This window comes from Streptomyces sp. NPDC005181 (genome assembly GCF_040608395.1).
Taxonomy (GTDB): Bacteria; Actinomycetota; Actinomycetes; order Streptomycetales; family Streptomycetaceae; genus Streptomyces.
On record NZ_JBEXID010000023.1, the window covers coordinates 1 to 104,708 of the forward strand.

Annotated in this window: 85 protein-coding genes and 7 pseudogenes; 42 read left to right on the forward strand and 50 right to left on the reverse strand. The window is 70.1% G+C overall.

Going from position 1 to position 104,708, the window contains the following annotated elements; translation table 11 throughout:
* Positions 1-481: 481 nt before the first annotated feature.
* From ABZV38_RS17155 to ABZV38_RS17165, 3 genes and pseudogenes are all read left to right on the forward strand, one after another.
* Positions 482-925: pseudogene (locus tag ABZV38_RS17155) on the forward strand (TetR-like C-terminal domain-containing protein); the annotation flags it as partial.
* Between the two features lie 190 nt (positions 926-1,115).
* Complete coding sequence (locus tag ABZV38_RS17160) at positions 1,116-2,138, forward strand: endonuclease/exonuclease/phosphatase family protein (RefSeq protein WP_356327807.1); 1,023 nt, start codon at positions 1,116-1,118, stop codon at positions 2,136-2,138.
* A gap of 120 nt (positions 2,139-2,258) precedes the next feature.
* Positions 2,259-3,476: an MFS transporter gene (locus ABZV38_RS17165; RefSeq protein WP_356327809.1), complete on the forward strand. Its 1,218-nt coding sequence runs from the start codon at positions 2,259-2,261 to the stop codon at positions 3,474-3,476.
* 99 nt (positions 3,477-3,575) lie between these two features.
* On the opposite strand, the gene ABZV38_RS17170 is transcribed toward ABZV38_RS17165, so the two are convergent.
* The 6 genes from ABZV38_RS17170 to ABZV38_RS17195 all read right to left on the reverse strand — a co-directional run bounded on the left by ABZV38_RS17170 (position 3,576) and on the right by ABZV38_RS17195 (position 9,594).
* The gene (locus tag ABZV38_RS17170; RefSeq protein WP_356327811.1) at positions 3,576-5,330 is read right to left on the reverse strand and encodes an NAD+ synthase; all 1,755 of its coding nucleotides are present in this window, start codon (positions 5,328-5,330) and stop codon (positions 3,576-3,578) included.
* A gap of 75 nt (positions 5,331-5,405) precedes the next feature.
* Entirely contained in the window at positions 5,406-7,037 is a 1,632-nt protein-coding gene (locus ABZV38_RS17175; RefSeq protein WP_356327812.1) for a multicopper oxidase family protein, read from the reverse strand.
* Positions 7,038-7,098: 61 nt separating this feature from the next.
* Complete coding sequence (locus tag ABZV38_RS17180) at positions 7,099-7,503, reverse strand: hypothetical protein (protein WP_356327814.1); 405 nt, start codon at positions 7,501-7,503, stop codon at positions 7,099-7,101.
* A gap of 82 nt (positions 7,504-7,585) precedes the next feature.
* Positions 7,586-8,011: a CBS domain-containing protein gene (locus ABZV38_RS17185; protein ID WP_356327816.1), complete on the reverse strand. Its 426-nt coding sequence runs from the start codon at positions 8,009-8,011 to the stop codon at positions 7,586-7,588.
* A gap of 138 nt (positions 8,012-8,149) precedes the next feature.
* The gene (locus tag ABZV38_RS17190) at positions 8,150-8,920 is read right to left on the reverse strand and encodes a DUF305 domain-containing protein (protein ID WP_356327817.1); all 771 of its coding nucleotides are present in this window, start codon (positions 8,918-8,920) and stop codon (positions 8,150-8,152) included.
* Positions 8,917-9,594: a DUF3105 domain-containing protein gene (locus ABZV38_RS17195; protein WP_356327819.1), complete on the reverse strand. Its 678-nt coding sequence runs from the start codon at positions 9,592-9,594 to the stop codon at positions 8,917-8,919. Before ABZV38_RS17195 ends, ABZV38_RS17190 begins: the two co-directional genes overlap by 4 nt.
* A gap of 244 nt (positions 9,595-9,838) precedes the next feature.
* Here ABZV38_RS17195 and glnA (ABZV38_RS17200) point away from each other — a divergent pair, with 244 nt between their 5' ends.
* From glnA (ABZV38_RS17200) to ABZV38_RS17215, 4 genes are all read left to right on the forward strand, one after another.
* Entirely contained in the window at positions 9,839-11,200 is a 1,362-nt protein-coding gene (gene glnA, locus ABZV38_RS17200) for a type I glutamate--ammonia ligase (protein ID WP_356327821.1), read from the forward strand.
* Positions 11,201-11,374: 174 nt separating this feature from the next.
* Complete coding sequence (locus tag ABZV38_RS17205; protein ID WP_356327823.1) at positions 11,375-12,037, forward strand: HAD family hydrolase; 663 nt, start codon at positions 11,375-11,377, stop codon at positions 12,035-12,037.
* A 371-nt stretch (positions 12,038-12,408) separates the two neighbouring features.
* Positions 12,409-12,624, forward strand: a complete 216-nt coding sequence (locus ABZV38_RS17210) for a hypothetical protein (RefSeq protein ID WP_356327824.1) — start codon at positions 12,409-12,411, stop codon at positions 12,622-12,624.
* Positions 12,625-12,830: 206 nt separating this feature from the next.
* Positions 12,831-13,643: a putative protein N(5)-glutamine methyltransferase gene (locus ABZV38_RS17215; protein ID WP_356327826.1), complete on the forward strand. Its 813-nt coding sequence runs from the start codon at positions 12,831-12,833 to the stop codon at positions 13,641-13,643.
* Positions 13,644-13,757: 114 nt separating this feature from the next.
* On the opposite strand, the pseudogene ABZV38_RS17220 reads toward ABZV38_RS17215, so the two are convergent.
* Positions 13,758-14,275 (reverse strand): annotated as a pseudogene (locus ABZV38_RS17220) (pyridoxamine 5'-phosphate oxidase family protein).
* Positions 14,276-14,413: 138 nt separating this feature from the next.
* On the opposite strand from ABZV38_RS17220, the gene ABZV38_RS17225 reads away from it, so the two are divergent.
* Positions 14,414-17,404: a bifunctional [glutamine synthetase] adenylyltransferase/[glutamine synthetase]-adenylyl-L-tyrosine phosphorylase gene (locus ABZV38_RS17225; protein WP_356327827.1), complete on the forward strand. Its 2,991-nt coding sequence runs from the start codon at positions 14,414-14,416 to the stop codon at positions 17,402-17,404.
* 82 nt (positions 17,405-17,486) lie between these two features.
* Here ABZV38_RS17225 and ABZV38_RS17230 read toward each other — a convergent pair whose 3' ends face one another.
* The gene (locus ABZV38_RS17230) at positions 17,487-18,419 is read right to left on the reverse strand and encodes a phosphatase PAP2 family protein (protein ID WP_356327829.1); all 933 of its coding nucleotides are present in this window, start codon (positions 18,417-18,419) and stop codon (positions 17,487-17,489) included.
* A 74-nt stretch (positions 18,420-18,493) separates the two neighbouring features.
* Entirely contained in the window at positions 18,494-19,561 is a 1,068-nt protein-coding gene (locus ABZV38_RS17235; protein ID WP_356327830.1) for a LacI family DNA-binding transcriptional regulator, read from the reverse strand.
* A 406-nt stretch (positions 19,562-19,967) separates the two neighbouring features.
* Here ABZV38_RS17235 and ABZV38_RS17240 point away from each other — a divergent pair, with 406 nt between their 5' ends.
* The 9 genes and pseudogenes from ABZV38_RS17240 to ABZV38_RS17280 all read left to right on the forward strand — a co-directional run bounded on the left by ABZV38_RS17240 (position 19,968) and on the right by ABZV38_RS17280 (position 35,675).
* Positions 19,968-21,242 carry an extracellular solute-binding protein gene (locus tag ABZV38_RS17240; protein WP_356327831.1) on the forward strand — a complete coding sequence of 425 codons (1,275 nt, stop codon included), beginning with the start codon at positions 19,968-19,970 and terminating at the stop codon, positions 21,240-21,242.
* A gap of 22 nt (positions 21,243-21,264) precedes the next feature.
* Positions 21,265-22,278 (forward strand): sugar ABC transporter permease, encoded by a 1,014-nt coding sequence (locus ABZV38_RS17245; RefSeq protein WP_356327832.1) that lies wholly within the window; start codon positions 21,265-21,267, stop codon positions 22,276-22,278.
* Complete coding sequence (locus ABZV38_RS17250; RefSeq protein ID WP_356327834.1) at positions 22,275-23,159, forward strand: carbohydrate ABC transporter permease; 885 nt, start codon at positions 22,275-22,277, stop codon at positions 23,157-23,159. Before ABZV38_RS17245 ends, ABZV38_RS17250 begins: the two co-directional genes overlap by 4 nt.
* Before the next feature lie 99 nt (positions 23,160-23,258).
* Entirely contained in the window at positions 23,259-24,935 is a 1,677-nt protein-coding gene (locus tag ABZV38_RS17255; RefSeq protein WP_356327836.1) for a glycoside hydrolase family 13 protein, read from the forward strand.
* The gene (locus ABZV38_RS17260; RefSeq protein ID WP_356327838.1) at positions 24,920-25,978 is read left to right on the forward strand and encodes a LacI family DNA-binding transcriptional regulator; all 1,059 of its coding nucleotides are present in this window, start codon (positions 24,920-24,922) and stop codon (positions 25,976-25,978) included. The genes ABZV38_RS17255 and ABZV38_RS17260 overlap by 16 nt, the downstream gene beginning before the upstream one ends.
* Before the next feature lie 431 nt (positions 25,979-26,409).
* Positions 26,410-28,116, forward strand: coding sequence for a carbohydrate-binding module family 20 domain-containing protein (locus ABZV38_RS17265; RefSeq protein WP_356327839.1), 1,707 nt, complete (start codon positions 26,410-26,412; stop codon positions 28,114-28,116).
* A 409-nt stretch (positions 28,117-28,525) separates the two neighbouring features.
* A complete protein-coding gene (gene pulA / locus ABZV38_RS17270; protein WP_356327841.1) occupies positions 28,526-33,838 on the forward strand; it encodes a pullulanase-type alpha-1,6-glucosidase in 5,313 nt (1,770 codons plus the stop codon).
* Between the two features lie 237 nt (positions 33,839-34,075).
* A pseudogene (locus ABZV38_RS17275) lies at positions 34,076-35,068 on the forward strand (AAA family ATPase); the annotation flags it as partial.
* Between the two features lie 256 nt (positions 35,069-35,324).
* Entirely contained in the window at positions 35,325-35,675 is a 351-nt protein-coding gene (locus ABZV38_RS17280) for an isomerase (protein WP_356327939.1), read from the forward strand.
* Between the two features lie 11 nt (positions 35,676-35,686).
* Here ABZV38_RS17280 and ABZV38_RS17285 read toward each other — a convergent pair whose 3' ends face one another.
* From ABZV38_RS17285 to ABZV38_RS17305, 5 genes are all read right to left on the reverse strand, one after another.
* A complete protein-coding gene (locus ABZV38_RS17285; protein WP_356327843.1) occupies positions 35,687-36,409 on the reverse strand; it encodes a TetR/AcrR family transcriptional regulator in 723 nt (240 codons plus the stop codon).
* 71 nt (positions 36,410-36,480) lie between these two features.
* Positions 36,481-37,560, reverse strand: a complete 1,080-nt coding sequence (locus ABZV38_RS17290) for a PDR/VanB family oxidoreductase (RefSeq protein WP_356327941.1) — start codon at positions 37,558-37,560, stop codon at positions 36,481-36,483.
* Between the two features lie 9 nt (positions 37,561-37,569).
* A complete protein-coding gene (locus ABZV38_RS17295; protein ID WP_356327844.1) occupies positions 37,570-38,475 on the reverse strand; it encodes a metal-dependent hydrolase in 906 nt (301 codons plus the stop codon).
* 338 nt (positions 38,476-38,813) lie between these two features.
* Positions 38,814-39,128 (reverse strand): hypothetical protein, encoded by a 315-nt coding sequence (locus tag ABZV38_RS17300; RefSeq protein WP_356327846.1) that lies wholly within the window; start codon positions 39,126-39,128, stop codon positions 38,814-38,816.
* 384 nt (positions 39,129-39,512) lie between these two features.
* A complete protein-coding gene (locus ABZV38_RS17305) occupies positions 39,513-41,483 on the reverse strand; it encodes a hypothetical protein (protein ID WP_356327848.1) in 1,971 nt (656 codons plus the stop codon).
* A 108-nt stretch (positions 41,484-41,591) separates the two neighbouring features.
* Here ABZV38_RS17305 and ABZV38_RS17310 point away from each other — a divergent pair, with 108 nt between their 5' ends.
* A complete protein-coding gene (locus tag ABZV38_RS17310; RefSeq protein WP_356327849.1) occupies positions 41,592-42,119 on the forward strand; it encodes a hypothetical protein in 528 nt (175 codons plus the stop codon).
* A gap of 39 nt (positions 42,120-42,158) precedes the next feature.
* Here ABZV38_RS17310 and ABZV38_RS17315 read toward each other — a convergent pair whose 3' ends face one another.
* Together ABZV38_RS17315 and ABZV38_RS17320 are read right to left on the reverse strand one after the other, a co-directional pair.
* Positions 42,159-43,685: a DUF1996 domain-containing protein gene (locus ABZV38_RS17315; RefSeq protein WP_356327851.1), complete on the reverse strand. Its 1,527-nt coding sequence runs from the start codon at positions 43,683-43,685 to the stop codon at positions 42,159-42,161.
* A gap of 107 nt (positions 43,686-43,792) precedes the next feature.
* The gene (locus ABZV38_RS17320) at positions 43,793-44,356 is read right to left on the reverse strand and encodes a carboxymuconolactone decarboxylase family protein (protein WP_356327853.1); all 564 of its coding nucleotides are present in this window, start codon (positions 44,354-44,356) and stop codon (positions 43,793-43,795) included.
* A 70-nt stretch (positions 44,357-44,426) separates the two neighbouring features.
* On the opposite strand from ABZV38_RS17320, the gene ABZV38_RS17325 reads away from it, so the two are divergent.
* The 3 genes and pseudogenes from ABZV38_RS17325 to ABZV38_RS17335 form a co-directional block, all read left to right on the forward strand.
* Positions 44,427-44,930, forward strand: coding sequence for a MarR family transcriptional regulator (locus tag ABZV38_RS17325; RefSeq protein ID WP_356327855.1), 504 nt, complete (start codon positions 44,427-44,429; stop codon positions 44,928-44,930).
* A 308-nt stretch (positions 44,931-45,238) separates the two neighbouring features.
* Positions 45,239-46,756, forward strand: coding sequence for an alpha-L-fucosidase (locus ABZV38_RS17330; RefSeq protein ID WP_356327856.1), 1,518 nt, complete (start codon positions 45,239-45,241; stop codon positions 46,754-46,756).
* 16 nt (positions 46,757-46,772) lie between these two features.
* Positions 46,773-46,964: pseudogene (locus ABZV38_RS17335) on the forward strand (hypothetical protein); the annotation flags it as partial.
* 224 nt (positions 46,965-47,188) lie between these two features.
* On the opposite strand, the gene ABZV38_RS17340 reads toward ABZV38_RS17335, so the two are convergent.
* The 3 genes and pseudogenes from ABZV38_RS17340 to ABZV38_RS17350 form a co-directional block, all read right to left on the reverse strand.
* The gene (locus ABZV38_RS17340; RefSeq protein WP_356327858.1) at positions 47,189-47,812 is read right to left on the reverse strand and encodes a winged helix-turn-helix domain-containing protein; all 624 of its coding nucleotides are present in this window, start codon (positions 47,810-47,812) and stop codon (positions 47,189-47,191) included.
* Between the two features lie 428 nt (positions 47,813-48,240).
* Positions 48,241-49,275, reverse strand: a complete 1,035-nt coding sequence (gene glnII, locus ABZV38_RS17345; RefSeq protein WP_356327860.1) for a glutamine synthetase — start codon at positions 49,273-49,275, stop codon at positions 48,241-48,243.
* A gap of 120 nt (positions 49,276-49,395) precedes the next feature.
* Positions 49,396-50,156 (reverse strand): annotated as a pseudogene (locus ABZV38_RS17350) (hypothetical protein).
* 297 nt (positions 50,157-50,453) lie between these two features.
* On the opposite strand from ABZV38_RS17350, the gene ABZV38_RS17355 reads away from it, so the two are divergent.
* Positions 50,454-51,365 (forward strand): Gfo/Idh/MocA family oxidoreductase, encoded by a 912-nt coding sequence (locus ABZV38_RS17355; protein WP_356327862.1) that lies wholly within the window; start codon positions 50,454-50,456, stop codon positions 51,363-51,365.
* A gap of 63 nt (positions 51,366-51,428) precedes the next feature.
* Here the strand turns inward: ABZV38_RS17355 and ABZV38_RS17360 are convergent, their stop codons facing one another.
* Positions 51,429-52,091 (reverse strand): hypothetical protein, encoded by a 663-nt coding sequence (locus ABZV38_RS17360; protein ID WP_356327864.1) that lies wholly within the window; start codon positions 52,089-52,091, stop codon positions 51,429-51,431.
* A gap of 269 nt (positions 52,092-52,360) precedes the next feature.
* Positions 52,361-52,810 carry a MarR family transcriptional regulator gene (locus ABZV38_RS17365; protein ID WP_356327866.1) on the reverse strand — a complete coding sequence of 150 codons (450 nt, stop codon included), beginning with the start codon at positions 52,808-52,810 and terminating at the stop codon, positions 52,361-52,363.
* A gap of 68 nt (positions 52,811-52,878) precedes the next feature.
* On the opposite strand from ABZV38_RS17365, the gene ABZV38_RS17370 reads away from it, so the two are divergent.
* Positions 52,879-53,760, forward strand: coding sequence for an alpha/beta hydrolase (locus ABZV38_RS17370; RefSeq protein WP_356327868.1), 882 nt, complete (start codon positions 52,879-52,881; stop codon positions 53,758-53,760).
* Between the two features lie 11 nt (positions 53,761-53,771).
* Here the strand turns inward: ABZV38_RS17370 and ABZV38_RS17375 are convergent, their stop codons facing one another.
* Complete coding sequence (locus ABZV38_RS17375) at positions 53,772-54,131, reverse strand: arsenate reductase family protein (RefSeq protein WP_356327870.1); 360 nt, start codon at positions 54,129-54,131, stop codon at positions 53,772-53,774.
* A 120-nt stretch (positions 54,132-54,251) separates the two neighbouring features.
* Here ABZV38_RS17375 and ABZV38_RS17380 point away from each other — a divergent pair, with 120 nt between their 5' ends.
* The 4 genes from ABZV38_RS17380 to ABZV38_RS17395 all read left to right on the forward strand — a co-directional run bounded on the left by ABZV38_RS17380 (position 54,252) and on the right by ABZV38_RS17395 (position 56,437).
* Positions 54,252-54,521 (forward strand): hypothetical protein, encoded by a 270-nt coding sequence (locus ABZV38_RS17380; RefSeq protein WP_356327872.1) that lies wholly within the window; start codon positions 54,252-54,254, stop codon positions 54,519-54,521.
* Between the two features lie 271 nt (positions 54,522-54,792).
* Positions 54,793-55,278, forward strand: coding sequence for an FxLYD domain-containing protein (locus tag ABZV38_RS17385; protein ID WP_356327873.1), 486 nt, complete (start codon positions 54,793-54,795; stop codon positions 55,276-55,278).
* 312 nt (positions 55,279-55,590) lie between these two features.
* A complete protein-coding gene (locus tag ABZV38_RS17390; protein ID WP_356327875.1) occupies positions 55,591-56,250 on the forward strand; it encodes a DUF308 domain-containing protein in 660 nt (219 codons plus the stop codon).
* Between the two features lie 37 nt (positions 56,251-56,287).
* Positions 56,288-56,437 carry a hypothetical protein gene (locus ABZV38_RS17395; protein WP_356327877.1) on the forward strand — a complete coding sequence of 50 codons (150 nt, stop codon included), beginning with the start codon at positions 56,288-56,290 and terminating at the stop codon, positions 56,435-56,437.
* Between the two features lie 138 nt (positions 56,438-56,575).
* Here ABZV38_RS17395 and glnA (ABZV38_RS17400) read toward each other — a convergent pair whose 3' ends face one another.
* Positions 56,576-57,985, reverse strand: coding sequence for a type I glutamate--ammonia ligase (gene glnA, locus ABZV38_RS17400; protein ID WP_030933685.1), 1,410 nt, complete (start codon positions 57,983-57,985; stop codon positions 56,576-56,578).
* Between the two features lie 277 nt (positions 57,986-58,262).
* Here glnA (ABZV38_RS17400) and ABZV38_RS17405 point away from each other — a divergent pair, with 277 nt between their 5' ends.
* Complete coding sequence (locus ABZV38_RS17405) at positions 58,263-58,730, forward strand: RDD family protein (protein WP_356327879.1); 468 nt, start codon at positions 58,263-58,265, stop codon at positions 58,728-58,730.
* 102 nt (positions 58,731-58,832) lie between these two features.
* Here ABZV38_RS17405 and ABZV38_RS17410 read toward each other — a convergent pair whose 3' ends face one another.
* The 4 genes from ABZV38_RS17410 to lipB form a co-directional block, all read right to left on the reverse strand.
* Complete coding sequence (locus ABZV38_RS17410) at positions 58,833-59,540, reverse strand: DUF4191 domain-containing protein (protein WP_356327881.1); 708 nt, start codon at positions 59,538-59,540, stop codon at positions 58,833-58,835.
* A 19-nt stretch (positions 59,541-59,559) separates the two neighbouring features.
* Entirely contained in the window at positions 59,560-59,760 is a 201-nt protein-coding gene (locus ABZV38_RS17415) for a hypothetical protein (protein ID WP_030970723.1), read from the reverse strand.
* A gap of 301 nt (positions 59,761-60,061) precedes the next feature.
* Positions 60,062-61,027: a lipoyl synthase gene (lipA, locus tag ABZV38_RS17420; protein WP_356327883.1), complete on the reverse strand. Its 966-nt coding sequence runs from the start codon at positions 61,025-61,027 to the stop codon at positions 60,062-60,064.
* A 190-nt stretch (positions 61,028-61,217) separates the two neighbouring features.
* Positions 61,218-62,015 carry a lipoyl(octanoyl) transferase LipB gene (gene lipB, locus ABZV38_RS17425; protein WP_356327885.1) on the reverse strand — a complete coding sequence of 266 codons (798 nt, stop codon included), beginning with the start codon at positions 62,013-62,015 and terminating at the stop codon, positions 61,218-61,220.
* A gap of 267 nt (positions 62,016-62,282) precedes the next feature.
* On the opposite strand from lipB, the gene ABZV38_RS17430 reads away from it, so the two are divergent.
* Positions 62,283-63,953 (forward strand): regulator, encoded by a 1,671-nt coding sequence (locus ABZV38_RS17430; RefSeq protein ID WP_356327886.1) that lies wholly within the window; start codon positions 62,283-62,285, stop codon positions 63,951-63,953.
* Between the two features lie 262 nt (positions 63,954-64,215).
* On the opposite strand, the pseudogene ABZV38_RS17435 reads toward ABZV38_RS17430, so the two are convergent.
* The 3 genes and pseudogenes from ABZV38_RS17435 to ABZV38_RS17445 all read right to left on the reverse strand — a co-directional run.
* A pseudogene (locus ABZV38_RS17435) lies at positions 64,216-64,263 on the reverse strand (hypothetical protein); the annotation flags it as partial.
* Positions 64,264-64,601: 338 nt separating this feature from the next.
* On the reverse strand, positions 64,602-65,915 hold the full coding sequence (locus ABZV38_RS17440) for an NAD(P)/FAD-dependent oxidoreductase (RefSeq protein WP_356327888.1): 1,314 nt from the start codon (positions 65,913-65,915) through the stop codon (positions 64,602-64,604).
* Between the two features lie 170 nt (positions 65,916-66,085).
* Positions 66,086-66,985 (reverse strand): TIGR01777 family oxidoreductase, encoded by a 900-nt coding sequence (locus tag ABZV38_RS17445; RefSeq protein ID WP_356327890.1) that lies wholly within the window; start codon positions 66,983-66,985, stop codon positions 66,086-66,088.
* 127 nt (positions 66,986-67,112) lie between these two features.
* Here ABZV38_RS17445 and ABZV38_RS17450 point away from each other — a divergent pair, with 127 nt between their 5' ends.
* Entirely contained in the window at positions 67,113-67,631 is a 519-nt protein-coding gene (locus ABZV38_RS17450) for a GNAT family N-acetyltransferase (RefSeq protein ID WP_356327892.1), read from the forward strand.
* Positions 67,632-67,695: 64 nt separating this feature from the next.
* Here the strand turns inward: ABZV38_RS17450 and ABZV38_RS17455 are convergent, their stop codons facing one another.
* The 7 genes from ABZV38_RS17455 to ABZV38_RS17485 form a co-directional block, all read right to left on the reverse strand.
* A complete protein-coding gene (locus tag ABZV38_RS17455) occupies positions 67,696-68,217 on the reverse strand; it encodes a DUF4240 domain-containing protein (RefSeq protein WP_356327943.1) in 522 nt (173 codons plus the stop codon).
* Positions 68,218-68,278: 61 nt separating this feature from the next.
* Entirely contained in the window at positions 68,279-69,250 is a 972-nt protein-coding gene (locus tag ABZV38_RS17460) for a WYL domain-containing protein (protein WP_356327893.1), read from the reverse strand.
* 127 nt (positions 69,251-69,377) lie between these two features.
* The gene (aceE, locus tag ABZV38_RS17465; protein WP_356327894.1) at positions 69,378-72,047 is read right to left on the reverse strand and encodes a pyruvate dehydrogenase (acetyl-transferring), homodimeric type; all 2,670 of its coding nucleotides are present in this window, start codon (positions 72,045-72,047) and stop codon (positions 69,378-69,380) included.
* A 258-nt stretch (positions 72,048-72,305) separates the two neighbouring features.
* Positions 72,306-72,929, reverse strand: a complete 624-nt coding sequence (locus tag ABZV38_RS17470) for a GntR family transcriptional regulator (protein WP_356327896.1) — start codon at positions 72,927-72,929, stop codon at positions 72,306-72,308.
* 153 nt (positions 72,930-73,082) lie between these two features.
* A complete protein-coding gene (sucB, locus tag ABZV38_RS17475) occupies positions 73,083-74,870 on the reverse strand; it encodes a 2-oxoglutarate dehydrogenase, E2 component, dihydrolipoamide succinyltransferase (RefSeq protein ID WP_356327897.1) in 1,788 nt (595 codons plus the stop codon).
* Between the two features lie 99 nt (positions 74,871-74,969).
* Complete coding sequence (gene lpdA, locus ABZV38_RS17480; protein WP_356327899.1) at positions 74,970-76,358, reverse strand: dihydrolipoyl dehydrogenase; 1,389 nt, start codon at positions 76,356-76,358, stop codon at positions 74,970-74,972.
* A 327-nt stretch (positions 76,359-76,685) separates the two neighbouring features.
* A complete protein-coding gene (locus tag ABZV38_RS17485; RefSeq protein WP_356327901.1) occupies positions 76,686-78,230 on the reverse strand; it encodes a leucyl aminopeptidase in 1,545 nt (514 codons plus the stop codon).
* 261 nt (positions 78,231-78,491) lie between these two features.
* On the opposite strand from ABZV38_RS17485, the gene ABZV38_RS17490 reads away from it, so the two are divergent.
* The gene (locus ABZV38_RS17490; RefSeq protein ID WP_356327903.1) at positions 78,492-79,433 is read left to right on the forward strand and encodes an endo alpha-1,4 polygalactosaminidase; all 942 of its coding nucleotides are present in this window, start codon (positions 78,492-78,494) and stop codon (positions 79,431-79,433) included.
* Here ABZV38_RS17490 and ABZV38_RS17495 read toward each other — a convergent pair.
* Complete coding sequence (locus ABZV38_RS17495) at positions 79,360-80,139, reverse strand: adenosylcobinamide-GDP ribazoletransferase (RefSeq protein ID WP_356327905.1); 780 nt, start codon at positions 80,137-80,139, stop codon at positions 79,360-79,362. The genes ABZV38_RS17490 and ABZV38_RS17495 overlap by 74 nt on opposite strands.
* 87 nt (positions 80,140-80,226) lie before the next feature.
* On the opposite strand from ABZV38_RS17495, the gene ABZV38_RS17500 reads away from it, so the two are divergent.
* Entirely contained in the window at positions 80,227-80,988 is a 762-nt protein-coding gene (locus tag ABZV38_RS17500; protein ID WP_356327907.1) for a hypothetical protein, read from the forward strand.
* Here ABZV38_RS17500 and ABZV38_RS17505 read toward each other — a convergent pair.
* The 5 genes and pseudogenes from ABZV38_RS17505 to ABZV38_RS17525 all read right to left on the reverse strand — a co-directional run.
* Positions 80,934-81,668: pseudogene (locus ABZV38_RS17505) on the reverse strand (hypothetical protein); the annotation flags it as partial. The gene ABZV38_RS17500 and the pseudogene ABZV38_RS17505 overlap by 55 nt on opposite strands.
* Positions 81,665-83,446 (reverse strand): phosphatidylglycerol lysyltransferase domain-containing protein, encoded by a 1,782-nt coding sequence (locus ABZV38_RS17510; RefSeq protein ID WP_356327908.1) that lies wholly within the window; start codon positions 83,444-83,446, stop codon positions 81,665-81,667. The gene ABZV38_RS17510 and the pseudogene ABZV38_RS17505, both read right to left, overlap by 4 nt.
* A gap of 89 nt (positions 83,447-83,535) precedes the next feature.
* Positions 83,536-84,666 (reverse strand): nicotinate-nucleotide--dimethylbenzimidazole phosphoribosyltransferase, encoded by a 1,131-nt coding sequence (gene cobT / locus ABZV38_RS17515; RefSeq protein ID WP_356327945.1) that lies wholly within the window; start codon positions 84,664-84,666, stop codon positions 83,536-83,538.
* A gap of 115 nt (positions 84,667-84,781) precedes the next feature.
* Positions 84,782-85,609 (reverse strand): class I SAM-dependent methyltransferase, encoded by an 828-nt coding sequence (locus ABZV38_RS17520; RefSeq protein WP_356327910.1) that lies wholly within the window; start codon positions 85,607-85,609, stop codon positions 84,782-84,784.
* Positions 85,610-85,642: 33 nt separating this feature from the next.
* Complete coding sequence (locus ABZV38_RS17525) at positions 85,643-86,845, reverse strand: bifunctional adenosylcobinamide kinase/adenosylcobinamide-phosphate guanylyltransferase (protein ID WP_356327912.1); 1,203 nt, start codon at positions 86,843-86,845, stop codon at positions 85,643-85,645.
* Positions 86,846-86,941: 96 nt separating this feature from the next.
* Here ABZV38_RS17525 and ABZV38_RS17530 point away from each other — a divergent pair, with 96 nt between their 5' ends.
* Positions 86,942-87,151: a hypothetical protein gene (locus ABZV38_RS17530; protein ID WP_030933634.1), complete on the forward strand. Its 210-nt coding sequence runs from the start codon at positions 86,942-86,944 to the stop codon at positions 87,149-87,151.
* Positions 87,152-87,230: 79 nt separating this feature from the next.
* Here the strand turns inward: ABZV38_RS17530 and ABZV38_RS17535 are convergent, their stop codons facing one another.
* The 3 genes from ABZV38_RS17535 to ABZV38_RS17545 all read right to left on the reverse strand — a co-directional run bounded on the left by ABZV38_RS17535 (position 87,231) and on the right by ABZV38_RS17545 (position 89,852).
* Positions 87,231-88,322 (reverse strand): trypsin-like peptidase domain-containing protein, encoded by a 1,092-nt coding sequence (locus ABZV38_RS17535; RefSeq protein ID WP_356327914.1) that lies wholly within the window; start codon positions 88,320-88,322, stop codon positions 87,231-87,233.
* An 88-nt stretch (positions 88,323-88,410) separates the two neighbouring features.
* Positions 88,411-89,145 (reverse strand): methyltransferase domain-containing protein, encoded by a 735-nt coding sequence (locus ABZV38_RS17540; protein ID WP_356327947.1) that lies wholly within the window; start codon positions 89,143-89,145, stop codon positions 88,411-88,413.
* Between the two features lie 107 nt (positions 89,146-89,252).
* Positions 89,253-89,852: a DUF3043 domain-containing protein gene (locus ABZV38_RS17545; RefSeq protein ID WP_356327915.1), complete on the reverse strand. Its 600-nt coding sequence runs from the start codon at positions 89,850-89,852 to the stop codon at positions 89,253-89,255.
* A 296-nt stretch (positions 89,853-90,148) separates the two neighbouring features.
* On the opposite strand from ABZV38_RS17545, the gene ABZV38_RS17550 reads away from it, so the two are divergent.
* From ABZV38_RS17550 to ABZV38_RS17570, 5 genes are all read left to right on the forward strand, one after another.
* On the forward strand, positions 90,149-90,931 hold the full coding sequence (locus tag ABZV38_RS17550; protein WP_030933623.1) for a PspA/IM30 family protein: 783 nt from the start codon (positions 90,149-90,151) through the stop codon (positions 90,929-90,931).
* Positions 90,932-90,941: 10 nt separating this feature from the next.
* Positions 90,942-91,220 carry a hypothetical protein gene (locus tag ABZV38_RS17555; protein ID WP_356327917.1) on the forward strand — a complete coding sequence of 93 codons (279 nt, stop codon included), beginning with the start codon at positions 90,942-90,944 and terminating at the stop codon, positions 91,218-91,220.
* Between the two features lie 189 nt (positions 91,221-91,409).
* Positions 91,410-92,678, forward strand: a complete 1,269-nt coding sequence (locus ABZV38_RS17560) for a sensor histidine kinase (RefSeq protein WP_356327919.1) — start codon at positions 91,410-91,412, stop codon at positions 92,676-92,678.
* 8 nt (positions 92,679-92,686) lie between these two features.
* Positions 92,687-93,382: a response regulator transcription factor gene (locus ABZV38_RS17565; protein WP_356327921.1), complete on the forward strand. Its 696-nt coding sequence runs from the start codon at positions 92,687-92,689 to the stop codon at positions 93,380-93,382.
* A gap of 165 nt (positions 93,383-93,547) precedes the next feature.
* Positions 93,548-96,703 carry an efflux RND transporter permease subunit gene (locus ABZV38_RS17570; protein WP_356327923.1) on the forward strand — a complete coding sequence of 1,052 codons (3,156 nt, stop codon included), beginning with the start codon at positions 93,548-93,550 and terminating at the stop codon, positions 96,701-96,703.
* A gap of 199 nt (positions 96,704-96,902) precedes the next feature.
* Here ABZV38_RS17570 and nadA read toward each other — a convergent pair whose 3' ends face one another.
* Positions 96,903-98,090, reverse strand: coding sequence for a quinolinate synthase NadA (nadA, locus tag ABZV38_RS17575; protein ID WP_356327925.1), 1,188 nt, complete (start codon positions 98,088-98,090; stop codon positions 96,903-96,905).
* Between the two features lie 298 nt (positions 98,091-98,388).
* On the opposite strand from nadA, the gene ABZV38_RS17580 reads away from it, so the two are divergent.
* A complete protein-coding gene (locus ABZV38_RS17580) occupies positions 98,389-98,745 on the forward strand; it encodes an iron-sulfur cluster assembly accessory protein (protein WP_024488899.1) in 357 nt (118 codons plus the stop codon).
* A gap of 107 nt (positions 98,746-98,852) precedes the next feature.
* On the opposite strand, the gene ABZV38_RS17585 is transcribed toward ABZV38_RS17580, so the two are convergent.
* Both ABZV38_RS17585 and ABZV38_RS17590 read right to left on the reverse strand, forming a co-directional pair.
* Entirely contained in the window at positions 98,853-100,322 is a 1,470-nt protein-coding gene (locus ABZV38_RS17585; protein ID WP_356327927.1) for a hypothetical protein, read from the reverse strand.
* 153 nt (positions 100,323-100,475) lie between these two features.
* Complete coding sequence (locus tag ABZV38_RS17590; protein WP_356327929.1) at positions 100,476-100,673, reverse strand: hypothetical protein; 198 nt, start codon at positions 100,671-100,673, stop codon at positions 100,476-100,478.
* A 161-nt stretch (positions 100,674-100,834) separates the two neighbouring features.
* Between ABZV38_RS17590 and ABZV38_RS17595 the strand changes: the two genes are divergently transcribed.
* Positions 100,835-101,809, forward strand: coding sequence for a carbohydrate kinase family protein (locus ABZV38_RS17595; RefSeq protein WP_356327931.1), 975 nt, complete (start codon positions 100,835-100,837; stop codon positions 101,807-101,809).
* On the opposite strand, the gene ABZV38_RS17600 is transcribed toward ABZV38_RS17595, so the two are convergent.
* Complete coding sequence (locus ABZV38_RS17600; protein WP_356327933.1) at positions 101,810-103,192, reverse strand: aminotransferase class V-fold PLP-dependent enzyme; 1,383 nt, start codon at positions 103,190-103,192, stop codon at positions 101,810-101,812. It lies immediately after the preceding gene.
* 269 nt (positions 103,193-103,461) lie between these two features.
* Between ABZV38_RS17600 and coxB the strand changes: the two genes are divergently transcribed.
* Together coxB and ABZV38_RS17610 are read left to right on the forward strand one after the other, a co-directional pair.
* Positions 103,462-104,424, forward strand: a complete 963-nt coding sequence (coxB, locus tag ABZV38_RS17605; RefSeq protein WP_356327935.1) for a cytochrome c oxidase subunit II — start codon at positions 103,462-103,464, stop codon at positions 104,422-104,424.
* Positions 104,421-104,708 (forward strand): cbb3-type cytochrome c oxidase subunit I (locus tag ABZV38_RS17610; RefSeq protein WP_356327937.1); only part of this gene is annotated, 288 nt, incomplete at its 3' end. The genes coxB and ABZV38_RS17610, both read left to right, overlap by 4 nt.

The window sequence follows — 104,708 nt, forward strand, 5'->3', positions numbered from 1 at the left end:
TCAAGTCACTCACTGTGCGTCACATTCCTGGTGTCAGCCGGGGCCCGACCAGCACCCAACAAGATCATCTCTTACACAAGGAAGTGAACACCCTCTTCCTAAACCAGTGTGCGTAAGTGAGTCTTGGACCCACTGCTGCGTACTGGGCGCATCCCGAACGGTTTTGGATGCACTGGGTTCCCGCTTTCGATCACCGACCGTACACAGCACTCTCTCGTCCTGGGACGTGAGGTGCTTGAGACGGTCCCGGACCGCCACCCCGCAAGGCCCAGGCACCACAAAGGACACGGCCAGCTCCCCCACACCACCCACCACATCACCCCCACCCAGGCCGGACACCCGCCACCCAGCCCAACGAGCAACAGCCACCAAGGTCACCCATTCGGCCCCAGAACCCCCGTTCCCACCTCCATCAACCCACCACAGAACTCACTCCCACACACCACCACTCACTTCGACTCAGTAAACCGGCAGCAGCTCACAACCCCCGGAACCGACCGTGTCCGGCACCGCCGGGCTCACCGATCTGCGATTGATGCTGGAGTCGCTGCGCAGGCGCGGACTCGCCCAGCGCTCCTCGGTCTTCCTCCACAACGTCTTCGTACAGATGAAGAGCCACCCCAAGCTGTGGACCGAGTACCACTCCACGGTGATCGAACCCCGCCGCATCGCGATGCGGGCCGCCGTGCAGCGGGCGGTCGACGCGGGGGAGCTCCGGGCGGACCTGGATGTGGACCTGATGGACGATCTGTTCGTCGGCCCCATGCTCGTACGGACCATCCACCGGCCCGATGCGCCGCTGCCCGAGGATCTCGCCGATCGCATCATCCGGGCCCTGGTGGAGGGCCTGGCGCCAGGTTCCGCCGCCGTCCCCGAACCCGCACCGGCCCCCGCCGCCTCCGGCAAAAGCCCAGGCCACGGCTGAGGCGCCTGGATCCGCCCGAGTGTGAGCGTTCTGTCACAAGGCCCCGCAGAGCCCCTCCGGCCGGAACCGGCCGGACCACGTCCTTCGTCCTCGTGGCAGTACAGCCGTCGTCGACGGCAGGAAAGACATCGCCCATCCCCTAGGGTCAGGGGCGCGGCGATGTGCACGGCAAGGCAGTGAGGACAGCGTGATGGTGCAGGCGTACAGGGCGGACACCGAGAACGGCAGCGCGGAACCGCAGCGCACCGGATCCCGGTTCCAGGGCCTGCGCGACAGATGGACCGACGGCAAAGGCTTGTGGCGGCGCGGCATCGTCCTCGCCCTATGCGCGGTCCTGCTGACCCTCGTGATGATCTTCCACGCGGAGATCCCGAACATCATCGGCAACCTGGGCAGCCTCTCCGAGACGTTCCTGCCGTGGTGCGGCCTGTTCATCCCGCTGCTGCTGGTCCTGGGCCTGGTGCGCCGGTCGGCGACCGCGCTGATCGCCCTGCTGCTGCCGGTCGTGGTCTGGCTCAATCTCTTCGGCGGGCTGCTCACCGGCAAGTCGGGCAGCGGCGGCGACCTCACCGTCGCCACCCACAACGTCAATGCGGACAATCCCGACCCCGCGGGCACCGCCCGGCAGGTCGCGGACTCCGGCGCGGACATCATCGCCCTGCAGGAGCTGCCGGCCGGCCAGGTTCCGGCGTACGAGTCGGCGCTCGCGGCCGGCTATCCGTACCACTCGGTCGAGGGGACCGTCGGCCTGTGGAGCAAGTACCCGATGAGCAGCACCCGGCCCGTCGACATCCGGATGGGCTGGACCCGGGCGATGCGCTCCACGGTGAAGACACCCGACGGCGACGTCGCTGTCTATGTGGCCCATATGCCGTCCGTACGGGTCAAGCTGAACGCCGGATTCACCGCCAGCCAGCGCGACCAGAGCGCGGACGCGCTCGGTGAGGCCATCGCCGACGAACCGCTCGGCAGGGTGATCCTGCTCGGCGACCTCAACGGCACGATGAACGACCGCTCGCTGAACGCGGTCACCGCCCAGATGCGGTCCACCCAGGGCGCGGCCGGCGACGGCTTCGGCTTCAGCTGGCCGGCGTCGTTCCCGATGGCCCGGATCGACCAGATCATGGTCAGGGGCGTCGAGCCGATGTCTTCATGGACGCTTCCGGCGACGGACAGTGACCATCTGCCGATCGCTGCCCGCGTCGAACTCTGACGCAACGGTCCGTTCACCTCGTGGCATCAACCGTCTGAGAGTATTTGTTCCAATCGGGAACAAGGACCGGCCGGCGAGGAAACCGGTGGGCCGGGATCCCCTGCGGAAAGGTCTCTCCTCATGCCACTGGCTCTTCTAGCGCTGGCCATAAGCGCCTTTGGCATCGGCACCACGGAGTTCGTGATGATGGGCCTGCTGCCCAATGTCGCGGACGATCTGGGCACGTCCGTGCCCACCGCGGGCTACCTCGTGTCGGCCTACGCGCTCGGCGTCGTCCTCGGCGCCCCCCTGCTCACCGCCGTCGGCTCCCGGGTTCCGCGCAAGCGGATGCTCCTGCTGCTGATGGCCCTGTTCACCCTCGGCAACCTCGCGTCCGCGCTCGCCCCGGGCTTCGGCTGGCTGGTCGCCGGCCGGTTCCTCGCCGGGCTGCCGCACGGCGCATTCTTCGGCGTCGGCGCGGTCGTCGCCGCGCGGCTGGTCAGCGAGGGGCGGCAGGCGAGGGCCGTCGCGACCATGTTCCTCGGCCTCACCGTCGCCAACATCGTCGGCGTACCGGCGGCCACACTGCTCGGCCAGCACCTGGGCTGGCGCGCGACCTTCCTGGTCGTCGGGGTGATCGGGCTCTGCTCGATGGCCGCGCTCGCCCGGCTCGTTCCGCACCTGCCGGTCGACGCTCAGCAGGGCCTCGGCCACGAACTGCGCGCCCTCGGCAACCGGCAGGTGCTGCTCGGCCTGCTCACCGCCGTCCTCGGCTTCGCCGGAGTCTTCGCCGTCTACTCGTACCTGTCGGCCATGACGACCGAGGCCATGGGCTTCGGCGAGTCCTCGGTGACGCTGGTGCTGGCGCTGTTCGGTATCGGCATGACACTCGGCGCACTCGCCGCCGGACCCCTGACGGACCGCGCGCTGCGGCCCACGCTGTACGGTTCCCTGGCCGCACTCGCGGTGGTCCTGGCGGTCTTCCCGTTCGCCGTGCAGGTGAAGTGGGCGGCGCTGGTGATGGTCGTCCTGCTCGGCGGGGTCGGATTCATGACCACGACGCCGCTGCAGATGCTCGTCATGAACAAGGCGAAGGACGCCCCGACACTGGCCTCCGCCTCGAACCACTCGGCGTTCAACCTCGCCAACGCGGGCGGCGCCTGGCTGGGCGGCGCGGCGATCGCGGCGGGCTGGGGCTGGACGTCCCCGGCGCTGGTGGGCGCGGCCCTGACGGTGGCGGGTCTGGCGGTGGCGGTCACGGCGGGGGTGCTGGACCGTGGCGGGCCGGGCGAGTCCCGGGTGGTGGCGGGCGCGAGTGCGCGGGACGCGCGGGACGGGAGCCACGCGGACGTGGCTTGAGGGCGGCGCTCGGCCCGCATCGAGCCCGTCCGGCGAGTGAGGACGGAACGGCTGCCGGGGCGGGCCGGCTCTCATCGAAACCGGCCCGCCCCGCCCCGCTCACCCCGACTCGCGCCACCGATTCGTGATCGGCAGCCGCCGGTCCTTGCCGAACCCCTTGGCCGAGATCTTCGTACCCGGCGGGTACTGCCGCCGCTTGTACTCCGCCGTGTCCACCATCCGCAGCGTCTTCGTCACCAGCGCCTCGTCGAACCCGGCTGCCACGATAGTGTCCAGCCCCAGGTCCCGGTCGACGTACATCTCCAGGATCCGGTCCAGTACGTCGTAGTCGGGCAGCGAGTCCGTGTCGACCTGGTCCGGCCGAAGCTCGGCGCTGGGCGGCTTGGTGATGGAGGCCTCCGGGATCGGCGGCGTCTGGCCGCGTTCCTCCGCGGCCCGGTTGCGCCACTTCGCCAGCCGGAAGATCGACGTCTTGTAGACGTCCTTGATCGGCCCGTAGGCGCCGACGGAGTCCCCGTACAGCGTCGAGTAGCCGACCGCCAGCTCCGACTTGTTGCCCGGCGCCAGGACGATCTGGCCCTCCTGGTTGGAGACGGCCATCAGCATCGTGCCGCGCAGTCGTGACTGCAGATTCTCCTCGGCGAGACCGGTGAGCCCCAGCGACTCCATGTACGCGTCGAACATCGGCTCGATCGGTACGGTGCGGAAGTTCAGCCCGGTGCGCCGCGCCAGTTCCGCCGCGTCGCCCTTGGAGTGGTCCGAGGAGTACTTCGACGGCATGGAGATCCCGTACACGTTCTGCGCCCCCAGCGCATCGCACGCGATGGCCGCGACCAGCGCCGAGTCGATCCCGCCGGAGAGCCCGATCAGCACACTGCTGAAACCGTTCTTCGCGGCGTACGCGCGCAACCCCACGACAAGTGCCGAGTACAGCTCCTCGTCGTCGTCGAGCCGCTCCGCATAGCCACCGGTCAGCTCCGCCTCGTAGGCCGGGACGGGCTTGTCGGAGAGGACCACATGGTCGATCCGCAGACCGTCGTTGACCACCCCGGACGCCGCCTCGGGTGCGGCGGCCGGCAGGTCCAGGTCGAGCACGACGCTGCCCTCGGCGAACTGTGGGGCCCGGGCGATCACCTCGCCGTCCTTGTCGACGACGATCGAGTCACCGTCGAAGACCAGTTCGTCCTGGCCGCCGATCATCGCCAGATAGGCGGTGGTGCAGCCGGCCTCCTGGGCCCGCTTGCGGACCAGCGCCAGCCGGGTGTCGTCCTTGTCCCGCTCGTACGGCGAGGCATTGATCGACAGCAGCAGCCCGGCCCCGGCGGCCCGGGCGGCCGGCACGCGGCCGCCGTCCTGCCAGAGGTCCTCGCAGATCGCGAGCGCCACATCGACACCGTGGACCCGCACGACGGGCATGGAGTCGCCCGGCACGAAGTACCGGAACTCGTCGAAGACGCCGTAGTTGGGCAGGTGGTGCTTGGCGAAGGTCAGCGCGACCTGCCCGCGGTGCAGCACCGCGGCGGCGTTCTGCGGCGCCCCGGCGGGCTGACCGTAGCGCGGCTGGGCCTTCTCGGAACGGTCGAGATAGCCGACGACGACCGGCAGCTCCCCGAAGCCCTCCGCGTCGAGACGGGCGGCGAGCGCACGCAGCGCGTCCCGCGACGCCTCGACGAAGGACGGCCGCAGGGCCAGGTCCTCGACGGGGTAACCGGTCAGCACCATCTCGGGGAACGCCACCAGATGGGCGCCCTGTTCGGCGGAGTGCCGGGTCCAGTGGATGATCGCCTCGGCGTTGCCGGCGAGGTCACCGACGGTCGAGTCGATCTGATTCAGTGCGAGGCGTAGTTGAGGCACGCGGCTCAGTGTAATCGTCTTTCTGACGCGATGTCCTGGCGGGCCCCTCCGCAGCCGTGGCCCGCCAGGGCCGGGTCAGCGGCGGTAGCCGAGGACCGTCATCATGCTCGCGTTCGAGTGGTAGACGTTGTGGCAGTGGAGCATCCACAGCCCCGGATTGTCCGCGTCGAACTCCACGGCCACCGAACTGTTGGGCAGGACGACCGCCGTGTCCTTGCGCGCCCCGGGGGCCCTGTCCAGCACCGAACGCGGTCCCGCAGATCCCGCGAGCGCGAACGTATGCCCGTGCAGGTGGACCGGGTGCCACATCTCCGTGATGTTGTAGAACTCCAGCCGGACCCGCTCGCCCGCCTTGACCGGATGGCGCCAGTCGGGGTCGTACTTCTGGTGGTCGAAGCCCCAGTCGAACGACCTCATGCTGCCGGTCAGCTTGATCCGGATCGTCCGGTCGGGCTGCCGGGCGGCCAGCGCCACGGACTTGTCCGCCTTCAGCTCGTGGGCCGACACCAGCTGCCCGTCCAGCTCCTTCGGCCATACGGAGGCCTTCGGCGCCGTACCACCACCGGTACGGAGCAGGGCCAGCGCCGTCATGTTCCGCCCCTCGGCGAGTGCGGTCAGCGGGAACACCCCGTCCTTGGCGGTGACCAGCACGTCGTACCGCTCGCCCATGCCCAGCAGCAGCGCGTCCGTCGTGGTGTGCCGGACCGGGAAGCCGTCCGCGTGCGTGATGGTCATCCGGTGGCCGCCGAGCGCGACGCGGAAAGGGGTGTCGCCGCCGGCGTTGATGATGCGCACCCGGATCCGGTCGCCGGGCTTCGCGGTGAAGGTGGTCGGGGCCTTCGGGATGCGGCCGTTGATCAGGTAGTGCGGGTAGGCGACATCGGTCGCGGCACCGCGGAGCAGTTCGCTCCTGGCGTCCATCAGCACCCGCGAGGGCCCGGACCCGGGCTTGCCGTCGGACCCGGAAGACCCGTGATCCATCCCCTCCATGCTGCCCATGCCGTGGCTGAGCTCGTCGAGCACCCCGTCCGGGGTGGAACCCTCCACCCCGTCGACCCAGTCGTCGAGCATGACGACCCACTCCTTGTCGTACGACAGGGGCTCCTTCGGGTCCTCGATGATCAGTGGCGCGTAGAGACCTCGGTCCTGCTGGACGCCCACGTGCGGATGGAACCAGTACGTCCCCGACTGCCGCACCGCGAAGCGGTACGCGAACTCCGCGCCCGGCTTGATGCCCGGCTGGGTCAGGCCGGGAACGCCGTCCATGTCGTTGCGCACATGGAGACCGTGCCAGTGCAGGGTGGTCGGCTTCGGCAGATGGTTGGCCAGAGTGACGGCCAGGGTGTCGCCCGCGGTGATCCGGACTTCCTTGCCGGGCAGCCGGTCCGCATACGCCCAGGAGGGGACGGTGAGACCGCCACCCAGATCGAGGCGGGCCGGGGTGGCGGTGAGGTGGACCTCCCGCACGGGACCGGAGCCCCGCTTGGCCTCGACCGCCGCGACCTCCTCGCCGTTGGGCGCAACGTACTCTCCGTGGCCCCTGGCCGGGGGCGACGGCTTCTGGGTCATGTCTTCGTGGTTCATGCCGCCGGGGTTCGCGGCGGGCTTCTCCACGTCCCCGCCGCGGGTACAGGCGGTCAGAACTCCCGTTCCGGCCAGGGCGATTCCGGCGCCGAGCATGGCGCGACGAGTGTGCTGAGTGTGCATGACTGGGTACACCTCATGGGGTCGTCGGGGTGCTGGGGAGGGATGCGGAGCGCGCCGCTCCTTATATCCGCAGCACCGACGACCTGCCGGGCACAGTCATTCCGCGTGGGGAGAGGGACCACGGAGACCGCAGTATCGGCGCCGCGGCGGCCCGGAGGAGATGATCCGCGGGCCGCAGCGCCATCAGCCAGACGGCGAGCAGGGTGACACCCCAGGCGCCCAGCACCGCGAGACAGACCACCACGGGGTCCATGCCGTCGCCCGTCGTCGCGGGCAGGACGGAGGCGTGCCCGGGCGAGGGTTCAGCCACAGCGCCTGCCCCGTGAGCCCCGCTGTCCATCGTCACCACGGCGTCCTGGCCGTGGTGGTCCGTCGGATGTCCGACGGTATGCATGGTGAAAATCCCGAAAAGCAGCGCAGCGAACAGCAACAACTGTCCGTACGTCGCACTCCTCTTCGGGCCCATGTCGAGCACACTAACCCCGCCGGGTATGGCCCGCACGGCGGCCCGGCACCCCTGTCGTCCCGGGTGCCGGGCCGCCGGTCGGTCAGCTGGGGGCGTAGACCCTCTCGACCCAGAGCGCGATCTGGTCCTCGGAGAGGTGCTGTGCCAGATCCGCCTCGCTGATCATGCCGATCAGCTTCTTGTTCTCGACCACCGGAAGCCGGCGGATTCGATGGCTCTGCATTTCCTCCAGGACCTGGTCCACGCCGGCGCCGGCGTCGATCCAGCGGGGCGTGCCCTGGGCGAGGTCACCCGCCGTCACCCTCGACGGATCGTGGCCCAACGCCACGCAGCCGAGCACGATGTCGCGGTCCGTGAGGATGCCGATCATTCGGTCCTGCTCGCCGCTGGCCGAGATGGGCAGAGCGCCGACGTTGTGTTCGCGCATCAGCTGGGCGGCCCGGTCGAGCGTCTCGTGCGCCGGGATCCACTGGGCCCCGGTGTGCATGATGTCCTTGGCGGTAGTCATGGGGATTCCTCCTGGTGCCGGTGGGCATGCCGTTGCGACCCCGAGAGAATCCATCGTCCTGCGGCCGTTCGGGGTACGCGACCGCTGTCACCCATTCGGGTGCATCCCCCGGCGGCACGGGCGCCGGGGGACCGGTGACTACCTGGGCTCGGCCCCGCGTGCCGCCAGCATCTGCGCCATCGCGTCCAGCTCGGACTGCTGGGCCTCGACCATGCCCCGGGCGAGCCGTCTCTCCGCTTTCACCGTGCAGAGCTCTGCGCAGCCGCGCGCCATGACGACGCCGCCCTTGTGGTGGTCGGTCATCAGCTGGAGGTAGAGGATCTCGGCCTGCTTGCCGTGGGCCTTCCTCAGCCGGTCGAGCTCGGTCCGGGTGGCCATGCCGGGCATCAGAGCCCCGTCGTGCGCCGTGAACCCACTGCCCGGCCCCGCCGCCATGTCACCCATGCCGGCCATGTCATCCATACCGGCCATGTCATGGCCGTCGCCCCCGCTGTGCTCATCGTGATCACCGTGGGTCGCCATCCATGCCATCGGCTCCTGCCCGGCGGCAGCCACCTTCGGCAGCTCCCACAGATCCAGCCAGCCGAGCAGCATGCCCCGCTGGTTGGCCTGCGTGTTCGCGATGTCGTACGCGAAGCGGCGTACCTCTTCGTCCTGCGTACGGTCACGCACGAGGAAGGACATCTCCACGGCCTGCTGATGGTGGACCGCCATGTCGCGCGCGAACCCGGCGTCGGCCGAATCGGCGGCGGGCACCCGGACCGCCGCCGAAGCGGCTTGCGGCTGTTTCCCGTCCGCCGCGTCGCCCCGTGCCGCGGCGACCGACGCCGCGCCCGCGAAGAGCAGCGCGAGCGCGACGGCGGAGCCCGCCGCCCACTGGGTGCGACGGGTGCGTCGCGCAGCGGTCACTGGGCCCCCAGCCCGCCCGTGCACGCGGCACCCGGCTCAGGTGTCTGCTGCCCCTGCACGAACTTGGCGAAGAACTGGTCCACCCGCCGGTCATCGGCGCTGTCCACGGTGACCTGGTTGCCCCAGGCGCTCAGCGTGATCGTGCCGGTCTGGTCCTGATACGGACTCATCAGCGCATACGGCGTCTTCCCGACCCGCTCCGCGAGCTTCGCGAGGTCGGCGTCCGACGCCTTGTCCGTGTACGTCACCCACACCGATCCGTGCTCCAGCGAGTGCACGGCGTTCATGTCGGGGATCGCCTTTTTGTATACCTCGCCGTCGCAGTTCATCCAGGCGGGGCTGTGGTCACCGCCGACCGGGGGCTTCATCGGGTACGACACGGTCTTGGTGACGTGGTTGCGGGTCAGCTTCTTCGCGTCCCACGTCTTCAGTCCCTTGATCGGCTCGGCGGCCAGCTTCTCCTTCTCCGCCGCGGCCGCCTTCGCGTCCTGCGCCGCGACGGCCTGCTTCTTCTCCGAGGCCTCGGACTTGTCGAGCAGCATGTACGTACCGAAGCCGACCAGACCTGCGACGACGACGGCGCTCAGGCCTATGGCCAGGACACGGTTGCGGCGGTCACGCGCACGGTCGGCATTGCGCATCTGCTCTATACGGGTCCTGCGGTCGAGGCTCATGTCGTCAGGTCCTTCTGCGAAGGGGCGGGGAGGGGCAGGAAGTGGTCAGGAAACCGGTACACACGGGGCAGTCGCGAAGCCGCTCCACCCCCTGGGCACCATGGGCGCAGATCGTAGTGGGTGGCCACGTGCTCCATCTCACGTCGAGTGCGTAATCTGGGTGAAATCCCGGGTCGTGATACTGGAGTCTCTCCCCTACCCCGGGCGGTGGTGCACAGACCGTCTGAACTGCAAGGATGTGGCTATGGACAAGCAGCAGGAATTCGTCCTCAGGACACTCGAGGAGCGCGACATCCGCTTCGTGCGCCTGTGGTTCACCGATGTGCTCGGCTACCTCAAGTCCGTTGCCGTGGCGCCCGCCGAGCTGGAGCAGGCGTTCGACGAGGGCATCGGCTTCGACGGATCGGCCATCGAGGGCTTCGCCCGGGTCTACGAGTCCGACATGATCGCCAAGCCGGACCCCGGCACCTTCCAGATCCTGCCCTGGCGTGCGGAGGCCCCCGGCACCGCAAGGATGTTCTGCGACATCCTGATGCCCGACGGCTCGCCGTCCTTCGCCGACCCGCGCTATGTCCTCAAGCGCATCCTTGCCAAGACCTCCGACCTGGGCTTCACCTTCTACACCCACCCGGAGATCGAGTTCTTCCTGCTCAAGAACAAGCCGGTCGACGGCAGCCGGCCCACCCCCGCAGACAGCTCCGGCTACTTCGACCACACTCCGCAGAACGTCGGCATGGACTTCCGCCGCCAGGCGATCACCATGCTCGAATCCATGGGCATCTCTGTCGAGTTCAGCCACCACGAGGGCGCTCCCGGCCAGCAGGAGATCGACCTGCGGTACGCGGACGCGCTCTCCACCGCCGACAACATCATGACTTTCCGTCTCGTCATGAAGCAGGTCGCGCTGGAGCAGGGCGTGCAGGCGACGTTCATGCCGAAGCCGTTCTCGGAGTACCCCGGCTCCGGTATGCACACCCACCTCTCCCTCTTCGAGGGCGACCGCAACGCGTTCTACGAGTCGGGCGCCGAGTACCAGCTGTCCAAGGTCGGCCGCTCCTTCATCGCGGGCCTGCTCAAGCACGCCGCGGAGATCTCCGCCGTGACGAACCAGTGGGTCAACTCGTACAAGCGCATCTGGGGCGGCTCGGCCCGCGCCGCGGGCGCCGGCGGCGAGGCCCCCTCGTACATCTGCTGGGGCCACAACAACCGCTCCGCCCTGATCCGCGTCCCGATGTACAAGCCCGGCAAGACCGGTTCGGCCCGCGTCGAGGTCCGCTCCATCGACTCCGGCGCCAACCCCTACCTGACATACGCGGTACTGCTCGCCGCGGGCCTCAAGGGCATCGAGGAGGGGTACGAACTCCCGGCCGGCGCCGACGACGACGTCTGGGCGCTGTCCGACGCCGAGCGCCGCGCGATGGGCATCGAGCCGCTGCCGCAGAACCTGGGCGAGGCGATCTCGCTGATGGAGAAGAGCGAACTGGTCGCCGAGACGCTCGGTGAGCACGTCTTCGACTTCTTCCTGCGCAACAAGAAGCAGGAGTGGGAGGAGTACCGCAGCGAGGTCACCGCCTTCGAGCTGAAGGCACTGCTGCCGGTGCTGTAACCGCAGGTCAGCCGCATCGCGGCGGCTCAGTGACGATCCGGGCCGGAGGCGGTGTTGCCTCTGGCCCGGAGTCCGTTCAAGCGCGCGGCCGTATGTGGGCCGTCAGGCGCGGAAGCGGTGGCGTCGTACATGCTGTCCACGGCCTTCCGGGCGGCCCCTCGCCAGGATCGGCGCATGATTCGCGCAGTCGTATTCGACGTCGGTGAGTGCCTGGTGGACGAGACCCGCGAGTACGGCACCTGGGCCGACTGGCTCCGTGTCCCGCGCCACACATTTGCCGCCATGTTCGGAGCCGTCATCGCCCAAGGACGGGACTACCGGGACGTGTTCCAGGAGTTCCAGCCAGGCTTCGACCTGTACGAGCAGCGCCAAGCGCGCGCGGACGCCGGACAGCCCGAGCACTTCGACGAGTCGGATCTGTACGACGACGTCCGACCTGCCCTCGCACAGCTGCGAGCCGACGGGCTGTGGCTCGGCATCGCAGGCAACCAGACCGTGCGGGCCGGCGGCATCCTTCGTCAGCTGTTCACCGACGACGTCGACCTGATCGGCACCTCGGATGACTGGGGCGCCAGCAAGCCCGACCCGGAGTTCTTCGTCCGGGTCGCCGACGTCGTCCCGCACGAGCCCAGCGAGATCCTGTACGTCGGCGACCGCGTCGACAACGACCTGCGCCCGGCGGTGCCCGCCGGGATGCACACTGCTCTCCTTCATCGCGGGCCGTGGGGAACCATCCAGTGGAACACTGCCGAAGCACGTGGCCTGCCGACGTTCCGCATGGAGTCGCTCCTCGAACTCTCTGAACAGATCAAGAAGTTCAACGAGCGAGCGCACTGACTGTCGTCGACCACCCGTACAGCCGCTCGTCCAGGTCCCGCACGCACTGCTCGTTCTGGTGCGGGGCCAGCGAGCGTCGCACCTCCCGCACCCGGTCCATGCCCATCGCGTACCGGGTGACCGCAAGCTGGTCGATCGAGATATCAACGGGTATGGGGGCACCGCCTTCGTGGTGCGCTTGAAGCGACCAGCAACGACCACGGGCGCCCCTGTGGCCGCAGCCCGGCGTGGGACCTCCGGCGCATCGTTCGAGGGGCGCTCCCCCTGCCGCGGGAGCAGGCGGGCGGGCCCGGCCCGGGACTCTGGACGAGGTGTGTCCTGCGGGCGACAATGCGAACAGCACATGGCTGGGCCAAGGTACGGGGGGCTTCATGACAGGCGTGTTCGTGCTGCTCGGTGGGCTGCTGGCATTGATTGTCGCGCTCATCGTCAAACTGCAGCTGAGGTCGCGGCGCAGGACCGAGAGCTTCGAGGGCCAGGAGATCGAGCGGCAGCATCGCGAAGCGATCCGGCACACCCGCGCGAACAACACCTCGGCGGCGGTGCACAGCCGGTTCTACGACGGCGGCGGCGGCAAGCGTTCGTGACCGGCCGTCCGCGTGCACCGCCCGGGCCGTGGCAGGTACCGGGACTCGATTCGGGTAGTGTTGCCGACCCCAGCACGGGGACATACCGAGGAGGTGAGACCCATTACCGCTGTATCAGGCTGGGTGCTCACCTCTCGCGATTGCGTGGTCGGACCGGTATAGGCGGACCGCGGAGCACCCATCGGCATTCCGAAAGGCTCCGCTCCATGTCGCTTTCCTCGACACCGCTCCCTTACTCCGTCATCGTCACCCGACTTCGCGCCGCCGGCTGCGTATTCGCCGAGGACGAGGCGGAGTTGATCCTCACCACGGCTGCGGACCCGGCCGACCTCGCGGCCATGGTGGACCGGCGGGCAGCCGGACTGCCCCTCGAACACGTCCTGGGCTGGGCCGAGTTCCGCGGTCTGCGGATCGCTGTCGACCCCGGCGTCTTCGTCCCCCGGCGCCGTACCGAATTCCTCGTCGACCAGGCCGTCGGCCTCGTCCGTCCCGCGGACGGACCCGCCGTCGTCGTCGATCTGTGCTGCGGTTCGGGTGCGCTGGGCGCCGCGCTCGCCGCTGCCCTGGACCGGGTCGAGCTGCACTCCAGCGATGTCGAACCCGCCGCGGTACGGTGCGCTCGCCGCAATGTCGCCGGTGCGGGGGAGGTGTACGAGGGCGACCTCTTCGAGCCGCTGCCCGCCTCGCTGCGCGGCCGCGTCGGGATTCTGCTCGCCAATGTGCCGTACGTACCCAGCGAGGACGTCGAACTCCTGCCCGCAGAGGCCCGGGTCCATGAACCGAGGGTGGCGCTCGACGGCGGGGGCGACGGGCTCGATGTGCTGCGCAGAGTGACCGCCGAAGCGCCTCAGTGGCTGGCGCCGGGCGGGCATCTGCTGGTCGAGACGAGCGAACGGCAGGCGGCGCGGGCCGAGGAGACCGTCGCCCGGAGCGGGCTGATTCCGCGGGTGGTCACCTCCGACGAGCTGTACGCGACCGTCGTCATCGGCACCAGGCCCGGTGCCGGCGACGGCAGGTAGCCCGCCCCGGGGCGGCCGAGCGGCTCCCGCCCGGCCGCCGTGCGCGTCCGCGTCGGCAGGCTTCACCGGAGGCCGGGCGGTGATACGGGACCGGCATGCCGCCCGGGACACCTTTCAGCGGAAGCGCCGGCGGGTCTGGCTGTACGGCTCGCCCTTGCCGAGGCCGAACGCCGTGCGCGGGACCACCCCGAACACCTCCGCGCGGCCCCCCGCAGCGTTGGCGAACGCGCCCGCGCGGACCTCGAAGTGCCAGTCCGCGCTGTACTTCGCCTCCCAGAGTTCGGCCAGCCGGGTCAGTCGAGCGTCGTCCGTCACCCGGTCCGCCCGGCCCTCGACCGCCACGTCGAAGCCCTGGGCAGAGCGTGTTGGTGCCGGTCGTCACCACGAACTCCGGGTTCGTCGCCAGATTCCGCGCCTTGCGCTCGGCCGGGCCCGTGCAGAAGTGCAGCGCGCCGTCCGACCGGAGCCCGATCAGCGGCGTGACATGCGGTCCGGCCGTCCGGCCGGACCGTGGACAACCAGAACACCTCCGCCCGCGTCAGCGCAGCAACCGCCTCCGACCACGGGCGGGCCGTCGCGCCCTTGTCGCTGTAGCCGGGATGCAGCTCGGAGACGGGTTCGTCCCCGGACACGGTGACCTCCTCCTCAGCGGGGTCCTGAAAGCGATCGTGACTGCGAAGTGCGGACCGCGCACCCGCTCCGAATTCATCGGCGCGGGGCTAGGCTCGGAACGCTGGAAAGTGATCGGGCGGCGAGCAGGAGAGCACGGAATGACGACGGTGCCGGGGCGCAGGAGCAGTACGTTCACCAGACTGCTGCGGCACGGCTTCACCGACCCGTCCGCCGCGGAGCGGCTGCTGGACCTGCCGGCTCTGTCGGCCGTACGCACCGACTCGGTCCTGCTCGACGCGCTGGGGGCGACCGCCGACCCCGATCTGGCGCTGCAGGGGCTTGTCCGGCTGGTGGAGGCCGAGGATGCCGCCGAGCGGCAGATCCTGCTGGACACGCTCGTCACCGCCAAGCCGCTGCGGGACCGGCTGCTCGGGGTGCTCGGGGCGTCCGAGGCGCTCGGCGACCATCTGGCGCGCCACCCCCGCGACTGGCACGCGCTCGTCACGTACGAGGCCACCGATCTGCACCCCGGAGTGACCGAGTTCGAGCACGAGCTCGCCGAGGCCGACGACCCGGACTCGCTGCGCGTCGCCTACCGCCGGTGCCTGCTGGCCATAGCTGCCCGCGATGTGTGCGGTACGACGGATGTCGCCCAGACCGCCGCCGAACTCGCAGACCTGGCGACCGCGACGCTGCGCGCGGCGCTTGCCATCGCCCGCACGGCCGCCCCCGAGGACGCCGCCGTGTGCCGCCTCGCGGTCATCGCGATGGGGAAGTGCGGCGGCCACGAACTGAACTATGTCTCCGACGTCGACGTGATCTTCGTGACGGAATCGGTCGACGGCGCCGAGGAGAGCAAGGGCGTGCAGGCCGCCACCCGACTGGCGGCGCACATGATGCGGATCTGTTCGGACACGACCGTCGAGGGCACCATCTGGCCGGTCGACGCCAACCTCCGTCCGGAGGGCCGCAACGGGCCGCTCGTACGGACACTGTCCTCGCATCTCGCGTACTACCAGCGCTGGGCCAAGACGTGGGAGTTCCAGGCGCTGCTCAAGGCCCGGCCGGTGGCCGGCGACCCCGAGCTGGGCGCGGAGTACGTCGACGCCGTCTCGCCGCTGGTGTGGCAGGCCGCGGACCGGGAGAACTTCGTCGGTGACGTACAGAAGATGCGCCGCCGGGTCGTCGACAACATCCCCGCCGACCGTGTCGACCGGGAGATCAAGCTGGGGCCCGGCGGACTGCGGGACGTCGAGTTCGCCGTACAGCTGCTCCAGCTCGTGCACGGCCGCAGCGACGCCTCCCTGCACAGCGGCTCGACCCTGGAGGCGCTGCGGGCGCTCGCCGCGGGCGGATACGTCGGGCGGGTGGACGCCGCGCAGCTCGACGACGCGTACCGCTTCCTGCGCGCCATGGAGCACCGCATCCAGCTGTACCGGCTGCGCCGCACCCACCTCGTCCCCGAGAGCGAGGCGGATCTGCGTCGGCTCGGGCGCTCCCTCGGGATGCGTACGGACCCCCTCACCGAGCTCAACCAGGCGTGGAAGCGGCATGCGTCCGTGGTGCGGCGGCTGCACGAGAAGCTGTTCTACCGGCCGCTGCTGGACGCGGTCGCCCAGCTCGCGCCCGGCGAGACCCGGCTCAGCGCTAAGGCCGCCGGGCACCGGCTCGAAGCGCTCGGGTACGCCGATCCGGCCGCCGCGCTCCGGCATCTGGAGGCGCTGTCGTCCGGGGTGTCCCGCAAGGCCGCCATCCAGCGCACCCTGCTGCCGGTGCTGCTCGGCTGGTTCGCGGACTCCGCCGACCCGGACGCCGGGCTCCTCGGCTTCCGCAAGGTGTCCGACGCGCTCGGCAAGACCCCCTGGTACCTGCGGCTGCTGCGCGACGAGGGTGCGGCCGCGGAGAACCTCGCCCGCGTCCTGTCGGCCGGCCGGTTCGCCCCCGACCTGCTGCTGCGGGCCCCCGAGGCGGTGGCGATCCTCGGCGACCCGCAGGGGCTGACGCCGCGCAGCCGTTCCCATCTGGAGCAGGAGGTGCTCGCCGCGGTGGGGCGGGCGGAGGACGCCGAGTCCGCGGTCGCGGTGGTCCGCGGGGTGCGACGGCGCGAACTGTTCCGTACGACGGCCGCGGACCTCATCGGCTCGTACGGCACGGAGGAGAGTCCCGCCGAACCCGACCCCGGCGCACTCGTCGACCGGGTCGGCAACGCGGTCACCGATCTGAACGCCGTCACGCTCGCGGGCGCGCTGCGTGCCGCCGTACGTGAACAGTGGGGCGACACCCTCCCGACCAGGTTCGCGGTCATCGGCATGGGCCGGTTCGGCGGCCATGAGCTCGGTTACGGCTCCGACGCCGACGTCCTGTTCGTGCACGCGCCGCGCGAGGGCGTCGACGAACAGGAGGCAGCCCGGGCCGCCGGCACCGTTGTCGGTGAGATGCGCAGGCTGCTGCAGCTGCCCACCGCCGATCCGCCGCTGATCATCGACGCGGATCTGCGGCCGGAGGGCAAGAGCGGGCCGCTGGTACGGACGCTGAAGTCGTACGAGGCGTACTACCGCCGGTGGTCGCTGGTCTGGGAGAGCCAGGCGCTGCTGCGCGCCGAACCGATGGCGGGCGACGCGGACCTCGGCCGCGAATTCATCGAGCTGATCGACCCGCTGCGCTACCCGATGGAAGGGCTGGGGGAGGACGCGGTCCGTGAGATCCGCCGCCTCAAGGCCCGCATGGAGTCCGAACGGATGCCACGCGGCGCCGACCCGACGCTCCACACGAAGCTGGGGCGCGGCGGGCTGAGCGACGTCGAGTGGACGGTCCAGCTGATGCAGATGCAGCACGGCTGGGTGGAACCGGGCCTGCGCACGTCCCGCACCCGCGAGGCACTGGCAGCTGCCTGTGCGGCCGAACTGATCTCGGGTGAGGACGCGCAGACCCTGGACGAGGCCTGGGTGCTCGCTACGCGGGTCCGCAACGCGGTGATGCTGGTACGCGGCCGCCCCGGGGACACCTTCCCGTCCGGTCCGCGCGAGCTGACGGCCGTGGGGCGCTATCTCGGCTACGAACCGGGTCATGTCGGCGACATGCTCGACGACTACCGGCGGATCACCCGGCGGGCGCGGGCGGTGGTGGAGGAGCTGTTCTACGGGGCGTGACGGCGTCGACGAACCACGTCAGGCGGCAATTTCGAGGCCGGGCGGCCATGTCGGCCCGGCCGGCGATCGAGGAAGAAGCCGGTCACTGGCGCACCGGTGCCTCCTCGGCCGGCTGCCCGACCCTGATCGGCGCTCCCGGGCCGAGCGCCGAGAGTCTGGCCCCGGCAGGGCGCGTGACCCGCTTCTGAAGGTGGTGCGGCAGCGCCCCGTACCAGGCGAACGACACCGCGTAACCGAACGCCAGGCAGGTCATGCCGCCCACCGCGTCGAGCCAGAAGTGGTTGGCGGTCGACACGATCACGATCAGCGTGGTCGCCGGGTACAGCAGGCCCGCGATGCGTGCCCAGGGCGCCGACGCCAGCGCGTAGATGGTCAGCCCGCACCACAGCGACCAGCCGATATGCATCGACGGCATCGCCGCGTACTGGTTCGACATGTTCTTGAAGTTGCCCGAGGCCATCGAACCCCAGGTGTGGTGCACCAGCACGGTGTCGATGAAGTGGCCGTCGTTCATCAGGCGCGGTGGCGCGAGCGGATACAGGTAGTACCCGAGCAGCGCGACGCCCGTGGTCGCGAACAGCACCAGGCGCGCTGCCGCGTAACGTCCGGGATGGCGACGGAACAGCCACATCAGCACACCGATGGTGACGACGAAGTGCAGTGTCGCGTAGTAGTAGTTCATCGAGACGATCAGCCATGTCACGGAGTTCACCGCGTGGTTGACCGACTGCTCGACGGCGATGCCCAGGTACTTCTCCACCGACCAGAGCCAGTCGGCGTTGCTGAGTGCCGCGGCTTTCTGCTCGGGGACGGCGTTGCGCACCAGCGAGTAGACCCAGTAACTCACCGCGATCAGCAGGACCTCGAAATAGATGCGCGGCCGACGGGGGTACCGCAGCGAACGCAGCCGCGCCAGCATGTCGTTCCGCTTCACCTCGGGAGCCGCCTCGTCCGCGATGGGTGACGGGGTGGCCGCCGGTCGGCCTTCCTGTGACTTCACGCTCACTTCACCCATAGGCGTCGATTCTTTCAGTTGCGTCCCACTTCCCGATCATCCTCCGGTCGGGTTCCAGTTGCACATCATGCCCCCTACAGGCGGGCGTGCGCCCCTGATTCCGTTCCGGATGCAGAGGCCGGATCGGGGCCGGGGCCCGCGGCCGTTGAACCGCGGACGACCAACTCCGGCATGAAGACGAACTCGCTGTGCGGGGCCGGTGTGCCGCCGATCTCCTCGAGGAGGGTGCGCACCGCGGCCTGGCCCATCGCCGTCACCGGCTGACGGATCGTGGTCAGCGGCGGATCGGTGAACGCTATGAGCGGCGAATCGTCGTAGCCGACGACCGACAGGTCGCGCGGCACCTCCATCGACAGCCGGCGCGCGGCCCGGATCGCACCGAGCGCCATCATGTCGCTCGCGCACACCACCGCCGTGCACCCGCGCTCTATCAGCGCCGAAGCGGCCGCCTGACCGCCCTCCAGGGTGAACAGCGAGTGCTGGATCAGCACTTCCACCTCGTCCGAGGTGAGGTTCAGCTGTTCCTGCACGGTGGAGCGGAACCCCTCGATCTTGCGGAGTACCGGCACGAAACGCTTGGGTCCGACCGCAAGGCCGATCCGCTGATGGCCGAGCGAGACCAGATGTGTCACCGCGAGCCGCATCGCCGCCCGGTCGTCGGGGGAGATGAAAGGCGCCTGCACCTTCGGCGAGAAGCCGTTGACCAGCACGAAGGGCACACCCTGGGCGCGCAGTTGCTCATACCGCTGCATATCGGCCGACGTGTCGGCATGCAGCCCGGAGACGAAGATGATGCCGGAGACGCCACGGTCGACGAGCATCTCGGTGAGTTCGTCCTCGGTGGAACCGCCGGGGGTCTGCGTCGCCAGCACCGGCGTATAGCCCTGCCGCGTCAGCGCCTGACCGATGACCTGGGCGAGCGCCGGGAAGATGGGGTTCTCCAGCTCGGGCGTGATCAGCCCGACCAGTCCCGCACTGCGCCTGCGCAGCCGTACCGGCCGTTCGTAGCCGAGGACGTCGAGCGCGGCGAGGACGGATTCACGGGTGGCTGCAGCAACACCTGGTTTGCCGTTCAGTACACGGCTGACCGTAGCCTCGCTGACCCCCGCCTGAATTGCGATATCGGCAAGCCGTGCGGTCATGGGAGTGGACTGTACCGGCCGCGTGTCGGATTGCCCACCATGCGCGGGAATCGGGCGACTGCGGTGCTGTCCGGGGGGTGGTGGTGGCCGACGGCGCGTGCGGCGGTACGTGCCGCCACGGGCCGCTCGGCAGTGTCGCCGCAACGTCTTGCAAGGTCTTGCGAAGCCGGGCTGAGGGCTGCGGTCGGATCGTCGCACAGCGAAATCATGGCCCCGACCCTTCTCCTGTCAGGGTCGGAGCGCTCCCGTCAAGGGGCTTGACGGCAACTGTGAGGACACGCGAATGTAACGATCGCCGAAGCTTGCAGAAATCTTCCGCAAAGTCTTTCGGTCATCTTTCATCCTTGTTACGTTCCTCGTCGACCCGGCGCCGCGATGGAGCGGTACGGCAGTTGAAGGAGTTCAGATGCGACGTGGCATAACGGCCACCGCCCTGGTCGCGGCCCTGGCGCTCGCGGCGACCGCCTGCGGCAGCGATGACAAGTCCGAAGGCTCGAGCAAGAGCTCCGGCGAGCTCTCCGGGACCGTTACGTGGTGGGACACCTCCACCGTGGGCAGCGAGGACAAGGTCTTCAAGAAGATTGCCGAAGACTTTGAGAAGCAGCACCCGAAGGTCGACGTCAAGTACGTCAACGTGCCCTTCGGCGAGGCGCAGAACAAGTTCAAGAACGCTGCCCAGTCCGGCTCCGGCGCTCCCGACGTGATCCGCTCCGAGGTCGCCTGGACCCCCGAGTTCGCGGACCTCGGCTACCTCGCCCCGCTGGACGGCACCCCCGCCCTGCAGAAGGCGGACGACTTCCTGAAGCAGGCCGCCGCCTCCACCAAGTACAAGGGCAAGACGTACGCGGTGCCGCAGGTGATCGACTCCATGGGCATCTTCTACAACAAGAAGATCTTCAAGGAGGCCGGTGTCGAGGTCCCCACGACCGTCGACGAGCTGAAGACCGTCTCCAAGAAGATCAAGGACAAGACCGGCAAGACCGGCCTCTACCTGCGCGGCGACGACGCGTACTGGTTCCTGTCCTTCCTGTACGGCGAGGGCGGCGACCTCGTCGACGCGGCCACCAAGTCCGTCACCGTCGACAACCCCGAGGGCGTCAAGGCGATGAAGGTCGTCAAGGACCTCGTCGACTCCGGTGCGGCCAAGACCGACGCGACGGACGGCTGGGAGAACATGCAGTCGTCCTTCAAGGACGGCAAGGTCGCCATGATCATCAACGGCCCGTGGGCCGTCGCCGACACCTACGCCGGCAAGGAGTTCAAGGACAAGGCCAACCTGGGCGTCGCCCCGGTCCCGGCCGGCTCCGCCGCGCAGGGCGCCCCGCAGGGCGGTCACAACCTGGCCGTCTACGCGGGCTCCAAGAACCTCGACGCCTCCTATGCCTTCGTCGACTACATGACGTCCACGAAGACCCAGGCCCAGGTCACCAAGGAGCTGAACCTCCTGCCGACCCGTACCTCCGCCTACTCGGAGGAAGCGGTCGTCGACAACGAGATCGTCAGCTTCTTCCAGCCGGTCGTCGAGACCGCCGTCGAGCGCCCCTGGATCCCGGAGACCGGCAGCCTCTTCGCCCCGCTCGTCACCGAGTACACCAAGGTCCTGACCGGCCAGACCACGCCGGAGAAGGCCGCCAAGACCACCGGTGACTCCTACCGCAAGCTCCTCAAGGGCTGGAAGTAGCCAGAGAAAGGCAGGCCGACTGATGGCTGTCCACACCAGCCAGTCGGTGGCAACGGCCGCGGGCGACAATGTCGCCCGCGGCCGGAGCCGCGGTACTGGTACCCCACCACCGAGCAGGCTCCGGCGGACTCTGTCGACGCACTGGTACGCCTGGACCATGGTCGCCCCGGTCGTCGCCGTGATCGGCGTGATCATCGGCTACCCGCTGGTCCGCGGCATCTACCTGTCGCTGACCGACGCCAATGAGCGCAACGTCGAACGGTCCATCGGCGTCAACCACATGCCCGCGACGTACAAGTTCGTCGGCCTGGACAACTACGCCGACGCGCTCACGGGCGACCAGTTCCTCGGCACGCTCGGGTGGACCCTGGTGTGGACGGTCTCCTGCGTGAGCATCACGTTCGTCCTCGGCATGGCCCTGGCCAATATCCTCAACCGCCGGATCGCCGGCCGCTCCGCCTACCGGATGGCGCTGATCCTGCCCTGGGCCATCCCCGGCTTCGTCTCCGTCTTCGCCTGGCGCTTCCTCTACAACGAGGACCGCGGGCTGCTCAACAAGATCCTCTCCGGCTCCGGCATCGACGGCATACCGTGGCTGAACGACCCCACCTGGGCGAAGTTCTCCGTCATCGCCGTCAATGTATGGCTCGGCGTGCCCTTCATGATGGTCGCCCTGCTCGGCGGTCTGCAGTCCATCCCCAGCGAGCAGTACGAGGCCGCCGAGATGGACGGTGCCACCGCCTGGCAGCGGTTCCGCCACATCACGCTGCCGGGGCTCCGGCCGGTCTCCACCACCGTGATCCTGCTGTCGACCATCTGGACGTTCAACATGTTCCCGGTGATCTTCCTGCTGACCCGCGGCGGACCGGGTGAGGCCACCCAGATCCTGGTCACCCAGGCGTACAAGTTCTCCTTCGAGATCAGCCCGCGCGACTTCGCGCAGTCCTCCACCTGGGGCGTGCTGATCCTCGTCCTCCTGATGCTCTTCGCCGCGGTCTACCGGCGAGTCCTCCGCACGCAGGGAGATAGCTGGTGACCACCGTCCCCGCACCCACCGCGCGCCACTCGGTGCGCAAGGCCAAGGTCCGGCCCCGCGGCGAACGCTCGCCGCTCGCCTCCGTCGCACTGCACCTCACGCTGATCGTGGCGTCCGTGATCGCCGTGTTCCCCGTGCTGTGGGTCCTGCTGACCTCGCTGAAGCCCGCCGCGTACGCGACGACGACGGACTTCTTCAAGGACACGACCTTCGAGAACTACACCGACCTGATCAAGGACACCGAGTTCCTGACCTGGTTCGGCAACTCCCTGGTCATCGCCGGGCTCACCACCGTCCTCGGCGTCTTCGTATCCGCCACCACCGGCTATGCCGTCAGCCGCTTCCGGTTCCCCGGCAAGCGCGGGCTGATGTGGACGCTGCTGATCACCCAGATGTTCCCGGTCGCCGTCCTCATCGTGCCGATCTACAACATCATGTCGAGCCTGGGCCTGCTCAACCAGCCCGCCGGCCTCGTCATCACCTACCTCACCATCGCGGTGCCGTTCTGCGCCTGGATGATGAAGGGCTTCTTCGACACCATTCCGCGCGAGATCGACGAGTCGGGGCAGGTCGACGGCCTCACTCCGTTCGGCACGTTCTGGCGGCTGATCATGCCGCTCGCCAAGCCGGGCCTCGCCGTCACCGCGTTCTACTCCTTCATCACCGCCTGGGGCGAAGTGGCGTACGCCTCCGCATTCATGGTCGGCGACGAGAACCTCACGCTCGCCGGCGGACTGCAGAAGTTCGTCAACCAGTACGGAGCCCAGTGGGGGCCGATGACCGCCGCGTCCGTGCTCATCGCGATACCCGCGGCCCTGGTCTTCCTCTTCGCCCAGCGCCACCTGGTGACCGGCATGTCCGCCGGGGCCGTCAAGGGCTGACGCACCCAGCAGCACGACCCGCACGCACGAAGGAACGGCGGCGCCGGATCCCCGACCCGGTCCCGGCGCCGCTTCCCACCCAGACACCCCAGGGACGACATGACCCAGCACCTCGCTGCCCCCTCCACCGGCACGTCCGACGACGCTCCGGGCCACCGCACCGGCTGGTGGCAGGACGCGGTGATCTACCAGGTCTATCCGCGGAGCTTCGCCGACGGCAACGGCGACGGCATGGGCGATCTCGCAGGCGTACGGGACAGACTTCCGTACCTCAAGGACCTCGGCGTCGACGCGGTCTGGCTCAGCCCGTTCTACGCGTCGCCGCAGGCCGACGCGGGCTACGACGTCTCCGACTACCGTGCCATCGACCCGATGTTCGGCACGCTGCTGGACGCCGACGCGCTGATCCGGGACGCCCACGACCTGGGCCTGCGGATCATTGTCGACCTGGTGCCCAACCACTCCTCCGACCAGCACGAGTGGTTCAAGCGCGCCCTCGCCGAGGGCCCCGGCTCCGCGCTGCGCGAGCGCTACCACTTCCGCCCGGGCAAGGGCGCGGACGGCGAACTGCCGCCCAACGACTGGGAGTCCATCTTCGGCGGCCCCGCCTGGACCCGGACCACCGACCCGGACGGCACCTCCGGCGACTGGTACCTCCACCTCTTCGCGCCCGAGCAGCCCGACTTCAACTGGGAACACCCGGCCGTCGCCGACGAGTTCCGCTCGATCCTGCGGTTCTGGCTCGACATGGGCGTCGACGGCTTCCGCGTCGATGTCGCCCACGGCCTGGTCAAGGCCGAAGGTCTGCCCGACCTCGGCACCCACGACCAGCTCAAGCTGCTCGGAAACGATGTCATGCCGTTCTTCGACCAGGACGGGGTGCACGAGATCTACCGTTCCTGGCGCACCATCCTCGACGAGTACCCCGGCGACCGCATCGCCGTCGCCGAGGCCTGGACCCCGACCGTCGAGCGCACCGCCAACTATGTGCGCCACGACGAGATGCACCAGGCGTTCAACTTCCAGTACCTGTCCACCGACTGGGACGCCGCCGAGCTGCGCAAGGTCATCGACGTCTCGCTCGACGCGATGCGTCCGGTCGGCGCCCCCACCACCTGGGTGCTCTCCAACCACGACGTCACCCGGCACGCCACCCGGTTCGCCAACCCGCCCGGCCTCGGCACCCAGATCCGCACCGCGGGCGACCGCGAGATGGGCCTGCGCCGGGCCCGCGCCGCCAGCCTGCTGATGCTGGCGCTGCCCGGCTCCGCGTACGTCTACCAGGGCGAGGAACTCGGCCTGCCCGACGTCACCGACCTGCCCGACGAGGCCCGCCAGGACCCGTCGTTCTTCCGCGCCGAAGGCCAGGACGGCTTCCGCGACGGATGCCGGGTGCCGATCCCGTGGACCCGGCACGGCAGCTCCTACGGCTTCGGCGACGGCGGCAGCTGGCTGCCCCAGCCCGACAGCTGGGGCGAGCTGAGCATCGAGGCCCAGACCGGCAGGGCGGGCTCCACACTGGAGCTGTACCGGGCCGCGCTCGCCGCACGCCGGGTGCACCCGGGGCTCGGCGCCGGGACGGCCGTGGAGTGGCTGGACGCTCCCGAAGGGCTGCTGGCCTTCGCCCGCCCCGGCTTCGTCTGCACCGTCAACACGACCGGCCGGCCGGTCCGCATCCCGGTCCGCGGCCAGGTGCTGCTGTCCAGCAGTCCCGTCGTCACCGACGGGGCCGAGATCGAGCTGCCCGCGGACACCACGGTGTGGTGGACGGTGTGACCGTCCCCCTGCCCAGGACCGGCGGTGCGCCGAGGCTCTCGGACATCGCCGGTCAGGCCTCGGTCAGCGAGGCGACCGTCAGCCGGGTGCTCAACGGCAAGCCGGGCGTCGCCGACACCACGCGCCAGCGGGTGCTCGCGGCGCTCGACATCCTGGGCTACGAGCGTCCCGTACGGCTGCGGCAGCGCAGCGCCGGGCTGATCGGACTGGTGACCCCCGAGCTCACCAACCCGATCTTCCCGGCGTTCGCGCAGTCCGTCGAGCAGGTCCTGGCCGGGCACGGCTACACCCCGGTGCTCTGCACCCAACTGCCCGGCGGCGCCACCGAGGACGAGCTCGTCGAGCAACTCGTCGAACGCGGCGTCGGCGGCATCGTCTTCCTCTCCGGGCTGCACGCCGACCTGTCGGCCGACCCCGCCCGGTACGCCGCGCTCACCGACCGCGGCGTGCCGTTCGTCCTGATCAACGGCTACAACGAGCGGATCAGCGCCCCCTTCGTCTCGCCCGACGACTCCGCCGCCGTCCGGATGGCCGTCGGACATCTCGCCGAACTCGGCCACCGCAAGGTCGGCCTGGCGATCGGGCCGCAGCGCTATGTGCCGTCCCGCCGCAAGCGGGACGGCTTCGTCGATGCCGCCGTCAAGCTGCTGGGCCTGACCCGCTCAGAGGCCGAACTCCTCGTCTGCTCCACGCTGTTCAGCGTCGAGGGCGGCCAGGTCGCGGCAGGGGCGCTGCTCGACCAGGGGTGCACGGGCATCGTCTGCGGCAGCGACCTGATGGCCCTGGGCGTGGTGCGTGCCGCCCGGGACCGCGGGCTCGACGTGCCGCGCGACGTGTCGGTGGTCGGCTTCGACGACTCTCAGCTCATCGCCTTCACCGATCCGCCGCTGACGACGGTGCGGCAGCCCGTGCAGGCGATGGCGGCGGCCGCGGTCGGGGCGCTGCTGGAGGAGATCGGCGGCAGCCCCGTGCAGCGCACGGAGTACGTGTTCCAGCCGGAGTTGGTGGTACGGGGATCCACCGCCGCGGTCCGTCCCGCGTGACGGCCTGACCGCGCACACGGCGGAACGCACAGGAGAGGCACCGGGAGTCGGCCCTGGATTGGGCCGGCGGGGAGTGAGCGACTCCGGGTGTCTCTCTTGCCGTGACCGGCCCGGCCGGCCGGGCGCGTGAGGCCCCTGGGGTGCCGGGGCCCCCGGCCGACCGGGCCGGAGTCGAGAAGAACTTAACAGTGCCGCAATATCTTGCGTAAGTCCTTGCAGGAAGAAAAATGCAAGATTTCGTCGATGTGTGCGGGATGTTAGCGGGTCGTGTTCAGGGGGTTGACCCGGGTGGGGCGGGCTCGTACGGTCAGCTCCGCGGCAAGCTTTGCATTCTTGCAGCAAGAACCTTCAGGAGCCTTGAGGGCAGGGCGCGTTGCCACGTGAGGCTGCACCGTCATCCCCGCATTTCCCCCCACCGCAGGAGGAAAGACATGGCACGCAGACCGCTGTCTGCAGCTCTCGCCCTGGTAGCCGGCGCCGCCGCCCTCATCCCCACCGCCACCCCCGCCCAGGCGTCCGCACCCGGCAACAAGGACGTCACCGCCGTGATGTTCGAGTGGAAATTTGACTCCGTCGCCAAGGCCTGCACGGATTCCCTCGGCCCGGCCGGCTACGGCTACGTGCAGGTCTCGCCGCCCCAGGAGCACATTCAGGGCAGCCAGTGGTGGACCTCGTACCAGCCGGTCAGCTACAAGATCGCCGGACGGCTCGGCGACCGCACCGCCTTGGCCGCCATGGTCAGCACTTGCCACAGTGCGGGCGTCAAGGTCATCGCCGACTCCGTCATCAACCACATGTCGGCCGGATCGGGCACCGGCACCGGAGGCTCCTCGTACACGAAGTACAACTACCCCGGCCTGTACTCCTCGTTCGACATGGACGACTGCACCGCGCAGATCAGCAACTACCAGGACCGGGCCAACGTCCAGAACTGCGAACTCGTCGGGCTCGCCGATCTCGACACCGGTGAGGACTACGTCCGCGGCAAGATCGCCGGATATCTCAACGACCTGCGCTCGCTCGGCGTCGACGGCTTCCGTATCGACGCCGCCAAGCACATGCCGGCGAGCGACCTCGCCAACATCAAGTCGCGGCTGACCGACCCCGGCGTCTACTGGAAGCAGGAGGCGATCTACGGGGCGGGCGAAGCCGTCTCGCCCGACGAGTACACCGGCACCGGGGACGTCCAGGAATTCCGGTACGCCCGCAGCCTCAAACAGGTCTTCAACAACGAGAACCTCGCCGAACTGAAGAACTTCGGCGAGGGCTGGGGCTTCATGCCGTCCTCGAAGGCCGGGGTCTTCGTCGACAACCACGACACCGAGCGCGGCGGCGACACCCTGAACTACAAGGACGGCGCCAACTACACCCTCGCCAACGTCTTCATGCTGGCCTGGCCGTACGGCTCGCCCGACGTCCACTCCGGCTACGAGTGGTCCGACAAGGATGCGGGACCGCCCAACGGCGGGACGGTGAACGCCTGTTACAGCGACGGCTGGAAGTGCCAGCACGCCTGGCCGCAGATCTCCTCCATGGTCGGCTTCCGCAACACGGCGCGCGGCGAGGCCGTCACCGACTGGTGGGACAACGGCGGCGACCGGATCGCGTTCGGCCGCGGGGCGAAAGCGTATGTCGCCGTCAACCACGAGAGCTCGTCGCTGACCCGTACGTTCCAGACCTCGCTGCCCGCCGGCGACTACTGCGACATCCAGTCCGGCAACGGGGTGACCGTCAACGGCTCCGGACAGTTCACCGCGACGCTCGGCGCGAACACGGCTGTCGCCCTCCAGGTGAACGCCCGCACCTGCACCGGGGGTGGCGTCACCGACCCCGGTACGGGTACCTCCGGCGCCTCCTTCGGTGTCAACGCGACCACCCAGCTCGGCCAGAACATCTACGTCACCGGGAACCAGTCCGCGCTCGGCAACTGGAACACCGACAGCGCGCTCAAGCTCGACCCGGCGTCGTACCCGGTCTGGAAGCTGGACGTGAGCATGCCCGCCGGTACGTCGTTCGAGTACAAGTACGTCCGCAAGGACGCGAGCGGCGCCGTCACGTGGGAGAGCGGCGCCAACCGCACGGCGACGGTTCCGTCGTCGGGCAAGGTGTCGCTGACGAGCGACGTCTGGCGAAGCTGAACCCGGCGTCCGGGCCGGGGCGGCTGACCACGTCGTCCCGGTCCGGGGCTGAACCGGGGGTCGGGGGGCCACCAGGGCGTCTCCTCGGACGCCGCAGACTCCCCGACACCGCAGGGGAATCGTGCAATTACTGCGTCGTCCTGCGGGGATCGCCCTGGTACACCCCCCGCCCCGGGTCGCCCGTAGGCCTCCGTGCCGGGCTGCCGCATCCTGTCGGCCGGTGCGCTGGGAGGGGCCGTGTCGGGGTGATCCCCGCAGGGTGACGCAGTAATAGGACAGTTCGCCACGGTGTCGGGGAGACCGCGGCACCCGAGGAGACGCCCCGATGCGGCACAGACCCCCGCTCCACCCCACAGGACCGTCCACCCCGAGAACCCCATAACCCTCGCAACCAAGGAGACCCTGCCCCGTGTCCCGTACCTCCTTCAGACGGGGAGCCGTCGCCGCTCTGTGCGCGGCGCTCATACCCGTCGTCCCGGCGGCAGCCACCTCCGCCGCGCCGAGGCCCCCGGGCCCGCCGTCGGACGCGGCGCTCGCCGCCGAGTCCGCCCGGCACGACCTGACCCGCGAGCAGTTCTACTTCGTCATGCCCGACCGGTTCGCGAACGGAGACACCTCCAATGACCGCGGCGGGCTCACCGGTTCGCGGCTGGAGACCGGATACGACCCCACGGACAAGGGGTTCTACCAGGGTGGCGACCTCAAGGGCCTGACGGACAGGCTCGCCTACATCAAGGGGCTCGGCACCACCGCCATCTGGCTCGCCCCGATCTTCAAGAACCGCCCCGTGCAGGGCACCGGCAAGGACGCATCGGCCGGTTACCACGGCTACTGGATCACCGACTTCACCCAGGTCGACCCGCACTTCGGCACCAACGCCGACCTGTCGAAGCTGATCGACAAGGCCCACGGCAAGGGCATGAAGGTCTTCTTCGACGTCATCACCAACCACACCGCGGACACCGTCGACTACGCCGAGAAGAAGTACGGGTACAAGCCGAAGGGCGCGTACCCGTACCTCGACCAGGACGGCCGCCCGTTCGACGACAGCAAGGGTCTGGCGAAGGTCGACGCGGACTCCTTCCCGTACACGCCGAAGAACACCGGGGAGAAGGTCCCGGCCTGGCTCAACGACCCGACGATGTACCACAACCGCGGCGACTCGACCTACGCCGGCGAGTCCACCACGTACGGCGACTTCTCCGGCCTCGACGACCTGTGGACCGAACGGCCCGAGGTCGTCTCCGGCATGGAGAAGATCTACGAGAAGTGGGTGCGCGACTTCGATATCGACGGGTTCCGGATCGACACGGTCAAACACGTCGACCTGGACTTCTGGACCCAGTGGGCGACCGCCCTCGACACCTATGCCGCCCGGCACGGCCGCGACGACTTCTTCATGTTCGGCGAGGTCTACTCCGCCGACACCGCCCTCACCTCCCCGTACGTCACCCGGGGCCGGCTCGACGCGACGCTCGACTTCCCGTTCCAGGAGGCGGCGCGGCAGTACGCCTCCCAGGGCGCCCCGGCCTCGAAGCTCGCCGCCGTCTTCGGTGACGACTACCGGTACACCACCGACAAGGCCAACGCCTATGAGCAGGTGACCTTCCTCGGCAACCACGACATGGGCCGCATCGGCGCGTTCCTGAAGCAGGACAACCCGAAGGCCGACGACGCCGAACTGGTCGACCGGGCCCGCCTCGCCAACGAGGTGATGTTCCTCAGCCGCGGCAACCCCGTCGTCTACTACGGCGACGAGCAGGGCTTCACCGGCGCGGGCGGCGACAAGGACGCCCGCCAGACCCTCTTCGCCTCGAAGACCGCCGACTACCTCGACGACGACCAGCTGGGCACCGACCGTACGCACGCCTCCGACGCGTACGACACCGGCCACCCGCTGTACCGGAACATCGCCGCGCTCTCCGAGCTGACCAAGGAGAACCCGGCCCTGCGTGACGGCGTCCAGACCGAGCGGTACACGGAAGGCTCCGTCTACGCGTTCTCGCGGACGGACCCCAAGCGGTCGAACGAGTACGTCGTGGCCACCAACAACGGCACCGCTGCGAAGACGGTCGAGCTGCCCACCGCGTCGGCGGCCATGAACTTCCGTACGCTGTACGGCGGTTCCGGTACGGTCCGCAGCGGAGCCGACAAGAAGATCACCGTCACCGTGCCGGCCCTCTCCAGCATCGTGCTGCGTGCCGAGAAGCCCCTGGGCGCCCCGGCCACCAAGCCCTCGATCACACTGGCGGCACCTGCGGCCGGAGCCACCGGCACCGTCGAGATCTCCGCGGACGTCGACGGCGGATCCCTCAACCGGGTCGTCTTCGCCGCCCAGACCGGCAACGGCAGGTGGGTCACCCTCGGCTCCGCCGACCACGCCCCGTACAAGGTCACCCAGCACCTGGACGACAAGGTGGCAGCAGGAACACCGCTGCGCTACAAGGCCGTTGTCGTCGATGGCGCCGGACGCAACGCGAGCGCCCTCGCCTCGACGACCGCGGGTCAGGCCCCGGCGGACGGGAAGCCCGTCGCCGTCGACCGCGACTACGCCGTCGTCCACTACAAGCGCGCGGACGGCGACTACGACGGCTGGCAGATCGAGTCGGGCGACAGGTCCGCCGAGTTCACCGGACGCGATGCCTACGGTGCGTTCGCCTGGATCACGCTCGACGAGGGCGTGTCCTCCGTCCCGTACACCGTCGAGAAGGACGGCACCGCCGACGGGCCGCAGCGCACCGTCGACCTCGCGAGGACCGGGCAGGTCTGGATCGAGCAGGGCAAGGACGGCCAGACCGACGAGGCCCCCGAGGGTGCCTACCCGGCGCAGGACACGACGAAGGCCGTCCTGCACTACCACCGGGCCGACGGCGACTACGACGGCTGGGGACTGCACACCTGGACCGGCGCCAAGGAACCCACCGACTGGGCGAAGCCGCTCCAGCCGGTGAAGAAGGACGCCTACGGCGTCACCTTCGAGGTGCCGCTCACCGACGGCGCCACCTCGCTCAGCTACATCCTCCACAAGGGCGACGAGAAGGACCTCCCCAGCGACCAGTCGCTCGATATCGCCACGTACGACCACGAGGTGTGGATGATCGCCGGACAGCCCGGCTATCTGCTGCCGCAGACCGGCGGTGTGCCCACCCCCGACCTCACCAAGGCCGAGGCGCAGTGGATCGACTCCGACACCGTCGTGTGGAAGGTGAAGGCCACCGACGCCACCAGCCAGCAGCTCGTCTACGCGAAGGACGGCGGGATCTCCGTCGTCGACGGGGCGCTCTCCGACGAGGGGCGGTGGCTGCGGATCACCCCGTCCGCGCTGACCGACGCCCAGAAGGCCAAGTACCCGCACCTCAAGGACTACCCGGCGTTCACCGTCGACCCGCGTGACCGGGACCGGATCCGCGAGGCACTGCGCGGCCAGCTGATCGCCACCCAGCGCGCCGCCAACGGTGCTCTGCTCGCGGCCACCGGCGTACAGAGCGCGGGTGTGCTCGACGACCTGTACGGGAAGAACGCGAGCACCTCGGCGCTCGGCCCGGTCTTCGGCCACGGCCGTCCCACCCTGTCCGTCTGGGCCCCCACCGCTCGGACCGTCGCCCTCGAGCTCGACGGGAAGAGCATCCCGATGCGGCGCGACGACCGCACCGGCGTCTGGTCGGTCACCGGCACCGCGAAGTGGACCGGCAAGCCCTACCGCTTCGTGGTGAAGGTGTGGGCGCCCACCGTCCAGAAGATCGTCACCAACAAGGTCACCGACCCCTACTCCACCGCCCTGACCACCGACTCCACCCGGAGCCTCGTCGTCGACCTCGACGCCCCGGGCCTCGCGCCGAAGGGCTGGTCCGGACTGAAGAAGCCGACCGCCGCCCCGCTGCGCGACGCCCAGATCCAGGAGCTGCAGATCCGCGACTTCTCGATCGCGGATCCCACGTCCAAGCACCCGGGCGAGTATCTCGCCTTCACCGACACCCGCTCGGACGGGATGAAGCACCTCAAGGAGCTCGCCGACTCCGGCACGAGCTACGTCCATCTGCTGCCCGCCTTCGACATCGGCACCATCCCCGAGAAGAAGTCGGCCCAGCAGAAGCCGGCCTGCGACCTGTCCGTGTACGCCCCCGACTCCGACGAGCAGCAGGCGTGCGTGGCGAAGACCGCCGCGAACGACGGGTTCAACTGGGGCTACGACCCGCTGCACTACACGGTCCCCGAGGGTTCGTACGCCTCCGACCCGGAGGGCACCAAGCGCACCGTCGAGTTCCGGCAGATGGTGCAGGGGCTGAACGGCGCCGGGCTGCGGACCGTCATGGACGTCGTCTACAACCACACCGTCGCCTCCGGTCAGGACGACAAGTCCGTCCTCGACCGGATCGTGCCCGGCTACTACCAGCGGCTCCTGGACGACGGCACCGTCGCCACCTCCACCTGCTGCGCCAACACCGCGCCCGAGAACACCATGATGGGCAAGCTCGTGGTGGACTCGATCGTCACCTGGGCCAAGGAGTACAAGGTCGACGGCTTCCGCTTCGACCTGATGGGCCACCACCCCAAGGCCAACATCCTCGCCGTCCGCACGGCACTCGACGCGCTGACCGTGGCCAAGGACGGCGTCGACGGCAAGAAGATCATCCTGTACGGCGAGGGCTGGAACTTCGGTGAGATCGCCGGCGATGCCCGCTTCGTCCAGGCCACCCAGAAGAACATGGCCGGCACCGGCGTCGCGACCTTCTCCGACCGGGCCCGCGACGCCGTCCGCGGCGGCGGCCCGTTCGACGAGGACCCCGGCGTCCAGGGCTTCGCCAGCGGCCTCTACACCGACCCCAACACCTCGACCGCCAACGGCACCCGCGCCGAACAGAAGGCCCGGCTGCTCCACTACCAGGACCTGATCAAGGTGGGCCTGACCGGCAACCTCGCCGACTACTCCTTCACCGACTCCTCGGGCCGTACGGTCAAGGGTTCGGGTGTCGACTACAACGGGGCCCCCGCCGGATACGCCGCGGTCCCCGGCGACGCCCTCGCCTACGCCGACGCCCACGACAACGAGTCGCTGTACGACGCGCTCGCCTTCAAACTCCCGGCGGGCACCTCAGCGGCCGACCGGGCCAGGATGCAGGTCCTGGCGATGGCGACCGCCACCCTCTCGCAGGGCCCGTCGCTCTCCCAGGCGGGTTCGGACCTGCTGCGCTCCAAGTCCCTGGACCGCAACTCGTACGACAGCGGTGACTGGTTCAACGCACTGCACTGGGACTGCCGGGACGGCAACGGCTTCGGCCGCGGACTGCCCCCGGCAGCCGACAACAAGTCCAAGTGGTCGTATGCCGAGCCGCTGCTGACCGCCGCCGCGCTCAGCCCCGGCTGCGCGCAGATCCACGGTGCGTCCGCGGCGTACCAGGACCTGCTCACCATCCGCACGACGGAGAAGGAGTTCGACCTCTCCACCACGGAGCAGGTGCAGTCCGCCTTGTCGTTCCCGCTCTCCGGGAAGGACGAGACGCCCGGCGTGATCACGATGCGGCTCGGAAAACTCGTGATCGTCCTCAACGCCACCCCGGGCACCGAGCACCAGCAGATCGCGGAGCTGGCCGGGAAGGACTACGCCCTCCACCCCGTCCAGGCTGCGGGGGCGGATTCTACTGTCAAGAAGGCCTCATACGAGAGGAGTTCGGGAAACTTCACCGTCCCGGGACGCACGGCGGCCGTGTTCTCCCTGCGGTGACCCGGACAGGACTACGTTGAGGGCAGCCGCCGGGGAGTGAGCCGCATTGGACACTCCCGGGCGCGTCCCTCCCACCACCTCGGCCGGTTCCGGCCTCCTTTCCCGTGCGCGTACGCCGTACGGGAAAGGGGGCCGGAACCGCTCGTCACGGCCGACCGCGAGAGGAGCGGGGCGCCCGGCGCTCCACCGGCGGAGCAAGGATCGGATCGTGCCGCGTGCCGGACAGTGACGGTGACCATGGTGGGAAACATTCCCGAGGAGACAACGAGCTTTGTCGGACGCAGGACGGAACTCGCCCGCATCGAACACGCACTCCGGACCCACCGGCTGACCACGCTCACCGGCACCGGCGGGGTCGGCAAGACACGACTGGCGATGCGCGCCGCCCGGCAGGCGGCACCGGCCCACCGCGACGGGGTGTGGTGGGTGGACCTGGCCCCGCTCCAGGGCGACGAGCTGCTCGTCGCGACCGTCTCGGACGCGGTCGGGCTCTGCGACCACACCCTGCGGATGCCCGTCGACGCCCTCTGTGAATGGCTCACCGACAAACGGGGGCTGCTCGTCCTCGACTCCTGCGAGCATCTGCGCCCCACCTGCGGGCATCTGCTCGGCGAGATCCTCACCACGTCGCCCTGCCTCACGGTGCTCGCCACCAGCAGACAACCCCTCGACCTCGCCTGCGAGCGAGTCGTCGAGGTGGCGCCGCTGCCCTTCGACGGGGCGGCCGACGCCCTCACCCTGTTCAAGGACCGGGCCCGTGCCGCAGACCCAGGCGTCACGTTCGAGGCGACGGGCGATGCCGCGGCCGCCGAGATCTGCCGACGTCTCGAAGGCATTCCGCTCGCCATCGAACTGGCGGCGGGCGGCATCGGCCGGCACACCGTGGAACAGGTCGCCGTACGGATCCGCTCACGCTTCGACGTCCTCACGGACGCGTCACTGTGGCCACCGCGCCACCGCGCCCTGCGCACCACGATCGGCTGGAGCCATGAGCTCTGCACTCCGCTGGAGCGGCTGCTCTGGGCCCGGCTCACCGTCCTGCGCGGCGACTTCAACGAGGCCGCGGCCCGCGAGGTCTGCGCCGAGGGGCCGCTCACCGAGGAAGCGGTGGCAATCGCGCTGGACGGCCTGGTCGCCAAGTCCGTCGTCAAACGGGACGGCGGACGGCACCGGATGCTCGAGACGATCCGCGAGTACGGCCGGATGTGGCTCGCCGAGCTCGGCGAGGAACCTTCGACGCCTCGCGACGCGCCTCACCGGACGCCATAACCTGTCCGACCCTGATCATCCGGACACCGCGCGGCCCCGGTGAGGTCGGTCAGTTCCACCAGAACGACCAGGCGCGCCTGTCCCGTGCAGGAGGCCGCCCGGCGGCAGAGCGAGCCCCGAGGAGTCCAGGGTGAGCGGCGAATTCCCTTGTGTGGTCATGCTGATCACCGTAAAGGTGAGGTCCGACAACGGTCCGTACCGCACCCCGGAGCCTCAGATGCCCCAGATCACCGTCGACTACTCCGCCGAACTCGACGACACCTTCGATCGCCGCGGCTTCGCACAGGCCCTGCACCCGCTGGTCGCCGAGACGGTCACCACGAAGATCGCCGCCTGTAAGACCCGCTTCCGCCGGGTCGACGAGTCCGTGGTGGGCTACGCCGCCACCGGCGACGCGATCCTGCACGTCTCGATCGGCCTGCTGCCCGGCCGCACCGACGAGATCAAGGCGCAGCTCACCGAGTCCGTGCTGGAGCTGCTGACCGCCCATCTCAAGCCCGCGGACGGCCTCACGGTCCACACCTCGGCCGAGACCCGCGACCTGGATCCGTCCTACCGCAAGCGCTGACCCGTACTACGTCAGGGCAACCGCTGCGAGGGCACAGCCGGCACGGCGGGCGAGAAGGCGGAGAGCCGTGCCAGCAGATCTCCGAACGGCCCGTCGACCGGCTCCTCCGCGAGGACCCGCAGCACGATGCCCGCCATCTCCGTGTCGTACGCCGCACTCACCGCGGCCAGCGCCGCGAAGTCGTGCACCAGCTGCATCTCCAGCTCCGCGCGCGGAATCCGTCGCCCGTCCAGCCAGATCAATGCCGTCGACTCGGCGAGCGACACCCACGACCGCACGACCAACTCCAGCCGCGCCGGGGGCTTCTCCACCCCCAGGTGGGCGACGATCTGCTCGTACGCCGCCTGTCGCACCCCGTCGATCATGGCATTCGCCGTCGACGACCCGACCGCGGGCCCGCCCCGCATCAGCGCGGAGAACCCGGGTCCGTGCTCGTCCACGAACTCGAAGAACCGTCCCATGACCCGCAACAGCCGTGCCCCCAGGGGCCCTTCACGCGGCTCCAGGAACCGTCCCGCCAACTCGTCGGCGGCCCGCCGCAGTGCCGCCTCGTACAGGCTCTGCTTCCCCGGGAAGTAGTGATAGACGAGCGGCCGGGAGATCCCGGCGGCGGCAGCGATCTCATCGATGGACACCTCGTCGGGGGCGCGATGGCTGAACAACTCCAGCGCGACACCGATCAACTGCTGCCTGCGCTCATCGACGCCCATCCTGCGCCGCACCCCGGTCGTCATGCCACCAGCGTACCGACCGGGCCGGGAAGCGGACTCGGTGGCGTCCGGGGCTGACCGCGCCCCCACGTCTCCTACAGATCCAGCACCAGCCGCTCGCCCCGGCACCGCGACACGCAGATCAGCATCGAGTCGTCGCGTTCCGCGTCCGTCAGGAGTTCGTCGCGGTGGTCTATCTCGCCCTCCAGTACGCGCTGTTGGCACGTACCGCAGAAGCCCTGTTCGCAGGAGTACGAGACATACGGGAGTTCCTCGCGGACTGCGGTCAGGATCGACTGGCCGGCCGCGACCCGGACCGTACGGCCGGTGCGATGCAGGTCCACCTCGAAAGCGCCGGAGTCGGCCGGTGAGGTGGCCGCCGCTGTGAAGCGTTCCAGGTGCAGGGTGCAGTCCGCCGGGAGCGCGGCAGTGACCGCGTCCATCAGGGGTTCCGGGCCGCAGCAGTAGACCGCCGTGCCGGGCGCGAGGTCGGTGAGGGCTGCCGCCGCGTCCGGGTGGCCCGATTCGTCCTCCGGTACGACCGTGACACGGTTGCCTTCCGCGCCGAGCTTCTCGATCTCGTCCAGGAACGGCATCGAGGAGCGCGTACGGCCTCCGTACAGCAGGTGCCAGTCGGCGCCGGAGGCGGCAACCGCCCGCAGCATCGGGAGGATCGGGGTGATGCCGATGCCGCCCGCGACGAAGACGTACGCGGAGGCTTCGGCGACGAGCGGGAAGCGGTTGCGTGGGCCGCGGATCTCGATCTCCAGGCCCTCGTGCAGCTGAGCGTGGACCTCGCGCGAACCGCCGCGGCCGTCCTCGACCAGGCGGGTCGCGACCGTGTACGTGTCCGGCGCGGCCGGGTCACCGCAGAGCGAGTACTGGCGCACCAGGCCCGAGGGGAGGACGAGGTCCAGGTGGGCGCCGGGCTGCCAGGCGGGGAGGTCCGGGCCCTCCAGGCGGAGTTGGACCACCCCGTCCGCCGTCGTGGTCCGTTCGGTGATCAGCAGGCGGCGCGTGGTGGTGGAGCGGCGGCCGGAGTGACCCGAGACCGGTTCCTCCAGGGCCGGCAGCGGCCACAGCGGGGACTTCTCGATGCGGCGGTGCAGGGCGCGCTTGGCGAGCAACGCGGCGCCTGTCACAAGGAGGACGGTGCGCAGGCGGGGGCGGGGCAGGACCATGGGTCAGTGGGTTCCCGTCATACGGGCCTCGGCGGCCAGGGCCGCGGGCGAGTGGGCGAGATAGTCGATGGCCTGCGCCGTACTGCCCTCCTGGGAAGGGTGGTAGGAGTGACTCAGATAGCGCGGGATGGAGCGCAGCAGGGCGGGTGTGGAGGGCAGGGTGCCGCGCTTGCCGCTGTCGTAGAACGCCTTGAACGACGCCTTGCCGTCCAGCAGGCTGGGGTCGTTCTCCATGAAGAAGCGGACACCGCGCTGCCACAGGAAGACCAGGGCGGAGAAGGCCAGCCCCCAGGTGCGCACCCGGCGCCGGTAGCCGCCGTCGACATGCATGAAGACCTCGAAGGCCACCGAGCGGTGTTCCACCTCCTCCGCGCCGTGCCAGCGCAGCAGGTCCAGCATGGTGGGGTCGGCGCCCTTGCGGTCCAGGGCCTCGGAGTTCAGGATCCAGTCGCCGAGAAACGCCGTGTAGTGCTCGATTGCCGCGATGATCGCCACCCGCTCCATCAGCCACCACCTGCGGGCACGACCCGGCGGCAGCGTCCGGTCGCCGAGCAGTTTCTCGAAGAACCAGTCGACCTGTGCGGTGTACGGAGTCGGGTCGAGCCCGAGCTTCTTGAGGTGGGGGAGTACGTCGTCGTGGGCCTGGGAGTGCACGGCCTCCTGGCCGATGAACCCGATCACGTCGCGTCGCAGCTGCTCGTCATGGATGTACGGAAGCACCTGCCGGTACACATGGATGAACCAGCGCTCCCCGGCCGGGAGCAGCAGATGGAGCACATTCATCGTGTGCGTACTGAAGGGGTCGCCGGGCACCCAGTGGAGGGGAGTCCTCTCCCAGGCGAACGAGACCTTGCGGGCCTTCAGCTCGGTTCGCTCCGACGCGACCGCCGCTGGCTGCGTGTTAGACATGTTGTCAATGTACTGACGGGTACGTGGTGGGAACAGAGGCGTGCAGCGAATTCCTGCGGCAGCTGATCGGGGGGTGACAGAGGGCGCTGTCCGTTGCGTTCGGTGAGCTTCGGACAGCGGTCGAGTGCCTGCTTCGGCCAGGTCGCGCTCGATCGATGACGACTCGCTCCGGGTCTCTTCGAGGAGTTCGATGAGCCGGCGGACGCTTTCCGTCAGTTCGCCGCCCGGGCCGCGCCCGGCCGGCGGCGGGCCGAACCGGGGCGCACGTGTCGGGCCCGTGGCGGTCCTCCTCGGTGGAGTGCGCCACGGGCCCAGTTCATCCTGCGGTTCGGATCGGATCAGCGGGAACGGTACTCCCGGTTCCGGTCCTGGTCGTGGTCCCAGCGTCCGTGGTCGCGGCGGTCGTGGTCCCAGCGTCCGTGGTCGCGGCGGTCGTGGTCCCAGCGTCCGTGGTCGCGGCGGTCGTGGTCACGGCGCCCGTGATCGCGGCGGTCGTGGTCCCGGCGGTCGCCATCCCCGTGCCGACCGTCTTGGACCTGCGCGGAGTGGGTACCGGCGGCGGCGCTGGGAGCCGCGGCCTGGGCTGCGCCGGCGCCGCCCAGCACGACGACGGCGGCCACACAGACTGCGGCAGCGAAGCGGGAAACATGCATGACAATCTCCTGTCGCAGCAGACGCCGAAGCGCCTGCTCGGATTGGACACCGCAACCGTCGCCCCCCGGCGACCGCCGACGACTGCGCCACGCGCTCCAAGACACCCGATCTGCTGCAATGCCGCCGATCTTGAAACCGAGCCCTGTAGGCAATCCGTGGAGCTCCATCCGTCACCCCGTCCCCTCCCGGGACCGTCGCCATCCGCCCCTCGGCGCGCCGCCTGCCGGTTCCCCACCGAGACATCGGGGCAGGCACGTCCGGCAGCGACTCCGCGTCCTGATACCGCGGACAGGCAGCAGGGGCCGCCGCCGGGCACCATGAACCGGCCGAGCAGAGGATCCCGGCGTGCGTACGGGAAACGGCACCGCGGCATGGAGGGATGGTCAGCGCAGGGCGCCGACGCGGCTCCCGTCCGCCAGCGACCCGTTCAGCTGCGCCCGGTCGCCCGCCCGTGCCCGTACCGCGAGCAGATGCCCCTGCGCCCGGCCCTCCACCCCGCCGGACGTCGTCAGCGACGCGAACTCTTCGCTGCCCGCCGCCAGTACGTACCACCGGCCGCCGCGCGACTTCCACAGCACACCCGCCAGCACCCGCGGATCTCGCACCCCGCAGGCCGGTGAGTCCTCGGCGCGCGCCGCGACGGCCCCCGGCGGCACCGCACCGCCGGCGGCGGGCTGCGTGGACGGGGCCTGGAACTGGGCGAGGACCCTGCTCCCCGTGCCCCGCCAGGTCTCCGCCCGGGTGCACAGCCACTGCGCGTAACCGTCGCCCTCGGGCAGCCACTGCCGGGCGTACGGCCAGGAGTTCACCGACCGTACGCCGCGCGACCGCATCGCCCTCAGCAGACAGGCGGTACGCGCCCAGCTCGCCCGCTCCGCCTGTCCGGACACATCGTGCGGCGCCGACGGCGATCCCGAGGTCAGCCGGGCCGGGGCGAGTTCGCCCAGGTCCGTCAGCAGCCGGGTCGACGCACCGGCATGCATCTCGACGGCGGGCCAGGAGCGGCAGCGCTCGGCCGTCGCCGGGCTCGGCAGCGCATCGGTGACGCCGTTGCGGTCGCGGTGCAGCGCCCGTGCAGCCCGGTCGGGGGCAAGCAGATCCCGTACGGACACGCCGCGCACCCAGGGCGCCGTCAGATAGCGGACCGTGCCGATCCCGCGGCTCACGATCAGGGCGTCGGCGGAGGTCGCGTCCGCGCTGTCGACCCGTGCGAAGTCGAGCGCCGCGCCCTTCGCCGGATCGGCGTTGCGCGCCTCCGCGTACCGCACGACGCGCAGCCCGTCGTAGAACAGCACCACCGCGGCCGCGCCCACCTCGCCCGCGTACAGCAGCTGCGGGGCGCCCATCGGCGGCCCGACCGGCGTCCCCGGCGTCGTCGACGACCGCACCGCTGCGCCGGGGCGCGCCCATACGGCGAGTGCGCGCCGCAGCAGCCGGGCGTCGTCGGTGCGGTCCCCCCGGGTGGGCCAGGCGGTGAAGTCGGTACGGGGCGAGCGCTGCCAGAAGGCCGGCTTCACGCGTCGTAACTCCGCTGGTTCCAGGGCCTGTTCGGCGGCGGGGTTGCGGGCGTACAGGGGCGCGGACGTCAGGTCCCGGCCCCAGCCGTTGCCCGGCAGCCCCAGCAGCGCCCCGCACACCAGCAGTGCGGCGACCGCAGCCAGCGCAGCCTTCGCATGCTGGCGGCGGCGCAGCAGATCCGGCGGGCGGGCCTGCAGGGAACAGGGGTCGAACTCCGTGGAGGCCAGGAGCGCGTACGGCGCCGTCACCGCGTCCGCCTCCCTCAGCGCCGCATGCGGGTCCGCCACCCCGGCGGCGGCGAGCACCCGCCGTACCTCTCCGTCCGCGAGACCCTCCAGGCCGCGCAGGACGTGCGCCGCGCGCGCCGGACCGGACAGCGCCGACAGCGCCTGGTCCAGGGCGAGTTCGTCCGCGCCGCCGGAGTGCGGGAACAGTCGCAGGCCCCAGACCAGCGGAAGCAGCGGCGGCAGCTGGGCCCGTCGCGGCCACGCCGGCCGGCGCAGGGGAAGGCCCGCCTGCAGTGCGGTACGCAGCACCCGCTGCCGGACGTGCGCGTAGCCCGGGTCGACCACGGTCGCACCGGCCGCCCGACGGGGGTGCGGGATGCCGTCCCCGGCCGCGAACGACGTCCGGCGACCCAGCGGCAGGGATCGCTGGGCGAGGGAATGGGCAGTCAGCACGCGGCGATTGCGGCCGAGGGAGGGCGGCAGTACGAGATAGCCGAGCCGGACCAGCCGCGGATAGTGCTCGACGAGCGCCGCCTCGGCCTGCTCCACATCGACCTGCTCCAGATCGGCCGGGGCGGCGGCGGACGGTACTTCTGGCAGTGGGCGCACGTTCAGCAGAACGAGCGAATCGTGCGATGGTCACTCCGGCGTGCGGCCGCTACTGCCCGATCCGGCCGTTCGGCCGCGCCGATGGGGGCGAAGGGGCACGATGGCCGGATGGTGACGCAGTTGGAGATGCGACGAGGACGTGGTTCCGGGGCCGGTGGGTTCAAGGTCGGCGGATTCGGGGCCGGCAGGCTCGGGGCCCGGGCAGCCGCGGGTGTCCTCGCAGGCCTGACCCTTCTCACGGCCTGTTCGGGTGGCGGGGGCGGCGACAACAAGCCGGACGTCCCGCCGACCGCGACCGGCAGCCTGGAGCAGCTGGCCACGAAGGCGCACTGCAAGCCGAACATCCAGACCGACGCGCAGGAACTGCGGCAGGCCAACTGCACGACGGACGAAGGACGTTATGTGCTGGCCACCTTCGCGACCGACCGCGGGCAGCGCGAGTGGCTCAACGAGGCCAACGACTACGGCGGCTCGTATCTCGTCGGCCGTAAGTGGGTCGCCGTCGGCGAGCCGAAGGTGGTCGCAGCGCTGCGCGGCCGGCTCGGGGGGACGGTGGAGACCGCCTCGCCGCACCACTCGGGGAGTAGTGGCAGTGGGGGGAGCGAGGGAGGGCACTCCGGTCACCACGGGAGCTGACCGCGCAGGTAGGGGGGTGGGATGCTGCGGAGGGGGGAATCAGCGGCACTTGCGCCCGCCGTTGATGCAGCTCACCACCTTCTTCATCAGGTTGTCGTCGAAGACATTGATGAAGTCACCGTGATCGGTGACGGGCTTGTGCAGCTGCTCCGGGAAGGAGTCGACGGCGAAGCCGGGGCCCGGCGGCACGTCGTACACAATGCGCTGGACCAGTTGCGGAATGGCCCTGAAGCCGTTCGGGCACCGCCCGCTGTCCTGGGCGAAGGCGACATGGGTGCGGTGATTGGCGGAGTCGGTGTTCTGCCCGTCCCAGCAGCTCTGGAATGCGAACGAGCGGACCACCTGGCTGCCGTCCGGACAGATCGGGTATTTGTCCTTGAGCTGGCGGTCCTCGAATCCGGTGCAGCTCCATGAGGCATTGGCGTTGGCGTCGCCGTTGGTGAATGCCTTGGCATCCCCGGTGATGATCCGCAGGAAGCGCGGCATCGCCGTGACCTTCCCGGTGGGATTGCCGACGAATTTCAGCGTGACCTGGGACGGGGTCTGGATCTCTCCGACGTTCTGATCCTTTCCGCCGCCATCCGCGTCCGCGTCGTTCTCCGCCGTCCCGTTCTGCAGACGAAGGACAGGCCAGTAGTACGTGGACCTGTCGCCCTGATTCCGGCACGTGGTATCGCCGTTGGCCAGATCGTCGTCGCTGGCGAAGGCGTCGTTGGCCTGATTACCGACGTAATCGTGCATATGGTGAGCACCGTTGCTCACGCCGGGTGCGACGATGACATTGTCCGGGTTGAATTTGCCGTTCTCGTTACGTCCGCAATCGGTCCTGAACGAACCGCGCGAGGCGCCGCGGCGTTGGCGTGGCCTGTCGACATTGGGCTGCACGGTCTGGATGTCGACGAAGTCGGACTCCTCGGGGCCGTTGCCCTGCTGGTCCTGGCCCTGGTCCTGGCCTTGATCCTGGCCTTGATCCTGGCCTTGGCCTTGGCCTTGGTCCTGGCCGTTGTCGCCGCCCTGGTTCTCGCCGCCGTCCTGACCGCCGTCCTGACCCTGACCCTGGTCGGCGCCTTGATCGCCCATGCCGTTGCCGTTGTTGTCATCGGCGCGCAGGCTGCACGGGGCCAGCCCGTCCAGCCTGTCCGGACGGTCCGCATTGCGCTCCACGGCGGTGGCGATTCGGTCGATACTCGCCGTCCGTTTGGCCCTCAGCGGACCGAGTACGGCATTCTCGGCAAGGGCGGGATCACGGGAGATCTCGTCCTTCCGGTCGGCGAATTGCCGATAGGCATCGGTGATCTGGGTATCCATGGCTGCCAGTTCGCGGTCGACCTCACCGCGCGCCTGATCGGGCACGTCGGGAAGTTCGTTACCCACGTCGGGGCAGTCGATGGTGGACATCTGGGTGCCCGCATTCCATGTGCGGCCGGGGGGCGAACCGGATGATCCTTCTCCCGCCGAAGCGTAGACATTGACTGCGATCAAGCCACCTCCACCCAGAATCAATGCGGCCGAGGCGGCAATAGCCCGGTTGGCCAGCGTCGAACGTTTGCGTGATGTGCGTCCCATGGAACTCCTCATGCTTCGAGGGAGAAGCGTGACGTTCCATACGGGTGTGGTTCGGGGTGTGTTCAGCGGAAGGGGAAGTTCGTAGAAATCTCCATTCGCAAAACGGGTCACATGGGTGCGGGAGCGAACTCGGCGAGCTGTGGGTCGACGGGTGCCCCGGTCATCCGGTTCGCCAGCGTCGACATCGTGTACGCGCCGATGCCCAGGACCACTTCGAGGGCGTTCTGCGGGGTGTAGCCGTGCGCCAGGAAGTCCTGCAGCGCGGCGTCGTCGGCCGCGCCCGCCGTCGCGACGACGATCAGGGTGAACTGCCGTATTGCTTCGAGCCGTTCGTCCGGGAGCGGCAGCGGCTTCGCCTGGCGCAGCGCGGCGATCAGGTCGGCGTCCGCACCGAGTGCGGTGAGCTTCGCGGTGTGCATCGCGACGCAGACGCCGCAGTCGTTGCGAGTGGCGATCGTCATGATCAGGACCTCGCGGGAGAGCGGGTCCAGGGTGGTCGACTCGAAGATCGCGCTGATCTTCAGGAAGCCGTCGAGCAGCTGCGGCGACGTGGCCAGCCGGCCGACTGCGGCGGGCAGATACCCCTGTCTGTTCGCTACGGCCTCCATGGGACGACGGGCGGCGGCAGGGGCGGATTCGAGGGTGTGGTCGGGAAACGCGGGCGCGGGCATGGCGGGACCTCTCGCGATAAACTCGACAATGTGATTGACGAAAACGTAAATCAGGTTGTCGAGTTTTGCAATGACTGAGCCCACGGGGCGAGTTGAAGGTGTGGCGCCCGACGGTGACGGTGCGGGCTTCGAGCTGCCCCTGCTCCTGTTCGCCGGGTTCCGGTCGATCATCGACGAGCTCCATCGCGAACTGGCCGAGTACGGGCATCCCGAGGTCCGTCCCGCGTACGGCTTCGCGCTCCAGGCCATCGGCCGCGACGGTGCTACCGCCAGTGAGATCGGCCGACGGCTGGGCGTCTCCAAACAGGCCGCGGGCAAGACCGTCGACAGGCTGGAGAGCCTCGGTTACGTCGAGCGGGTCGACGATCCGCAGGACGGGCGTCGCAAGCTGGTCCGGGTGACCCCGCGCGGTGTCGACGTACTGGTCCGCTCCGCCGAGGGGTTCGGCCGGCTGCGTGCCGAATGGGCCCGGGTGCTCGGCGCCGAGCGGCTGCGGGCGCTGGAGTCCGATCTGCGCACGATGGCGCCCGCCGACGGGTTCCGGCTCGACGCGGCGGCGTGGTTCAACGGCTGAGGCACTCCCGGATGTCCGTGGCAATAGATGGGACGTATTGCGTAGACACCCTTCCCGTGGGTCTCATTGTGCGGCAGCATGCGCAGGTCGGTACCCAAGAGATCCGACCATTGAGGTCGAGAATGAGAGGGAACCATGGCACGACGCACCCGTGTGCTCAGTGCGCTCGCACTGGCAGCAGCGGCCGCGCTCGTTCCCGTGCAGGCCACCGCTCAGCAAGCCGCGCAGGCGTCCGGGCAGCAGCCCGGACCCAGGCCGCCGCACCACCGGGCACCCCGTGCGCCGCGCCCGTGCAGCCTGCTTCGCAGATGGCCGTCGAGTCCTGCGACAGCCCCGAGCGGATCATCGAGAAGGCCGCGAACATCGTCCCCACCGCCGGCCAACTCGTCTGGCAGCAGCGGGAGGTCACCGCCTTCACCCACTTCGGCATGAACACCTTCACCGGCCGCGAATGGGGCTCCGGCACCGAGGACGAGAAGCTCTTCGCGCCGAAGAGCATCGACGCCGACCAGTGGATGCGCGCCTACAAGGCAGCCGGTGTCGAGCAGGTCATGCTCACCGCCAAGCACCACGACGGGTTCGTCCTGTACCCGTCCCGCTATACCGACCACTCCGTCGAGCTCAGCCCCGGCAGCCCCGATGTCGTCGGCGCGTACGTAAAGGCCGCCCGAAAGGCCGGGCTGAAGGTCGGGCTCTACCTCTCGCCCTCCGACGGCGCCGAACTCCCGCACGCCTGGCATGCCCAGTGGGTCGAGTCGATCCGTAAGAAGCAGGCGGAGGGCAAGCCGCTGAGCCTGCCCGAGCAGATGGCGCTGGAGGACGGCGACCGGGCACCCGCGGGTGAGGGCAGGTTCGGCAACGGCAGCGCCGTCACCGAGCGCACCATCCCCACGCTCGTCCCCGGCGACGACTGCGCCGCCGCCGTCAAGCGCCACAAGCTCCCCACCTTCACAGTGAAGGCCGACGACTACGACGCGTACTACCTCAACCAGCTCTACGAACTCTTCACCCAGTACGGGCCGATCGAGGAGCTCTGGCTGGACGGCGCCAACCCCTGGTCCGGCTCCGGGATCACCCAGAAGTACAACGTCAAGCAGTGGTTCGACATGGTCAAGGCGCTGTCGCCGAACACCGTCGTCTTCCAGGGCCCGCAGGGCGTGCGCTGGGTCGGCAACGAGGGCGGCACCGCCCGCGAGACCGAGTGGAGCGTCACGCCGCACGCCACCGACCCGTGGACCGGACTCGGCAGCCTGCCCAACGACTCGACGGACGCGGACATCGGCTCCCGCGCCAGGATCCTCGACCTGACGACCAAGTATCTGCAGTGGTACCCGGCCGAGGCGGACGTCTCCATCCGGCCCGGCTGGTTCTACCACCCGGCCCAACAGCCCAAGAAGTCCGCTCAGTTGATGAATCTGTACGAGAAGAGCGTCGGCCGGAACGCCTCGCTGCTGCTGAACGTGCCGCCCAACCGGGACGGCCGGATCGCCGATGCGGACGTCGCATCACTGACCGCCTTCGGCAAGGCGGTACGCAGCACCTACGGCACCGATGTGCGGCGTACGGAGGGTCCGGGACCGTACACCTTCGACCGGGTCGCCGTCCGCGAGGACATCCGGCACGGGCAGCGGGTCGAGAAGTTCGCCGTGGAGGCCAGGATCGACGGCAGCTGGCAGCGGATCGCCGAGGGCACCACCATCGGCAACCGGCGCATCCTGCCGCTCGCCTCGCCCGTCACCGCGACGGCGGTGCGGGTCAAGGTCCTGGAGTCCCGGGCCGCACCGCACCTGGGGGCGACCACGCTGCACCTGAGTTCGGCCGGATGAGCCGCAGGCCGGGAGTGTGCGGTCACCCCCGGTCGAGATAGGCCAGCACCGCAAGTGCGGGGTGGCGGTCCGTGACCGTCTGGGGCACCTCACGTCCCAGGACGAGAGGGTGCTGCGGGCAGTCGGTGAGCATCAGGGTGCGCTTGCTTCCCGGGATCTCAAGGCCCGCTGTGCGGATGGTCTGGAGCACAGTGCGGACACCTGGGCGCATCCAGAACCGTTCGGGATGCGCCCAGTACGCAGCAGTGGGTCCAAGACTCACTTACACGCACTGGCTAGGAACGGTGTACCCAGCACCACCATCGGGACCTCGCCCTACGCCTCGGGGGGAGTCCGGTCGGTTCCGAGCGGCGCGGACGACACCGTACGAAGAAGCCCCGGCCGACCGGGTACGCAACCGGTCGGCCAGGGCCTCCTTGGGTGACTCCCCCGTCAGGGGGCGTACTTGTAACCGACGCGCCGCACCGTCTGGATCGACCGGCGGTGCTCGACGCCGAGCTTGCGGCGCAGCCGGGCGATGTGGACGTCGACGGTGCGCCCGTCGCCCACATGCCCGTAACCCCAGACGGTCGTCACCAACTGGTCGCGGGTGTGCACCCGGTGCGGGTGCGCCACCAAATGGGCGAGCAGCTCGAACTCGAGGAACGTGAGGTCGAGTGTCCTCCCGTCCATCGCCGCGGTGCGCTGCACCGTGTCGATGCGCACCGGACCGGCCGAGGCCGGGGTCTCCACCGGCTGCGGCACGATCCGCTGGGCGGCGGCCGCGGCCGCCGCCGCGACGGCGGGCTGCTGATCGGCCGGTACGAGCACCAGGTAGCCGATCATCGGCGGCCGGCCCGGCAGTGCCGGAAGGGTGTGCTGGGGTGCGGGCAGCCACGTGGCGCCCGGCGGCAGGAAGTCGGCCACATCGGCCAGCTGGACGACCTCGTCGGGGTCGACGGCGCGCAGCCGGTGGCGGTTGGGGGAGACGGAGCGGGCGGAGGGTGGGGCCGCAGCGGTCGCCGACGATGCTGTGGTGACAGCGGGGGCGGCGGAGAAGGTACGAGTGTTCGCCATGAGGGTCAGCTCTTTCGCGCGAAGGAGTCGTCGAGGGACGGACTTGCGTCGTGCGCGCGGACCGAAGACCGGGGTGAGCGGCTTTAGAGGGCCTGCGCGTTCCACGCGCGACAACACACCCGGTCGAAGTCATGATGCTGACGAGAAGGCCAGAACGGCTCGAGGTCGCTGCGACCCGGCGCGGTGTACTGGAAGCTGGCCATGCCCCCATTAGACCAGACAACGCGGCGCCGCTGCAGGTCTCTCTCACCCGTCGATACAGATCGTTTGCGTTACGTTCCTCACCTCGCACTTCACCTCATGGGCCGCCCCTTGTGCTGCCTCAACTGCCCCAGCAGCAGGTGACGTGCGCCCGGTACGGGCCGGGTACGCCGAAGGGACACCCACCGTTTTTGGCGGGTGCCCCTTCGTACGGGATCAGATGCGGATCAGACCTGGTCGGCCTTCTCCAGCGCCGTGCAGCAGGTGTCGACGATCAGTCGCGTGACGACGTACGGGTCGACGTTGGCGTTCGGACGGCGGTCCTCGATGTAGCCCTTCTGGTCCTGCTCGACCTGCCACGGGATACGGACCGAGGCGCCGCGGTTGGAGACGCCGTAGCTGTACTCGTTCCACGGGGCGGTCTCGTGCAGACCGGTCAGGCGGTCGTCGATTCCCGCGCCGTAGTTCTTGACGTGGTCCATCGGCTTCGAGCCCTCGCCCAGCGACTCGCACGCGGTGATGATCGCGTCGTAACCCTCGCGCATCGCCTTGGTGGAGAAGTTGGTGTGCGCACCCGCGCCGTTCCAGTCGCCCTTGACCGGCTTCGGGTCCAGGGTCGCGGAGACATTGAAGTCCTCGGCGGTGCGGTAGAGCAGCCAGCGGGCGATCCACAGCTGGTCGGAGACCTCCAGCGGGGAGAGCGGACCCACCTGGAACTCCCACTGGCCGGGCATGACCTCGGCGTTGATGCCGGAAATGCCCAGACCCGCCGTCAGGCAGTTCTCGAGGTGCTTCTCGACGATCTCGCGGCCGAAGATCTCGTCGGCGCCGACACCGCAGTAGTAGCCACCCTGCGCGGCCGGAAAGCCGCCCACGGGGAAGCCGAGCGGCCGGTGGCCGTCGAAGAAGGTGTACTCCTGCTCGATGCCGAAGATCGGCTCCTGGCCGGCGAACTGCTCGGCGACCGGGCGCAGGACCGCACGCGTGTTGGACTCGTGCGGCGTCATGTCGATGTTGAAGACCTCGCACAGCACGAGCACGTCGTTGCCGCCGCGGATCGGGTCCGGACAGGAGAAGACCGGCTTCAGTACGCGGTCGGAGGCGTGCCCCTCGGCCTGGTTGGTGCTGGACCCGTCGAAGCCCCAGATGGGCAGCTCCGCGACACCCTGGGAGGCATCCCCGGCCATGATCTTCGTCTTCGAACGAAGCTTGGCGGTCGGCTCGGTGCCATCGATCCAGATGTACTCAGCCTTGAACGTCACGGAAGCCATCCTTTGCGGGTGCTGCGGTGCTGCGGTCCGGTCTCTGCAGCGCAGTTTCGCAAGACGCGATTTCCCGTCCGTTGCCCGAATGTGAACCCCGTGTTACCGAGGTTTCCTGCGTTATACGTGGGCGTCGAGGAGGTCATGCGCGCGCCCGTACACGGCCTTGAGGAGCGCCTCAGAACCGACGGCGAGGATCCGTCGTACCAACTCGCCCAGGGTGCTGCCCAGCGTCACGGAAGCCGCGGCGAGCGTGTGCAGCAGATGCCCGCGCCGGACCTGTGCGTCGGACTGCCGGAGCGTCTTCAGGTGGGCGACCTGTCCCTTGTGGTCGCGATCGTCTCGCCGATGTGCTGCCCGCCCCGGTTCCGTACGAACGGCGGCAGGAACCTCCTCAGCGTGAACGGGCCCATCCGGTGGACCCGGTCGAAGGCGTACGAGGTGTCCAGCAGCTCGCGCGCGAACAGCGCGTCGTGCGCCTCGCTCCACTCCCGCGCCCGCGCGGCGGCCTGCGGATCGGCGAGCGTCCGCAACTGCCCGCTGTCGCGGATCCGTACCCCGAACTCCGGCACCGGACCGCCGTACAGCGCCGCACCGTCCGACTCCACCCGCGAACCCGCTCGCGACCCGGACCAGTCCGCGACGAGGCCGTGCGGGATGTACGAGGTGTAGCGCGTCCGCGGACCGACATCGACGACGCTGCTTCCGAAGCCCGGTCCGGGGCCCGGGCCCGAACCGGGGTCGGCGCCGAAGCCCCGGTAGATCTCCTGATGCAGCCGAAGCCCCGCGACGGGCTCCTCGCGTACCAACGACACCAGCCGGATGCCGCCCCACACCTGGGCGGGCCGGACGCTGCGCGCGGTCGGTTCGAGCCTGTTCACCGTCCTCGCTCTCCGCGTCCGTCCGAGCACTGTTCACGGGGCGTGCAACCCGACGGTCCAGGTAGGCGTGCAGCGCGGCCGGCCCCGTACGCCCCGCCGCGACCTGCGCGATCTCCACCAGCGCGGGCAGATCCTCGGCGGCGCGGATGCCGGCGGTCGGCACGCTCGGTGCCGGCCGTCGCACGTCGAGACCGGCGGCTTCGTATACGGGGTTCGCCCGCTGCGGTATTTCACCGCGTCATGCGCCAGATCCGGCCGGGACGCCACCTGATACGCGGACCAGGCAGACTGGCACCCATGACGACACCACCCGCCGCTCCCCTGCGTATCGGTCTTCTCGGTACGGGCCCCTGGGCCCGGATCACTCAGGCACCCGCCCTCGCCGCCCACCCCGGCGTCGTGCTCAGCGGTGTCTGGGGCCGCCGCCCCGAGGCAGCGAACGCGCTCGCCGCCGCCCACGGCACCAAGGCGTACACCGGCGACGCCGGTGTCGACGAACTCTTCGCCGCGAGCGACGCCGTCGCGTTCGCCCTGCCGCCGGACGTCCAGGCCCCGCTCGCCGCCCGCGCCGCGGCCGCCGGATGCCACCTGCTGATGGACAAGCCGGTCGCGACGACGGTGGCCGGGGCCCGTGAGGTCGCCGAGGCAGCCGACCGGGCGCAGGTCGCGTCCGTCGTCTTCTGCACGATGCGGTTCGCCGGGCCGACCGCGGCGTGGGTCGCCGAGCAGGCCGCGCGGGGCGGCTGGTTCACCGCCCGCGCCCAGTGGATCGGCGCGCTGTACGCCCCCGGAGCGGAGAGCGAGTTCGCGGCGTCGCCGTGGCGTCGTGACAAGGGCGGCCTGTGGGACGTCGGGCCGCACGCGCTGTCGATCCTGCTCCCGGTGCTCGGCGATGTGACGGAACTGACCGCCGCCCGCGGCCCCGCCGACGCCACCCATCTGATCCTCCGCCACACCTCCGGTGCGTCCAGCACGGTGACGCTCGCGCTGGACGCACCACTCGGAGCGGCGGGTACGGAGGTCGAGCTCAGGGGCGAGGCAGGGGTCGCCACGCTGCCGGGCGGGGGTGACGCGGTGGGTGCGTTCCACGTGGCGGTGGATGCGCTGCTCGATGCGGCACGTACGGGGGTGCCGCATCCCTGCGACGTACGGTTCGGGCTGCGGCTGACCGAGCTGCTGGCCGAGGCGGAGGCCGCTGTGCGTTCCTGAACCGCGTGGGGTGCCGGGCGTTGCCGTGTCCCGTACTGCACGGCACCGCCCGGCCCGGGCCCGTCAGCCCACGCGCTCGATACGGGCGCGCCGGATCAGGAACTTGCCCGGCTCGCGGACCTGCTCGAATGCCGCGTTGTTCAGCAGGGCGCAGCTGCCTGAGGGCGAAGTGACCTTCACCGTCGTGGACTTGTTGTTGTCCAGGTTGGTCACCTTGAGCTCGGTGCCGACGGGGAACTGATTGCTGGACGCGGCGGGGGCACCTCCCTCGCCGGACAGCGTCACGGTGGACCCGGCACAGACGACGCCGCCGGTGACCTGACCCCCTCCGCCGGGCGGCGCCGGGGTCACGGTCCCGGGCGCGGATGCCGGTGCGGAGGCGGGGGCGGACGTGACGGGATCCACCGCCGCCCCTGCCGATGCCTCACCGCCGCACCCCGAGGCGGCCTGTTGGCGCCGGATCTCTGCGATCACAGCTTCCCGGTTGGCGATCCGGGCCGCCGACTGGGCGTCCGGTGTGGCCCGCTGACCGGCGATGAATCGCTCGTTGTTGCCGATTGCCGTGGCGAGTCCGGTGCAGACGACCGACGACGCCCGGTCCGCCGGTGGCGACTGCGCGGCCTGGCTGGTCCCGGCCAGCACGGCCGCGGTTCCACCGGCGAGTGCGGCGGCCCCGACCAGCAGGGCGAGCTTCTTCTTACGGCTGAGGGTCTTCTTGCGTGACACGTAGGGCTCCTGTCCCCGGCCGGAACACCTGGTGCGCTCGGGCCGGATGCGGTGCGTGTGTCCCTACGTACGAGTAACAGGCGCGTTCGTTTCACCCCTCGCACCGCAGACTTCCGCCACTGCTACATCAACCGGGCCCGAAGCCTCATCCAGGCCTCCGCCTCGGCTCGCAGCGCCACGTCGGCGTCGTCCACGGTGCCGGTGAAGACGAAGTCGGTGAAGAAGGCCATGTCCTGATCACGGACGGGGCCCCTCGACCGCCCTGCCGGTCAGGCAATGCTGGTGACCGCCTGGTGCGCGGCGGACAGGAAGCGCCGCACGGCAGCCGTCTCACTCTCGTCGAAGTCGCGCAGCACGGTCACCGTGTCTTCGATCAGCGGCCCGAAGAAGGACCGGCCCAGTTCGACCGCCCGCGGGTCCACCGCCAGCAGTGTCCGTCGCCGGTCACGCGGGTCGCGGGTGCGGGTGAGGTGGCCGAGCCGTCCCAGCCGGTCCATGACGGCTGTGGTGCCCGCGGAGTTGAGTCCAAGCTGCGCACCGAGCCATCCAGCGGTCGCATCGGTGCCCGCCCGCTCGGCGTCGAGCAGGCAGATCAAGGCGCGTACGTCGGTGGGGTGCATGCTGTGGCGTCTCGCGAACTCGGCCTGGCGCAGCCCGAATTCGACCGTCACCTTGCGCAGCAGATGGACGATCTCCATTTCGGGACTCTGCTCGCTCACCGGTCCTCCTCCCTTATTATCTCGCTGAGCGAGATAATAACCAAGGGCACCCACTCGGGAGGCACCCCATGGCAACCACATCACGCGGATCATCCGAGGCAGCCGTCGCCGAGTCGTTCCTCGCCACGTACGACGCGGTCCTGGCGGCCAAGTGGCCCGCCGGAACGACCCACTCCGACGTTCCCACCCCGTACGGCACCACCCGTATCAACAGTTACGGCCCCGAGGACGCCCCGCCTCTGGTGCTCCTGGCGGGAGGCGGCTCCACCTCCACCGTCTGGTTCGCCCAGGCCGCCCACCTGGGCCGCGGCCACCGCGTCCACGCCGTGGACCTCATCGGCGAGCCGGGCCGCAGCGTGGGGGAGCGCCCGATCCGTACGGTCACGGACCTGACGGCCTGGCTGGATGCGGTGCTGGACGTCCTGAACGTCGCATCGGCAGCGCTCTGCGGCCATTCCTACGGCGCCTGGATCGCGCTCCACTACGCCCTGCACGCACCCGACCGCGTCCGGAAACTGATCCTTGTGGACCCGACCCAGTGCTTCGCCGGCTTCCGCCCCGGCTATCTGCTGCACGCGCTGCCGATGCTGCTCCGCCCCAGCGCGAAACACACGCGCACCTTCATGAGCTGGGAGACGGCCGCCGCCACGCTCGACCCGACATGGCTGCACCTGCGCGACGAGGCCGCCGGCTTCCCGGCCACCCGGCCGGTCACCGGCCGACGTCCCACGCCCGATGCCCTGAGCACGCTGAACGTACCGACTCTGATCCTGCCGGCCGAGAACAGCCGGGCCCACAACGCCGCAGAGGTCGCTGCCACCGCGACCTGGCTGCTCCCGCACGCACAGACGGCGACGATCCCCGGCGCCACGCACCACACGCTGCCACTGCACGCCCCGGACGCCGCCGAACTCAACCGCAGGATCGAGGACTTCCTGCTCATCGAGTAGTTCCGACTGCGTCAGCGCCCCAACGCGTCCCGGACGGCTTCCTCCGTACGCGCCACGACAGCCGTGCCGTCCTCCGCGGTGATGATCGGCCGCTGGATCAGCTTCGGATGCTCGGCGAGCGCCGCGATCCACCGCTCCCGCGAACTGGCCTCGCGCGGCCACTCCATGAGCCCGAGCTCCTTCGCGTCCGCCTCCTGCGTCCGCGTGATGTCCCACGGCTCCAGCCCGAGCCGGTCGAGCACGGCCCGGATCTCGTCCGGCGACGGCACATCCTCCAGATAACGGCGGACGGTGTATTCGGCTCCCTCCGCATCGAGCAACTGCACCGCGCTGCGGCACTTGGAACACGCGGGATTGATCCAGATCTCCATGGGGCCAACGGTACGGGACGGACGCCGCGAAAGCCCCCCTGGCCAGGGGCGATTGTCAGTGGTGGGCCGTAAAATAGAGGTAGTTCGTGAGGGTTTCACGACCGTGCCAGGAGGTTGCCCATGGCCGTTGCCGCAGTCACGACCAAGCCGCTCCACAAGCCCCTGCAGAAGAAGCCGCTCCCCGCGGGCCGGCCCCGTGAGTGGTACATCTCGCACAACCGCCGCCTGAAGGCCATGCGCCTGGCGATCGCTCTGCTCGATACAGGCGTGTACTACCCGTCGAGCGCGGACAACGACACGATACGCACGACTGCCGACCGCATCGGAATCCACCCGCCGTCCGACACGACCTGCCGCATGGTCCGCGCCCTGATCCGCTACGGGCGCTGACGGCCGACTGCTGACGGACCTGTGCCCCCGGACCCTGCCCGGGGGCACAGCCACGCGGGCCCGGGGCACGACCACTGCAGCCGGCAGCCGCAAGGGCCCAAGACGCCGAGGCCGTCCGGCAGGTGGCGCGCGAGCACCCCCGACGGCGTCGCCGCCGTCGCCCCGGCCCGCGAGCCCGCGGTGCGAGCCGTCACCCGATCGACGTGCGCGGCATGCGGGCCGCCCCGCCTCCGCCTTGACTGGGACGGATCCATGAGTGCTGGGAGGCGCGATGACAAGGCGATCCGTACGAGGCGTAGGGGCTGTGCTGCTGACGGCGGTCGTGGCATCGGCTGCCGCCGCCTGTACGGACGACGGCGGCAGCCCATCCAGCACGGTGTCCGAGGCCGCGTCCGCCGTGGCGTCCGCCGCGTCCAGAGGGGGCGATGTGGTGGCCTCGGCGTCGGCTGCCGCGCAGGAGCAACTCCAGAACTTCAAGAACGGCGTGAACGCAGGCAAGGACGTCAAGGCGGGTGCGGTGACCGCCGGTACGGGCGGACGGGCCACCGCGAAGATCACCGTGACGAACAGCGCCGACTCGGCCAAGTCGTACATCGTGCAGATCAACTTCCTCGACCCGGGCGGCAATCTGCTGGACACGACGGTGGTGACGGTCGACGACGTCAAGCCGGGCACCTCCAAGGACGCCACGGCTTCCAGCAACCGCAACCTCACCGGCGACCTCACCGCCGAGGTGGCCAGGGCCCTGCGCCACTGACCACGCGGACAGCAGCGAGGGCCGCCACCCCATGGCCGGGACGGCGGCCCTCGCCGGTGTGCGGGGCGGGCTCGAGCAACGGGATGCATGCTGCAATCCAGCCAATGACGCCTGAGTCCGGTACTTCTGCTCCGAGCAGGGTACGGGACGTGCGGGTTGCTGCTGGGAGAGCGCGCACCACGCGGTGGTGTTCCAATGGAGGCAGATACGACGGAGCATCAGAGCCGTTCCCAGAGGACGTTTCCGCAGCTCAGCCATCTGATGATCAGGCGGCCGGCGGGGACTCCATCGGACGCGTACGGCCGGCCATGCGTGGCCGGCCGGCTCGCGGCCGGTGCGAAGGAGAAGGCGGAGGTCGCCATGCGCGAACCCTCTTCGCCCGGGACCGCGGGCCGACGGACCGACCCGATGGGTTTCGGGAGATCGTGGACCTGGTCGCTGGCCATGGGCATCGTCACGCTCGTGGCAGGCATTTTGCTGCTCAGCTGGCCACACGAGACCGTCAAGGTCATTGCGGTTCTCATCGGTCTGCAATTCCTTGTGATCGGCGGCATACGCTTCGTCACCACGCTCACACGCGACGAGACCGGCGCCGGGGATCGTGTGCTGTCCTACTTCCTGGCACTGCTCGCCATCTTGGTGGGCGTACTGTGTCTGCGCCATCCACTGCAGAGCATCGGTGTCATCACGCTGCTCGTCGGCGTGTTCTGGCTGCTGGGCGGTTTGGTGACCGTTGGTATCGCCGTCGCGTCCCAGGAACTCACGCAGCGCGGGCTCACGTTGGCTTTCGGCGCACTCGGCATCATCGCCGGTGTCGTGGTGCTGGCCTATCCAGTCGGGTCGGCGGTTGCCCTCGCCCGGCTGCTCGGACTGTGGCTCCTCCTCCTCGGCCTGGCCGAAGTGCTCCTGGCGGTAGGGGTCTGGCTGTTGGTGCATCGCCAGGGCGCGAAGTCGCCGGGGGAGCCTGGCTGACGCGCTGACGCGCTGATGCCAGAACTGCGGATCGGGGGTGGATCAGCGCGGGTGGTACCAGCGAAGCCGCCCCCTGTTCGCTGCGGTCGTTGCGCCGGCCAACGAGAAGGCCGGCAAGAGGCTCGGCGACATCCACGCCGCGCTGTACGCCTCCACGTTCGTACCCGTCCTCGCCGCCACCGGCTGAACCTCGCGAGCAAGTCGCAGGCCGGACGAGTCAGACAGAAAGGGTCGTCGGCCGTGCCTTCCGGTGACGGAAGAGCACGGCCGACGGCCCACAGACGGCCCAGGCGAGCAGAAACACCTGTTCCGACCTCGGGTGTCCTTAAATGTCGAAGTACAGCTCGAACTCGTGCGGGTGCGGGCGCAGCTGGATCGGGGCGATCTCGTGAGTCCGCTTGTAGTCGATCCACGTCTCGATCAGGTCGGACGTGAAGACGCCACCGGCGAGCAGGTACTCGTGGTCCGCCTCGAGCGCGTCCAGGACGGCCGGGAGCGAGGTCGGGACCTGCTGGACGTTCGCGTGCTCCTCGGGAGCCAGCTCGTAGAGGTCCTTGTCGATCGGCTCGGCCGGCTCGATCTTGTTCTTCACGCCGTCGAGGCCGGCCATGAGCAGCGCCGAGAAGGCCAGGTACGGGTTGGACGACGGGTCCGGGGCGCGGAACTCGACGCGCTTGGCCTTCGGGTTCGAGCCCGTGATCGGGATACGCATCGCGGCCGAGCGGTTGCGCTGCGAGTAGACCATGTTGACCGGGGCCTCGAAGCCGGGGACCAGGCGGTGGTAGGAGTTCACCGTCGGGTTCGTGAAGGCGAGGAGGGAGGGGGCGTGCTTGAGGATGCCGCCGATGTAGTAGCGGGCGATGTCCGAGAGGCCCGCGTAGCCCTGCTCGTCGTAGAACAGCGGGTCGCCGCCGGCCCACAGGGACTGGTGGACGTGCATGCCCGAGCCGTTGTCACCGAAGATCGGCTTCGGCATGAAGGTCGCGGTCTTGTTGTTGCGCCAGGCGACGTTCTTCACGATGTACTTGAAGAGCATCAGGTCGTCGGCCGCGGCGAGCAGCGTGTTGAACTTGTAGTTGATCTCGGCCTGGCCGGCGGTGCCGACCTCGTGGTGCTGGCGCTCGACCTGGAGGCCGTTCTTGTCCAGCTCCAGGGAGATCTCGGCACGCAGGTCGGCGAAGTGGTCGACCGGCGGGGTCGGGAAGTAGCCGCCCTTGTAGCGGACCTTGTAACCACGGTTGTTCTCTTCCGAACCGGTGTTCCAGGCGCCGGCCTCGGAGTCGATGTGGTAAAAGCTCTCGTTCGCCGACGTCTGGAAGCGGACGTTGTCGAAGACGTAGAACTCCGCCTCGGGACCGAAGTACGCGGTGTCGGCGATGCCGGTGGAGGCGAGGTACGCCTCGGCCTTCTTGGCCACGTTGCGCGGGTCACGGCTGTACTGCTCGCCGGTGATCGGGTCGTGGATGAAGAAGTTGATGTTGACGGTCTTGTCGCGGCGGAAGGGGTCGACACGGGCGGTCGACAGGTCCGCGCGGAGCGCCATGTCGGACTCGTGGATGGCCTGGAAGCCGCGGATCGACGAGCCGTCGAAAGCCAGTTCCTCGGTCGGGTCGAAGGCCGCTGCCGGGATGGTGAAGTGCTGCATCACACCGGGCAGGTCACAGAACCGGACATCGATGAACTTGACGTCTTCGTCGGCGATGTACTTCTTCACGTCGTCGGCGTTCTGGAACATCCAACTCCTCCTACTCCCGACCCGGGAGGGGCGGGGTTGTAGCTCGTTGTGCGGCCAGTGCGGTGGCACACGCTGGACCCGACCATAGGCAGACCGGATTTCTCAAGCATGACCCATTTGTTTCGCAGAAGTTAACCGGGCCGGGTGCGGGTGGCATCCCGGGGTCCTGCACCGGGTCCGGGAAGGGTCCGGTGGGGGCGGCGGCGACGTCCGGGGCCCCGGGCGGCCATGGGCCCCGCCCGGCAGGGCGGGGAGGCGGGCGCAGTACCGTGGTCGGGTGGACAACAGGCAAGCAATCGGATCGTGGCTCTCCGGGCCGCGCGCGGCAGCCGAGGAGATGGGCGTCGATTTCGGGTACCGGGGCAAGCGGCTCGGTCTGCCCGAGGAGGGCCCGGGGGCCATCGCCCCGCTCGGCCGGCGCTTCGGCGCCCTCCTCATCGACTGGGCGCTCTGCATGCTGATCGCATACGGGCTGTTCGCTCGCGGTGACCAGCAGGCGGCCGGAAACTGGGCGCTCGGCATCTTCCTCGTACTGAGTGTGCTCACCGTCGGAACCGTCGGCTGTACGCCGGGCAAGCGCATCCTGGGCATTCGGGTCGTCGCCGAGGGCGGTGGCCGGCTCGGTCTCGGGCGGGTGGTCGTGCGGAGCGTGCTGCTGTGCCTGGCGATCCCGGCCCTGGTCTGGGACCGCGACGGCCGGGGGCTGCACGACCGGCTCGCCCGCGCCGTCCAGGTGCGGATCTGAGTGTGATGTGACCGGGCGCACGTGACAGAGCAGAAGAGGGCGGGTCCCTGAACCGGTGGTTCGGGACCCGCCCTCTTGCTCATGTGCTGTGCAGTGACTGCGTCAGCGCATCTTGCCGCCGCGCGGCATCCGCATGCCCTTCGGCATCGGGCCCTTCGGCAGTGGCATGTTGCTCATCAGGTCGCCCATGGCCCGGAGCCGGTCGTTGGCCGCCGTCACCTGCGGGCCGGTCAGGACCCGCGGCAGCTTCAGCATCTTGGCGCGGACCTTCTTCAGCGGCACCTGGCCCTCGCCGTTGCCGACGATGATGTCGTGCACGGGTACGTCCACGACGATGCGGGCCATCTTCTTCTTCTCGGCCGCCAGCAGGACCTTGACCCGGTTCGGGTTGCCCTCGCCGACCAGCACGATGCCCGCCTTGCCGACAGCCCGGTGGACGACGTCCTGGCTGCGGTTCATTGCGACCGCGGGCGTCGTGGTCCAGCCACGGCCGATGCGGTCCAGAACCGCCGCCGCAGCGCCCGGCTGTCCCTCCATCTGTCCGAAGGCCGCCCGCTCGGCACGCCGTCCGAAGACGATCGCCATCGCGAGGAGGGCCAGCACGAAGCCCAGGATGCCCAGGTAGATCGGGTGGTTGATCAAGAAGCCGATGGCGAGGAGGACACCGAAGGTGACGATTCCCACACCCGCGACGACAAGACCGATCTTGGAGTCGGTCCGCCGGGTCATCTTGTAGGTCAGGGCGATCTGCTTGAGTCGCCCCGCGTTCTCGGCGCTGTCCGCGCCGTCAGTGTTTGCCTTCCTCGCCATGTACTGAAGTTTACGTGGCCTAGGACCGATGGTCGGCCACGGCCTCCAGTACGTATGCGGTCTCGACCCGGTCCTTGGCCCGGCGGCGGTCCTCGAGGACCGCCGTCCAGGCGTTGCGACGGGCGGTGCGCTGGCCGCTGCTCAGGAGCAGCGACTCGACGGCGCGGAGAGCATCGGTGACGGACGGGATGGCGGTTGCGCGTACCGGCACGGCCTGCATCGTGGAATTCCCCTCGGAACGGATGCGCGAAGTGAGTCTGTTACGGAAACGGATAGCGCGGCTGGACACGGGGAGCAGCGACGGCGGCAGCTGTGAAACCACTGCGCTGCGTGAATCCAGGGTCACTGCTCGGTGTTACCAGCGCATGACCGGTCGGTCAAACACCAATGAAACCTTGATATGGGCGTCGCGCACGTCGACGCGGCCCATACGCGTCCCCGACCTGCGGGGAACGTAAGGACCGCGTCAATCAGCCGCTACCGCTGGGTAGCCTCTTGTGCTCGGTTTCACACAGCCCGGGTCAGGCCGCGGGAGTAGGGGCGACGGCCCCGCGACGCTCGATCGCCTGCTGGAAAAGCCGGCCTGCGCGGTACGACGAACGGACCAGCGGCCCGGACATCACACCGGAGTAGCCGATCTCGTCGGCCTCCTCCTTGAGCTCCACGAACTCGTGCGGCTTCACCCACCGCTCGACCGGGTGGTGGCGCACGGAGGGCCGCAGGTACTGCGTGATCGTGATGAGCTCGCATCCGGCGTCGTGCAGGTCCTGGAGCGCCGCGCTCACTTCCTCGCGGGTCTCGCCCATGCCGAGGATGAGGTTGGACTTGGTCACCAGGCCCGCCTCGCGGGCCCGCGTGATGACCTCGAGCGAACGCTCGTAACGGAAACCGGGGCGGATCCGCTTGAAGATCCGCGGCACCGTCTCGACGTTGTGCGCGAGCACCTCGGGGCGCGAGGAGAAGACCTCGGCGAGCTGCTCGGGCTCCGCGTTGAAGTCGGGGATCAGCAGCTCGACCTTGGTGGCGCCGGTCTCGCGCACCGCCGTCAGCGCGTGGATCTGGCGCACGGTCTCCGCGTAAAGCCAGGCGCCGCCGTCCTCCAGGTCGTCGCGGGCGACGCCGGTGATGGTGGCGTAGTTCAGGTCCATCGTGACGACCGACTCGCCGACGCGGCGGGGTTCGTCCCGGTCCAGCGCCTGCGGCTTGCCCGTGTCGATCTGACAGAAGTCACAGCGACGGGTGCACTGGTCGCCACCGATGAGGAATGTGGCCTCCCGGTCCTCCCAGCACTCGAAGATGTTGGGGCAGCCGGCCTCCTGGCACACCGTGTGCAGACCCTCGCTCTTCACGAGCTTCTGCAGCTGGTTGTACTCGGGGCCCATCTTCGCCCGGGTTTTGATCCACTCGGGCTTGCGCTCGATGGGGGTCTGGCTGTTCCGGACCTCCAGGCGCAACATCTTGCGCCCGTCGGGTGCGACAGCGGACACGTCCGGCTCCCTACGACTTCGATTCTTCGGCGAACACCAGAATACGCCCGCTATTTGTACGGTCGGGGTGTGGCCCTCACCCCTGGGCAACCAGCGGACGGGCCGGGCCATTCCCGGGGCGGCCGGGTCCGTGGGCATCGGTCGGGGACTCCGCCCCGGGCCCCGGGCCTCACGCGCCGGAGGGGCTGGGTCAGGCCGAGGCGCGGTCGATCTCGCGTGGCGCGAGTTCCGCGTTCTCCAGGACGTCCTTCAGGTGCTTCTCGGCAACCGGGAGCACCTCCGCGATCGTGATGTCGCGCCCCAGCTCGTACGCGAGCGAGGTGACGCCCGCGTCGCGGATGCCGCACGGCACGATCCGGTCGAACCAGGTGTTGTCCGGGTTCACATTCAGTGCGAAGCCGTGCATGGTCACCCCCTTGGCGACCCGGATGCCGATCGCCGCCAGCTTGCGGTCCTCGCGGCGCTGGCCGGCGTTGGACGGGGCGTACTCGGGGCCGTTCAGCCGCGGGTCGAACTCCTCGTCGTGCAGTCGCGGATCGAAGTCGAGCGTCAGGCCGCCGAGCGCCGGACGCTCCTCGACCGGGTCGCCCAGCACCCAGACCCCGCTGCGGCCCTCGATCCGGGTGGTCTCCAGGCCGAACTCGGCAGCCGTACGGATCAGCGCGTCCTCCAGTCGGCGGACATGCGCCACGACGTCCACCGGGCGCGGCAGCTTCTGGATCGGGTAGCCGACGAGCTGCCCGGGACCGTGCCAGGTGATCTTGCCACCGCGGTCCACATCGATGACCGGAGTGCCGTCCAGGGGGCGCTCGCTGTCGGTCGTGCGCCGTCCGGCCGTGTAGACCGGCGGGTGCTCCAGCAGCAGACAGGTGTCGGGAACCGTGTCCTCGAACCGGGCCGCGTGCACCTCGCGCTGCTTCTGCCACGCCTCCTGGTAGTCGACGGCTTCCTCGCCGAATCCCAGCCGGACGAACCGAAGCTCACTCACGACAGATGCCTTCCTACTTGCGGTGCCGGGAGCCGGGGAGTATCCCCGGAACCACGTCACCATGCAGTGATTCGCGCCCCGGGCCACTGTACGACCGTCCCGGGAACGACGGCCCGGCAGGTCGTTCCCGTCAGCGCCATCCCCAATCCTCACACGATCGGATGAATGTGAAGCGAAGGAGGCTTCGGCCGCCGTAGGTCCCGCTAAATTCGCGCCGTTCCATAAGGGCTGCCCGCCCGGCCCCGAAGGCAGGAGACCGTACAGCTGATGTCGGAACGACCTCCGCAGCGCACACCCAACCGCCAGCTCGCCTCGCTCATCACCGAAGCCGGATTCTCGAACGCAGGTCTCGCCCGCCGGGTGGACCAGCTCGGCCTCGAGCACGGTCTCGATCTGCGGTACGACAAGACGTCCGTGACCCGCTGGCTGCGCGGCCAGCAGCCGCGCGGGACCACCCCCGCCCTGATCGCCGAGGTCTTCACCCGGCGGCTCGGGCGCCGGCTCTCCGCGCAGGATCTGGGCCTCGACGCGTGCGCGCCCGTCTATGCCGGTCTCGAGTTCGCCGCCACGCCCAGCGAGGCGGTGGACATCGTCAGCGGGCTCTGGCGGAAGGACTCGGGCAGCCATGCGGAGCTGCGGAAGATCGCCTTCACCCCGGCCGGGCTCGTGGTGCCCAGCCGGGACTGGCTGATCGGACGGGCCGACGAGTGGGTGGCCCGGGGAAACGGTGAGGCCGCTGCGCCCAGCGGGGGGACCGGTGGGGTGCGCGGGGTGCCGGGGGCGTCCGCGGGCGGCGGTGCCCGCGGGGCGGCAGGGCTCAACGGGACCCGTGGTGCCCATGGCGGGCATGGATTACATGGGGTGAACGGGCAGAACGGGTCAGTGGGGCCCGGCAGCAGGCCCGGCGCCCGTGGGCCCGCGCCGGTCAGGCCCTCCGGGCCGCTCTCCTCACCCGCACCTCTGGTGCACCTCGTACCTCCGGCACCCGGCGCACCCCGCGTCCCCCGGCAGCGCCAGATCGACCGTGGCCCCGGCCAGAAGGTCAGCAGCGGCGATGTCGCCGCCCTGCGTTCCGTCGGTGAGCTCTTCCGCACCCTCGACCACACCTACGGCGGCGGCCACGCCCGCCAGGCTCTCGTCCGCTATCTGGAGCACGAAGCAGAGCCCATGCTCCGCGGGACCTACGGGGAGGCGATCGGGCGGCGGCTCTTCTCGGCGGCCGCCGATCTGACCCGGCTGGCGGGCTGGACCTCGTACGACATCGCGGCGCACGGCCTCGCTCAGCGCTACTTCGTCCAGGCACTGCGGCTCGCCCAGGCAGCGGGGGACCGGGGGTACGGCAGCTACGTCCTGATCACCATGAGCCGGCAGGCGGTGTATCTCGGACACGGCAGGGAAGCCGTCCAGCTGGCGCGGGTCGCCCAGCAGGGCGTCGGCTCGTCGGCGCCGCCCGTCGTCATGGCCCTGCTGCACGCGGTCGAGGCGCGCGGGCACGGTGTGCTCGGCGAGGCCAGGACGTGTGCGGCCTCGCTGGCGCGGGCGGAGCACGCGCTGGAGACGGCCCGGCCCGGCGACGACGTACCGCACTGGGCACGCTACTTCGACGAGGCGCAGCTCGCCGACGAGTTCGGGCACTGCCACCGCGATCTGCAGCAGTACCGGTCCGCCGCGCAGTATGCGGAGCGCTCGCTCCAGCTGCGCGCCCCGATGTACGCCCGGAGCAGGCTGTTCTGCCGGGTGGTGCTGGCATCCGCCCGGCTCGGGCTCGGTGAGCTCGACCAGGCGTGCCTGCTCGGCGCGGAGGCGGCCCAGCAGGCGGCGGAGATGCGGTCGGTGCGCGCGACGGAGTACGTGAGGGAGTTCGAGCGTCGTCTCGAGCCGTACCGGGACGCGGCGGCGGTACGCGGATACCGGGACCGGGTCGCGGCTCTCGGGTGATCCCTCCCGCGTGACCGCGGGTGACACTTCGGCGTGAGTCCTGCGCGCGACAGATCGGGTGGTGGCCCGGACCGGAAGGATCGGAAAACAGGGAGTTGAGCTTCTGGTCGGCCATCCGGCGGACCAACTTCTCCAGGTACTCCGGCTGCCAGTACTTGCGGCCCGCGTCGAGCAGGGTCATCCGGACCGGCTGGGCGGGACGGTCGGTGGAGCGGGCCTTCGGCACGGTCAGGTGATCGGGTGCGGTGCGCAGCAGCTGCAGGAGCGTGCGCGTCCCGTAGAACAGACCGTGGGTGGAGGCGGCTTCGATGCGGACGGCGTCCGTGCTCTCGAAGCGGTAGCCCTACGCACCGAGTGCGCCGTGCTCGGTGAGCGTCAGCACGATGCCTGGCCAGGTCCTGCACGGACTGCCGCGCGGGGCCCGGGAGTTCGGCCCGTCCGGCGGGGAGCGCGGTCCTGGACCGGGACCGGGGGACCACCAGGATGCGGGTTCTCGTCGACAGCTGGTAGATGTGTCGCGCGACCAGGGTGTTTACGTGAGTGGTGTGGACCACTCCCCAAAGCGGGAGGTGGAGCGAGAGATCCGATCTGTAAGGAGTCTTGAGGGTGGGGACCGGCCGGACCGGGGCAGGCTGTGTGCGGACGGACTCAGGCCGCTTCGCGCAAGTCGGCCTCCGGGTGACCGGGCCGGATGCCCAGATCGCCGAGGATGGCGTGCGCCGCGCGGCGGCCCGAGAACAGGGCGCCCTGGACCGTGCTCGTGTCCCGGTGGTCGCCACACACATACAGCCCGGCGAGCAGCCGCACCGGGCGACGCAGGTCGTGCGGGGGAGGCATCGCCGGGACCGCCTCCGGATCGTGGTGGGCGGCCAGCAGCTCCCAGTCGTCCGTGGAGGTGCCGTACAGCGAGGCGAGATGGGCGCGGGCCGAGCGGTCGAGATCGGGCGGCGGGGTGCCGAGCACCGCCGACGTGATCAGGGTCCGGCCGTTCGGGGCGCGCGAGGGGTCGACCTCGCTCATCACACAGGTGTGCGCGACCGGGCCCGAGCGGTCGGCGTCCAGCAGCAGCGCGGCGCCGGTCGGCGGGGGAGCGGGGGCCGTGTGGTGCAGGACCGTCACCGGGTGGAAGGACGGCACCCGCAGGCCGGGCAGCAGCTCGGCGGCGGCGCCCGCGCCGGTGGCCAGCAGCAGGGACCGGCAGCCCAGTTCGCCGTGTTCCTTGGTACGGACCGAGGTGATGTCGGCAGCAGTGACATGCACACCGGTCCGTACGGTGCCGGGCGGCAGCGCCGCCGCCAGCAGGTCGGGCAGCGTGGCCGAACCGCCGGACGGTACGCACAGCCGGCCGCGTGCGTAGCCACGCAGGACGAGATCGGCGCAGCGGCTCGACGTGGTGAGCCCGGGGTCGCTGAGCAGCGCGGTGAGCAGCGGGCGCAGAAAGCCGTTGACCGTACGGGACGGCAGACTGCGGCTGGACAGGGCGGCGAGCGCGGTCTGTTCCGGCCGGGTCAGGATGCGGGACGCCGGGGTGGTGGCGAGCCGGGCCAGGGCGGCGCCGAGCCGGGCCTGGTCGATCGGTCCGCCCATCGGTGGGCGGGGGGCGCTCGCCAGGGCGCGCGCCGCCTTGAGTGCGCCCCGTGCGCTCCGTGTGTGCCGCACATCGCCGGTCCGGTACTGGCGGCCCTCGCTGTGGACGAGCACCCCCGGCGCGAAGTTCCGCAGCACGAGCCCTTCGAGACCTGGCGTCGTGTGCAGTTCCGGATACGAGGTGCTGAGAAGCGGGCCGAGGTGGTCGAGCCGGAATCCGTCCACTTCGTCGGTGGTCATCCGCCCGCCGGCCCGTGGGCCGGCCTCCAGGACGCTGACGCTTACCCCTGCGCTGGTCAGTTGATGGGCTGCTGACAGGCCGGCGATCCCGGCCCCGATGATGACGACGTCCGCGTGGTGTGCCGTGCTGAGCACGTGCCCCTCCCCGAGTCGGCGCGACTGCTGGGAGGGTCTTGCCCCCAACAGGCCCCCGGAATGCCCGAGTTCGCCATGAGGCTAGGAGGGGGCCGGTGCAGGCGCAGTCGCGCGCGGCCCGGGGCACCGTTGCACGGGGTCGCACATCCGTGTGATTCGCCCGGTCGTGGTCAGCGCAGCGCCGCGCGAATCGAGGCGTCGATCCCGGGGAAGGCGAACGAGAATCCCGACTCCAGCAGCCTCGTCGGCAGCACCCGCTGACTGCCCAGCACATCCTCCGCGAAGTCCCCCAGGGCGATCCGAAGGGCGGGTGCCGGGACGGCGAACAGCGTCGGTCGGCGCAGCACCCGTCCCATCGCGGCCGTCACCTCACCATTGGTCACAGGGGCCGGCCCGGTCAGGTTCACCGGTCCCGACAGCGACGGCGTATCGAGAATGTGCCGCATGGCGGCGATGTGGTCGTGCAGCGCGATGAAGCTCCAGTACTGGTGCCCGTTGCCGAGCCGCCCGCCGAGGCCCGCCCGGAACAACGGGAACAGCCGGCCCCAGGCGCCGCCCTCCCGGCCGACGACCAGGCCTGTGCGCGCGTACACCGTCCGTACGCCCGCCTCCTCCGCCGGGGCCGCGGCCGCCTCCCACTCCACGCACACGGACGGCAGGAACCCCTCGCCGTGCGGCGCGCTCTCGTCGACCGCGCGGTCCCCGGTGTCGCCGTAGTAGCCGATCGCCGACCCCGACAGCAGGACCTTCGGTGGTACGTCGAGGGAGGTCACCGCCTGCGCGATCGCCTCCGTCCCCAGCACCCGGCTGTCCCGGATCTCCTGCTTGTACGCCTCCGTCCAGCGGTGGTCGCCGACCCCGGCGCCGGCGAGATGGACGACGGCGTCGCAGCCGACCAGGCCCGCCCCGTCGACGTAACCCCGTTTCGGGTCCCACTCGACCTCGTCCCCGGCCTGCGCCGGGCGCCGGACCAGGCGTACGACTTCGTGTCCGTCGGCCCGCAACGAGCGCACCAGCGCCGTTCCGAGGAGTCCGGTGGATCCGGTGACTGCAATACGGGAGTGCGCCATGGATCCATCCTGCCGCAGGGGAGGGCGCGGCGCCTCGCCCGTGCCGCCCCATCGGCCCGTGCCGTCGGCCCCGAGCCCGGCAGAGACGCGGTGACGGGGCCGGGCGCGCCGTGGCACAGTGGCGCGCATGCCTGAACTCCGCAGCCGCCCCGTCCGCCCCGCGGATCTCGGCGACGACACCGCACTCGGCGAGCTCGACCGGGCCACCTGGTCGACCCTGCACTCGGTGCAGCCGCGGCCGCAGCCGCCGTACGAGCCGTTCTCCAGCGACCGCAGCCGGCCCGAGCACCTGCTCGTCGCCGAGGCGGAGGACGCGGCGGGCGAGGTGCGTATCGCCGGGTACATCAGGGTCGTCCCGCCGACCCCGCTGGCCTGCAACACGCATGTGCGCCAGATACAGGGCCTGGCGGTGGCCGACTGGGCGCGCGGCCGCGGTGTCGCCAGGGGGCTGTTGCGGGCCGCGCTCGCGGCGGCACGCGGCGAGGGCGCGAGCCGGATGACGCTGCGGGTGCTCGGGCACAATGCGCCCGCGCGTGCGCTCTACGCCTCGGAGGGGTTCGTCGTCGAGGGCGTGCTGCCCGGTGAGTTCTTCCTGGCCGGGCGTTACGTGGACGACGTACTGATGGGCCGTTCGCTCACCCCGTGAGCAGGAATCCCGGCCGGCCCGGTACCGGACGGCGCGCAACGCGGGGGGGGGGAAGGGGGGCGGGTCAGCCGGCGCCGAACCGCTCCCAGAGCAACGGGAAGCGCGCGGCCAGGGCCCCGTCGTCCTCGAAGCGGAACGGGGTGCCCTCCGGCTCGGCCGACTGCGGGGGAAGGCCGAGATCCGGTGTGACAATGCCGGTGAGCTGCTCGTAGGCCTCGTCGGCGGCATAGCCGAGGTCTTCGGCATCCCCGTCGATCTCCTCGTCGAAGTCGTCGAGGAGTTCGGCAAGACTGTCCGGATCGTGCACCGCCCCCTCGAAGATCTCCCGGCCCTGGCCGATCAGCCAGCAGCGGAAGTAGTCGAACGCGTCGTCGCTCGCGCCGCCGAGCAGCACGGAGGCGGCGCCCCACACGTCCCAGCGGTACGCGCGGTTGAAGCGGGCCTCGAAGTGCCGGGCGAAGTCCAGCACGGATTCGGGATCGAGCTGCACCAGCCGTTCGACGAGCAGGTCGGCATGGTCCTCGGGGTCGCCCTCGGCGGCCTCGCGGGTGCTGTCGATCATCTCCCAGAATTCCGTCTCGTCCATCACGGGACAAGCATCGGCCTTGGCGGCAGGCGACGCACGCGGAGACGCCGAAAAGAAGCCTTCAGCGATAGAGATCGCTCAGCCGTTCGGCGGCAGCGCCGAACCGGGTCCGCAGAGCGGCCGGTTCCAGCACCTCCAACTCCGGCCCCAGGGACAGTAGCTGGCTGTACGCGACATCCAGCGACTCGACCGGCAGGACGACCGTGCGCCACCCGTCGTTGTCGGGCGGGCCGGCCGCGTCCAGCGCATCGAGGGCGGCCGAACGGTCCACGAGATGCGGCAATCGGTCTACGCCTGCCTCCGACACCCGTACCGTCACCTCGGTCCGCAGGATCGACCGGGCGAACTGCGCGGCCCGCTCGTCCCAGAACCCCGGCAGGTCGAAGTCCTCGTCCCGGACGAACCGTTCGTCCGTCACGGCCACCGCGGTGAAGCGGTCGATCCGGTACACCCGGAAATCGGTCCCGGTGCGGGCGCAGACGTACCAGACCCCGGCCTTGAGAACGAGTCCGTGCGGTGCCAGCTTCCGCTCGGCCTCGCTGCCCGGCCCGCCGCGCCGGTAACGGGCCCTGATCATCCGGTCGTCCCAGACGGCCTCCGCGACGCCGGGCAGCAGCTCGGGTGTGACGGGCTCCTGATACCAGCCGGGTGCGTCCAGATGGAACCGCTGCGCGGCGGTGTCCGAAGCGTTCCGCAGCGAGGGCAGCAGAGCGGCGGACACCTTGAGCCGGGCGGCCGACGCGGCGTCCTCCAGCCCCATCTCGCGCAGCGCGGACGGCAGGCCGGAGAGAAAGAGCGCCTCGGCCTCGTTACGGGCCAGGCCGGTGAGCCGGGTGCGGTACCCGCCGACCAGCCGGTACCCGCCCGCCCGGCCCCGGTCCGCGTACACCGGAACACCCGCCTCGGAGAGCGCCTGGGCGTCGCGGGTGACGGTCCGCTCGGAGACCTCCAGCGCCTGGGCGAGCTCGGCGGCGGTCATGGCGGGCCGGGACTGGAGGAGCAGCACCATCTTGATGAGCCGGGCAGCGCGCATGAGGCAAGTCTGCCCCCCAACCGCCGGGCAGACTTGCAACAATGCCCTCTCCGGTCAGGCCAGGAAAACAAGCCCGCCCGGAGACCGAGGGCGAAACGGCGGCCGGGCGTACCCGGCCGCCGTCACCTCACAGCCCGTACTTCTCCCGGGCCTCCTTGACCGCCGACGCGGGCACCTCGCCGCGCCGCGCCAGCTGGGCCAGTGCCGCGACCGCGATCGACGGGGCGTCGACGCCGAAGTGGCGGCGGGCCGCGTCACGGGTGTCGGACAGACCGAAGCCGTCCGTGCCGAGCGAGGACCAGTCCTGCTCCACCCACTGGCTGATCTGGTCCGGGACCTGACGCATCCAGTCGCTGACCGCGAGGACCGGCCCCGGCGCACCGGACAGGGCCTGCGTCACGTACGGCACCCGCTGCTCACCGCGGAGCAGCGCCTCGTCGCACTCCAGCGCCTCGCGGCGCAGCTCGCCCCAGGACGTGGCGGACCAGACGTCGGCTGTGACACCCCAGTCCGCGGCGAGCAGTTCCTGGGCCGCCAGGGCCCAGTGGATCGCCGTGCCGGAGGCCAGCAGTTGCAGGCGAGGCGCGTCCGCCGAGGCGGGCGTGCCCTCCTTGAAGCGGTAGAGGCCCTTGATGATGCCGTCCTCGACGCCTTCCGGCATCGCGGGCTGCAGTTTCGGCTCGTTGTAGACGGTCAGGTAGTAGAAGACGTTCTCGGCCTCGGGGCCGTACATCCTCCGCAGACCGTCCTTGACGATCACCGCGATCTCGTACGCGAACGCCGGGTCGTAGTTGAGCGACGCCGGGTTCGTGGCCGCGATCAGGTGCGAGTGGCCGTCCGCGTGCTGGAGGCCTTCACCGGTCAGAGTGGTACGGCCCGCCGTGGCGCCGACGATGAAGCCCTTGCCGAGCTGGTCGGCGAGCTGCCACATCTGGTCGCCGGTCCGCTGCCAGCCGAACATCGAGTAGAAGATGTAGAAGGGGATCATCGTCTCGCCGTGCGTCGCGTACGACGTGGCGGCGGCGATGAAGTCGGCCATGGCCCCGGCCTCGGTGATCCCCTCGTTGAGGATCTGGCCGTCCTTGGCCTCCTTGTAGTACATCAGCTGGTCGCGGTCGACCGGATCGTACGTCTGGCCCAGCGGCGAGTAGATGCCGGCCGACGGGAACAGCGACTCCATGCCGAAGGTACGGGCCTCGTCCGGGACGATCGGAACCCAGCGCTTGCCGGTCTCCTTGTCCCGCATCAGATCCTTGGCCAGGCGCACGAAGGCCATGGTGGTGGCCATCTCCTGCTTGCCGGACCCCTTCTTCAGCGCGGCGAACGCCCGCTCCTCCGGCTCGGGCAGTGCCACCGCGTGCACCCGGCGGGCCGGGGCGGGGCCGCCGAGGGCGGCACGGCGCTCCTGGAGGTAGCGGACCTCGGGAGAGTCCGCGCCCGGGTGGCCGTAGGGCACCTGGCCGTCGTCGAAGGCGCTGTCCGGGATCGGGAGTCCGAGCAGCTCGCGCATGCCCTTGAACTCGTCGATCGTCAGCTTCTTCATCTGGTGGTTGGCGTTCTTGGACGCGAAGCCCTTGCCGAGCGTGTAGCCCTTCACCGTCTGCGCGAGGATCACGGTCGGCGCGCCCTTGTGCTCGACGGCCGCCCGGTACGCCGCGTACACCTTGCGGGCCTCGTGGCCACCGCGGGAGGTGTAGAAGCACTCGGCGATCTTCGCGTCGGTGAGCAGCTTCGCCAGCTCGGCGAGCGCCGGCTCGGCGCCGAAGAAGTGCTCGCGGATGTACGCGACGTCGCGAGTGGCGTACGTCTGGAACTGGGCGTCCGGGACCTGCCGGAGCCGGCGGACCAGCGCGCCCGTGGTGTCCAGCTGGAACAGCTCGTCCCAGGCGTTGCCCCAGAGTGTCTTGATGACGTTCCAGCCGGCCCCGCGGAACGCGCCCTCCAGCTCCTGGACCACCCGGAAGTTGGCGCGGACCGGGCCGTCGAGGCGCTGCAGGTTGCAGTTGATGACGAACGTCAGGTTGTCGAGCTGCTCACGCGCCGCGAGGGCGAGGGCTGCGGTCGACTCGGGCTCGTCCATCTCGCCGTCGCCAAGGAAGGCCCAGACGTGCGAGTTCGACGTGTCCTTGATGTTGCGGTTGGCCAGATAGCGGTTGAAGCGCGCCTGGTAGATGGCCGAGAGCGGGCCGAGGCCCATCGACACGGTGGGGAACTCCCACAGCCAGGGCAGCCGCCGCGGGTGCGGGTAGGACGGCAGACCGTCGCCGCCCGTCTCCTGGCGGAAGTTGTCGAGCTGCTGCTCGCTGAGCCGGCCGTCGAGGAAGGCGCGGGCGTAGATGCCGGGGGAGGCGTGACCCTGGATGTAGAGCTGGTCGCCGGAGCCGTCCCCCTCCTTGCCGCGGAAGAAGTGGTTGAAGCCGGTCTCGTACAGCCAGGCCGCCGAGGCGAAGGTGGCGATGTGGCCGCCGACGCCGAGCCGGGCGCCACGGGTGACCATCGCGGCCGCGTTCCAGCGGTTCCAGGCGGTGATCCGGGACTCCATCTCCAGGTCGCCGTCGAACGCGGGCTCGGCGGCGGTCGGGATGGAGTTGACGTAATCGGTCTCCAGCAGCTTGGGCAGCGCGAGACCGGCACCCTCGGCGTGCTGGAGCGAGCGGCGCATCAGGTACGCGGCGCGGTGCGGGCCCGCGGCCTTGGTGACGGCATCGAGGGAGGCCGCCCATTCGGCAGTCTCCTCCGGGTCACGGTCCGGGAGCTGGTCGAGCTCGCTCGGAAGCTTTCCTACGGGGTCGGTCATGATCGCCGCCTTCCGGAGAGGAGGGGGGTGGAGAAAGGCCCTGACTGGCAGGACAGGGCGATGGGGCCGGTGGGCCCGCAAGGTGAACTGTAAGTCGCTGATCGATGATCGATCAAAGGATGAAGGGCAAAACTTCTCGATGTGGAGAAATTGGCATCCCGTGCCCTGTTTCAAGGCACGGAGTGACGCACCAAATGGGATCAAGCCGGGCGCGCGACTGCACGGCCGAGCGCCCCTGCCCCCATCTGCGCAGGGGCCTCAGGCGCGCGGCGCGCACCCCAGGACATGCGCCTTCACCAGCACACCGATGTCCGGGTCCTTGCGCAGGAACGCGTCGATGAGCGCCTCGTGCTCCTCCGCGTACGACTTCTGCACCGTCCCCAGCCAGCGGATCGAGAGCGCCGTGAACACCTCGATACCCAGGCCCTCCCAGGTGTGCAGCAGCACGGCGTTCCCGGCCGCCCGCACCATCTCCCGGTGGAACGCCACCGTGTGCCGTACCTGCGCCTCGCCGTCGGCCAGCCGGTCGGCCTCGTACAACGCCGCCACATGCGGCGACAGCCGCGAGCAGTCCTCGCCGAGCGTCGGAGCCGCCAGCTCCGCAGCAATCTGCTCCAGACCGGCCCGTACCGGGTAGGACTCCTCCAGGTCGGCCGCGGTCAGGTTCCGCACCCGTACGCCCTTGTTGGGTGCCGACTCGATCAGCCGGAGGGTCTCCAGCTCCCGCAGCGCCTCGCGTACGGGTGTCTGACTGACCTCCAACTCGGTGGCGATCCGCCGCTCCACGATCCGCTCGCCCGGCTTCCAGCGCCCGCTGACGATCCCGTCCACGATGTGCTTGCGGATCTGTTCGCGCAGCGAGTGGACGACGGGCGGGGTCATGAGGGGCTCCTTCGGGCAATCCGGCGCTGCCTGTCCGGTCGGTGCCGAAGCGGTGACCGGTGGTGTCTAGACAATACGGCGGCGCCCCCGCCCGGAAGTGGTCCGGACGGGGGCGCCGCTGGTGAGGCTGGTTACAACGAGTTGTGCTCCGCCTTACAGGCCGAGCTCGACCTCGAACTCGCCGGCCTCCAGGATCGCCTTGACCGCGGTCAGGTAGCGGGCGGCGTCCGCGCCGTCCACCAGACGGTGGTCGTAGGAGAGCGAGAGGTACGTCATGTCGCGCACCGCGATCGTCTCGCCGAGGTCCGGGTGGTCGATGACCACCGGGCGGCGGACCGTGGCACCGATGCCCAGGATGGCGGCCTGGTTCGGCGGCACGATGACGGTGTCGAACAGCGCACCGCGCGAACCGGTGTTGCTGATGGTGAAGGTGGCACCGGACATGTCGTCCGGGGTCAGGCCGCCACCGCGGGCCTTGCCGGCCAGCTCGGCGGTCTTCTTCGAGATACCGGCGATGTTCAGGTCGCCCGCACCCTTGATGACCGGGGTCATCAGACCCTTCTCGGCGTCCACGGCGATGCCGATGTTCTCCGAGTCGAAGTACGTGATGGTGCCCTCGTCCTCGTTGATCCGGGCGTTGATGACCGGGTGGGCCTTCAGCGCCTGGGCCGCCGCCTTCACGAAGAACGGCATCGGGGACAGCTTGACGCCCTCACGGGCGGCGAACGCGGCCTTCGCCTGGTTGCGCAGCTTCATCAGCTTCGTGATGTCGACCTCGAGGACCGAGGTCAGCTGGGCCTGCGAGTGCAGCGCCTTCATCATGTTGTCGCCGATGACCTTGCGCATGCGGGTCATCTTGACCGTCTGACCGCGCAGCGGGGAGACCTCGAGCATCGGCGCCTTCGAGGCCGCCGGGGCAGCCGCGACGGGGGCCGGAGCAGCGGCGGCGGCCTTGGCGGCCTCCGCGGCGGCGACGACGTCCTGCTTGCGGATACGGCCACCGACGCCGGTGCCCTTGACCGCAGCGAGGTCGACACCGTTCTCGGCAGCGAGCTTGCGGACCAGCGGCGTGACGTACGCGCCCTCGTCACCGGAAGGCGCGGCCGGGGCGACCGGGGTGACCGGAGCCGGGGCGGCGACCGGAGCAGCGGCCACGGGCGCCGGAGCGGCGACCGGGGCGGCGGGCGCCACCGGGGCCGGAGCCGGAGCGGGGGCAGCCGGAGCGACCGGTGCGGGGGCAGCGGCGGCCGGGGCCGGCGCAGCCGGGGCGGCCACGGGAGCCGGAGCGGCCGGAGCCGGGGCGGTGGCCGGGGCAGCACCCGCGACACCGATGACGGCGAGCTTGGCGCCGACCTCGGCGGTCTCGTCCTCGGCGACCACGATCTCCAGCAGCACGCCGGAGACCGGGGCGGGGATCTCGGTGTCGACCTTGTCCGTGGAGACCTCGAGCAGCGGCTCGTCCTCCGTGACCTCCTCGCCGACCTCCTTCAGCCAGCGGGTGACGGTGCCCTCGGTGACGCTCTCGCCGAGGGCCGGAAGGGTGACGTCGGTGCCGGCGGCACCACCGGCCGGGGCAGCAGCCGGAGCCGCGGCCACGGGGGCCGGGGCAGCGGCAGGGGCCTCGGCGACCGGGGCCGGGGCGGCAGCGGCAGGCGCGGCCGCGGGCTCGGCGGCCGGAGCCGCGGCCGCGACGGGTGCGCCCGTGCCGTCGTCGATGATGGCCAGCTCGGCGCCGACCTCGACGGTCTCGTCCTCGGCGACCTTGATGGACGCGAGGATGCCGGCGGCGGGGGCGGGGATCTCGGTGTCGACCTTGTCGGTCGAGACCTCGAGCAGCGGCTCGTCGGCCTCGACGCGCTCGCCCTCGGCCTTCAGCCAGCGGGTGACAGTGCCCTCGGTGACGCTCTCGCCGAGCGCCGGAAGGGTTACGGAAACCGACATGGTTTCAGTTGCTCCTAAGGATGTGGTCTCCCCGAGCTCGCGAGCGGGACCGCGAGCTCGGGGAAGTGCGGAAGTGTCGGTCGTCGCGCCCTGACTGGATCAGTCGTGGGAGTGCAGGGGCTTGCCCGCCAGGGCCAGGTGGGCCTCACCGAGCGCCTCGTTCTGCGTCGGGTGGGCGTGGACGAGCTGCGCGACCTCGGCCGGCAGCGCCTCCCAGTTGTAGATCAGCTGGGCTTCGCCGACCTGCTCGCCCATACGGTCACCGACCATGTGCACGCCGACCACGGCACCGTCCTTGACCTGGACGAGCTTGATCTCGCCCGCGGTCTTCAGGATCTTGCTCTTGCCGTTGCCCGCGAGGTTGTACTTCAGAGCGACGACCTTGTCCGCGCCGTAGAGCTCCTTGGCCTTCGCCTCGGTGATACCTACGGAGGCGACCTCGGGGTGGCAGTACGTCACCCGGGGGACGCCGTCGTAGTCGACCGGAACAACCTTCAGACCGGCCAGCCGCTCCGCGACCAGCATGCCCTCGGCGAAGCCGACGTGCGCGAGCTGGAGGGTCGGCGCCAGGTCGCCCACGGCCGAGACGGTCGGGACGTTGGTCTGCATGTACTCGTCGACCAGGACATAGCCGCGGTCCATCGCGACGCCGGCCTCCTCGTAACCCAGACCCTGCGAGACCGGGCCGCGGCCGATCGCGACCAGCAGCATCTCCGCCTCGAAGGTCTTGCCGTCGGCGAGGGTGACCCGCACACCGTTGTCGGTGTACTCGGCCTTCTGGAAGAAGGTGCCGAGGTTGAACTTGATGCCGCGCTTGCGGAAAGCGCGCTCAAGAAGCTTCGAGCTGTTCTCGTCCTCGACCGGAACGAGGTGCTTCAGGCCCTCGACGATGGTGACGTCGGTGCCGAAGGACTTCCACGCCGAGGCGAACTCGACGCCGATGACGCCGCCGCCCAGCACGATCGCGGACTGCGGGACGCGGTCCAGCTTCAGCGCGTGGTCCGAGGAGATGATGCGGTTGCCGTCGATCTCCAGGCCCGGCAGCGACTTCGGCACGGAGCCGGTCGCCAGGAGCACGTGGCGGCCCTGGATGCGCTGGCCGTTCACGTCCACGGAGGTGGGGGAGGAGAGCCGTCCCTCACCCTCGATGTACGTCACCTTGCGCGAGGCGATCAGACCCTGCAGGCCCTTGTACAGGCCGGTGATCACCTCGTCCTTGTACTTGTGGACTGCCTCGATGTCGATGCCCTCGAAGGTGGCCTTGACGCCGAACTGGCCGGCCTCGCGTGCCTGGTCGGCGATCTCGCCGGCGTGCAGCAGCGCCTTCGTGGGAATGCAGCCGTTGTGCAGGCAGGTGCCGCCGACCTTGCCCTTCTCGATCAGAGCGACATCCAGGCCCAGCTGCGCTCCGCGCAGGGCCGCGGCATAACCGCCGCTACCACCGCCGAGGATCACTAGGTCGAAAACGGTGCTGGCGTCGTTCGCCACGTCACGTCCTCCATGCATGTGCGCCGCACGCCGGGCCCCGTCGCTGGGGTGTGACCGGCCGGTCGGCTGGTGTTCGGCCGCTTTTTCTTTCGGCCCTGTGGTGGGGGCCCTGTCCTGCCGAGAACCCATCTTCGCACTTGTTGACGGTGGGCGGGACGCGGGGCCCTGGTCTGGGACAGCTGATGGTCCGGCCCAGAGGGTTACCGCTGCGTAGAGACATACGGATTTCGTTGAGAGCGAAACCTGTGTGACGCGGTGCAGCGGTGTCAAGGAGGGGAACACGTACGGCCCCGGACGTATGCCCGGGGCCGTACGCACACAGCTGCCTCAGCCGAGGTCGCCGGCCGCGGTGCGCTCCGCCAGCTTCACCAGCGTGCGGACCGCGGAACCGGTGCCGCCCTTCGGCGTGTAGCCGTACGGCGCGCCCTCGTGGAAGGCCGGGCCCGCGATGTCCAGGTGCGCCCAGGCGATGCCCTCGCCCACGAACTCCTGCAGGAACAGGCCGGCCACCAGGCCGCCGCCCATCCGCTCGCCCATGTTGGCGATGTCGGCGGTCGGGGAGTCCATACCCTTGCGCAGGTCGGCGGGGAGCGGCATCGGCCAGGAGGCCTCGCCGACCTCCTCGGCGATCTCGTGGATGGAGGTACGGAAGGCGTCGTCGTTCGCCATGATGCCGAAGGTGCGGTGGCCCAGTGCCAGCACCATCGCGCCGGTCAGGGTCGCCACGTCGACGATCGCGTCCGGGTTCTCCTCGGAGGCACGGGTGAGCGCGTCGCCGAGGACGAGCCGGCCCTCGGCGTCCGTGTTGAGGACCTCGACGGTCTTGCCGCTGTACATGCGCAGCACGTCACCCGGGCGGGTCGCGTTGCCGGACGGCATGTTCTCGGCGAGCGCCAGCCAGCCGGTGACGTTGACCTGGAGCCCCAGACGGGCGGCAGCGACGACGGTCGCGAACACGGCGGCGGCGCCGCTCATGTCGCACTTCATCGTCTCGTTGTGACCGGCCGGCTTCAGCGAGATGCCGCCCGAGTCGTACGTGATGCCCTTGCCGACCAGGGCCAGGGTCTTCTCCGCCTTCGGGTGCGTGTAGGCGAGCTTCACCAGACGGGGGCCGTGGGTCGAGCCCTGGCCGACGCCCAGCAGACCGCCGAAGCCGCCCTTGACGAGCGCCTTCTCGTCGAGGACCTGCACCTTGATGCCGTGCTCCTTGCCGGCGGCCGTGGCCACGGCGGCGAAGGACTCGGGGTACAGGTCGTTCGGCGGGGTGTTGATCAGGTCGCGGGCGCGGTTGATCTCCTCGACGACCGCGACGGCGCGCTCGGCGGCCGCCTTGAAGGCCTTGTCGCGCGGCTTGGCGCCGAGCAGGGCGACCTCGGCGAGCGGCTGCTTCGGACCGTTGCCGTTCTTCTTGTCCTTCGAGTCGAGCTTGGTCTCGCCGCCCTGGTACGCGGTGAAGGCGTACGCACCGAGGAGTGCGCCCTCGGCGACGGCCTCGGCGTCCTCGACCGATGTGACCGGCAGCGCGAAGCCGGCCTTCTTCGAACCGGCCAGCGCACGCGAGGCGGAGCCGGCGGCCCGGCGCAGTGCTTCCGCGTCGAACGCCGCGTCCTTCTCCGGAGCCGTACCGAGCCCGACCGCGATGACGACGGGGACCTTGAGGCCGGCCGGCGCGGGGAGCTTGGTGACTTCGCCCTCGGCACCGGAGGCGCCCAGGGTTTCCAGGACGGTGGCGAGCTTTCCGTCGAACGCCTTGTCCACGGCCTCGGCGCCCGGTGCGACGACCGGACCCTTGGCGCCCTTGGCGACGCCGACGACGAGTGCGTCGGCGCGCAGCGTCGCCGCACCGGCAGTGCTGAGAGTGAGAGCAGTCACGGTGGTGAAATCTCGCTTCCGTTGAGTTCATTTGTCGGTCGAGGGGTGGGCCGACCGTGCCCGGCGCATCGTAGACGCCGCCGCAATGCGCCGGGAATGAGCCTACGCGCGCCTTTGCTGCCGGATCACGTCGGCGGGCCGTCAGCGACCTGTTCCCGGGGCACGGCTCCGGCACCGGCCGGCCAGGACCGGGGCCCCGGAGGCGCAAACGCCCTTGCCAGTAGGGTCGGTTGGGAATGCCGGAGCGAGCGGGGGAGGGCGATGCGCGCCCAGTGGGCTGCACGCAGGTCGCGACCGGGGCCGGCGCTGCCCGCCGTACTGATTCTGTCGGCGGTCCTGGCCGGCTGCACCTCGGCGCCGGAATCCGCCCCCGCGGCGCGCTGGCAGCCGAGGCCCGGCGCCGACTGGCAGTGGCAGCTCTCCGGCCGTCTCGACCCCACCGTGGACGTCCCGGTGTACGACATCGACGGCTTCGAACACGACGCGTCGGCGGTCGCCGATCTGCACCGCCGGGGCCGCAAGGTCATCTGTTACGTCTCCACGGGCGCCTGGGAGGACTTCCGCCCGGATGCGGCGAAGTTTCCCGCCTCGGTACGCGGAAGGGGCAACGGCTGGCCGGGGGAGCGCTGGCTCGACATCCGCCGCACGGACCTGCTGGAACCGCTGATGGAGGCCCGGATCGAGATGTGCGCGAAGAAGGGCTTCGACGCGGTCGAACCGGACAACATGGACGGCTACCGCAATCGGACGGGTTTCCCGCTGGCCGCCGCCGACCAGGTGCGCTACAACCGGCTCGTCGCCCGCATCGCCCACCGCCACGGACTCGCCGTCGGCCTGAAGAACGACCTGGACCAGATCCCGCAGCTGGAGCCGGACTTCGACTTCGCGGTCAACGAACAGTGCGCGCAGTACGACGAGTGCGCCGCCCTCACCCCGTTCATCGAGGCGGACAAGGCGGTCTTCCATGTGGAGTACGAGGTGCCGGTGGCGCGGTTCTGCCCGCAGTCGAAGAAACTGCGTCTGAGCTCACTGCGCAAGAAGTACGAACTCGGAGTCTGGCGCCGGAGCTGTACGTCGAGCCCGTCCGGCGATGGAGGACAAAACGGTAATCGGGCTGCCCCGCGGCCTCTCACCCCAGGGCCAGCACCACCAGCGCCCCTGTCGCTGCGACCTCCGCAACCGCTCCGAACACATCGCCCGTGACCCCGCCGAATCTCCGCACGCAGTGCCGCAGCAACACCTGCGCGCCGGCCAGCCCGCCCACCACCGCAAGTCCCTGGTGCAACGGTGCGTACCCCCCGAACACCGCACCCGCCCCCGCACACGCGGCCACCACCACCGCAGCCGCGCCCGCCGCCGCCCGCAGAGAGACCGTCCCCGCAACCGCCGCCCCCAGCCCCTCCGGCCGGGCCGGCGGCACGCCCTGACGGGAAGCCAGCGTGAGCGCGAGCCGGGCGGTGACCCCGGCGACGACCGCCGCCATCGCACCGTGCGCCCAGCCCTGCCCGTACAGCGGGTGGAGGACCGCGACCTGGGCCAGCAGCACGAACAGCAGGGTGATCACACCGAATGGCCCAATGTCCGACTGTTTCATGATGTGCAGCGCGTCCTGAGCGGGTTTGCCGCTGCCCAGTCCGTCCGCCGTGTCCGCGAGGCCGTCGAGATGCAGTCCCCTCGTGAGGACCGCGGGTACCGCGGCCGAGGCGACCGCGGCGAGCAGCGGCCCCGAGCCGAACAGCAGCAACAGTCCACCGGGCACCGCCGCCAGCAGCCCCACCACCAGACCGGCGAGAGGGGCGCACAGCATCCCGGCGCGGGCCGCATCGCGGTCCCAGCGGGTGACGCGGACGGGGAGGACGGTCAGGGTGCCGAAGGCGAAACGTATGCCGTGGCTGTTCGGGGAGGTCACGGCGCGCAGGCTAATCGCTGCGCCGGGTCGATAGATTGGCCGAAACGCTGCAGAACGTCACAAAATGGATCATCGGGAGAGGGTGGCATGGGTCACTGGTTCGATCAGAACTTCGTCGAGCCGGGGAAGCTGCCCCTGCTCCTCGCGTTGGCCGCCTTTGTGCTGACCTTCGCCATCACCCGTCTCATCACCCGGCTGATCAGGGCCGGGAAGGGTCCGTTCCGCAACATCACGCCCGGTGGCCTGCACGTTCACCATGTGGTGCCCGGTGTGGTGCTGACGGTGATCGGCGGCTTCGGTGCGGTCTCCAGCGGGCGGCACGGCGTCACGGCGGGCGTCTGCGCGGTGATCTTCGGGATGGGGGCAGGGCTGGTGCTGGACGAGTTCGCCCTGATCCTCCATCTCGACGACGTGTACTGGACCGAGGAGGGCCGGCAGAGTGTGGAGATCGTCGTCCTCACCGCGGCGCTCGTCCTGCTCCTCCTCGGCGGCTTCTCACCGCTCGGGGTGAACGAACTGACCAACGATCAGGAGCAGGGACGGCTCGGCATCGTCCTGACCCTGGTGGTCAACTTCTGCTTCGTGCTGGTCGCACTCTTCAAGGGCAAGGCCCGGATGGCGGTGATCGGCACCCTGGTGCCGTTCGTCGCTCTGTTCGGCGCGATCCGGCTGGCCCGGCCGACGTCGAGGTGGGCGAAGCGCTTCTACCGCAACCGGCACCGCGCCCGCTCCAGGGCGGTGCTGCGCGCGTACCACCACGACCGGCGCTGGGTGGGGCCGCGCCGCAGATTCGAGGAATTGATCGGCGGCGCGCCGGACCGGACTCCGGCCCCGGTGCGCAAGTCCTGACCGCGGCGGGCGCGCCGCCGGCGGCGCCGGTCGCGCCGGGCCGTGAAGTCGCACAGGATCAGTACCGCGACGATCGCCGCGAGATGCTCCTTGCCCGCCAGATTGTTCTTGAAGACCACCTCGATGGCCATCGCCGCGATCACCACCGCCCCGGTGGACCAGGCCCGGTAGGCGTGGCACACATACACCGCGAGCCCGACCACCGCCGCCGACGGGCCGGTGTCGACCACCTGTGCGTCCGAGGCGGGCAGTCCGAACAGCCCGTCCGGGCCGACCGCGACGCCGGCCCGTGCGTACAGCGTCCCGGCCAGCGTCGCGACGTACGCGATCAGCAGGGTGCGCCACCGGCCCAGACAGATCTCGGCGATCCCGAACACCACCAGTACCTGCGCCAGCGCACCCCACACCGGCAGATCCGGCGCGGGTACGAACAGAGACAGCGGGGTACGCAGCAGGGCGATCCACAGCGGGTCCTCGGCCCGCACCGAGCCGAGGACGTGCACGGGTCGCCGGCCCCAGGACTGGTTCTGCACCACCTGGAGCAGGGCCGTCAGGCAGACCGCCCCGAGGGTCACCGGGACGGCCCGCAGCCGGGAGCCGGCGAGCGCGCAACGAACGGTCGACAGCAGCGGCCCCCACTCGCGGCGGGCGGTCGTGCGCAGCGCGGTCACCGGTCTCATCTACGCGTCCCCAGATGCGAACGGTGCATCCACCTGGGCAGGCCGGGAGCCTCCAGAAAGCCTTCGGCGCGGGCCGCGGCGATGCCGATGCGCAGCAGGTCGGAGCTCTTCTCGAAGAGCATGAAGCGCGGCTCCCAGATCGGTCGGTACTTGGCGTTGGCGCGGTAGAGCGACTCGATCTGCCACCAGCGCGAGAAGAAGCTGAGCAGTGAGCGCCACAGCCTCAGCACCGGTCCGGCGCCGAGCCGCGATCCCCTCTCGAAGACGGACCGGAACATTGCGAAGTTGAGCGACACCTGGGTGATTCCGATTTCCCGGGCGCGCTGCAGGAGTTCGATGACCATGAACTCCATCAGGCCGTTCTCGGAGTTCCGGTCACGGCGCATCAGGTCCAGCGAGAGACCGCTCGGACCCCAGGGGACGAAGCTCAGTACGGCACGCAACTCGCCCTGTCCCGGGGCGTCACCGCTGTCCCGGCACGCCAGCATCACGCACTGCCCGTCCGCCGGATCGCCGAGCCGTCCGAGCGCCATCGAGAAGCCGCGCTCGGTCTCCCCGTCGCGCCAGTCGTCGGCGCGGCGCAGGAGTTCGGCCATCTCGTCGTCGGGGATGTCCGCGTGGCGGCGGACGGTCACCTCGTACCCGGCGCGCTTGACCCGGTTGTACGCCTGGCGGACGGTCCGCATCGCCCGCCCGTCGAGGGTGAACTCGGCCGTCTCCACGATCGCTTCGTCGCCGAGCTCCAGCGCGTCGAGGCCGTGCCGGGCGTAGACCGTGCCGCCCTCCTCGCTCACTCCCATCACCGCGGGAATCCAGCCGTGCTCGCGGGCCTCGGCGAGCCATGGTCCGATCGCGCCGGGCCAGGCCTCCGGGTCGCCGATCGGGTCACCGGAGGCGAGCGAGACCCCGCCGACCACCCGGTAGGCGACGGCGGCCTTCCCGGTCGGCGACCAGACGACGCTCTTCTCCCGGCGCAGCGCGAAGTAGCCGAGCGAGTCGCGGTCGCCGTGCTTGTCGAGCAGGACGCGGAGCCGGTCCTCGTCCTGCGGGGTGATCGGGTCGACGGCCCGGCGGGAGCGGAAAGCCGCGTACACGACGGCGATCAGCAGCAGGGTGGAGAGGATGTTGATGACGACATTGACCCAGCCGGGCACGGTGATGCCGGGGAAGCGGGAGTTGTCGGCGGCGACCGAGATCAGCCGCAGCGCGCCGTAGCGCCAGCGGTCGAGGAAGGTCGAGCGGTACTCGTCGTGTGCCGTGTTGGTGACGGTGACGAGCAGGGTCGCGATCAGCGAGGTGAGCAGCAGCCCGCCGATGGCGACCACGGCCGCCAGCTTCGGGTTGGATCTGTCGCCCTTGGCGTAGAACTCCCGCCGGCCCAGCAGCAGCGCCAGGACGAACAGGGCGGTCAGTGCCAGGGAGATCCAGTTCTGCGGGTACTGCTGGATCTCCGGGAAGGAGATCACAAAGGCGAAGAGCAGGAGCAGCAGACCGCTCAGCACCATGTTGACGATCCACGCGGCCCGCTTGCGGCGGCGCATGGTGACCGCCAGGAAGAGTGCGACCACCCCGGAGGAGAAGCCCGCGGTGAGCAGATAGGGCGTGAAGTAGTTCTCGGTGTTGTGCCGGCGGAGGTCCTGGCCGAGCGTGACCCAGACGGCGCTCAGGAAATTGATGAACGACACGACGCGCAGGTACCAGATGGCGAATGCCGCGCTGCGTCGTGAGCGGACGGTGCTCCGCCGGGCACCCCCGCCGGCCAATCGGACCTCTCCCATGAAAAGCGATCATATGGGGCATCGCGCTTCATGAGGGCTGGGCCGCAGCCGGTGTCCGTGGTCGGCGGCCGCAGCCCGGCAGGGTCCCGTCAGTCGTCGTCCGTGTCGCCGTCCGTGTCGCCGTCCGCGCCGGTCCTCCCGGCCTCGTCGCCGTCCTTCTCGTCGTCCTCGCCGGTGTCCACCGGTGCGCGCTCGGGCAGCTCCGCCGCCAGCGCGGCCGCGGCCTGCACGAGCGGAAGCGCCAGCAGCGCCCCGCTCCCCTCGCCCACGATGACGCCGTGGTCGAGCAGCGGGGTGAGTGCCATCCGGTCCAGCGCCTTCGTCTGCGCCGGCTCGCCGCTCACCTGGCCCGCCAGCCACCAGTCCGGCGCCCGGAACGCGGCCCGCTGGGCGACCAGCGCACACGCCGACGAGACCACGCCGTCCAGGATCACCGGCAGCCTGCGCACCGCGCACTGCAGCAGGAATCCGGTCATCGCGGCCAGGTCCGCGCCGCCGACCGTGGCCAGCAGCTCCAGCTGGTCACCGAGGACCGGGCGGGCCCGCCGCAGCGAGTCCCGGATCGCCGCACACTTGCGCATCCAGGCGAGATCGTCGATGCCCGCACCGCCGCGCCCGGTGACCACCGAGGCGTCCGTGCCGCACAGGGCCGCGATGAGCGTGGACGCCGCCGTGGTGCCGCCGACGCTCAGATCGCCGAGCACCACCAGATCGGTGCCCGAATCGGCCTCCTCGTCGGCGATCGCGATCCCGAGACGTACCGCCTGCTCGGCCTCCTCGGCCGTCAACGCGTCCTCGATGTCGATCCGGCCGCTGCCGCGCCGCACCCGGTGACGTACGACCGACTCGGGCAGCAGTTCCGGATCGCAGTCCAGACCGGCGTCGACGATCCGTACCGGTACGGAGAAGCGGCGGGCCAGCACGGCGAGCGGCGTCGCACCGTCCAGCGTGGCCCGCACCAGCTCGTGCGCGGTGCCGGCCGCGCGGCCCGAGACACCCAGCTCGGCCACCCCGTGATCACCGGCGAAGAGCACCACGCGCGGCTGCTCGATCGGCTTGACCGGTACGGCCTGCTGCGCGGCCGAGAGCCATTCGCCCAGCTCGTCGAGGCGGCCGAGGGCGCCCGGGGGCACGATCAGCCGCTCCCGGCGTTCCTCGGCGTCGCGCCGTACGCCGCCGTCGGGGCGTTCGATCAGGTCGGAGAAGTCGTCCAGATTCACGGGGGTCTGCCTCGCGGGTCGATACGTGGTGTGGGCCGGCGAGCCCGCCGCCGGGCTCATTGCGGAACAGTACCTGCCACATTTCTGACGCCCCATCAGTGCGGCGGCCGGTGGATCAGGCCCCGAACCGCAGCAGCGTCATCGCGGGGGTCAGCGTCCGCAGCCCGGGGGCCAGGTGCTGGAGCCGGATCAGCTCGCCCATCGCACCCCGCCCGCGCGGCAGCCCCAGCGCGTGCACCTCGGTGATGTTCGGATGCGCACTGCGCAGCTTCTTCCGCTCGCCCGGGTTCATCGCCCAGCGCATCGGCGGGATGGTCATGGAGCCGACCTTCGACGTACCGGCCACCGTCCCTCTCGCCAGCCAGCGCGCCATCGAGTCGAGGACGAGCACACCGCCCGGCAGCCGTTCGGCGCAGCCCGCCAGAATCTTCCGCACCTCGGGAGGTTCCAGATACATCAGCAGCCCCTGGGTCGTGACGGCCACACCCCGGCCGGCCGGGTCCTCGATCTCGTCCAGCCAGGAGAGGTCGGTCGCCGAACGGGACAGCGTCCGCAGCCGGTCCGACGCGGGCAGCAGCGTGCGCCGCAGCGCGGCGACCTGCGGCAGCTCCACGCTCAGCCAGTTCAGCCGGCCGTTGTCGACCCGCCAGAAGCCGGTCTCCAGACCGTCGCCGAGCGCGACCACGGTGGCCTGCGGATGGGCGCGCAGATAGCCCTCCACCGCCAGGTCGAAGCAGCGTGAACGCAGCGCCTGCGCCTGCGAGTGGAACGCGTTCGGCCGCCCGAACCGCTCCTCGAAGGGGTAGTCGAGGTCCGCCACCAACTGCAGCGCCACCGGATCGTCGATGACGGGATAGGGCTGCCCCGCCTCGTACGCCCGGTTGTAGAGCGTCCACAACAGGGTCTCCGGAACCCCGTCCAGCATCGGCCGTACACGTGCCATGTCCGCTCCTTTCCCGCCTGCCGTTCCGTTCGCTCAGCCGCGCAGGGCAAGTGCCTGCCCGGCCACCACCAGCAGTACGTGCTCGCACTCGTCGGCGAACGCCGCGTTCAGCCGGCCCAACTCGTCCCGGAACCGCCGCCCGGCGGCCGTCGCGGGCACCACGCCGGAGCCGACCTCATTGGTCACGGTGACGACGGTACGCCGTGTCCCGCGCACCGCACCGACCAGTTCGGCGATCCGCTCCCGCAGCGCGGTCTCGCCGCCGTTCGCCCACGCCGCGTCGGACCAGGCGTCCACCCGGTCCATCGCGTCCGTCAGCCACAGCGACAGGCAGTCGATCAACAGTGGTGGCCCGTCCGACTCCAGCAGCTCCACCAGTTCACAGGTCTCCTCGGTGCGCCAGGCGGCCGGCCTGCGCTCCCGGTGCAGACCGATCCGGGCGGCCCACTCCGCGTCGCTGTCCCGGCTGCCTCCGGTCGCCACGTACACCACCTCGGGGAACGTCTCCAGCCGCCGCTCGGCCTCCACCGACTTCCCGGACCGCGCACCTCCCGTCACCAGCGTGCGCCGCGGCACATCCGGTACGGCGTGATAGTCGCCGACCACCAGCGTCGTCCCGTCCGGCACGGTCCGCGCCCCGGACGCGGCGAGCCGCCGGTCCAGCTCGGGGCCGGGCGGCGTGTTGTGGTCGATATGGACGGCGATGACCTCGGTGGCCGGCCCGATCGCCTCGACGGCCCGCAGCCGGGCCACCGCGTCCGGCCGCCCGGTCACATCGCCGACGACCATGTCGTACGGCTCCGCCACCCGGTCCGTCAGACCGGCGGGGGCGGCCCCCGGCGGCATGTACAGCAGCCGCTCGCCCTCCGGGGCCGTCACCTCGTATCCGGTCCCCGGCGCGTCCATCGGCACCGCCCGGATCCGGTGCCCGCTGATCAGCGTCAGCTCCCGCCCGTCCGGCACCCGGCCGGCCGGGGGCAGCCCGGCGGGCAGCTCCACGGCGGGCCCGTCGTGCGGGTGGGTGAGCAGCACCTGCCGTACGCCGGTCAGCGAGTGACCCGCACGGGCGGCGGCGAACACGGCCCCCGGAGTGAGATCGAGCAGCAGCGCATCGTCGACCAGCAACGAGGTCGCGGCCCGTGCCCGTGCCCCACGGGCGGTGGCGCAGGCGGCGCACGGACATTCGGGGCGAGGCAGCCCGTCGGGGGCTCCGGTGCCGAGCAGGGTCAGTTCCACGCTCCTGATCCTCCCGCGTCCCCGCACCGACTGCGCGACCAACCCTGCGCGTCCAGCCACTAGGCTGCGGGCAGCAACGTGACCCAGGAGGCGGACATGGCGTGGACGTGGCGGTTCGAGAAGTCCGACGGTACGGAGACGGAGCCGGCGCTGCAGCCGGAGGAATTCACGACCCAGGGCGATGCGGAGTCCTGGATCGGCGAGTTCTGGAAGGAACTCCTCGACGGCGGAGCGGACCAGGTGACGCTGTTCGAGGACGCGACGAAGATCTACGGCCCCATGAGCCTCCAGGCCGACCAGGGCTGACCTGCGCCACCGGCATGCACAGGCCGCGGGCGCCGTTCGTCGGCGCCCGCGGCCTGTGCATGCGTGGTCCCGCAGGTGGTCAGATCTCGCCCAGTGTGACGTCCGCGGTCTTCTGCGCACCATTGCGCAGATACGTCACCGTGACCTTCTGCCCGGGTTTGTCGGCGGCCAGTGCCTCCGACAGCGAGATGATCGTCGTGATCTGTGTGTCGCCGATCTTCGTGATGATGTCGCCGGCCCGCAGCCCCGCCTCGTCAGCGGCGCCGCCCTTCGTGACGCCGACCAGGGCCACCCCGGCCGGCTGGTAGTTGTCGTCGACGACCGTGCGGCCGGTGATGTTCAGCGCCGCCCGGCCCGAGTCGGTGACCTTGCCGTTCTTGACGATCTGCTCGGCCACCTTCTTCACCATCGAGGCGGGGATCGCGAACCCGATGCCCGGCGCTGCGCTGTCACCCATTTCCGGGTCCACCGCTCCCAGGGTCGGGATGCCGATCACCTCACTGTCGAGGTTGACCAGCGCGCCACCACTGTTGCCCGGGTTGATCGCCGCGGAGGTCTGCACCATGTTCGCGATGGTCGCCCCGGTGCCCCCGCCCGCACTGCTCTCGGTCACGGTCCGGCCGACCGCTGACACGATGCCCTGGGTGACGCTGCTGGACAGCCCGAGCGGCGAGCCCATCGCCAGCACGATCTGGCCGACCTCGACCTTCTCCGATTCACCGAACGTCGCGGGCTCCAGCCCGCTCGGCACGTCGTCGAGCTTGATGACGGCCAGGTCCTGTTGCGGATACGCGGCGACCAGCGAGGCGCTCAGCACCTTCTCGCCGGTGGCGATGGTGACCTTGAAGGTCTTCTCCTCGCCCACCACATGGGCATTGGTGACGATATGGCCCTTGTCGTCGTAGACGATGCCCGAGCCAAGACTGTTGGAGGCGTCGATCTGCACGACCGACGGCAGGACGTTCTTGATGACGGTCTGGAACCCGGCCTGCAGATCGTCGGCGGGCCGGGTGGCCGAATTCTGCTGCGTCGAGCCCGGCTTCGTGGCACCGGCCTGCGACGCGTTCGAATTCGATCCGGAGCAGCCGCTCACCAGGGCGATGGCGCAGAGGCCTGCGGCCAGAGGCAGCGCCAACCCGTGGACACGGCTGCGGGAAGGGGAAGCATCCATGTCCGGATTATTACTTTTAACCCCTTTGGCGGCCTGTTGGGGGCAGCCGATCGGGCGGGGGCGCCCGCCAGGGATTACGGGACAGCCCTTAGCCCCGCACGCCGCACAGATGGAGCAGTGCTGCCACGCTGCGGTACGGGTCCGTCCGCCCGGCCCGGTCCTCCGCTGCCAGCACCCGGTCCAGTTCCGTCGCGGCCGGCAGTTCCACGTCATTGCTCACGTGGTCCGTGAAGATCCGCACCCCGTACCAGGCATGCAGCGGCGCCGCGATCCCGGCGAGTGTGGCGGTGAGGGCGTCCAGGCGGTCGGCCCGGACCGTCACTCCCAGCCGGTTGGTGTACGCGTCCGTGTCGAACGCGGCCAGCGCCGTGTCCCAGTCCCCGGCGGTGCCGGGCCGCATCGCCAGCGCGTCCCCGTTCCGTACGAGCAGGGACAGCAGCCCGCCGGGCGCCAGCATCCGGGCCAGGCCCGCCAGCATCGCGTCCGGCTCCTGGACGTACATCAGCACGCCGTGGCAGAGCACCACATCGAAACTGCCCGGCAGGAAGTGCACCCCGGTCTCCAGGCCGTCGCCCTCGATCAGCCGGACCCGCTCCCGGATGCCCGCGGGCTCGTCACCGAGCGCCTCGCGGGCCACCCGCAGCATCTCGGCGTCGGACTCCAGGCCGGTCACCGTGTGGCCGGCCCGGGCCAGCCGCAGTGCCTGGGTGCCCTGTCCCATGCCCACATCGAGGACCCGCAGCCGCTGCCCGACCGGGAAGCGCGCGGAGATCTGCTCGTCGAGCTGCCGGGCGACCAGCTCCTGGCGGACGGTGTTGCGCAGCCCGTCGAGCCCTTTGAGCCAGGCGGCAGAGGCCCCGGAGAACGGGGAGGTGCCGCGGCGAGGCGGACCGACGGACGGACCGCCGATCGAGCCGGCGAGCTCCGTGCTCAGGGCCGCTCTCCTCGCTTGACCTGAGGCTTCGGCAGACGGAGCCGACGCATCTGAAGCGTACGCATCAGACCGTAGGCGACCGCGCCGCGCTTCGGCGCATCGGGGAAGCGTGCGTTCAGCTGCTTCTTCAGCCGGAACGCGAGACCGATCGAGTCGATGACGATCAGTACGATCACGCCGAGCCAGAGCAGCAGCGAGATGTTCTGGATGTTCTGCACCTGGATCACGCTGAGAATCAGAATGATCACTGCGAGCGGCAGGAAGAACTCCGCGATGCAGAAGCGCGAGTCCACGAAGTCACGGACGAAGCGCCGCACCGGACCCTTGTCGCGGACCGGCAGATAACGCTCGTCGCCACTCGCGAGCGCCTCCCGCTGCTTGGCCATGTCCACCCGGCGCGCTTCGCGCTGGCGCTTCGTGGCCTCCTTGCGGTCGAGCGGCGCACCACTGGAGGCACGACGGCGCTGCGTCTGGGCATCGCTGCGCTTGGGGGTGGGGCGACCCTTGGGTGCCTGCGGGTCGCGGGGCTGCGTGGAGAGGTCCGCCGTCACCTTGGAGGTGGGCGCCTTCTCTTCCTTCGAACGGCTACGGAACACAAAACCCAAGGGTACGGGGTCGATCGCGGCGACCCCAGCCCGGTTGGGAACGATCCGGCAACGGCCTGCGTCCTCACAGGTGTCCCGAGAGGGGCAGAACGGACGTTGCCGCCGGTTTCCCTGACAGCCACCTACTCCCTGGGCCGGAGCGGTGACCGGGAGCAGTCGTCCTTGGGGAGGACCACATCCTTGCCCGAACAGTGCGGTAATAGAGACAGGGCCCGTACTGTGGGTTCTGTTGGAGTGCTGGAGCCCAGTCCGTCAGAAGGGGGCGCGCGAAGCCCATGAGCGGTGTCATGAAGCGTATGGGGATGATCTTCCGCGCGAAGGCAAACAAGGCCCTTGACCGGGCCGAGGATCCGCGCGAGACCCTCGATTACTCGTACCAGAAGCAGCTGGAGCTGCTTCAGAAGGTGCGTCGCGGTGTCGCCGATGTGGCGACCTCGCGCAAGCGCCTGGAGCTGCAGCTGAACCAGCTGCAGGGCCAGACGTCCAAGCTGGAGGACCAGGGCCGCAAGGCGCTCGCGCTCGGCCGTGAGGACCTGGCCCGCGAAGCGCTGTCCCGGCGGGCCGCCCTCCAGCAGCAGGTCACCGATCTGGAGACGCAGCACTCGACGCTGCAGGGTGAGGAGGAGAAACTCACTCTCGCGGCCCAGCGGCTGCAGGCCAAGGTCGACGCCTTCCGTACCAAGAAGGAGACCATCAAGGCCACCTACACCGCCGCCCAGGCGCAGACCCGGATCGGCGAGGCGTTCTCCGGGATCTCCGAGGAGATGGGCGACGTCGGCCTGGCGATCCAGCGGGCCGAGGACAAGACCCAGCAGCTGCAGGCGCGCGCCGGTGCGATCGACGAGCTGCTCGCCTCCGGCGCACTCGACGACCCGACCGGTACGGCGAAGGACGACATCGCCGCCGAGCTCGACCGGATCTCCGGTGGTACGGATGTGGAGCTGGAGCTGCAGCGCATGAAGGCCGAACTGGCCGGTGGCTCCGCTCCGCAGCAGGCGATCGAGGGCGGCTCGCAGGACGCCGCCCAGCAGCAGTCGTCGCAGTCCCCGCACAAGTTCGACAAGCAGTGAGGCAGACGTCATGATCGTTCGGATCATGGGGGAGGGCCAGCTGACCCTGGCCGACAGTCATCTCGCCGAGCTGAACAAGCTCGACAACGAACTGCTCGCCGAGATGGAGAGTGGTGACGGCGCAGGCTTCCGCGCCACCCTCCACGCGCTTCTCGCCAGGGTGCGCGAGCTCGGCACACCCTTGCCGGACGACTCCCTGGAGCCGTCCGAACTGATCCTGCCGTCGCCCGACGCCACCCTCGAAGAGGTACGCGACATGCTCCGCGACGACGGTCTGATCCCCGGCTGACGTCAGCCGCTCCAGCACCCGCACGCATGCGCTCTGCCCCGTGCCCGGTCCGCCGGCCACGGGGCGGAGCGCTGTCCGGACCGGTTCGTCGTGCTGCCGGACCGGTTCGTCCGGATCGGTGCGTTCTGCGTACGGCCCCGGGGGCGGCCGGACCGTACCCGTCCGCGACACGCCGTACCGTTGCTTGACGTGACCACCCTCGGAACCGGGTTCCTGCGCGTGCGGCGCTGGCTGCGCGACCATCCCCTCGCGTTCGACGGCGCGCTTGCCGTGGCCGTGCTCGCGTCGATGATCGCGGGGTCGTTCACCGACCCGAACGCCCCGAACGGGCCCAGCTTCGGCACTCGCACGCCCGAGGCGGCCAGCGTCGTCCTGATGGTGCTGGGTGCTGCCGTGCTCGTCCTGCGGCGGCGCAACCCCATGGCGGTGCTCGCCGCTACCGGTGCGCTGGCGATCGTCGAGTTCGTGCTGGTGGACCCGCCCGCCCCGGTGGTGATGAGCGCGGTCATCGCGCTGTACACGGTTGCCGCCACCACCGACCGGCCCACCACCTGGCGGGTGGGCCTGCTGACCATGAGCGTTCTGGCGGCGTCCGCGATGCTCTTCGGTGCTTCCCCCTGGTACAGCCAGGAGAACCTCGGGGTCTTCGCCTGGACCGGCATGGCCGGCGCGGCCGGGGACGCCGTCCGCTCGCGGCGGGCGTTCGTCGACGCGATCAGGGAACGGGCCGAACGGGCCGAGCGCACCCGTGAGGAGGAGGCCCGCCGCCGGGTCGCCGAGGAGCGGCTGCGGATCGCCCGCGATCTGCACGACGTCGTCGCCCACCACATCGCCCTGGTCAATGTGCAGGCCGGGGTCGCCGCCCACGTCATGGACAAGCGCCCCGACCAGGCCAAGGAGGCGCTCGCCCACGTCCGGGAGGCCAGCCGCTCCGCACTGGACGAACTCCGCGCCACAGTCGGGCTGCTGCGCCAGTCCGGCGACCCCGAGGCGCCGACCGAGCCGGCCCCCGGCCTCGCGGTCCTCGGCGAGCTGGTGGACAAGGTCCGGCGCGCCGGACTCCCGGTCGAGGTGGCATGCGCCGACCACGTGGCCCCGCTGCCCGCGGCCGTCGATCTCGCCGCGTACCGGGTGATCCAGGAGGCGCTGACCAATGTGCAGAAGCACGCGGGCCCCGGGGCGAAGGCCGAGGTGAGTGTCATACGGGTCGGGGAGACGGCCGAGGTCACGGTCCTCGACAACGGCACGGGCCGGACCGATGGCGCGGGTACCGCTGTCGACGGCGGCGGCCACGGACTGCTCGGTATGCGTGAACGCGTCACCGCTCTCGGCGGTGCCCTCACTGCCGGGCCCCGCTACGGCGGCGGATTTAGGGTTCATGCGATCCTGCCGGTCAAGGTCCGCACGGGAGAGCCGGAGTCGCCGGGCGCGGCGGGCCGGACGGGGGAACGCCCATGACACCGCCCATGACACCGCCCATCAGGGTCCTGCTCGTCGACGACCAGGCACTGCTGCGCAGCGCGTTCCGGGTGCTGGTCGACTCCGAGCCCGACATGGACGTGGTCGGCGAGGCGGCGGACGGCGCCGAAGCCGTGGCGCTGGCCCGCTCGACGCGCGCCGATGTGGTGCTGATGGACATCCGGATGCCCGGTACGGACGGGCTCGCCGCGACCCGGATGATCAGCGCCGACCCGGATCTGGCGGATGTGCGGGTCGTCATGCTCACCACCTTCGAGGTCGACGAGTACGTGGTGCAGTCGCTGCGGGCAGGCGCGTCCGGCTTCCTCGGCAAGGGGGCGGAACCCGACGAACTGCTCAATGCCATCCGTATCGCTGCGGGCGGCGAGGCACTGCTCTCCCCGGTCGCGACCAAAGGGCTGATCGCCACCTTCCTCGCGCAGGGCGGCAGTTCGGACGGCTCGGGGCCGAGCGCCGCCGAGTACTCCGAGCGGCTCGACGCGCTCACCGGTCGCGAACGCGAGGTGCTGGTCCTCGTCGCGGGCGGGCTCTCCAACGACGAGATCGCCGAACGTCTCGTCGTGAGCCCGCTCACCGTCAAGACCCATGTGAACCGGGCGATGGCGAAGCTGGGCGCCCGCGACCGGGCTCAATTGGTGGTAATCGCGTACGAATCGGGCCTGGTGCGCCCCCGGGTGGAGTAACAGGTGGAGAAGCGGCGTACTCCACCTGCGGTATGCGCCGCATAAGAATGCGACCCTGCGGCCGACGTTTTCGCCCCGGCGGATGCGCGATCGTATAGCTGGGCCGGGTCTGTCCCCGAGTCACCCGCCCACCTGCCGCGTAAGCCACAGAAGAGAGACCCACCCATGTCCTGGCTGTCCAGATTCAGCCTCGCGCAAAGGGCCCTGATCGGGCTGATCTCGATCGTCGCGCTCGTCTTCGGAGCGATCGCGATCCCGCAGCTCAAGCAGCAGTTGCTGCCCACCATCGAACTCCCGATGGTCTCGGTGCTCGCCCCCTACCAGGGTGCGTCTCCCGATGTGGTCGAGAAGCAGGTCGTCGAACCGCTCGAGAACACCATCAAGTCCGTCGACGGAGTCACGGGCGTCACCTCGACCGCCAGCGAGGGCAACGCCGTCATCATGGCGTCCTTCGACTTCGGCGACGAGGGCACGAAGCAGCTGGTCGCCGACATCCAGCAGGCGGTCAACCGCGCCCGCGTCCAGCTGCCCGACGATGTCGACCCGCAGGTCATCGCCGGTTCGACGGACGACATCCCGACCGTCGTCCTCGCCGTCACCTCCGACAAGGACCAGCAGGCGCTCGCCGACCAGCTGGACCGTACCGTCGTCCCCGCCCTGGAGGACATCGACGGTGTCGGCCAGGTCACCGTCAACGGTGTCCAGGACCTCCAGGTCTCCATCACTCCCCACGACAAGAAGCTCGCGGCCGCCGGACTGAACGCCGGATCCCTCGCTCAGGCCCTCCAGGCGGGCGGCGCCACGGTCCCGGCCGGCTCCTTCTCCGAGCAGGGCAAGAGCCGCACCGTCCAGGTCGGCGGAGCCTTCACCTCGCTGAAGCAGATCGAGGACCTGCGGGTCGCCGGCCAGAACCCGGCCACCGGCAAGCCCGGCAAGCCGGTCCGTATCGGTGACATCGCCACGGTGAAGCAGGAGCCGGCCACCGCCGTCTCCATCACCCGTACGAACGGCAAGCCGAGTCTCGCCGTGATGGCGACGATGGACAAGGACGGCAGCGCCGTCGCCATCTCGGACGCCGTCAAGGACAAGCTCCCGGACCTTCGCAAGGACCTCGGCGCCGGCGCCGAACTGACCGTCGTCTCCGACCAGGGCCCGGCCGTCTCCAAGGCGATCTCCGGCCTGACCACCGAGGGCGCGCTCGGCCTGCTCTTCGCGGTCATCGTGATCCTGGTCTTCCTCGCGTCGCTCCGCTCGACGCTGGTCACCGCGGTCTCCATCCCGCTCTCCGTGGTCCTCGCCCTGATCGTGCTCTGGACCCGCGACCTGTCGCTCAACATGCTCACGCTCGGCGCGCTGACCATCGCGATCGGCCGCGTCGTCGACGACTCGATCGTCGTCCTGGAGAACATCAAGCGCCACCTCGGCTACGGCGAGGAGCGCCAGTCCGCGATCATCACCGCGGTGAAGGAAGTGGCCGGTGCGGTCACCTCGTCGACCCTCACCACGGTCGCCGTCTTCCTGCCCATCGGTCTGGTCGGCGGCATGGTGGGCGAGCTGTTCGGTTCGTTCTCCCTGACCGTCACCGCGGCCCTGCTCGCCTCCCTGCTGGTCTCACTGACCGTGGTCCCCGTGCTGTCGTACTGGTTCCTGCGCGCCCCCAAGGGCAGCGCGGAGAATCCGGACGAGGCCCGTCGCAAGGCCGAGGAGAAGGAAGCCCGCAGCCGGCTCCAGCGGCTGTACGTCCCGGTGCTGCGCTTCGCGACCCGGCGCCGTATCACCAGCATCGTCATCGCCGTCGCCGTGCTCTTCGGCACCTTCGGCATGGCCCCGCTGCTGAAGACCAACTTCTTCGACCAGGGCGAGCAGGAAGTCCTCTCCATCAAGCAGGAGCTGGCCCCCGGCACCAGCCTGGTGGCCGCCGACGAGGCGGCCAAGAAGGTCGAGAAGCTCCTCGCCGGCGACAAGGGCGTCAAGGACTACCAGGTCACCGTCGGCTCCTCCGGCTTCATGGCGGCCTTCGGCGGCGGTACGGGATCCAACCAGGCCTCCTACCAGGTCACCCTGAAGGACTCGGCCGACTTCGACGCCACCCAGAAGCGCATCGACGAGGGCCTCGGCAAGCTCGACGGCATCGGTGACACCACCATCGCCGCGGGCGACGGCTTCGGCAGCCAGGACCTGAGCGTCGTGGTCAAGTCCGCCGACGCGGACACCCTGAAGAAGGCCTCCGAAGAGGTAAGGGCCGAGGTGGCCGAGCTCAAGGACGTCACCGACGTCCAGAGCGACCTTGCGCAGTCCATTCCGCGCATCTCGGTCAAGGCCAACGCCAAGGCCGCGGCCGCCGGCTTCAACCAGACCACGCTCGGCGCGGCCGTCGCCGGGGCGGTGCGTGGTACCCCGTCCGGCAAGGCGATCATGGACGACACCGAGCGCGACGTCGTCATCAAGTCCGCCCACCCGGCCACCACGATGGACGAGCTGAAGAACCTCTCGCTCGGCCCGGTCGAGCTCGGTCAGATCGCCGATGTGAAGCTGGTGCCCGGCCCGGTCTCGATGACGCGGATCGACGGCCAGCGCGCCGCCACGATCACCGCCCGCCCCACCGGTGACAACACCGGCGCGGTGAGCGCCTCGCTCCAGTCGAAGATCAACGCCCTGGACCTGCCGGACGGCGCCACCGCCACCATCGGCGGTGTCTCCGAGGACCAGAACGACGCGTTCATGAAGCTCGGTCTGGCCATGCTGGCCGCGATCGCGATCGTCTTCATGCTGCTCGTCGCGACGTTCCGCTCGCTCGTCCAGCCGCTGATCCTGCTGGTCTCCATCCCGTTCGCGGCAACGGGCGCCATCGGCCTCCTGGTCGTCACCGGCACCCCGATGGGCGTTCCGGCGATGATCGGCATGCTGATGCTGATCGGCATCGTGGTAACCAACGCGATCGTGCTGATCGACCTGATCAACCAGTACCGGTCGCAGGGCCTGGGCATCGTCGAAGCAGTCGTCGAGGGCGGCCGCCACCGCCTGCGCCCGATCCTGATGACCGCGCTCGCGACGATCTTCGCCCTGCTCCCGATGGCACTCGGCGTCACCGGCGAGGGCGGCTTCATCTCGCAGCCCCTCGCCGTCGTGGTGATCGGCGGTCTGGTCACGTCTACGCTGCTGACGCTGCTGCTCGTGCCGACGCTGTACGCGATGGTGGAGCTCCGTAAGGAGCGCCGCGCGAAGAAGAAGGCGATCAAGCGGGCGAAGAAGGCGGGCCTGTCCGCCCCGGCCCAGCCGGAGGAGACCACCTCCGAGGAGCCGGAGCCCGCGAAGGCGTAAGACGGGTCACGCAAAGGCCCCGGCACCGTCGAAACGGTGCCGGGGCCTTTGTGCGTCTCCAGCCGATCCGGCAGTCCCGGCCCGTCCGGCGTTCGAGGACCGGGGGTCCGGGGGCGAGCCCCGCCACACGGCGGAGCCGCACCTCGGATACAGCGGGAAGGGACGGTCAGGGGGCAGCGCCCGCCGCAGGCGCACACCCCTACGGCAGCGCCAGCATCCGCTCCAGCGCCAGCTTCGCGTACTTCTCCGTCTCCGGGTCGACCTCGATCCGGTTGACCAGCTTGCCCTCGGCCAGCGACTCCAGCGTCCACACCAGGTGCGGCAGGTCGATCCGGTTCATCGTCGAGCAGAAGCAGACCGTCTTGTCGAGGAAGACGATCTCCTTGTCCTCCGCCGCGAACCGGTTGCCCAGGCGCCGCACCAGGTTCAGCTCGGTGCCGATCGCCCACTTCGAGCCGGCCGGCGCCGCCTCCAGGGCCTTGATGATGTACTCCGTCGAGCCGACGTAGTCCGCCGCCGCCACGACCTCGTGCTTGCACTCGGGGTGCACCAGCACATTGACGCCCGGGATGCGCTCGCGCACATCGTTGACGGACTCCACCGAGAAGCGCCCGTGCACCGAGCAGTGCCCGCGCCACAGGATCATCTTCGCGTTCCGCAGCTCCTCGGCGGTGAGGCCGCCGTTCGGCTTGTGCGGGTTGTAGAGGACGCAGTCCTCCAGGGTCATCCCCATGTCCCGGACCGCGGTGTTCCGGCCCAGGTGCTGGTCGGGAAGGAAGAGCACCTTCTCGCCCTGCTCGAAGGCCCACTCCAGGGCCCGCTTCGCATTGGACGAGGTACAGATCGTGCCGCCGTGCCGGCCGGTGAAGGCCTTGATGTCGGCGGAGGAGTTCATGTACGAGACGGGTACGACCTGCTCGGCGATCCCGGCCTCGGTCAGCACGTCCCAGCACTCGGCGACCTGCTCGGCGGTGGCCATGTCGGCCATCGAGCAGCCCGCGGCCAGGTCCGGCAGTACGACCTTCTGGTCGTCGGTGGTCAGGATGTCCGCGGACTCGGCCATGAAGTGCACGCCGCAGAAGACGATGTACTCGGCCTCCGGCCGGGCGGCGGCGTCGCGGGCGAGCTTGAACGAGTCGCCGGTGACGTCCGCGAACTGGATGACCTCGTCGCGCTGGTAGTGGTGGCCGAGGACGAAGACCTTGTCCCCGAGCTTCTCCTTGGCCGCGCGGGCGCGCTCCACCAGGTCCGGGTCGGACGGGGAGGGCAGATCACCAGGACACTCGACGCCGCGCTCGCTCCTGGGGTCGGCATCGCGGCCGAGGAGCAGCAGGGCGAGGGGCGTCGGCTGGACATCCAGTGGTTGGGCGGTGGTCACGTCACGCACCCTTTCTGTTCTGCGGTCAGTGCGGCGAAGCCGCTCCAGTGGAGCCTGGGCTTGCACCGGGAAGCCTTTTCGTCTATTTGACGCTATCTATCATATCTGCTTCATGTCACTTTGACGACACCGATCGCGTCGATGTGACGCATTCCGTTTTCGCACCCTTGAAGTCCCCGCTCGCGAACGCTTCCTGGACCGGTGTGCGAGCATAAAAGGAACAGGCAAGCGCTCGGCCCGGAATGAATCCGCGGTCCCGACGGTTGCAACGTCGGCAAGCAGTCCGTACAACCCGGGAGAGAAGCAGATGTCCGTATCGGACGAGACCACCACCGTGAGCGACGGCATCCTCCTGTCCGACGCCGCCGCAGCCAAGGTCAAGGGCCTGCTGGAGCAGGAAGGCCGTGACGACCTGGCGCTGCGCGTCGCCGTCCAGCCCGGCGGCTGCTCGGGCCTGCGCTACCAGCTCTTCTTCGACGAGCGTTCGCTCGACGGCGACGTCGTGAAGGACTTCGGCGGCGTCAAGGTTGTCACCGACCGGATGAGCGCTCCGTACCTGGGCGGCGCCTCCGTCGACTTCGTCGACACCATCGAGAAGCAGGGCTTCACGATCGACAACCCGAACGCCACGGGCTCCTGCGCCTGCGGCGACTCCTTCAGCTAAGGCGCGAAGGCAGTAGCGGGTAGCAGTACCCACAGAAGGCGACGGCCCCGGAAACCCGGGGCCGTCGCCTTCTGCCGTGCCTGCCGTCCGCTTCCGCCCGGACACCCCTAGCCGCGCGGCACCACGCTGCCCGTGGTGTCGAGCACCTTCCGGTCACCCAGCGGCGCGTCCAGCGTCACCGTCCGCGTCAGCTTCTTGGCGATCATGATGCAGACCTTCTTCGGGTCGGGGACCGACTCGGTGATCGTCACCCGTACGGCGTCCGCGCTCTCGGTCGCGCTCGCCGCGTACGTACTGCACACCCCGCCCCAGAACGTCACTTCCAGCGTCCGCCCGTCGGCGCTGTACGAGATGAGCGGCCGCTGCGACCGTGCGGCGTCCCCCGAGCCGGGGCCCGGGGTCTTCTCCGGCTCCGGGGTCTTCGAGGGCTTCGCCAGCGAGTCCGGGTCCACCGCGACCTGCGTGACCGTCCTGCCCGTCCCGCCCGCGGCCGGGTGCACCGAGAAGAGCCACGACGGTACGAGCGTCTGCTCGCCCTCCACGTGCCGCATCGCAAGGCCGAACACTGCCTTGTCGACCGTCACGGTCGTCGTCCCGCGCTCCGCCCCGGTCCGTGTCCCGCAACTGTTCCCCGGCGACTTCAGGGTGCCGTCCTCCAGCGGTACGGGGATGGCACACCCCCCGATGCCACTGGAGGAAGCGTCCGCCCGGGCCGCCCTGTTCAGCTGGTTCAACGCGTCGCCCGCGCTGATCACCGGATACTCGGCGCCCTTCTCCAGACCCTTCAACTGCCCGCTGCCACCGGTCACTTCACCGTCGGGTCCCACCTGGATCCCGGTCGCCCAGCCGTACGTGGGCAGCCCGTCGACCACCGGGTCCGCGTTCACCACCCGTACCGAGCCCATCAGTTGGCGGGCGTCGAGGGCCGCGCCGTCCTGACCGGCCGCCTTCAGCACGGGCGCCGCGGCGGCCTTGGCGGCCTTCTCGCTCACCGGAGATCCTGTGCCGCCCGGCGCCATGTCCTTGCTCGAACACACCGTCGTACTCTGGCAGTTGTCCGTACCGCCGGAGCCGTACCTGGCGAAGGTCCAGGTGCCCGGCGCCTGCTTGTTCACCCGCAGCAGCGGACCCGAACCGTCCCCGTCGGAACCCACCTTCCAGGCAGTGCCCTCGGCCTGCGGGGTACCCGCCACGCCCAGCGCCTTCGCCAGCCGCGCCACCTCCGCCGCCGAGACCGTGCCTTTCGCGCGGTGGACAGCGGCCGTGTCCGGCCCGTCGGGCAGCTTGCCGGCCGCGCGGTAGACCAGGCCGCCGCCACTGGGATCGGGCTCGCCGACAGCAATGCCCTCGGGGGGCGCCGTCCGGCTGTCCGGACCGCCCGGCGTCTCGTCGAGCGCGAGCAGGGGAGGGGCGTTGTCACTGCTGCCCGCCCGGCCGCCCCCGTCGTCCGCCGCGGTGGCGGCCCAGTACGCGCCGCCGCCCCCGGCCAGCAGCACCGCTGCCGCCACCGAGGCAACGGCCAGCGGCGACCGCCGCCGGGGGCGGGTCACGTCGTTGTCGGGTCGCTCGGTGCTCACCGGATCGCTCCTTCGACTGCGTTGCCGTCACCGTGACCGTCGCACGGTCATCGCCTGTCCCGCGAGTCGGGGACAACAGTGGGACGGGGCGCAGGAGCACTCGGTTCCCCCCTGGGGCATCCGAGGGGTGTCCGGTGCGAGCGGCCGCCGATCTCAGTCGCCGTACTCGGCCATCGAGTCGATCAGCCGTGCGGACGCGGCCGGTACGGTCACGCCGTGAATCAGGGAAGGTGCCACAGGGGTGGAAGCGACCTTGGCGGGTACCACCCAGTGCGGAGCCATCCGTGCGCAGTCACCGCGCAGCTCGGCCAGGCTGATCTCGGACTCGCGCGGAGCGATGTTCTTCGACATGCCCGCACCGTAGGCACCGCAAGCCTCAGGATAAAAGCCCTACTATCGGGTAGTTTTTCCCCCTTCAAGGCGAGTGCGACGAACGGGTAGCGTGAACTGTCACGCCGTCCCGGGAGCGCAGTCACCCGTTCCCCCTCGACCTCCGCAGGAGCAGTCTCCCCGTGCGTATCGCAGTCACCGGCTCCATCGCCACCGATCACCTCATGACCTTCCCGGGCCGCTTCGCCGACCAGCTGGTCGCCGACCAGCTGCACACGGTCTCGCTCTCCTTCCTGGTCGACAACCTCGATGTGCGCCGGGGCGGTGTCGCCGCCAACGTCTGCTTCGGCATGGGCCTTCTCGGCACCGGCCCGATCCTGGTCGGCGCCGCGGGCTCCGACTTCGACGAGTACCGCGCCTGGCTCGACCGCCACGGCGTCGACACCGGCTCGGTCCGGATCTCCGAAGTCCTGCACACCGCCCGTTTCGTCTGCACGACGGACGCCGACCACAACCAGATCGGCTCGTTCTACACCGGCGCGATGAGCGAGGCACGGCTGATCGAGCTGAAGGCCGTCGCCGACCGGGTGGGTGGCCTCGACCTCGTCTCGATCGGCGCCGACGACCCCGAGGCGATGCTCCGCCACACCGAGGAGTGCCGCTCCCGCGGCATCCCGTTCGCCGCCGACTTCTCGCAGCAGATCGCCCGGATGGACGGCGAAGAGATCCGGATCCTCCTCGACGGCGCCACGTACCTCTTCTCCAACGAGTACGAGAAGGGGCTCATCGAGTCCAAGACCGGCTGGACCGACGAGGAGATCCTCGCCAAGGTCGGCCACCGCGTCACCACGCTCGGCGCCCGGGGCGTCCGGATCGAGCGGGCCGGCGAGGAGACGATCGAGGTCGGCTGCCCGGAGGAGGAGACGAAGGCCGACCCGACCGGCGTCGGCGACGCGTTCCGTGCCGGGTTCCTCTCCGGCCTCGCCTGGGGTGTCGGTCTGGAGCGGGCCGCCCAGGTCGGCTGCATGCTCGCCACCCTGGTCATCGAGACGGTGGGCACGCAGGAGTACACCCTGCGCCGCGCCCACTTCATGGACCGCTTCACCAAGGCGTACGGCCACGACGCCGCCGCCGAGGTCCGCACGCACCTCGCGTAGTCAGGACAGCCGGCGGACCACATAGGCCGAGCCACGGTCCGCCGGCTCCTCACCCACGTACTCCTGCTCACGCATCGCGCACCACGCCGGGATGTCCAGCCGCGCCGCCTCGTCGTCGGAGAGCACGGTCACCGTCCCGCCCACCGGTACCTCTCCGATCACCTTTGCGAGTTCGATCACCGGGATCGGGCACCGCTTGCCCAGGGCGTCGACGACCAGGGACGCGGTGGCGGCGGGGGAGGGGGCCGCCGAAACGGGCGCGCCCAGCCTCTCCCGTACCTCTGCCACCACCCCCGGCAGTACGCGGAGGAAGCGGTCGACGTCCTCCGCCGTGGTGCCGGCCGGCAGGGACACCCGGACGTTGCCCTCCGACAGCACCCCCATCGCCCTCAGCACATGGCTCGGCGTCAGGGTGCTGCTCGTACAGGACGAACCCGACGATACGGAGAACTCGGCCCGGTCCAGTTCGTGGAGCAGGGTCTCCCCGTCGACATAGAGACAGGAGAAGGTCACCAGATGCGGCAGCCGCCGCACCGGATCACCGACCACCTCCACATCGGGCACCAGCTCCGGCACCCGAGCCCGGATCAGGTCCACCAGCGCCCGCAGGCGTACGGACTCCGCCGCCGCCTCCGCACGGACCGCCCGGAGCGACGCCGCCGCCGCCACGATCGCAGGAATGTTCTCGAACCCGGCGGCCCGCCCCGACTCCCGCTCGTCCGCCGGGCCTTGAGGGGCGAACCGGACCCCCTTGCGCACGGCGAGCAGCCCCACCCCCGAAGGCCCGCCCCACTTGTGGGCGCTCGCCGCCAGCAGCGACCAGCCGGCCGGCACCGGACCCCAGCCCAGCGACTGCGCGGCGTCCACCAACAGGGGTATGCCCGCCGCCCGGCAGAGCTCCGCGACCTCGGCCACCGGCTGCTCCGTACCGACCTCGTGGTTGGCGGACTGCAGGCAGGCCAGTGCGGTGTCCTCGCGCAGGGCCTGCCCGTACGCCGCCGCGCTCACCGCCCCCGCCCGGTCCACCGGCACCTCGGTGAACGTCCCGCCCCGCGCCTCATGCGTGGCGGCCGCATGGAGCACCGACGAATGCTCGACCGCCGAGACCACCAAATGGCGGCCGACACGCCGACGCCCGGCGAGCGCTCCAAAGATCGCGGAGTGCACCGCCCGGGTCCCCGAAGAGGTGAAGGTGAGCTCGTCGGGGCGGCACCTCACGGCCTCCGCTGCGGCCTCCCGGGCCGCGTCCAGCAGCAGCTGGGCCCGCCGCCCCTCGCGGTACAGCCGGGCAGGGTCGGCCCAGCCCTCGTCCAGGGCGGCCAGCAGCGCCTGGCGGGCGACCGGGTGCAGGGGGGCGGAGGATGCGGCGTCGAAGTAAGGCACACGTCCACGCTAGCCCGCGCCCGCCACCACGTCGGGACCGGCCGCTCGCGCTGCAGGAGAGGGCCCGTCAGATGGCGGCCGGAGGCCCGGATTCCACCCCTTCGGGGTGTCGGGCGGCGCGTTGGGCACCCTCCCCGTGCGACCCCAAATAGCGTCCAGTAGGGTTTGGTCCGCATAAACATCCAAACCCCTGCCCGCGTCAGGGCGGCGACCGACCAGCGAGGACGGCCGCGCCGACCGCGCGGGCGAGACTCTCGGGAAGGCGCTACGTGAGTCCCAACGGCTCCGACCGCTCGTCGCGGCGCCCGATGCGGCGGAAGCTGCCGCAGGTGCTGACTGCGGGCCTGATCCTGGCGACCGCCACCGGTTGCACATACAAGGACTTTCCCCGCCTTGGTATGCCCACGCCGGTAACGGAAGAGGCACCACGGATCCTTTCCCTCTGGCAGGGCTCGTGGGCGGCAGCGCTCGCCACGGGCGTGCTGGTCTGGGGCCTGATCCTGTGGAGCATCATCTTCCACCGGCGCAGCCGCACCAAGGTGGAGGTTCCTCCGCAGACCCGGTACAACATGCCCATCGAGGCGCTGTACACCGTGGTCCCTCTCATCATCGTCTCGGTGCTGTTCTACTTCACCGCGCGCGATGAATCGAAGCTCCTCTCGCTCTCGGCGAAGCCCGCCCACACCATCAACGTGGTCGGCTACCAGTGGAGCTGGGGCTTCAACTACATCGAGAACGTGGACGGCTCGACCGCCACGGGCAACGAGGTCCCCAAGGAGCTCGGCGCCATCCCCGACCGGTTCCGTAAGCAGTTCCCCCCGGGTGCGGACGGCGTCTACGACGTCGGTATCCCGGGTACCCGGAACCCGCAGAACGGCAACCCGGGCCCGACCCTGTGGCTGCCGAAGGGTGAGAAGGTCCGCTTCATTCTGACTTCGCGTGACGTCATCCACTCCTTCTGGGTGGTGCCGTTCCTCATGAAGCAGGACGTCATTCCGGGCCACACCAACTCCTTCGAGGTGACTCCCAACCAGGAGGGCACCTTCATGGGCAAGTGCGCCGAGCTCTGCGGCGTCGACCACTCCCGAATGCTCTTCAACGTCAAGGTCGTCTCCCCGGAGCGCTACCAGGCGCACCTCAAGGAGCTGGCCAAGAAGGGCCAGACGGGCTACGTGCCGGCGGGTATCGAGCAGACGAACCCGGCCAGGAATGCGGAGACGAACAAACTGTGAGCATCCTCAACGAATCTCAGGGTGCCGCGGCAGCAGACGACTCGTACGAGGACGAGCTGCCGGTCCGGCGCAAGCAGCCGGGAAACGTCGTCGTCAAGTGGCTGACCACCACTGACCACAAGACGATCGGCACGATGTACCTGGTCACGTCGTTCGCGTTCTTCTGCATCGGCGGTCTGCTGGCGCTCTTCATGCGCGCCGAGCTGGCCCGTCCCGGCACGCAGATCATGTCGAACGAGCAGTTCAACCAGGCGTTCACGATGCACGGCACGATCATGCTGCTG

Excerpts from the sequence above, each read along its gene's own strand:
- ABZV38_RS17160 (WP_356327807.1), top strand. The coding sequence starts at position 1,116 with ATGGTGCAGGCGTACAGGGCGGACACCGAGAACGGCAGCGCGGAACCG.
- ABZV38_RS17165 (WP_356327809.1), top strand. The coding sequence starts at position 2,259 with ATGCCACTGGCTCTTCTAGCGCTGGCCATAAGCGCCTTTGGCATCGGC.
- ABZV38_RS17175 (WP_356327812.1), bottom strand. The coding sequence starts at position 7,037 with ATGCACACTCAGCACACTCGTCGCGCCATGCTCGGCGCCGGAATCGCC.
- ABZV38_RS17180 (WP_356327814.1), bottom strand. The coding sequence starts at position 7,503 with ATGGGCCCGAAGAGGAGTGCGACGTACGGACAGTTGTTGCTGTTCGCT.
- ABZV38_RS17185 (WP_356327816.1), bottom strand. The coding sequence starts at position 8,011 with ATGACTACCGCCAAGGACATCATGCACACCGGGGCCCAGTGGATCCCG.
- ABZV38_RS17195 (WP_356327819.1), bottom strand. The coding sequence starts at position 9,594 with ATGAGCCTCGACCGCAGGACCCGTATAGAGCAGATGCGCAATGCCGAC.
- glnA (WP_356327821.1), top strand. The coding sequence starts at position 9,839 with ATGGACAAGCAGCAGGAATTCGTCCTCAGGACACTCGAGGAGCGCGAC.
- ABZV38_RS17205 (WP_356327823.1), top strand. The coding sequence starts at position 11,375 with ATGATTCGCGCAGTCGTATTCGACGTCGGTGAGTGCCTGGTGGACGAG.
- ABZV38_RS17210 (WP_356327824.1), top strand. The coding sequence starts at position 12,409 with ATGACAGGCGTGTTCGTGCTGCTCGGTGGGCTGCTGGCATTGATTGTC.
- ABZV38_RS17215 (WP_356327826.1), top strand. The coding sequence starts at position 12,831 with ATGTCGCTTTCCTCGACACCGCTCCCTTACTCCGTCATCGTCACCCGA.
- ABZV38_RS17225 (WP_356327827.1), top strand. The coding sequence starts at position 14,414 with ATGACGACGGTGCCGGGGCGCAGGAGCAGTACGTTCACCAGACTGCTG.
- ABZV38_RS17230 (WP_356327829.1), bottom strand. The coding sequence starts at position 18,419 with ATGGGTGAAGTGAGCGTGAAGTCACAGGAAGGCCGACCGGCGGCCACC.
- ABZV38_RS17235 (WP_356327830.1), bottom strand. The coding sequence starts at position 19,561 with ATGACCGCACGGCTTGCCGATATCGCAATTCAGGCGGGGGTCAGCGAG.
- ABZV38_RS17240 (WP_356327831.1), top strand. The coding sequence starts at position 19,968 with ATGCGACGTGGCATAACGGCCACCGCCCTGGTCGCGGCCCTGGCGCTC.
- ABZV38_RS17245 (WP_356327832.1), top strand. The coding sequence starts at position 21,265 with ATGGCTGTCCACACCAGCCAGTCGGTGGCAACGGCCGCGGGCGACAAT.
- ABZV38_RS17255 (WP_356327836.1), top strand. The coding sequence starts at position 23,259 with ATGACCCAGCACCTCGCTGCCCCCTCCACCGGCACGTCCGACGACGCT.
- ABZV38_RS17265 (WP_356327839.1), top strand. The coding sequence starts at position 26,410 with ATGGCACGCAGACCGCTGTCTGCAGCTCTCGCCCTGGTAGCCGGCGCC.
- ABZV38_RS17280 (WP_356327939.1), top strand. The coding sequence starts at position 35,325 with ATGCCCCAGATCACCGTCGACTACTCCGCCGAACTCGACGACACCTTC.
- ABZV38_RS17285 (WP_356327843.1), bottom strand. The coding sequence starts at position 36,409 with ATGACGACCGGGGTGCGGCGCAGGATGGGCGTCGATGAGCGCAGGCAG.
- ABZV38_RS17295 (WP_356327844.1), bottom strand. The coding sequence starts at position 38,475 with ATGTCTAACACGCAGCCAGCGGCGGTCGCGTCGGAGCGAACCGAGCTG.
- ABZV38_RS17300 (WP_356327846.1), bottom strand. The coding sequence starts at position 39,128 with ATGCATGTTTCCCGCTTCGCTGCCGCAGTCTGTGTGGCCGCCGTCGTC.
- ABZV38_RS17310 (WP_356327849.1), top strand. The coding sequence starts at position 41,592 with ATGGTGACGCAGTTGGAGATGCGACGAGGACGTGGTTCCGGGGCCGGT.
- ABZV38_RS17315 (WP_356327851.1), bottom strand. The coding sequence starts at position 43,685 with ATGGGACGCACATCACGCAAACGTTCGACGCTGGCCAACCGGGCTATT.
- ABZV38_RS17320 (WP_356327853.1), bottom strand. The coding sequence starts at position 44,356 with ATGCCCGCGCCCGCGTTTCCCGACCACACCCTCGAATCCGCCCCTGCC.
- ABZV38_RS17325 (WP_356327855.1), top strand. The coding sequence starts at position 44,427 with ATGACTGAGCCCACGGGGCGAGTTGAAGGTGTGGCGCCCGACGGTGAC.
- ABZV38_RS17330 (WP_356327856.1), top strand. The coding sequence starts at position 45,239 with ATGGCCGTCGAGTCCTGCGACAGCCCCGAGCGGATCATCGAGAAGGCC.
- ABZV38_RS17340 (WP_356327858.1), bottom strand. The coding sequence starts at position 47,812 with ATGGCGAACACTCGTACCTTCTCCGCCGCCCCCGCTGTCACCACAGCA.
- ABZV38_RS17355 (WP_356327862.1), top strand. The coding sequence starts at position 50,454 with ATGACGACACCACCCGCCGCTCCCCTGCGTATCGGTCTTCTCGGTACG.
- ABZV38_RS17370 (WP_356327868.1), top strand. The coding sequence starts at position 52,879 with ATGGCAACCACATCACGCGGATCATCCGAGGCAGCCGTCGCCGAGTCG.
- ABZV38_RS17375 (WP_356327870.1), bottom strand. The coding sequence starts at position 54,131 with ATGGAGATCTGGATCAATCCCGCGTGTTCCAAGTGCCGCAGCGCGGTG.
- ABZV38_RS17380 (WP_356327872.1), top strand. The coding sequence starts at position 54,252 with ATGGCCGTTGCCGCAGTCACGACCAAGCCGCTCCACAAGCCCCTGCAG.
- ABZV38_RS17385 (WP_356327873.1), top strand. The coding sequence starts at position 54,793 with ATGACAAGGCGATCCGTACGAGGCGTAGGGGCTGTGCTGCTGACGGCG.
- glnA (WP_030933685.1), bottom strand. The coding sequence starts at position 57,985 with ATGTTCCAGAACGCCGACGACGTGAAGAAGTACATCGCCGACGAAGAC.
- ABZV38_RS17410 (WP_356327881.1), bottom strand. The coding sequence starts at position 59,540 with ATGGCGAGGAAGGCAAACACTGACGGCGCGGACAGCGCCGAGAACGCG.
- ABZV38_RS17415 (WP_030970723.1), bottom strand. The coding sequence starts at position 59,760 with ATGCAGGCCGTGCCGGTACGCGCAACCGCCATCCCGTCCGTCACCGAT.
- ABZV38_RS17430 (WP_356327886.1), top strand. The coding sequence starts at position 62,283 with ATGTCGGAACGACCTCCGCAGCGCACACCCAACCGCCAGCTCGCCTCG.
- ABZV38_RS17445 (WP_356327890.1), bottom strand. The coding sequence starts at position 66,985 with ATGGCGCACTCCCGTATTGCAGTCACCGGATCCACCGGACTCCTCGGA.
- ABZV38_RS17450 (WP_356327892.1), top strand. The coding sequence starts at position 67,113 with ATGCCTGAACTCCGCAGCCGCCCCGTCCGCCCCGCGGATCTCGGCGAC.
- ABZV38_RS17455 (WP_356327943.1), bottom strand. The coding sequence starts at position 68,217 with ATGGACGAGACGGAATTCTGGGAGATGATCGACAGCACCCGCGAGGCC.
- ABZV38_RS17460 (WP_356327893.1), bottom strand. The coding sequence starts at position 69,250 with ATGCGCGCTGCCCGGCTCATCAAGATGGTGCTGCTCCTCCAGTCCCGG.
- aceE (WP_356327894.1), bottom strand. The coding sequence starts at position 72,047 with ATGACCGACCCCGTAGGAAAGCTTCCGAGCGAGCTCGACCAGCTCCCG.
- ABZV38_RS17470 (WP_356327896.1), bottom strand. The coding sequence starts at position 72,929 with ATGACCCCGCCCGTCGTCCACTCGCTGCGCGAACAGATCCGCAAGCAC.
- sucB (WP_356327897.1), bottom strand. The coding sequence starts at position 74,870 with ATGTCGGTTTCCGTAACCCTTCCGGCGCTCGGCGAGAGCGTCACCGAG.
- ABZV38_RS17490 (WP_356327903.1), top strand. The coding sequence starts at position 78,492 with ATGCGCGCCCAGTGGGCTGCACGCAGGTCGCGACCGGGGCCGGCGCTG.
- ABZV38_RS17500 (WP_356327907.1), top strand. The coding sequence starts at position 80,227 with ATGGGTCACTGGTTCGATCAGAACTTCGTCGAGCCGGGGAAGCTGCCC.
- ABZV38_RS17510 (WP_356327908.1), bottom strand. The coding sequence starts at position 83,446 with ATGGGAGAGGTCCGATTGGCCGGCGGGGGTGCCCGGCGGAGCACCGTC.
- ABZV38_RS17520 (WP_356327910.1), bottom strand. The coding sequence starts at position 85,609 with ATGGCACGTGTACGGCCGATGCTGGACGGGGTTCCGGAGACCCTGTTG.
- ABZV38_RS17530 (WP_030933634.1), top strand. The coding sequence starts at position 86,942 with ATGGCGTGGACGTGGCGGTTCGAGAAGTCCGACGGTACGGAGACGGAG.
- ABZV38_RS17535 (WP_356327914.1), bottom strand. The coding sequence starts at position 88,322 with ATGGATGCTTCCCCTTCCCGCAGCCGTGTCCACGGGTTGGCGCTGCCT.
- ABZV38_RS17550 (WP_030933623.1), top strand. The coding sequence starts at position 90,149 with ATGAAGCGTATGGGGATGATCTTCCGCGCGAAGGCAAACAAGGCCCTT.
- ABZV38_RS17555 (WP_356327917.1), top strand. The coding sequence starts at position 90,942 with ATGATCGTTCGGATCATGGGGGAGGGCCAGCTGACCCTGGCCGACAGT.
- ABZV38_RS17565 (WP_356327921.1), top strand. The coding sequence starts at position 92,687 with ATGACACCGCCCATCAGGGTCCTGCTCGTCGACGACCAGGCACTGCTG.
- ABZV38_RS17570 (WP_356327923.1), top strand. The coding sequence starts at position 93,548 with ATGTCCTGGCTGTCCAGATTCAGCCTCGCGCAAAGGGCCCTGATCGGG.
- ABZV38_RS17580 (WP_024488899.1), top strand. The coding sequence starts at position 98,389 with ATGTCCGTATCGGACGAGACCACCACCGTGAGCGACGGCATCCTCCTG.
- ABZV38_RS17590 (WP_356327929.1), bottom strand. The coding sequence starts at position 100,673 with ATGTCGAAGAACATCGCTCCGCGCGAGTCCGAGATCAGCCTGGCCGAG.